Source organism: Paenilisteria rustica (assembly GCF_013820765.1).
GTDB lineage: Bacteria > Bacillota > Bacilli > Lactobacillales > Listeriaceae > Listeria_A > Listeria_A rustica.
In genome coordinates, this window is sequence record NZ_JABJVM010000002.1 from 1 (window position 1) to 115,343 (window position 115,343).

A 115,343-nucleotide genomic window follows, 5' to 3' on the forward strand; every position below is an offset into this window, starting at 1 on the left:
AATATGAATATGGCAGGTATCCTTCTCTATGGAATGCTCGATGAGCTGGACGTTTTTATTTTCTAAACCGATGAGTTGTATGATAAAATGGTCTGGCATGGTAATATCGCTCCTTTGGATTGGGTTTGGTCACTTTTATCTTAAAGGATTTTGATATTACTGTGTATTTTTTTGTCTTGAAATAAGAACAAAAAAATGTTGAGGCAGATTAATTTCTACCCCAACATTTATTATAGAACCGGTAAAAATAAATATAGCCAAGTCAGCGCTTGTGAAAATAATCGTTGGCTTGAAATTGAAGGAGGAATGAATATTATGGTAGACGATAAAGGCAAGAAAGATCAATTAAAAGGTGACGTCAAAGAAAAGACTGGGAAATTGACTGGCGATAAAGAGAAGCAGACAGAGGGCTTTGTGGAGAAAACGAAGGGCAAAGTGAAGGAGGCCGCGTCGGATGCAAAGGACGCAGCTGAAGGCTTGAAAAAAGGTATGAAAAAGGAATCGGATAAAGAGAAATAACAGATATTAGCATGGAAAAGTCGTTCTTATGAGCGGCTTTTTTTGATGGGGTCAAACTAGTATGTGAATCGAATTTGCATAAATTCGATGATAATATACATAAAAAACGTATAAATAAGCTTAATTATTTATAAAAAACCATTTGACATTATAAATATACAGGTTTATAATAAGCTTTATCATAAAAAATAAGAAGGGTGGGAAAATCATGAAAGTTTCAATTATTGGGGCAACAGGTTATGGAGGGCTCGAATTACTTCGACTGTTGCATCAGCATCCGCAAGTCGAGATTGTATCTTTGCATAGTTTCTCCGCCCAAACGGATGATATATCGCGATTTTATCCGCATTTACATACAGTTTACCATCATGAGCTCGCCGAAATTGACGCGGTCAAAATTGCAGAGGAGAGTGAAGCTGTTTTTCTAGCAACGCCGAGTGGTGTCGCGAAGGAGGCTGCGCAGCCGTTTATCGATGTTGGGATGAAGGTCATCGATTTATCTGGGGATTTCCGGTTGACGAAGGAGAAATATGAGAAGTGGTACAACAAGGACGCTGCGCCAGATGCTTACTTGGATCAGGCGGAATATGGCTTGGCAGAATGGCGCGAGAACGTGGATACGACATTTATTTCGAACCCTGGTTGTTACGCGACGGCGACATTGCTTGGGTTAGCGCCGCTTGTGATGCATGGTAAGGTGGAGGCTGATTCAATTATTGTAGATGCGAAATCGGGCATTTCTGGGGCGGGCAAGACGCCGAGTGCGAATACGCATTTTCCGGAGACGAATGAAAACATGACGCTGTATCGGATGAATCAACATCAGCACATTCCGGAGATTATTCGGCAGTTGCGGGTGTGGGATGCGGGGATTGATGCGATCACGTTTTCGACCTCGCTTATCCCGGTGACGCGAGGTATTTTTGCAACGATCTATGTGAAGGCGAAAGGTGCGACATCGACGGATGAGTTGCTTTCGTTATACCGAGAAAGCTATGACGGGAAGCCATTTGTGCGTATTCAGGATAAGGATGTTTATCCGACGCTTAAGCAGGTGACGGCATCGAACTTTTGCGATATTGGGCTTTGTTATAATGAACGAACGAATATGATTACGATTGTTGTGGTGATCGATAATTTGGTCAAAGGGGCCGCGGGACAAGCGATTCAGAATTTGAATTTGATGGCTGGGTTTGATGAAACGGCTGGGCTTGATTTTATACCGGTTTATCCTTGATTTAGGGGGAAGTAAGATGGAAAAGGTATTAGAAAAAAAGGATTGGATAACGGTTGAAAATGGCACGATTGCAACGCCGCTTGGGTTTCACGCGGACGGGAAGCATTGTGGATTAAAGCGTAAAAAGAAGGATATCGGGATTATTTTTTCGGAGGTTCCGGCTGAATCTGCGGCGGTTTATACGATGAATCAAATGCAAGCTGCGCCAATTTTTATAACAAAGGATAGTTTGGCGGCAGACCAGACATTGCAGGCGATTGTGGTCAATAGTGGCGTGGCGAACGCGTGCACTGGGAAGCGGGGGCTGGATGATGGCTTTGCGATGCGGGCGATTACGGCGAAACATTTAGGAATCGCTGAAACAGACATAGCGGTTGCGTCCACTGGCGTTATTGGCGACTATTTACCGATGGAGAAAGTGGAAGCGGGGATTACGTCGCTAGATGCGAAATCAGGTACGAGTGGCGATTTTCATGAGGCGATTTTAACGACGGATACGGTGCAAAAAGAGCTGACATTACAAGCTGAAATTGGTGGGAAAATGATCACGATTTCAGGCGTGGCCAAGGGCTCGGGAATGATTCATCCCAATATGGCGACGATGCTTTCGTTTATTACGACAGATGCTGCAGTTCCAGCTAAACTATTGCAAAAATTGCTAAAACAAAAAGTAGATCAAACGTTCAATCAAATAACGGTGGATGGTGACACGTCAACGAATGATATGGTCGTCGTGATGGCTAATGGCTGTGCGGGAAATACCGCTTTTTCAGAAGGTACATCAGAGTTTGCCAAATTCACAAAGATGTTTTATGCCGTTTGCCAGCATTTAGCGAAAAGTATTGCGAGGGACGGTGAAGGTGCAACGAAACTCATCGAGGCGCAAGTCAAAGGCGCGACGTCAAAAGAAGATGCGAGAATGATTGCTAAGCAGATTGTATCGTCAAGCCTTGTGAAAACTGCTATGTTCGGTGAGGATGCGAATTGGGGCCGAATTATTTGCGCGATTGGCTACAGCGGCGGTCGTTTTTCACCGGATAATATCACGATTAGGATTGGTGAGACGGCAATTTTAGAAAAAAGTGAGACAGCAGCTTATGATCCGGATGTACTGGCTAATTATTTGCAAAAGGAGAATATACGTATCGAAGTGAATTTGCATAGTGGTTTGGAAGAAGGAACCGCGTGGGGATGCGATCTAAGCTATGATTATGTCAAAATAAATGCGTGTTACCGGACATAAAAAAGGGGTGAATGGGATGAGTGGCATTATTGTTGTGAAAATAGGTGGCGTCGCGGGAAGTCATCTTCATGAAAGTTTTTTCAATCAAATAAAAATGTGGCAGGCGGATGGCAAAAAAGTCGTCTTGGTTCACGGTGGCGGCGTTCAGATTAGCAAAATGATGGAGGCGTTGCAGATTCCAGTCGAAACAAAGGCGGGTTTGCGTATTACGACGAAAGAAACGCTCGCGGTTACGAAAATGGTCTTGATTGGGCAAGTGCAACCAGAAATCGTTACAGCGCTCGAGCAGCAGCAAATCTCAGCGGTTGGCTTACATGCGGGCGACGCGGGCTTGATGCAAGCGGAACAATTAACGGACGGCGAGCTCGGTTTTGTTGGGGAAATTACACATGTTAAGACGGACTTGATTGAGAGTTTAATCGCGCAACAAATTGTGCCAGTGATTGCGCCACTAGGTTTGGCGATGTTGACGCAGTGGTTAAATGTCAACGCGGATTTGGCAGCATGCGCGGTGGCGGCAGCGCTCCAAGCCGAAGAATTAATTTTGCTAACAGATGTGGCGGGGGTTCTGGATGCGGGGCAAGTAATGGCGCATATTGATACTGCCGAACTGGATGCGTTGGTCGCGACAAAAATCATCACGGGTGGCATGATTCCAAAGCTTGAAAGTGCGAAAAATGCAGTCGCACAGGGCGTTGGACAAGTGATTATTACGAACGAAATTACGACTAAAGGGACGATAATAAGCGAAGGGGTGAAGGTAGGATGAGTGATTTATTTCCAACATACACTAAATTTCCAATCGAGATTGTGGAAGGAAAAGGGACGGTTGTGAAGGATGCAAATGGGAAAGCGTATCTTGACTTCACCTCGGGCATTGCGGTTTGCAACTTGGGGCATTGCCACGAGACTGTTCTAGCCGCTGTACAGAAGCAACTCGGTCAAATTTGGCACACGTCGAATCTTTTTGAGAGCAGTATCCAAGAACAAGTTGCGACAAAATTAACGGCGGACGAGGATCGTGTTGTTTTTTTCTGTAATAGTGGTGCTGAGGCAAATGAAGCTGCGTTAAAGCTCGCAAAAAAACACACGGGTTGTGATGAGATTATTACGTTTCAGCAATCGTTTCACGGCCGAACTATTGCGACCATGACGGCGACAGGACAAGGAAAAATTCATGATGGTTTCGGTGCGTTACTTCCAGGTTTTACATACTTACCATACAATGATTTGGAAGCATTGAAAAACACAATTTCGGCAAAAACAGCGGCGGTCATGCTGGAAGTTATTCAAGGTGAAGGCGGCGTACTGCCAGCGACAAAAGCGTTTTTAGTTGGTGTTTCTGAGCTATGTGAAAAACATGGCGCGCTACTCATTATCGATGAAGTTCAAACTGGCATGGGGCGCACAGGAAAACGTTTCGCTTTTGAACATGCAGGCATAAAACCAGATATTTTCACCTTAGCAAAAGGGCTCGGAAATGGCTTGCCTGTTGGTGCAATGGTTGGTAAATCAGAGCTTGCTGCAACATTTGGACCAGGTGTTCACGGTTCGACTTTTGGCGGGAATAAGATCGCGATGGCAGCAGCGGATGCGGTTATTGACCTTGTTTTTGATGAAGTATTTCTCGCAGATGTATCGGAAAAAGGCGCCTATTTTCAAGCGTTACTTAGTGAAAAATTAGCGGGGAGCATCGTGGAGATTCGTGGTGAAGGTTTGATACTTGGAATCGAGTTAGAATCAGAGGCGGGAGTAGCAGTTAAAGCGTTGCAAGAGCTAGGCTTACTCACATTAACGGCAGGACCGAATGTGTTGCGTATTTTACCACCATTAACGGTGACAAAAGAGGAATTGGAATGCGCGGCGAATTTGATTGAATCAGTGGTTATAAAACAGGAAGTGGGGATGAAATAATGGTGTATCAAACAGAAACGACTAAAGGGAAAGATATGTTGAGTTTATTAGAATGGAGCAATGAAGAAATTGCAGAATTGGTGCAATTGGCGCTTACGATTAAGACAAATCCAGCGCATTATAGCCATACGTTGAGCGGGCAAATTTTAGGGATGATTTTTGATAAGTCATCGACGCGGACAAGGGTTTCTTTTGAGGCGGGGATTTTGCAATTAGGTGGGCAGGCGATTGTGATGTCGTCCAAGGAGCTACAAATCGGGCGTGGTGAGCCAATTAAGGACACAGCGCACGTGTTGAGTGAATATATAAACGCCGTGATGATCCGGACGTTTAGCCACGAAGGTGTGGAGGAACTTGCCGAACACGCGTCAATTCCGATTATTAATGGCTTGACGGACCTGCATCATCCGTGCCAAGCATTAGCCGATTTATTAACGATTTTTGAAGTGAAAAATACATTTGAAGGTGTAAAACTCGCGTACATCGGGGACGGGAATAATGTCTGCCATTCGCTGCTAATCGCTGCTGCAATGGTTGGCTTAGATATCTCATGCGCGATGCCGGCGGGTTATGAGCCAGATGAAGCTGTTTTAAATAAAGCCTTGGAAATCGCCGCTAAAACCGGTTCGACAATCGAGATCACGACAGATCCCGTTCTTGCTGTTTCTGAAGCTGATTTTGTGTACACAGATGTGTGGACGAGCATGGGGCAAGAGGAGGAGAATGCGAAACGTCTGGCGGATTTCGAAGGATATGCTGTGACGAGTGAACTAGTTTCGTACGCCAAATCGGACTATCATTTCCTACACTGTTTACCAGCACATCGCGAAGAAGAGGTGGCCACGGCTGTCATCGATGGTAAACAGTCACTCGTATATCAGCAAGCAGGAAATAGACTCCATGCGCAGAAAGCTTTATTAGTAATGATATTAGGTTAAAAACGGGAAGAGACTGGAACAAACGGACTATCGGGCAGCGCTTAGCCCATCTGCGGAATACGTGGAAATAACGAAGATATAAGAAGATAATCTCGGGATTGCTAGATATAGTGATACCGAGATTATTTTTTATTCTGGATTAGGCGTATATCTCCGTTACATTTAAGCTACTTTTTAGAGAAAGTGATTCCCGAATTGATATATATATGATAGGATTAGCAGTGTAGAGAATTCAGATATTGGAGTGATAGAAAATGGAGATAAAAGTAAAGTACGCGGCAGATCAGGATGCTAGAATAAATAAAATCGAGCAAGGCGATTGGATCGATTTATATGCAAATGAAGAAGTTCGCCTAGCTTCTGGTGATTATAAACTAATCGACCTTGGTGTGGCGATGGAGCTGCCTAAAGGACACGAAGCCCATGTTGTGCCGCGTTCTAGTACATATAAGCATTTTGGGATTATCCAATCAAATAGTATGGGAGTCATCGATGAGAGCTATTGTGGCGAGAATGATTTCTGGAAGTTCCCGGCGATTGCGATGCGAGATACGCTTATTGAAAAAGGTGATCGGATTTGTCAGTTTAGAATTATGGCCAAAATGCCAGAGGTTCAAATCACCGAAGTTACCACGCTTGGCAACACGGATCGAGGCGGATTTGGATCGACAGGCAAAAAATAAACTAGATGAACTGGTGGGGGAGGCTTTCCAATGATGCGTCGATATTTATCTGTAGTTATGCTCAGTGTGATGGTTCTGATGATAGCAGGTTGTGCTAACGGCAAGGAAAATAGCTCGGAGCCGACGAGCGAGGACGTTCAAGTCTTATTCGAAAAGCGTGATAGTAAAATTGGGGATAATAGCGCAGTCTCGGCAATCGTTCAGCATCTTTATTTGCGAGACTACATTCAAGAAATTCAATTGCAAACAAAGAAAAAGCCGTATGGAGTGACGGTCACTTATGAAATCCCAGATAGTGATGAAACGCCTAATTCCCCAGACATACATGAAAAAAATGCGGCCGTCCTATTTTCCTTGATTCCAAATTTAGATAGCGTTACTTTTATGTTTAATGCGGACAATTCCAGTTTAGGTGGTACTTATTACAGATCCAAAATGGGAAATGTAGTCAAAGAGAATCTAGAAGATATAAGTAAGAGCGAAGAGTCATTATCCCAATTCCTTGATAGTTAGGCGGTAGGTGGAAAATGGAGATTAGTTATTATTGCTTACAAGATAATGGTAATTTAGAACTCGAAATTTTCAAAAGCATTCACAATGATTCGTTCTCAAAAGCTTCTTTTGAGTTTACGGGCGAAGAGATAAAGACATATTTATATATAAAATCAGAATCCGAAATCCCATTTCTAAAAAACAAGTTAGTACACGCCGAGCTAGAAGAAAATGGTTCAAAGATTTTGCCTATTGTGATTGTAAATGGTACGATTGTAAGACGTGGTGGTTTGCTCAATCCAGATGAACTGTCCGAACTTTTAGGGATTGGTATTGCTATCCAGATAGATGATTGTTGAAACAACGGAAAATTTTGCGAAAACGTGAGGCTATCTAGTGACGTCAGAAAGAATCATATGGTACAATAATCCTTGTTAATACTTTAATAGCGAAAGGTTGATTAAATTGGCGGCAAAACGATATACGGATGAATATTTGATAGATGAAGTAAAGCGCATTACGAAAGTACTTGGCAGGCCCCCAATAGGCGCAGCTTCGGAGTTTCCAGGAGTTGGTGCTGCAACTAAAAGTTTTGGTTCGTGGGAGCAGTTTTTGAATGCGGCAGATTTGACGTTAGTAGCTCCTGAGGGTGAAGGAAAAGAGATGAAGGAACGCTATATTAAAGAGGCTAATGAAATCATCCGAATTTTAGGCAGAGCGCCCAAAATGACTGATTTTGATGATTATCGTGTGGTTAAATATTACTTTGGTAGTTGGCAAGAATTTAAGGATTGCTGGAATAAATAAGAATACGCGCTCTGTTCTAGAAACTTGGAATGGAGCTTTTTCACAACAAAAAAGCTTGTTCGTATTGCCAAATCAGGCGGTTACGAACAAGCTTTGTTTGGTTTTTACAAGAAGTTACGCTTCACTTTATCCCAGAATGAATTATTATGCAGTTTGATAATATTCACAAAACGATCGCCAACTTCAAGTTTAATTTCATCAACATGTTGGATGCTAAGCGCTTCGGAATCCATGCCCATAATCGGGAAATCATTCACGCCATTCGCCCGCATATCTAGGCGTAATTTACGTTTCGGACTCAAAATGAACGAGGAGCCGAGCGTACGGAAACGGTTATTATTAATCGAAGCGAGCTCGCTCACTTGCATCGACGGTAATAATGGATCCACAATCGAGCCGTTGATTGATTTATTGTAAGCCGTACTTCCGGTTGGCGTCGAAATAACCATGCCATCACCGCGGAACGTTTCAAACAGGCTGTCATTGATATACACATCGATTTGTAGCGTACGAATGATCGATGAGCGGATATTGAACTCATTTAATACATAAAAAGCTTTCGAATCATTAACCGTACCATAAATCGTCGGGTAACGGCGAACAAGCCAGCGATCTTCTGCAGCTGCCTTAATAATTTCATCGATTTGGTGTACGTGAAAATCGCAATATTGGCCAAGTTGTTCTGTTAATGCGATACCTGCATATAGACAATCGGAACGGAAACCAGTTTCACGCACGGATTTCAAGAATGCGCCGTCTCCACCAATACTAATAATCGCTGTTGCAGCTTCGAAATCATCTGTCACTTCAAAACCGTATTCTTTTGTTACTTTTTTCAGTTCATCCGCATGTTTTTGTAATTCTTCTGTTTTACGATACGAAAAGTAAAAAATTGTTTCAGCCATACTAAAACCTCCAGAGTTCTTAGTTAATTCAATCTCCACCTCATTATAACACGAATGCTCACTACTAATCTTGTAAAAAATAAGAATTTTTCAAGTTTCGCTGTAAAAAGTATCGGTTTTCCGTTATGATAGTTCTATGGTAATAAAAAAGGGGGAAATAATGTGAATGCAAAAAGATGGATTGCGATCGGGATTGTCGCCGCTTTATTAGTAGTGAGCGGGATTACGAAGATCACAAGTACGCTATTGGCAACTGATGACGAGTATGAAATGTCTTGGGTGGACTCGTTGATGGCGGAGGATACAGGCTTGACGGAGATGGTGTTAGAAGAAGGGAATCTAGATAAGCGGATTGCCGTGCTTCATATCGATGGTGCGATTCAGGATACTGGTTCTAGTGACTCACTTCTGGGTGGTAGCGAAGGTTACAGCCATTCTGCTTTTATGGATTTTCTTGAGGATATCCGCGAAGATGACTCGATAGCTGGTGTTCTCCTAAACGTGAATTCACCTGGTGGTGGCGTTGTGGAGTCCGCACAAATTCGCGATAAAATTTTACAAATTAAGAAAGAGAAAACGTTACCAGTCTATGTTTCATTCGGAAGTATGGCGGCATCTGGCGGTTATTACGTTTCCGCGCCAGCCGATAAAATCTACGCGAGTCCTGAAACGCTGACGGGTTCGATTGGTGTTATTATGCAAGGATATGATTTTAGCGAGTTGATGAAGAAAGTCGGAATTTCTGATAATACGATTAAGAGTGGGGAATTCAAGGATATTATGAGTTCGTCGCGCCCAATGACGGCGGAAGAAAAAGCGATTATGCAGTCGATGATTGATGATTCTTACGCTCAATTCGTGAAAGTTGTCGCGGAAGGTCGTCACATGACAGAAGCTGAGGTTCGCAAAATTGCAGATGGCCGGATTTACGATGGCCGACAAGCGAAGGCGAATGGTTTAATTGATGCGTTCGGATATCAAGAAGATGCCCTCAACGCTTTGGAAAAAGAGCAAGATTTGAAAGGTGCACAAGTGTTTGAATACGATACAAGCGGTGGTAGCTTAGCGTCGATATTCTCTACATCTGTCAGCCAAATCGTTGGTCAAAAAAGTGAGGCACATCAGGCATTACAGTTGATGAACATGATGGAAGCTCCGCGTCTGATGTATTTGTATGGAAAATAAAGGAGGAGTTCAAATGGAACAGGAAACGTTGCAACACACGGAGCGTCCAGTGTTTAAATATGAGCCTCCAAAAGATGAAAAAAGCGGTTTTCCAACACAATATTACGCTGGATTCTGGATTCGTTTTATGGCATATATGATTGATTTACTTGTGACGACGGCGATATCAGGGATTTTGATTAGCCCAGTTTTCCGGTTAGCTGATTGGAACATGGATGGTTCCTTTTTCGCGATTTACGGAGCGCTTTTGACACTTGTTTTTCTGGCCTATTTTATCGTGATGACGAAAATTTGGGGCCAAACGCTTGGAAAAATGATTTTTGGAATTCGCGTCGTATCGCTGAAAAAAGAGAAGTTAACATGGGGAACGGTGCTTTTTCGCGAAGGCGCTTTACGCTTTGTCACGTCGGTTGTTTGGATTTTGTACCTTGTCTGTGCATTCACACCGAAAAAGCAAGGAATTGCGGATTTGCTGGAGAGCACAGCGGTTGTACATGAAGGGTATTTGGCGTTAGATAAAGATTGGAAATAATAGGTGATGAGGACTTGCGAGCTTGGCTTGTGAGTTCTTTTTTGAAAGGAGTAGACTTGATGGAAATGAGTGTAGCGATAGACGAACTGGTAGAAAAAGGTGTCTTTATTTCGGAAATAACAACATGGCATTTTTTAAGTGGTGGCACATCTAGTCAGGTAGCGAAGGTTTGCTGCGAGGGCGACTGGGAGTATGTCGTGAAGATCAATGATAGTCGTGTTATACGCGCGGAAGCAAGGTTTTTATGTATTTATGGGGGCCTTTCCATTTTGCCAAGCCCTGTTTACGAAGCAGATGAATATGTCGTATATCCATTTTTAGAAGGCGAGACCTCGGGAATACGGCCAGAAAAGAGACAAATGCTGCAGGAATTAGTTGTAGGACTTATCAATCATTACCGTATGGCAACGCGTGGGAGTGGCTGGTACTCTGATGTTCATTGGCTCCGTTTTTTACAAAAAGAAACAATGGGAGCGAGATCAATTATTGGTAACCAATTATCCGAGGAAGATGCGCTACTGATCGTACGAATTGTTCAAAAGCAACCAATAGAGCCAGCGATGTTATTACATGGAGATTGCGGCGTTCATAATTTTCTATTTCAGGATCAACATTTAAGCGCCATCATAGATCCTATTCCAGTGGATGGTCCGCCAACATACGATCTCATTTTTGCCTTTTTCTCATCACCAGAAGATTTGACAGAGGAGACGCTTACCTATGCGCTACAATTTTTAAAAACACCTATACCAGAAGATTTTTACGGCTCAGTTTTGATTGGGGTGTATATCCGAATCGCGCGCTGTTTATTGCATCATCCGGCTGATTTGGAAAAGTATTTAGAAGCTTGGGAATACTGGAAATTGTGTTATTATAGGCAAAAAAATAGTACATTGCGGGACTCTTCGGTAGAATAGAAGGCGTAGAAGAAATCTAAGGAGGAATTCAAATGGCAGAAGTTACATTTAAGGGAAATCCGATGACATTGATTGGAAAAGAAGTAAAAGTTGGCGACACGGCGCCTGATTTCACAGTGTTGAATCAAGGTCTGGAGCCAGTCACATTAGGTGATTATGATGGTAAAGTGAAAATAATCAGTGTGATCCCGTCGATTGATACAGGTGTGTGCTCTCAGCAGACACGCAAGTTCAATGAGGACGCTTCTGGTTTAGAAAATACGGCTATACTTACCATTTCAGTGGATTTACCTTTCGCACAAAAGAAATGGTGTGCTGCTGAAGGACTTCCGAATGTCATTACCCTTTCTGATCATCGCGATCTTTCGTTTGGTGAAGCATATGGCGTTGTGATGAAGGAATTACGTTTGCTAGCTCGCTCTGTGTTCGTGGTGGATAGCAATAACAAAGTCGTTCATGCAGAATATGTTGGTGAAGGAACGAATCACCCAGATTACGAAACGGCGATTGCGAAGGCAAAAGAAGCTAAATAATAGATAAGAGCTTGTTCAAATGTCGAAATTGGCATCTTGAACAAGCTCTATTTTTTAATTTGTGGTAAATGTTGTGTTGGCTAAAATACTTATTTCAGTGCCGTTAAGCGCTAAAGCCACCGCGTTATCGGAGGTATTTGTGATAGTGGTGGATTCTTGCGTGACTTTAATTTCTAAACGCGAGCCTTTCCAGTAAATCGGGAATTGCAACGCTGTCCATTTTTCTGGTAGGTGGGGGTGGAGATATAGTTTTCCGTCAAGCATGCGAACACCGCCGAAACCGTTTACTACGACTTGCCAAATACCACCGATGGATGCGGCGTGAATACCGGCATCGCTTGATTTCATATTTGGACCAAGATCGATACGGCTTGCTTTTTCAAACATGGAGTAGGCGAGGTCTTTATCACCTAAATCAGATGCTAAAATACTATGGGTAGCTCGACTTAACGATGAATCGTGCAGTGTTTTAGGCTCATAGTAATCCCAATTAGCTTGCTTCACTTCGGGTGAAAACTCATTTTCAAGAAGATATAGGAGAATCATAACGTCGGCTTGCTTTGTAATCTGCATATCGTTTACTTGATCCAGATTGTAGTCTAGAAATAAAGCGCCAACTTGGGAGGCTTCTTTATAAGGCGCAAGGTCAATAATTTTTTTCGATAGGTAGGTGTCGTCTTGTGGAATGACTAGCTCTGTGTTCGGTTGCGGTAGATAAAGTTTTGCCGCTTTTTCCTGCCATTTTTGATAGTTGTTTGGAAGATCCCATTTAGCAGAAAGTGAGGCTAGTAATTCGGGATTTTTTTCTTGTAACAAATCATGGTAATGAATAGCTTTTTCTAGATTCCAATGGGCCATGTAATTCGTGAAGGCGTTATTATCCACATGTTCTTTATACTCGTCAGGGCCGACTACACCAGTTATTTCATATCGATTTCCCTTTTCTTCAAGCCGCGATTGCCAGAAAACGGCGGTGGCGAATAGTAGCTCGTAGCCGTGTTTTTCCATGAAGTCTTGGTCGCCTGTAAACTGGTAATATTGCCAAACAGCGAATGCGATGTCGGCTGTGATGTGTTGTTCGATGAAGCCAGACCAGATTTTTGTAGGTTCGCCTGTAATGATGTCCGCTGCCCCCCAAACTGGCGTCACTTCCCCGTCTTCAAGCCAAGCGGATTCCCATGGGAACATAGCGCCTTCGTAATTGTTATCAATTGCTTTGCGGACTGCCCCAGGAATAGATAGGGAGCGATATTCTAGAAGCTGGCGAGCAATTTTAGGGTTGGATGTTGTGAAAAAGGGCAATACAAAAATTTCGGTATCCCAAAAAGCGTGACCTTTATATCCTTCGCCAGAAAGCCCTTTGGCGCTGATGTTCATGCGATTATCATGCACTGGCGTCATACCGGTAAGATGATAAATCGCGAATCTAATAGCCAACTGATCAAAATCAACACCCTCGATTTGAATCGGATATTGCTCCCAAACTTGGCTTTCCCAAGCGTTGCGGTGTGCTTGGAATAAAGTATCGTAATCGGAGGTGGATGTGAAATTCGCAAGCGCCGTATCGACATCGATCCAATCTTTATCGCGACTTGTGTACACGCCAGATACTTTCTCGATCGTAACGGTTTCGTTCTTCTTGATTATCCCTGGTTCAAATGCTGTGAAAATTTTGCGACGGTCCATGAAAATCGTGTTTTTCGGTGTAAAGTTTATATTTTCTTTTTTGAAGGCATGCTGAGAAAAATGAACAAAATCGATGTTGGATTCTGTCGTATGCGCCTCTAGTTTCATGATTTTTTGGTCGTACAATCGCAAAACGCCTTCTTTAAAATGTTGCGTCCCAGTATTAGTCATTTGGCCGTTGATGCCTGAACGAAGCGTCAAGGTGAGATCGCTAGAAAGAGGTGTAATCGCAACTTTTTGGGCGATGATGTGTTTATTATCTAGGGATACAAAGCGGGTGAAAATAAGCTTGTATTCTGATCCGGATGGGGAGCGCCAATGGATATGACGTGATAGTTCCGCATCTTTAAGGTTTAGTGTACGATCAAAATCTAGAATGTCGCCATCTGTTAATTGGAACGTGTCTCCGTTTAGGGTGAAGATCATTTCAGTCATATCCGCAGCGTTTGGTAGTTCGGTGACTTCTTTATCGCCAAGAAATTTATTGAAGGTTCCAGCAACGAAATTACCGCGTGCTTCGTTGGCATAACGTTCTTCGGTTGTAGAGCGTAAGCCCATGTAGCCGTTTCCTAAACTAAAAACAGCCTCGACTTTGCCGAGCGCCTCTGGTTGAAATTGTGTTTCTGTTATCAACCAATTCTTTGATTTTTCTGTGCCTTTATCGTATTTTAATGACATATTCGTATCCTTTCGTATTGCAAAATAGTAAATGAATGGGTAACGCTTTCTTTAGTTCCATATTTTATACGAAACGTTTTGGTAAGTCAAATATAATTTTTATATTGATTTAATTTATATAATGGTTTAATATGATTTTTAAAGATAAATAACGTTTTGGATGTGAGTAGAAAAATGGGGATAATTGAGCAGTTTCAGCAGAGTTTATTTTTTCAGTGGAAAGCGATTGGAAAATGGAAGGCACAGAGTATTTGGAAATCATTTTTTTATTTGTTATGTTTGGTGTTGCTTTCATCTCTGATTTTGAGTTTTTCTAGCTTTTCGAAGACGTCGAAATTGGATTATGAGGGTTTATTAACGGAAATGCAACCGTTTAATTTGTCCGAGCAGGGGCTTGATTATGAAGGGGAGCCATTGATTGTGCCCATTCCGGTTTTTGATGTGACAATTACGATTGGAGATGTAACGCAGCGGGCGTCGACGGATTACGTGATCGCGTTGCAGCAAGATGGGTTTAAATTCGGAAAAAATGGCTTGATGTCGACGAATAGTACGGCGTATCGCGATTTGCCGATTTGGGGAAGTGAACAGGAATATACAAATGTGGATGTATTGAAGTTGTTGCAGGACAATGAATCACAGTTGAAACAGTTAGCATTTTTTTATCAATATGTGAAGGCGTTTTTACAGGTGCTGATTAGCGTGGTATTCATTTCGATTATTGCATGGGTATCGTTGCCATTTGGACGCAGTGCATCGGTTAGCTACAGGCGACTTTGGATGTTCGGCGCTTACGGCATGACGCTACCGCTAGCGATAAAGACAGTTTTAAAGTTAACGGGATTTTTTATTCCATATTTTGGCATGATATACTGGTTTTCAATTATTATTTTCGTATTTTTAACGGTGAATGCAATAAAGAGGAGCGCTCGCATTTAGGCGCTCCTCTCAGCGTGTCGACAAACGCCTATTTTCGTCGTTAAAAGCTCCGTTCAAGTGCTCACGTACTCCAGTACGCTCCGCGCTGGTACTCGCTTTTGCCTAGTAACTAGGCATTTTTCGACACGCTGAGGTTTGGAGAAACAGCCAGGTTTTGCGTGAAATATAGTTTTTCTACAGTCTGAGAGGAGCGCCCAAATGCGGGCGCTCCTCTTCATTTATATTCTAGGACCGCTTGATTCGCGGACAATTAATTCGTTGTGCAAAATTTGGTGATGCTCTGTAGACGTTTGGTTAATGATTTCTAAAACGAGTGTCGCCGCAGCTTTTCCGAGTTCGAATGGGTTTTGTGCAACCGTGCTAAGGGGTGGACTTACGTAGCGAGTGAGCAAAATGTTATCAAATCCGATGATGGAAAGCTCTCTGGGAACTGGGATTTGGAGTTCGCGAGCGGCTTTTAGAACGCCCAATGCCATGATGTCGCTAGCGCAGAATATCGCGGAAACATTTTGTGTGGTCAGCAAAAAATTAAGCGCAGTCTGATACGCTTTTTCTTCTTCAAAATCGCCGTAACAAAGCAGTTTTTCATCATAGTCGATACCGATTTCAGATAGGGCATCTTGGTATGCTTTGAAGCGAATGCCACTCACGTATGCCTGTTTGTGCCCATTCATGAAGGCGATTTTTCGGTGTCCAAGGCGTGACAAATATTTGATAGCCGTTTTCACACTATCCTCTTGGTCGGAAGTGACATAACCAGTCGAATCGTTTTCAATCGGAATATCTATCAGCACAGTCGGCAGTTGGCTTGCAACGGCTTCTGTTAGGTATGGATCGTCCTTTTTTAAGCCCTGAATCACAACGCCATCAAGGTTTCGTTCGCTTACGACTTGGCCGAATGTTTTGTTACGTTGCTTGGATGTTGTCGTGCTAATTAAAATCATTTCGTAGTCTATCGTTGCCACGTACTCACTTACACCACATAAAACATCGAATACAAAATTATCTTTCACGCTTTCTCTTTTTAGATCGCTTACTAGTAGGCCGATTGTTTTTGATTTCTTTGTAACGAGGCTCTGGGCAAGCATATTTGGGCTGTATTGTAACTTCTGTGCGGAGGCTCTAATAATAGCGCGAGTTTCTTCGTTCACATCGCTATAGCCATTGAGCGCGCGGGAGACAGTCGTTACCGAAAAACCAGTGTCTTTCGCAATATCTTTGATTGTTGCCAAAACGTTATACCTCCAATTCTAACTTCCTATTACCCCTATTTTAGTGGAATTCAGCTAAACTTACAACTCTAAACATCTATTTTTTAGAAAATATGCACTTGACATCCGAAACGTTTTGGAATAGAATAACGTTAAATGAATACGCTTTCTTTAAAGTTAGATAAAAAGAGGAGAGAATGGTTATGAAAAAAGTTTTGAAAACGTTTATGGTTTTAGGCGCAGTTTGTACATTATTGTTCACTGTTGCTTGTGGAAATGGGACGAAAGATGAGGCGGCAGCTGGCGAGAAGACCGTGACATTAGGTGTTTGGAAAGGTACAGAAGCTGAAAAAACAACACGAAAGAAGCTTATTGCTGATTTTGAAAAGGAATCTGGAATTAAGGTAAAAGAGAAAGTTTATAATGATTATGAAACGCAACTTCAGACGGATTTAGTTGGTGGAACAGCGCCCGACGTATTTTATGTGGAGGCATATCTTGCGCCGAGTCTGATTGAAAAAAAGGTTTTAGCTCCACTGGACGATTATATTTCGAAAACGAAAGATTTTGATACAGAGGATTTTTATAAACCTGTGTATAGTGCATTTACTGGTGACGATAAGGTGCAGTATGGTTTGCCGAAAGATTATTCTACACTTGGCATTTATTATAACGAGAAAATGTTTGCGGATGCTGGGATTGATCCGAATACGATTCCGACAACAGTAGATAAAATGGAGCCATTCTTAGAGAATTTGAAAGCGAAGTTGCCGAAAGATGTTGTTCCTAGTGCATTCACGGCCGACCTTGCTCGTCAGATGTACATCGCGCAATCTTCTGGGGAAACTATTTTAGATAAAGATGGTTATTCTAATTTGGATGATCCAAAAATTATTGCGGCATTGCAACCGCTTGTTGATTGGTATCAAAAAGGATTGATTAAACGTCCGGCTGATTTAGGCCAAGACTGGTCGGGAGATTCGTTTGGAGCTGGTAAAGCGGCAATGATGGTTGAGGGGAACTGGGCCATTGCGCATTTAGAGCAGAATTTCCCAGATGTTAAATTTGGAACGAAAGAAGTACCGACGATTGATGGTAAAAAGGGAACGATGGTGTTCACTGTAAGTTATTCAATGAATGCCGCGGCAAAGGATAAAGATGCTGCTTGGGAGTTGATGGAATATATGACCGGGAAGACTGGGATGAAAACATGGGCAGAGGGCGCTTCGGTGTTGCCATCACGCCAATCGGTAGCCAAAGAAATGAATATAGATTCGGATGCGATTTTGCAACCGTTTGTAGCTGGGGCGGAATACGCGACGGCATGGCAAGATGGTACGACACTTTCGATTGTTGCCGATCAATATAAAAACATGTTACCATCCGCGCTTAAAGGTGAGATGACACTGAAAGAAGCGATGACTAAAGCGACGGAAAGTGCGAATAATGATATAAAGACGCAGTTGAAATAGAGAAAAGCTGAGACGGCCCGTTCAGCTCCGACAAAAACTGGAGCGGCCGCAGTAAAAAGCCGTTCTTGCTTTTTGTGGAGGGCGTGAAGTTTTCGAGGAGTTGGCCGTTGAAGCTAGATCCGGAGGCGGGAAACATGATGCCGCGCATGGTAGGACGGGTTTGCCGATTTTGATATTGGTGAACTGGTGATTTGGCGTCATAATATCCACTGATGGATTACCTGTTCACTGCGTTCACATGCATATTGAGGATCTCCGATTTGTAAAGTATTTCTCGAGTTTTGCATTATTCATATTAGGTGTCATAATATCCACTGATGGATTACCTGTTCACTGCGTTCACATGCATATTGAGGATCTAATTCAGCAAGGGATGCTTCATAAGATCCTCAACAAAAAAGGAGCTTAAAAAATGAACTCAAACAAGCCTACACGCAAGGCGAAGGAGGCCGCGCAAGGTATTTCTTTCATGTTACCAACAATCATCATCATGACTGTTTTTACTCTAATACCAATTATCTATGCTTTATTCTTATCTCTGAACAAAGTCAGCCTAGTCGGTGAGTCTAGCTATCAGTTTGTCGGTCTAAAAAATTACACCAACGCGTTCCAAGACGAACGTGTCTGGATTGCGCTTAAAAACACGGTGCGTTATGTTATCATCGTCGTACCTTGCCAAACTATTTTGGCGTTGTTAATGGCGTCTTTACTTAATTCGGGGATTAAATTTCAAAATACATTCCGAACGATTTTCTTCTTACCAACATTGACATCGAGCTCGGCGTTAACAATGATATTCATGTTTTTATTCAGTTTAACTGGTCCTGTGAACAATATTTTAGTCGATTTTGGCATTCTTAGTGAACCGATTAATTTCATTAATGAAACACAATTTGCCCTAGGGACTATTATGGTTATGAATATTTGGTCGACTGTGCCGTTTTTCATGACGATTTATTTAGCTGGGTTACAGGATATTCCGAAAACGATGTACGAGGCAGCGCAAGTGGATGGTGCTAACGCTTGGAAACGCTTGACGCGGATTACGGTTCCGCAGATTGCTCCGATTACGAACTATGTCCTTTTGATGGGGATTATCGGCTGTTTTCAGCTTTTTGACCAAGCCTACATCATTTCGGGTGGGAGTGGTGGTCCGAATAACGCCACATTAACGCTTTCCCTCATTATCTATCAGTATGCGTTTAAATCGTTCGATACGATGGGATATGCTTCGGCTATCGCGATTTTGCTGACCATTATCATTTTCGTCGTGTCGATGCTCGCGAGAAAGCTGAATAAAGAGGATGTCAACGAAGATGGAGGTGAAGCATCATGAAAATGAAGCGTTTTTGGAAAATAATCACGTATACACTCTTGATTGGTTACGGTTTAGTAACGCTGTATCCATTCTTGTGGGCTGTTATGGCCTCGTTCAAACCGTATAGCGAGATCATCGGCGGTGGGCTTTCTTTACTGCCAAAAGCTCCAACTCTTGAGAATTTCAGCTACATTTTCACACGTGATCCGCTCTTTCCAAGATGGATTCTGAACTCATTTATCATCGCTATTTCAGGGACGATCTTGAACATTATTTTTAATAGTATGGCAGGATACGCTTTAGCACGGCTCAGTTTCCCTGGGAGGAAGCAGATTTTCTTGCTGATTTTAGCGGTCATCATGGTGCCGGCGCAGATTCTCTTAATTCCCAATTACTTAATCATGAAATCTATCGGCATTTTGGACACATACAACGCGTTGATTTTGCCAGGTGCGATTAATTTTGGGTATATATTCATGATGCGGCAGTTTTTCGTTAATTTCCCAAGGGAGGTGGAAGAGGCGGCGCAAATGGACGGGCTCAGCCGGACGCAGACATTTTTCCGCATTGTTTTCCCAATGGCTCAAGCGTCGATTGCCACGCAAGGCGTATTTGTGTTCCTCGGTTTGTGGAATGAATTTATGAAACCGTTACTCTACATCACATCACCAGAAAAATATACCTTGACACTTGGTTTACAGTCGTTTCAAACACAAAATGCGACTCAATGGAATTATATTATGGCGGCCTCAGTCGTCTCGATTATTCCGATTCTAATCCTATACATTGTTTTGAATAAGTACTTCATGAAGGGGGTACGCATCGGCGGGGATAAATAGTAAAAGTTTGACGGAGTGCTTCGGCGCTCTTTTTTGTTGACTCTGTTATAGTAAATACACGCTTTAGTACTATAACAACAAACAAAACACTAGGAAAATTAACGAAAATAAAGCGCTTGCTCATTTTGTTACAAATCTTGTTTTTTGATAGTGTAAAATGCTATCATCTTGACTGGAAATGCTGTATAATATTTAATTGGTGTTAGAAATGAAGGAATTCGAGGTGTTCACTTTTGACAAATGCAACAGTTGAGGAATTATTCCGCGTTCTCGATGATACAGCCATTATTATTCAGAATGAGCTCGAAATGAGTTATCTGGAGGCCGTTTATGAGACAGGAGAGAATTTATTTCAGAAAGAGGTACTTCAAAAGGATGAACTTTCTGCTGAGGCGACACTGAATCTGGAAGAGCGGTATGGTTCTGTTCAGTTGGAGGAGTTTGCAAAAGAAGATATCCGTAAGAGTTATCAACTTGCACTCTTAAAAGGTATGAAGCACGGCATTCAAGTCAATCATCAAATGACGCCGGACTCGATTGGGTTTATTATGGGTTATTTGGTAGACAAGGCTTTTGCTGGTAAGAAACAAATCCGTTTGCTTGATCCTGCGTGCGGGACAGGGAACTTAATTGCAACGATTGTTAATCAATTGGAAGGCAAATTGGAGCTCGATGCTACTGGCGTCGATGTTGATGATTTGCTCATTTCGCTTGCTTACGTCGGTGCTGATTTGGAGCGCCAACCAATCCAACTTTTACATCAAGATGGTCTGGGCAACTTGCTTGTTGATCCAGTCGATGTTGTTGTAAGCGACTTGCCGGTTGGGTACTATCCAGATGATACGCGTGCTAAAGAGTTCGAGCTAAGCCGTGATGATGGTCATTCTTTTGCGCATTTCCTATTTATTGAACAAGGTATGCGGTACACGAAAGCAGGAGGATACTTATTTTTCCTAGTACCAAGCGCCATGTTTGGAACGGAAGATTTTGCGAAAGTGGACAGGTTCATCAAAAAACATGGCCACATTCAAGGCATTCTGCAATTGCCGGAGACACTTTTTGCATCTGAGGGAGCTCGGAAAAGTATTTTGATATTGCAAAAAGGGGCAGATGATTTGCAGCCGCCAAAAGAAGTATTGCTCGCGAACCTGCCAAGTTTGACCGATCCAAGAGCGACGGCAAACGTATTGGCGAAAATTGAAGACTGGTTTAACGAAAACAAGTAGTTGAAGGGAATGGATGAAATAAACATGGAAAAAACAATTGCAATTAACGCTGGGAGCTCGTCACTAAAATTCCAACTATATGATATGCCATCAGAAACAGTTATTACGGCAGGGATCGTAGAACGTATTGGTTTGAAAGATTCGATTTTTACAATTTCTGTTGGCGATGAAAAAATTAAAGAAGTAACGGACATTCCGGATCACGAAGTTGCGGTCCAAATGTTGCTCGACAAATTAATCTCGCATAACATCATTAAATCATATGATGAAATCACAGGCGTTGGACATCGTGTTGTTCATGGCGGCGAAAAATTCACAGAATCAGTGTACATTACGGATCAAGTTATCACGGACATTGAGGCACTATCTGAACTTGCGCCACTTCATAATCCAGCGAACGTTACTGGTATCCGCGCATTCCGCAAAGTTTTACCTGATATCGTGGCCGTAGCTGTTTTTGATACAGCTTTCCATCAAACAATGCCACAATCAAGCTACCTTTACAGCTTGCCATACAACTACTATGAAGATTATGGAATTCGTAAATATGGTTTCCATGGTACGAGTCATAAATACGTGACAGAACGTGCGTCTGACTTGCTTGGTCGTCCACAAGAAGAATTGCGTTTGATCACATGTCACTTAGGAAACGGTGCAAGTATCGCTGCAATCGAAGGCGGTAAATCAATGGATACATCGATGGGCTTCACGCCGCTTGCTGGTGTTTCTATGGGAACTCGTTCTGGTAATATCGATCCTGCGCTCGTGCCATTTATTATGGAAAAAACAGGGAAGTCAGCGGAGCAAGTACTTGACGTGTTGAACAAAGAATCAGGTATGCTAGGCGTATCCGGTATTTCAAGTGACCTTCGTGATTTAGAAAGCGAAGCCGCAAAAGGAAATGATCGCGCAGAACTAGCGCTTGACGTTTTCGTTGATGGTATTCATAAATACATCGGTTCGTATGCCGCTCGTATGAACGGTGTCGATGCGATTATCTTCACAGCCGGAATTGGCGAAAACAGTTCGTATATCCGCGAGCGCGTTCTTCGTGGCCTTGAATTCATGGGCGTGTACTGGGATCCAGCTTTAAACCAAGTTCGTGGCGTAGAAGCATTCCTTAATTACCCACATTCTCCAGTTAAAGTTATCATCATCCCGACAAATGAAGAATTGATGATTGCACGTGATGTAGAAGTTATTCGCGCACAAAGATAAATCGTTTAGCAGAAAGTAGCCATCTTGAGTGAGAGATAGTTGCTTTCTGTTTTTTTGATGAGATTTTGGAGAAATAGTTAGTTATAGTTAACTTTGTGGTTGGATTTTATGATATTATACAAGAGTGAATACAAAAATTGTAAAGGCGGCAATGATATGGATAGTGCTCTTTTAGAAGATTTTAAAGTATGGTTGGGGAATGATCCGAAATTAAACGAGGGGATGCAGCATTTAGACGAATTTCGCAGTTTAATGACATGCTACCAATCGGTTATTAGAGAAGTACGCACGAAATTGGACATTTTAAATGACGAGATGGCTCTGAAGGAAGATCGAAACCCGATTCAGTTTATCACATCTAGAATTAAGAAACCTGTCAGTATTGGTACAAAACTAGCCAAAAAAGAGAAAGCGATTTCGGTGTATAATATTCGAGAGACGCTAAACGATGTGGCGGGAATTCGCGTTATTTGTTCCTATACAGATGATATTTATTGGTTAGCAGAAATGTTGACAAAGCAAGATGATGTTTATTTGATCGACACGAAAGATTATATTAAAAATCCGAAAGCTAATGGTTATCGTAGCTTGCATCTCATACTAGAAGTCCCGATTTTCTTATTGGATCGTAAGGAGAGTTACCGGATTGAGGTTCAAATTCGTACAATTGCGATGGATTATTGGGCGAGCCTGGAACATTCATTGCGATACAAAAAAGAAGGTAGCAACGCAGAACTCGGCTTAGAACTCGAGAATTGTGCGCACGAGATAGCAGAAATAGAAGACCGGATGCTCGCGATTCGTGAAAAAATAGATAAATAAAAGAAGCGATTTCCCATCATAGCTCGGGAAATCGCCTCTTTGTATTTTGTTAGTCCTTGTAAACTGGATCTTCATTTCTTACAACAAGAACGTCGCAAGGGGAGTGGCGGATAATATATTCCGAAACACTACCAATAAGTAAGCGTTCTACTGCGTTTAGACCAGTCGCACCACACATGATAAGGTCGGCTTTAAAGGCTTTGGCAGCTTCTTTTGTGATGGCTGTTTTTGGTGAACCGTATTCGATATAGGTTTCGACATTGGTAACACCTTGTTTTAATGCATCATCTTTGTAACCATTCAATAATTCATCCGCATATTCTGTGGCTTTGTCAGCCATGGAAGTGTCGTAGTTAGCGACGGATGAGAAGGCACGTGTATCAATTACGTGAACAAGTCCTAGTGACCCCTCATTTCTTTTGGCAACTTGAATTGCTTTCTGGAATGCGCTTTCTGCTTCTTTAGACCCGTCAACTGCTACTAAAACTCTACTGTATTGTTGTAACATACAAACTCCTCCTAGCCCAGCGTGTCGACAATTATCTATCTTCGTCGTTAAAGTCTGTGCGCCGGTGCTCATGTACACGAGTACATTCCGCTCCAGTGCTCGACTTTGCCTAGAATATAGGCGATTGTCGACGCGCTGGGGGTTGGCGGGACTTTCACGGGAGACAGTTTTTGTGACACTTTGGAAAATCTTTTTATACTATTATTGTACCCTTTTTTTGCGAAAACAACCATTAAAAGCATTGCAAAATTTCTTAACCCGTATTTTTTTACAATTCGGGTCATATGTGTTATTCTTGTTTTGTAAGCGCATACTTTATGGGCTAATTTACTTAAAGGGGAGATTCATATGTTAATTGGAGTTCCAAAAGAAATTAAGAATAATGAAAATCGGGTAGCGATGACGCCGGCCAGTGTTTTATCTTACGTGCATTCAGGTCATAAAGTGCTAGTAGAAACAAATGCGGGCGTAGGTTCAGCTTTTCACGATGAGGATTACGTTGCGGCAGGCGCGACGATCGTGGAAACGGCAGCTGAGGCTTGGGCGGCGGATATGGTTGTGAAAGTGAAGGAACCGATTGCATCTGAATACGGCTATTTCCGTGAAGGATTGCTGTTATTCACATACTTACATTTAGCGAACGAACCAGAACTTGCCAAGGCGCTTACGGAAAATAAAGTGAACAGTATTGCCTATGAAACGGTGGAGCTGGACGATCGCACATTACCATTACTTAGCCCGATGAGTGAGGTCGCTGGTCGTATGGCAGCGCAGATTGGGACGCAATTTTTGCAAAGAAATAATGGCGGTCGCGGTATTTTACTTAGCGGTGTACCAGGCGTGGAGCGTGGTGAAGTGGTGATTATCGGTGGTGGAATGGCAGGAACCAACGCTGCAAAAGTGGCGATTGGACTTGGCGCAAACGTGACGATTCTCGATCTGAACTTGCATCGTTTACGCGAGTTGGATGATATTTTTGGCAATCAAATTACGACGTTGATGAGTAACGCGTTTAATATCGAAACAGCAGTGAAAAAAGCAGATTTGGTTGTTGGTGCGGTGCTGATTCCGGGTGCGCGTGCTCCGAAACTTGTGAAAGAAGCGCTTGTGAAGGAGATGAAACCAGGTGCGGTTATCGTGGATATTGCGATTGACCAAGGTGGTATTTTTGAAACGACAGATCGTGTGACGACGCATGATGACCCGACATATGAAAAATATGGTGTTGTGCATTATGCCGTGGCGAATATGCCGGGTGCCGTGCCACGTACATCGACCATTGCGCTGACGAATGCGACACTACAATTCGGATTAACACTGGCGAATAAAGGGCTTGCTGATGCGGTTCTTGGGAATTTATCGCTGTATAAAGGTGTGAATACGATTGGCGGTTATGTGACGTATAAAGCGGTTGCGGATGATTTGGGTTATGAGTATAAGGCGGTTGAGGAAGCACTGGCTTAAGTTGATAAAAGGAAACGAGCAGCGATCTCTAGTTGAGGTTACTGCTCGTTTTTCGGTGTATATACATAGTTATTATCAGTGTCCATTAGCAGGAGATTACGATTATAAAATTGGCCGTCGCTTTTTAGAATGAGGGCGTTGGATTTGGAGTCGTAGTCGATTTTCAGTTGTTCTTCTAGGAAAACGGCTGTCCAGCGAGCGATTAGGATGGGGCCGAGGTTCGATGAAAACTCGATGTCTTCGGGCGTTGTTTCGGTGACTAATTTTAATGTGAAAATTCCGCTGTTTTCGCAACCGCATCCTTCTGTTAAATAGTAGAGGTAGAGTTTGCCGGGAAGGTCTTGGCAGAGTGCATGGACACGGGAGATAGCTGCTGGTGTGAATGTTAGGTTCATTTTTGGTTCACCTCGTTTTTATTTTTATTGTACGGCGATTATGTGGAGTTGGGAAGTATGTTGCTCAACAGGGGGAAATATTTAATAAATAAAGTTGGTATTCCAAAAAATATACTGTATAATAATATTTGATTGTAAAAAGGGGGATTTAAATGTATAAAAAGAAAATAAAGTTATTATTAAGCACATTATTAATATTTGCTATACTAACTGCATGCGGTAATGAGCCTGAAAAGGAAGCTATGCAAGATGAGCCCAAAGAGGTTACCACTAATGAAGTAGAAGGTGAGATAGAGGATTCATCAAGTTTGGAAGATTACGGAGCTGATGGATGGGGAATTTCAAAATTTGATTGGGATGGAATGCAAGAAGCAGGTGATGGGGATATGGAACAATCTTTAGAAAAAGCTAACACAGTTCTTTCTGTATCATTAAATAAATATTTCGGCTTGCATACAGAAGTTGTTTTGAGCCAACCATCACCTGATCAAAACTTTTTCAATTTAGACATTACGAATAATTCTTTACTTAATGAAACTGAATTAAAGAAATTTAAAGAAAATGCAGAGCAAATGATGTTGGATGCAAAAAATAAGATCGATATAGATTCGTATATGTTTACAGGCAGTGTGAGAGATGTAGAAAAAGCTAGCGATAATAAAACAATGTATTTTCAGACATTTGTATTAGATAATGGTGTTGTCAGTGCTCCGACAGATGGTATGTACAAGTAAACATAGAAATGGTTGGCATTTAAATTTCTAAAATGCCAACCATTTTTTTATTTCACATACGTCAATTCTTTTGGAAACTCGGTCAAAATTTCATAACCATCTTTCGTCACAACGATATCATCTTCAATCCGCACGCCTGCAACGCCTGGGACGTAAATGCCGGGTTCGATAGTGAAGACCATATTTTCTTGTAACGCCATCTCGTTTGTTTCCGTGATCGATGGGAATTCATGGACGCTTGCGCCAAGTCCGTGCCCTAGTCGATGTGGGAAATAGTCGCCGTAGCCTGCATCCTTGATGATGTTACGCGCAGTGAGATCTACTTCTTTTGCGGGAACGCCAGCTTTTACTTTTTCGATGGCTGCGAGTTGCGCTTGTAGTACGGTATTGTAGATTTTTTCTTGTTCTGCGCTGATTTCGCCGTATGCCACGGTGCGCGTGATGTCGGAGCAGTAGCCTTTGTGGACAACGCCTAGGTCAAAGAGGACAAGGTCGCCTTTTTTGATTTTGGTGTCGCCTGGTGTTCCGTGTGGTAGGGCGCCGTTTGTACCGGTTAGGACCATCGTTGCGAAGGACATTGCGGTTACGCCTTTTTTCTTCATTTCGTACTCGATTTTTGCCACGATTTCGGCCTCGGTTTTACCTTCTGCGATTTCGTCAACGCCAACTTGGACGGCGTAATCGGCTAGGAGCGCGGCTTCTTTTAGGATAGCAAGTTCTTCGGGTGTTTTAATGAGGCGGATCATCTGGATCTTCTCTTCAATCGAAATGAACGTCGCATCGGTTAAGTATTTGGATAGGATTTCGAAGCGATCGACACTCATATGGGATTTCTCGATGGCAAATTTTTTCACAGTAGGTGTTCGTTTTGTGATTTCTGTTACGATGATTTCCCATGGGTTTTCGATGTCGCTGTAACCGTATGCATCATATGACCAGTCGCTATTTTTCACGTCTTCTACTTCCAGTCCTGGTGTGAATAGGAATGGCTCTGCTTCGGGAAATACGGCGAGGCCTAGCACGCGTTCGTGTGGGTCGCTATGATAGCCGGTGAAATAGGCGATGTTTTCAGGGTCGGTGATAAACGCAACCTCAGCTCCTTGCTCTTTTAGCCAGTTTTGCAAAATATCGATATTTTTTTCCATCAGTCATCCTTCTTTCCATGTTTCGTCCGCTTTATCATAACACGAAATCGCGCAGAAATTAAATGTTTTGAAATACTGTTATAGTATAGAGTATAATGAAACTAGTACAATACAGAAGGGAAGTCAAAATATGAAAATTTCATTTCATGGTCAATCTTGTATTAAAGTAGTAACGGAGGGCGTGACGATTCTTGTGGATCCGTTTATTTCGGGGAATCCGCAGTGTGATTTGGTGGTTGAGGATGAGAAACCGGATTATATTATTGTGACGCACGGGCATGACGATCACGTTGGGGATACAGTGGCGATTGCGCAAAGAACGGGTGCGACGGTGATTGCGAATGTGGAATTGGCAACGTTTTTGAATATGCAAGGTGTGGAGAATTTGGCACCGCTACATATTGGCGGAAAGCGGCCGTTTGATTTTGGAACGGTGAAATTGACGCAGGCGTTTCATGGCTCGTCCACGGTGCAAGATGGAAAAATTATTAATTTGGGCTTGCCGACGGGATTTGTGTTGACGATTGGCGACAAATCGATTTACCATGCTGGTGATACGGGATTGTTCTCGGATATGAAATTGATTGGGCAGTTGAACGAGCTTGACGTGGCGTTTTTGCCAATTGGTGATAATTTCACGATGGGGCCAGAGGATGCGGCGATTGCGGCGGAATTTTTGCAGGCGAAGGTGGTTGTGCCAATGCATTATAATACGTTTCCGTTGATTGCGCAGGATCCGCACGCGTTTGTGGCAAGTTTGAATACGGAATTGCGCGGGAAAGTGCTGGATATTGGCGCGTCGATGACAATTTAGAGGGAATGGGTGAGTGGCTTGGCGACAAAGCATGAGCAGATTTTGAAATATATTGAAGAGCTTGCGGTTGGTGAGAAAATTTCGGTTCGGAAAATCGCGAAAAACTTGCATGTCAGTGAGGGAACGGCTTACAGGGCGATTAAGGATGCGGAAATTGTCGGCTTTGTTAGCACGATTAAGCGTGTTGGGACGATTCGGATTGAGCGGAAGCAAAAGGATAGTATCGAGAAGCTGACCTATGCGGAGATTGTGAATATGATTGATGGTCAAGTGCTGGGCGGCCGTGCTGGGCTTCATAAATCGCTGAACAAGTTTGTGATTGGTGCGATGACGGTTGAGGCGATGGAACGTTATACGGATGCGGGAAACTTGGTGATTGTTGGGAACCGGGTTGGTGCGCAGGAGTTGGCGCTTGAACGTGGTGCCGCGGTGCTGATTACAGGTGGTTTTGATACGGTGGATTCGGTGAAGAAGTTGGCGGATGAGAAGGAATTGCCAATTTTATCGACGACGTATGATACGTTTACGGTGGCGACGATGATTAACCGGGCGATTTTTGATCAGTTGATTAAGAAGGAAGTCGTGTTTGTGGAAGATATTCTGACGCCGCTTGAGAAGACGGCTTATTTGAGCACATCGGACCGGGTCGAGGATTGGTATAAGAAGGAAACGTCGACGGGACACAGCCGTTTTCCAGTGGTAAATAAAGCGATGCGGTTGTCAGGGATGATTACGAGCAAAGATGTGATTGATAAAAATTTATCGATCTCGATTGAGCGGGCGATGACGAAAAATCCGTTGACGGTCGGTCCGAAAATGAGTGTGGCGTCGGTATCACACATGATGATTTGGGAAGGTATTGAGGTTATCCCAGTCGTGAAGGATGATTTGACGCTGATTGGGATTGTGAGTCGGCAGGATATTTTGAAATCACTGCAAATGATTCAGCGCCAGCCGCAAATTGGAGAGACGATTGACGATACAATTACGAATCAGTTGATTGAAAAAACAACGGATGACGCATCGGAGCTCGATTTTCAATTTACGGTGACGCCGCAGATGACGAATAGTATTGGAACGCTTTCTTATGGCGTTTTTACGCAGATTGTGTGTGATGTTGTGCAACAAAAACTGTTTTCCTTGAAGAAACGCAATGTGGCGATTGAAAATATCTCGATTTATTTTTTGAAACCGGTACAGATGGATGCGACGATTGTGATTAAACCGCGGATTTTGGAGATAGGGCGTAAGGCGGGGAAAATTGATATTGAGCTATATTTGGAAGGTATTTTAGTTGGTAAGGCGATTGTGGCTTGCCAAATGATGGAACGTTAAAGATTGGTGGAAATAGGATGAAAAAAGCGATTTTAGATGTCATTAAGAAATATGAGACGATTATTATTCATCGGCATGTGCGGCCAGATCCAGATGCGTATGGTTCGCAAATGGGACTCGCAGCGGTTTTAGAAGGTAATTTTCCAGATAAGAAGATTTATTGCGTTGGTGAAGGTGAGCCGTCGCTTGATTTTCTTGGGAAAGTGGATATAATTGATGATTCGGTTTACGATGGTGCGCTTGTGATTGTTTGTGATACCGCGAACACGGAACGGATTGATGATGCGCGCTATACGCTTGGCAAGGAGCTTGTGAAGATCGATCACCATCCGAATGATGATGTGTATGGCGATTACAGTTGGGTTGATACGACGGCTTCGTCTTGTAGTGAGATGGTGACGGCATTCGTGGAGGCGTTTCCGAAAGAATTGACGCTGAATGAGAAGGCGGCAAGGTTGTTGTACGCTGGAATTGTCGGGGATACAGGGCGGTTCTTATTCCCAAATACGACACCGAAAACATTGCGTTATGCAGCTGACCTCGTGGTTTTCCCGTTTGATCGCACGGAAATTTTCACAAAAATGTACGAGACACCACTGAATGCGGTCAAATTATCAGGTTATATTTTGCAAAATTTCCAAATGGCAGCAAATGGCGCCGCGCATATTTATATTAATCGTGCCTTGCTGGAGCAGTTTGATGTAACGGCGCGTGATGCGGCGCAGTTGGTGAATCGGATTGATAGCGTTATTGGCATTAAGGCGTGGATATTATTCATAGAAGATGGCGATATTATCCGAGCACGCTTACGTTCCAAAGGCCCAGTCATCAATGGATTGGCAAAAGAATATCGTGGCGGTGGGCATCCTTTGGCATCAGGCGCGACGCTTGAATTGGAGTCAGAAATCCCAGAAATGGTCGCGAAATTAGAAGCATTGTGCGATTAATAAAAAGAGAAGGACACCAAAATTTGGTGTTCTTCTCTTTTTTACGCGTTCAGCCCAATGTAAATCCGAATCGAGCCATCAGGGGCGTATTCTTCGTAGTCAAAATGGTAACTTCGATTGAGTTCGGTATTCCAAATTTCTTGCCACGTTGCGAAAACGTCTTTTTCTACGTTGAAAACCTGATACGGTTGTTCAGGAATCATGATTTTTTTCGTATTCTCGGAATGAGGCATATTGCTCGCAACACTCACCGTGTAATCTCCCATGTAATCAATCTCATAATCGGCATAAATACCATAAAATGTGGCATTCGTTTGCGGTAACTTTTGCGCCTCTGCCCATAAATCACCTATTTTTGTAGCTACGTCGGGATCATTGAAATTATTCGTACGTGTTTCGTTTATCCAATAAATTTCTTGCATTGTTAAAACCTCCTTTTCATCTATAATAACGTACTTGATTGACAGCATTATGTCATATTTAAAATATATGTTAGGATGAAATAAAGAGGAGTGAGCATCGTGAAAATTGATCGTTTATTAGAAATTTTAATCTTATTAATGAATCGAAAACAAGTGCAGGCCAAGGATTTGGTAACCTATTTTGCGGTTTCAGTCCGAACAATCTATCGTGATATCGAAACGCTCTCCCTTGCAGGTATTCCTATCGAGATGACACGCGGGAGACGTGGTGGAATTAGACTGATGCAAGGATTTAGCTTATCTCGAATCCCGATAACGACGAAGGAAAAAGATGTTTTACAGTTAGCGTTGCAAAATCTTTCGACAACGAATTTTCCAGAAGTGGCGCCTTTAATGGAGAAGTTTCAAGCATTATGGGATGCGGTCTAGAAGGATTGGATTGTGATTGATCCAGCTGAATATGGTGCTCCACCTGAACGAAATGAAATTTTTGCGATGATGAAGCAGTGTATTTTGGAAAATCGCAAAGTTTCTTTTATCTATTATAATAGCAATCGACAGAAAACGAGGCGAGAAGTGGCTCCCTTGAAGCTTTGGTATCGCGGGAATGCTTGGTATTTATGGGGATATTGCTATTTGAGGGAGGCGTATCGCTTATTTCATGTGCATCGCATGGTGGAGGCTGTAATCACGGATTATTTTCCACCAAATTTTGAGGAATCTGCTTTTGAAGCGTTTCGTCAGCAAGCCGTGACACCAGCACCGAAATTGGCAGTACATCTCGTGTTTGAGGCGTCGGTCTACTATCGTCTACTAGCCATTTTTCCTGCAGAAATCTTGGAGAGGGTGTCTGATCGTATCGAAGTGAAGACGGAAATTCCGAAAACAGACTGGCTGTATTCCTTCTTACTTTCTTTCGGATCGGACGTTCAAATTATAGCACCTGAATCGCTACGGCTAAAAATAAGGGCAAGTCTGCAAAAAGCTGTCAAAAATTATGAGTAGCCTCGACATGCAGGATAAATAAAAGCGAACATATGGTTTCTTTTTCGGAGGATAACCGATATAATAGAATGGAGAATGTTGTTCGAGAGAGGAGACGTGGATAATGGGATTTGTTCATTTACAAGTAGCTAGCGCGTATGATTTGCTATCGAGTACGGCGGCTATTGACGGGATTATTGAGAAAGCGCAACAATTTCATTATCCAGCAGTCGCGATTACGGACCATAATGTGATGTATGGCGTTATCGAATTTTATCAAAAGTGTCATGCGGCGGGGATTAAACCGCTTATCGGGATGACGATTTCAGTGGAAGGCGTGACGCAACCGCTTGAGACTTACGAACTACTCCTACTCGCGAAAACGACGCAAGGCTACCGTAATTTGCTCAAAATTTCAAGTGCCATCGAAACGCGTGAGGAGCAGAAACTACCTATAAAATGGCTAGAATCATATCGAGACGGCTTGTTGCTATTCTCGCCGGGAGAAGCTGGAGAAATTGAACGCTTGATTCGTCAGGAATTACACGAAGATGCTCGTCTAGTCGTGGCAAAATGGCAGGAAATTGCGGGGGCGTCTGGTTTTTATATGACCTTGCAAAAGGAAAATCCACATTATGAGGCTGTTCATGATTTTTGCGAGGCGGAGCAAATCCCAGCGGTTGCGACGAAAAATGTGCAGTATTTAGAACCAAAAGGTGTTCGCAGTACGGAAATTTTGCGCGCGATTCGAGATAATGAGACTGTATCATGGCACAATTTACCGCTCGCTGGAGGGGCTTATTTTGCGGCACCAGAGGATATGGAAAACTTGTTTACATCGCCTTTTGAGAAGGAAGCATTGGCGTTAACGGCGAAAATTGCTGATATGTGTGACGTAGAAATTGCGATGGATCAACATTTATTGCCTAAGTTCCCGCTGGCAGAAGGCTTTGAAGCAGGACCGGTGTTGAAAGATTTATGTTATGAAGCACTTAGAATCCGTGTTGCGAATCTTGATGGCAGCTATTGGGAGCGCTTGGATTATGAGTTGAAAGTCATTCAGGATATGGGCTTTTCCGACTATTTCCTTATTGTATGGGATGTCATGAAATATTCACGAGAGAATGGGATTCTAACGGGACCAGGGCGAGGATCTGCGGCAGGATCGCTCGTTTCTTACGTCCTGCAAATTACGGATGTGGACCCGATTCAATACCAACTTTTATTTGAGCGATTCCTGAATCCGGAACGTATTAGCATGCCTGATATCGATTTGGATTTCCCGGACAATCGTCGAGATGAGGTCATTTCCTATGTGGTTAGCAAATATGGCACGCAACATGTCGCCCAAATTGGCACGTTCGGAACGCTAGCTGCCAAAGCTGCGGTGCGAGATACAGCGCGGACATTTGGCTTGAATTCTGTCCAATTATCCGACTGGTCAAAGCTTATTTCACGGGAACTTGGTATGACGCTAACCAAGGCGTATGAACAATCTACAGCATTACAACGTCATATCATTAGCTCCGAACAAAACCAACTTATCTGGGAAATTGCGACTGAAATCGAAGGCTTGCCACGCCATATTTCCACACATGCCGCGGGGGTCGTTATTAGTGACGAACCACTCGTGGATCAGATTGCCTTGCAAAAAGGGAGTGGAGATGCACTTCTGACGCAATTTGCAATGGGTGATCTGGAAAAAATCGGACTTCTAAAAATGGATTTCTTAGGTCTTCGAAATTTAACGCTACTCGATCGAACATTGAAAAACGTCAATTATATCCGCGATACAGAGCTGACATTGCAAGATATCCCGCTCGACGATGCTAAAACGCTACAAATTTTCCAAAAAGGGGATACGACTGGTATTTTCCAATTTGAATCAGATGGAATCAGGCGTGTATTAAAGCATTTACGCCCAACTTCTTTTGAAGATATTGTCGCGACTAATGCGCTTTATCGTCCAGGCCCGATGGAACAAATCGATACTTTTATTGCTCGGAAACATGGGAAACAAGAAATTGTTTATCCACATCCCGATTTAGAGCCGATTTTAGGCGTTACGTATGGCATTATCGTCTATCAAGAACAGATAATCCAAGTCGCGTCCGCTATGGCAGGTTTTTCGCTCGGTGAGGCCGATTTACTTCGACGTGCAGTCAGCAAGAAGAAGGCGGATGTCTTAGAAGAAGAACGCATTCATTTTGTGTCTGGTGCGGTCAAAAAAGGCTACACACAAGCGAGCGCGGATGAAGTCTATGATCTGATTGTCCGATTTGCGAACTACGGTTTCAATAGAAGTCACGCGGTAGCCTATTCCAAAATCGCGTTCCAACTTGCCTACTTAAAAGCCAATTATCCAGCCGCATTCATGGCTTCACTTCTTAGCGCGGTCATTGGAAACGACGATAAAATCAGCCAATATATCACGGAAGCAAAAAACTACGGCATCAAAATGCGAGGTCCATCGATTAATCGCAGCTACTATCATTTTCAAGTGGAAGAGGACGCGATTAGGTTCAGTTTGCGCGTGATTCGTAAAGTCCCAAGTAAATTCGTACTTGCGATCGTTAACGAGAGAAAAGGAGCTCCGTTCAAGGATTTCTTTGATTTTTGCGAACGAATGCCTCAAAAGCAGCTAACGAAACAAGTTCTAGAAGCGCTTATTTACGCAGGCTGTTTCGATGAATTTGGCAAAGATCGCGCTACCTATATGGCATCAATGGACGCAGCACTGCAATATGTTAGTTTGCTCGGCGACGATGAAAAAGGAATCAATCTCTTCACGACAGACGATGAATTATTCCGCAAAATGAAACCGAAATATCGCGAAGCTAGTCCACTTCCAATCGATGAAAAACTAGAAAAAGAAAAAGAATACGTCGGGCAATATGTTTCTGCACATCCCGTCACGTTCTATCAAGATAAATTAAAATTACTTGAAATAACGCCCTTATCGCAAATCAAAGTCGGTAAAATTTACAAAATCGCGGCGTATATTCACGATATCAAAACCATCCGTACGAAAAAAGGTGAATCGATGTGTTTCCTTACAATCAGTGATGACAGCCGCGAAATAAGTGCAGTCATGTTCCCTGAAACCTATCGGAAATACACAGAACTAGCCGAAAAAGGACTTATTGTACTGCTACAAGGCAAAGTAGACCAGCGAAATGGGGAATTACAGCTTGTCATCAATAAAGCAGAGAATGTAAAAGACATCGAAGTTCCCAAACGTGCTTTTGTGCGAATTAAAGAAGCAAGCCAGTTGGAACAATTAAAGCCGATTTTATTATCCAATCGTGGGGATATCAGCGTTATTTTGCATGATGAAACAACGAAGAAAACCACACAGTTACAGCCGAAATTTAATATTAATGGAAGCCCAGAAACAGCGAAAGCAATCACAGAACTCCTCGGTGAAGGCAATTTTATCATTCGTTAGCCTTTTAAAAAATAAAAAAAATATGGTATAGTAGTGTGACGGATTAAAGGGTACTAGTTAATTTCGGCATCCCAGTTGTACTCATACAGAGAAATTTAGATAAGACAAATGCGCCAAAAAATGCTACTATGGAAAGTGGACAAAAAATATTTGAAGCGCGGATTAGAAAAGAGATTGTTTCAAAAGGGGGTTCATCCTTTGTTAGGAGATTTATTTACAAAACCAAAGAAAAGGAAATATGCAACGATTCCTTCAGACGGCTCTAAGCCAGATGTTCCAGAGGGTATTATGACTAAATGTCCTTCATGTAAGAAAATTATGTACTCCAAAGAATTACAGAAGAACTTGAAGGTTTGTAGCTATTGTGGCTACCATCATTCGCTCGGAGCTCAAGAAAGAATTGCGTACTTAGTAGACGAGGATTCATTTTCTGAGTTAGACGGCAATTTAACGACTGCAAATCCGCTTGGGTTTGAAGATTATATGGATCGAATTGTAAAAGATAAGAAGAAAACAGATTTGAACGAAGCTATTTTGACTGGAACAGCAACGATTGCGACACTGCCATTTGTGGTGGCTGTGATGGATTCTCGGTTCCGGATGGCAAGTATGGGTTCGGTTGTTGGAGAAAAAATCTTGCGCAGTGTGGAAAAAGCAGACGAATTAGGTGTTCCTTTTGTGATTTTCACGGCATCAGGTGGCGCTCGGATGCAAGAAGGTATGGTTTCATTAATGCAAATGGCTAAAACATCAGCCTCCTTCAAACGTTTTAGCAACCACGGAGGACTCGCGATTTCCATCATGACGCATCCAACAACAGGAGGCGTTTCCGCAAGTTTCGCTTCGTTGGGTGACTACAATTTTGCAGAACCGGGAGCGATGATTGGTTTTGCGGGACGTCGTGTTATTGAGCAAACAGTTCGCGAAGATTTACCAGAGGACTTCCAAACAGCGGAGTTCTTATTGAAGCACGGGCAGCTGGATGAAGTTGTATCACGCTTAGATATGCGCGAAACATTGCGTTTCCTCTTAGATATCCACACGAAAAAGGAGGATTCGGCAAATGGCAAATGAGCTAGAATTTGAAAAACCGATTTTAGAATTACAAACAAAAATTGCCGATCTCAAAGAGTACAATGAGAAGTCGGATGTCGATTTGTCGAAGGAAATTGTGAAGTTAGAAATCCGCCTTGGCAAACTAGAGGACGCAATTTATGGCAATATGTCTGCATGGGATAAATTCCAAGTGGCACGCCATCCAGAACGTCCAACAACATTGGATTATATTCCGTTCGTGTTCGACCAGTTTATGGAATTGCACGGCGATCGTTATTTTGGCGATGATGCAGCGATTGTCGCGGGTGTGGCAACGTTTAACGGCACACCAGTGACGGTTATCGGTCACCAACGCGGGAAAGATACCAAAGATAATCTGCATCGCAATTTCGGAATGCCACATCCGGAAGGCTTCCGTAAAGCGTTGCGATTAATGAAACAAGCCAACAAATTTGGACGTCCAATTATCTGTTTCATCGATACGAAAGGCGCCTATCCAGGTCGTGCCGCAGAAGAACGCGGACAAAGCGAAGCGATTGCGCGTAACCTTTATGAGATGAGTGATATGACCGTGCCAATTATTTCAATCGTTATCGGTGAAGGTGGAAGTGGCGGAGCTTTGGCGCTAGGCGTAGGCAATCAAATCTACATGCTAGAAAATGCGGTTTTCTCCGTTATTTCACCAGAAGGCGCAGCTGCGATTCTCTGGAAGGACGCAAGCCTTGCCAAACAAGCCGCTGAGTCGATGAAAATAACAGCAACGGACCTATTTGAGCTAGGCATCACGGACGGCATCATTCCGGAAATTCGCGGTGGAGCCCATCGCAATGTGGAAGAACAAGCCGCACTTATTTCTGCTGTCATCCGCAAAAGTTTGAATTCGTTATCAGCACTTGACGGCGAACAATTGGCGAATCAACGGTATGAGAAGTTTAAGAAAATCGGTGTTTATGAAGAATTATAAATAATTATGAAAAGTCATGAAAGTATAAGTCGATGGAAGTGTCAGCTTATATCCCAATGGCTTTTTATTTTCTTTGAAGATATCGAAAAGTGGCTTTGTTCCATCGTATACAATGTTTGGTACACTCCATCAACGGGTAATAAACCAGTACCAATTCCTAATAAAAAGCAATTGGTATACACCATTCGTGGATGGAATTAATGAAAAGTTTCACAAAACATGAAAAAAGAACTAGATTCCTGCTTTCATTTTTAGGAAAAGTGATGTAGAATGTAACCATGTGATGAAAAAATATATTCATTGTTTGAGGTGGGATTTTGATGAAACGTATTGCAGTTTTAACAAGTGGTGGAGACGCGCCAGGAATGAACGCTGCGGCTCGTGCCGTTGTTCGTAAAGGTATTTATGAAGGTCTAGAAGTTTATGGTATCGATTACGGCTTTTTAGGTCTAGTAAACGGAGATATTCATAAATTGGATTTAGGCTCTGTAGGAGATCTTTTACATCGCGGAGGAACGTTCCTTTATTCGGCGCGCTATCCTGAATTTGCGACTGAAGAAGGTCAACTAAAAGGTATTGAGCAGTTGAAGAAATTCGGTATTGAAGGCCTTGTTGTTATCGGTGGAGATGGTTCTTACCACGGAGCTGAGGCCCTAACAAAACGTGGCTTCCCGACAGTCGGTATTCCAGGAACAATCGATAATGATATTTCTGGTACTGATTTTACAATTGGTTTTGACACGGCTCTAAACACCGTGCTTGACGCATTGGATAAAATTCGTGACACAGCAACAAGTCATGAACGTACATTTATCATTGAAGTAATGGGCCGTGATGCTGGTGATATCGCGCTTTGGTCTGGTCTAGCAGGAGGCGCGGAAGCTATTATCGTTCCTGAGCATAACTTTGTGATGGAAGATGTTGTCGAACGCCTGAATAAAGGACTTGCTCGTGGTAAAAAACATAGTATTATCGTCGTTGCAGAAGGCGTTATTTCTGGAAACGAATTCGCGAACCAATTAGCTGAGTTTGGCGATTATCATGCTCGTGTAACGGTTCTAGGACATGTTCAACGTGGTGGTAGCCCGACTGCTTTTGACCGCGTATTGGCAAGTCGTCTAGGCGCGCGTGCTGTCGATTTATTAATGGAAAACCGCGGCGGTCTCGCTGTCGGCATCCAAAATAATAAAATCGTCGAAAATGATATCACAGAAGTTTTGAAACAAAAACACGTGATTGATAAAGAAATGTTTGATTTAGCAACAATCCTATCAATTTAATACAACGATAGAGGTTTCTAGTTTTGCATAACTTAGAAGCCTCTTCCTACGGATTAAAATGAAAATAGGCATGAAAACAGGCTACATAAACACGTGCCTAAAAAAGAATGAAAAGTTTGGTCAACATGCACATAAATTCACAAAACCCTTGAACGCTAGTGAAGTTACTGGTAAAATGGGGCGGATGAGTTTATAATAAGTAATGAATGAATAGGTATTCTTAGGAGGAGTATAAAAGATGAAAAAAACTAAAATTGTTTGTACGATTGGACCTGCAAGTGAAACGGTAGAAACATTAGTACAATTAATCGAATCAGGTATGAACGTATGTCGTCTTAATTTTTCACATGGTGATTATGAAGAGCACGGCGCGCGTATCAAAAATATTCGTGAAGCTGTCAAAATTACGGGAACAGAAGTAGCGATTTTACTTGATACAAAAGGCCCTGAAATCCGTACGAACGATATGGAAAACGGTAAATTAGAATTTGCAAAAGGGGACACTGTTCGCGTAGCAATGGAAGAAGTCCTTGGAACAAAAGAAAAATTCTCCGTAACGTACACAGAACTATTTGATGACGTAGAAATCGGTTCAACTATTCTTTTAGATGATGGCTTAATCGGTCTTGAAGTTATCGAAAAAGACGCTGCTAACCGTGAACTAGTAACATATGTTCAAAACCCAGGCGTACTTAAAAACAAAAAAGGCGTGAACGTGCCAAACGTATCGATCAACCTACCTGGTATCACGGAAAAAGATGCAAATGATATCCGTTTTGGTCTAGAACAAGGAATCGACTTTATCGCGGCATCATTCGTTCGTCGCGCAACAGACGTTCTTGAAATCACAAAAATTCTAGAAGAAAACAATGCAACACACGTACAAATCATTCCTAAGATTGAGAACCAAGAGGGCGTTGACAATATCGACGAAATCCTACAAGTATCTCAAGGTCTAATGGTTGCTCGTGGTGACCTAGGCGTTGAAATTCCTGCTGAAGAAGTTCCGATTGTTCAAAAACAACTAATCAAAAAATGTAATAAGCTTGCAAAACCTGTTATTACAGCAACACAAATGTTAGATTCTATGCAACGTAACCCGCGTCCAACTCGCGCAGAAGCAAGTGATGTAGCCAATGCCATTTTTGATGGTACAGACGCAATCATGCTTTCAGGTGAAACAGCAGCTGGGGACTATCCAGTTGAATCCGTACAAATGATGACTAAAATTGCGCTACGTGCCGAAGAAGCACTAGTTGCTCAAGATAAATTTGCACTTAAAGCACACCAAAATTCAGATATGACAGAAGCAATCGGTCAAGCAGTTGGTCACACAGCGCGCAACTTGAACGTACACACAATCGTTGCAACAACGCAAAGTGGTCACACAGCACGCATGATCTCGAAATACCGTCCAAAATCACATATTTTAGCGGTTACTTTCAACGAACGCGTATGTCGCGGACTATCTCTAGTATGGGGCGTATACCCACGTCTAGCAGAACCAATCGCTAATACAGATGACATGTTCGACCTTGCAGTAAAAGAATCCTTAGCATCAGGACTTGCAAAACAAGGCGACCTAATTATCATCACTGCCGGTGTTCCAGTTACAGAATCCGGTACAACCAACCTAATGAAAATCCAATTAATCGGTGACAAAGCAGTATCAGGGCACGGAATTGGTTCGACTTCCGTTATCGGTAAGGCAGTTGTTGCTAAATCGAATAAAGAAGCACTAGACAAAGCTGTAGAAGGCGGCATTCTTGTTGTTAAAACGACAGACAAAGAAATGTTACCAGCATTCGAGAAGAGTGCAGCAGTTGTTGTAGAAGAAGGCGGTCTAACTAGCCACGCAGCCGTTGTTGGAATCACACTAGGAATTCCAGTAATCGTAGGCGCAACAAACGCAACAGACCTTGTCAAAGACGGCGAAACAGTAACCGTCGACGCACGCCAAGGTAATGTTTACAATGGTAAAACGGCTACTCATTAATAGAAGTGCTGAGGAAGCCCGTTAGACCCGAAAAAATTTGTTAGGGGCCGCAGTGAAAACCCGTTCTTGGTTTTTGCGGAGGGCACGAAAATTTCGAGGGTCTGGCTTCCGAAGCTGGATCCGGAGTCGCAAGTCACGACGCAACCCAAGGAAGGTAGCTTCATTGCATTCATCTGCATATTGAGGTTCTAAAAAAGCAAATAACGCTTTTCAAGAACCACAACAAAGCTGGATCCGAAGGCGCCAAACATGTTCTACTCTAAACTAAAAACACAGAACCAGATCACAATCCCTAACCCGGATACTGATCTGGTTTTTCTAATCTTTTTCCGCAACACCATCTTCTTTCTCATTTCTCCAAAACTACGCTATAATAAAAAAGAAACCACACAAAGGAGGTCGCCATTTTGAAAAAAATAATTTACTACTGGGCTGCATACGGCTTATTAGAACTACTCACCTACATCCTCCTGTTCCAATGGATTGGCTTCTGGCCACTATTATTCATCCAAATCGCATCGACAGCATTTGGCATATTCATCGTCAAGCGTTTATGGCGTGGTATCACTCAAAACATGCGCGAAGGAAAAACAATATCCCCGTACTTATTAGACACGATTTGCCTACTCTTAGCGGGAATACTACTCGTCATCCCAGGCATTATCACATCTATCTGCGGATTACTCCTATTCCTACCATTCATACGTTCCTGGATGAAACCGCGCATCAATCGCTGGATAGAACGCCGAATGAGTCAAGGTAACTTCACTTATTTCGATATGAAATAATAGGTCATTGGCTTTTCTTATCTATTTTCAGATATACAATAAGTATCGCTTTACATCAAGGGGTGTAGATGTGTTATAATACAACTAATCTGACGTTTTCTCAGAAGGAAAGGTTTGTTCTTCTTGTTTACAGAAAGTATGCTATTTTTATTACTATTTCTCGGACTTGGGTTACTAGCGAAAAATAACTCGCTTATTATTGCGGTTGCTGTCGTGATTTTGCTGAAACTTTTCCATGTGGATGGTAGGATTATGGAAACGATTCAATCGCGAGGAATAAATTGGGGAGTAACGGTGATTACAGTTGCCATCCTAATTCCAATTGCGACGGGACAAATTGGGTTTAAAGACTTAATAGATTCCTTTAAATCGGCGGCTGGTTGGATTGGCTTGCTGGCGGGGATTGCGGTTTCAATTTTGGCAAAAAAAGGCGTCGGTTATATGGCGGTGGATCCACAAGTGACGGTATCACTTGTTTTTGGTACGATTTTAGCTGTGGTACTATTTCGCGGAGTTGCGGCGGGGCCGGTTATCGCGGCAGGTATTGCCTACGTACTTATGCAAGGTGTCGCTTTATTCAAATAAATTAATAAAAAAGACAACTACATAGCAGATGACGCTAAATTTTATATTGTTAGGGGGAAAAATAATGACGGTTTCAAGAGGTTTGGAGAATGTATATGTTGCGGAGACGTCGATTAGTTCTATTTTAGATGACATGCTGACTTACGTTGGCTATGGTATTGATGATCTGATGGAAAGTAATGCAACATTTGAAGAGGTTATTTATTTACTTTGGCATTTACGCCTGCCGAATGCGGAAGATTTGGCGAAATTTACAGGCGAAATTCGTGAAAATATGGCGGTTTCGGAGACGATTATTACGAGTTTACGTTTGCAACATCACCAGAAATTACATCCGATGAGTGTTTTGCGGACGACGGTTTCGATGCTCGGCGTTTTTGATACGGAAGCGGAGATGGATGACGGGGAAGCTGTTTACCGTAAGGGGATTCGTTTACAAGCGAAGATGCCGACGATTGTGGCAGCATTTTCACGGATTCGTCGCGGCTTGGATCCTATTCCGCCACGCGATGATTTGAGCATGGCCGCGAACTTTTTATACATGTTAACTGGCGAAGATGCTACTTATTTGGAAGTCGAAGCGATGAACAAAGCGCTGGTGCTACATGCGGATCATGAATTCAATGCGTCTACGTTTACTGCTCGTGTTTGTGTGGCGACGTTATCCGATGTTTACTCTGGCGTAACCGCTGCGATTGGTGCGCTTAAAGGGCCGCTTCATGGTGGCGCGAATGAGCGTGTGATTGACATGATTGAAGAAATTAAAGAAAAAGGTCATGCACGCGAATATATCCAAAATAAGATTGATAACAAAGAGAAGATTATGGGCTTTGGACACCGTGTTTATCAAGGTGGCGACCCGCGTGCGATGCATTTGAAAGAAATGGCGCGTAAGCTTACTGAGAAAAAAGGCGAGCCAGAATACTACGATATTTCCGCGGATGTGGAAGAGGCTGTTTGGGAATTTAAACACTTGAAACCGAATGTCGATTTTTATTCGGCGTCTGTCTATCACGCGCTTAATATTGATCACGACTTGTTTACGCTTGTTTTTGCGATGAGTCGCGTATCGGGTTGGTTGGCGCATATCTTTGAACAATACCGTGATAACCGCTTGATTCGTCCACGTGCTATTTATGTGGGGCCGGATTCAAGAGACTATATTCCTGTCACAGAACGGGACTAAAATTTGCGAGGGGGAAATTAATTTGACACAAGGTGAAAAAATTCAAGTAGTAGACGGTGTTTTAAAAACGCCAAATAATCCAGTGATTCCGTTTATCGAAGGCGATGGCACAGGTCCAGATATTTGGCGTGCGTCTAAGCGCGTACTCGATGCGGCTGTTGAAAAAGCATATAACGGTGAGAAAAAAATCGATTGGAAAGAAGTTCTAGCGGGTGAAAAAGCATTCAATCAAACGGGCGAATGGTTACCGCAAGCGACACTTGACACAATCGATGAGTATTTGATCGCGATTAAAGGACCACTTACAACGCCAATCGGTGGTGGGATTCGCTCGTTAAACGTAGCGCTTCGTCAAGAATTAGATTTATACGTATGTCTGCGTCCAGTTCGCTATTTTACAGGGGTTCCATCTCCGGTGAAGCGTCCTGAGGATACGGATATGGTTATTTTCCGTGAGAATACGGAGGATATTTACGCTGGGATTGAGTTTAAAGAAGGTAGCGATGAGGCGAAGAAATTGATTGCTTTCTTGCGTGATGAATTTGGCGTGAATAAAATTCGTTTCCCTGAGACTTCTGGGATTGGTGTGAAGCCTGTTTCTAAAGAAGGAACGGAGCGTTTGGTGCGTGCGGCGATTGAATATGCGATTAGAGAAAACCGCAAATCATTGACGCTTGTGCATAAAGGAAACATTATGAAATTTACAGAAGGCGCGTTCAAAACGTGGGGCTATGACCTTGCAGAACGCGAATTTGGCGATAAAGTTTTCACATGGTCTGAATATGATCGTATCGTGGAGGCAGAAGGTGTCGATGCAGCTAACGCGAAACAAGACGCGGCACTTGCGGCAGGCAAAATCTTAGTCAAAGATTCGATTGCGGACATTTTCTTGCAACAAATTTTGACACGTCCAGCGGAATTCGATGTTGTGGCGACGATGAATTTGAATGGGGATTATATTTCCGACGCGCTTGCGGCTCAGGTTGGCGGCATTGGTATCGCGCCTGGTGCGAATATTAACTATTTGACAGGGCACGCGATTTTTGAGGCGACACATGGTACGGCTCCGAAATACGCGAACCTTGATAAGGTGAATCCATCCTCGGTTATCCTTTCTGGAACGTTGCTACTTGAGCACATCGGATGGGGCGAGGCGGCAGCTTTAATTATTAAATCAATGGAAAAAACAATCGCTGACAAAACGGTTACTTACGACTTCGCACGTTTAATGGATGGCGCGACAGAAGTGAAGTGTTCCGAGTTTGCAGATGCCTTAATTCGCAATTTTTAAGCGATAAAAGATACCGTGTTTTGAAGTGGGAGAGAACGTGTGGCTGCCATTTCAAAACATGGTTTTTTTGTGCGTTCGAATAAAGGCGCGTTCAACGTTTCTATGTTAAAATGGACATAATGAGCGCTAAATTTTGAGGAGGAATCCCTGTGAATAAACTTGTACTAATTGATGGAAATAGTATCGCGAATCGTGCTTTTTATGCGTTGCCACTTTTGAGTAATGATAAAGGTGTGTATACGAATGCGGTGTATGGTTTTGCAATGATGATTATGAATGTGCTGGAAAAAGAGCAACCGGATCATGTGTTGGTGGCTTTCGATGCGGGGAAAACGACTTTTCGCCATAGTCAGTATAAAGAGTATAAAGGTGGACGCCAGAAGACGCCGAGTGAGCTGTCTGAGCAGTTTCCGTTTATTCGTGAGTTGCTGGATGCCTATTCGATTCCACGCTATGAGCTGCCAAATTATGAGGCGGATGATATTATTGGGACAATCACGAAACACGCTGAAAAAGATGGCTTGGAAGTCGTTGTTATTACGGGAGATCGCGATTTAACACAGCTTGCGAGCGATAAGACAACCGTGTATATTACGAAGAAAGGCATCACGGATATGGAAGAAAATACACCGACAAGTTTGAAAGAAAAATATGATCTTACACCTGAGCAAATCATTGATATGAAAGGCTTAATGGGCGATGCTTCCGATAATATTCCTGGGATTCCAGGTGTTGGCGAGAAAACGGCATTAAAACTGCTACATCAATTTGGTACGGTAGAGGAAGTGCTAGCTAACGCAGATCAAATTTCTGGTAAAAAGCTACAAGAAAAAGTAATGGACAACAAGGAATCAGCAATAATGAGTAAAGAATTGGCGACGATTAACACGGATTCACCGCTAGAAATCAAAGTTACGGATCTGAAATACACTGGCTACGATACAGAAAAAGTGGTGCCATTACTGAAAGAACTAGGTTTTGCGACACTTTTGAAAAATATACAAGGGGAATTAAGCGAACCAGAGAAAGAGATGGAGAGTCTGTCTTTTGAAATAATAGAGGAAGTTACGGCAACACATCTGAGCGATAAAACGGCGATTTATGTCGAGTTGGATAACGATAACTACCATACGGCGCCATTTATCGGGATTACTTTTCATTCAGAAGCAGGCACATTTTTTGCGAATGCAGATACGCTTGCCAAGTCTCCGGCGCTTAAAACGTGGCTGGAAGATCCGAAAAAAGAAAAGGTCGTATATGATGCGAAGAAAACGATTGTTGGTCTATCCAAATTTGACATTGCAGTCGATGGCATTGAATTCGATATTATGCTAGCTTCCTACTTGCTCAACCCATCTGATACGATTGGGGACTTTGCGAGTGTAGCGGTCAGCCATGATTTTGATGCGGTGAAAACAGATGAACTAGTATACGGAAAAGGGGCAAAACGAGCGATTCCAGAAGAAGCGATTGTGGCGGAACATCTGGCACGTAAAGTAGTCGCGGTTTCAGAACTAGAAAAGAAAATGCGAGCCGAACTCGAAAATAATGAGCAGTTAGGCTTATTTGAAGACCTCGAATTACCACTATCCAAGGTTTTAGCGAAAATAGAGATGTACGGCGTCAAAGTTGATACGGCGCGTTTAGAAGATATGAAAGTTGAGTTGGCAGGTCGATTAAGCGAACTTGAAAAAACGATTCATGATTATGCAGGCTCTGAATTCAACATCAACTCACCGAAACAACTTGGCGTTATCTTATTCGAAAATCTAGGACTCCCAGCTGAGAAGAAGACGAAAACAGGCTATTCCACATCTGCTGACGTTCTTGAAAAATTGGCGGGCTCACATCCAATCATTGAAAGTATCCTTATGTACCGTCAACTTGGCAAACTTCAATCGACCTATATCGAAGGCTTGCTAAAAGTAACGCATCAAGATACGCAAAAAGTATACACGCGTTTTAACCAAACATTGGCACAAACAGGCCGTTTGAGCTCTGTTGACCCGAACCTGCAAAACATCCCAATTCGTTTGGAAGAAGGCCGCAAAATTCGTCAAGTTTTCGTCCCGTCTGAGCCAGGTTGGAAGATTTTTTCCGCGGATTATTCGCAAGTCGAATTACGCGTTTTGGCACATATTTCAGAAGATGAGAATTTGCAATATGCTTTCCAACACGACTACGATATTCATACAAAAACAGCGATGGATGTTTTTCATGTCGAGCAGGAAGAAGTGGATTCGTTGATGCGCCGCCAAGCGAAGGCTGTTAATTTTGGCATCGTATATGGTATTAGTGACTATGGTTTATCTCAGAATTTAGGAATTACTCGGAAAGATGCGCGTGATTTTATCGATCGTTATTTTGCGAGCTATCCTGGCGTAAAAGAATACATGGAAGATATTGTGCGTTCCGCGAAGGAAAAAGGCTATGTCGAAACAATTTTGCATCGTCGTCGTTATATTCCAGAAATCACGAGCCGCAATTTCAACGTGCGTGGTTTTGCTGAGAGAACCGCGATGAACACACCGATTCAAGGGAGTGCCGCCGATATTATCAAAAAAGCGATGATTCTCATGAATGACCGCCTTATCTCGGAAAAACTAGAAGCGCGTTTGCTACTCCAAGTACACGATGAGCTCATTTTTGAAGCACCAGAGAGCGAAATTGCGAAACTGGAAGAAATCGTTCCAGATGTGATGGAGAATGCTGTAGAACTCTCTGTTCCACTCAAAGTCGATAGCTCTTTCGGAGACACTTGGTACGATGCTAAATAACATAAGTAAGGGGTTAAAATCATGCCAGAATTACCAGAAGTAGAAAATGTTCGGGCAACACTCGCCGAACTTGTTATAGGAAAAGAAATTGATCAAGTTGTCGTCGGCGTTCCAAAGATGATTGTTGGTATGCCGGCGGAACAGTTTGTTGGTAATATGATTGGGCAAACGATTGAAGCTGTTCGCCGTCGTGGCAAGTTTTTGCTGATTGATACAACGGATGGAACGCTGTTATCGCATTTGCGAATGGAGGGGAAATACCGCCTCAATAATGGGACAGATCCAGTCGACAAACACACACATGTCACCTTCCATTTCACAGACGGGACAGAACTGCGCTACCTCGATGTCCGCAAGTTTGGGACGATGGAGCTCGTATTAAAAGGGCAAGAAGGACTTACGAAATCGATTCAAAAACTCGGACCAGAACCGCTTTCTGCAACGTTTGAAAAGAGTGTTTTTGCGACGAAGTTAAAAAAATCTGGTCGTGCCGTCAAAACGGTATTATTGGATCAGAGTCTTGTCGCAGGTATCGGAAATATTTACGCAGACGAGATTTGCTTCCAAGCCAAGGTGCTTCCGGAACGCCCTGCGAACACGCTAAAACCGGCAGAAATCACGCGACTCTATGCCAGCACAAAATCAATCATGGCAGAGGCTGTAGCGCTTGGTGGCTCCACAATTCGCACGTATGTGAACTCGCAAGGAAAGATTGGCGGATATCAAGATAAACTGCAAGTATATGGCGAAAAAGATAATCCGTGTCCGATATGCGGCACGCCAATCGTGAAAATCAAACTGAATGGCAGGGGCACGCATTTTTGCCCGAAATGTCAGAAATAGGTGACTCGGATGGCTTATATTATTGGATTAACAGGTGGAATCGCAAGTGGGAAAAGTACGGTCAGTAAAATGCTTCACGATGCTGGTTTTCCAATCGTTGACGCGGATATTGCTGCTCGAAAAGTTGTCGAGGCAGGGACGGAAGGCGCAAAGCAAATCAGAGCTACTTTTGGTGCGGAGGTTTTTAAAGAGAACGGGGAACTTGACCGACAGAAGCTAGGCAGCATTATTTTTCATGATAGTGAGAAGCGAGCGGCTTTGAATGCAATTGTGCACCCGCTTGTGAGGCGCTGGATGCTGGCTGAGCGGGATCGCTTGCTAGCTGCTGGGCACGACATCATTGTTTTTGATATTCCACTTTTGATAGAGAGTAAACTGCAAGAAATGGTAGATACGGTTGTCGTTGTCTTTGTGGATGAACAGACGCAATTAGAACGCTTGATGCGGCGAAATAATTTGCCGAAAAGCGAGGCGCAAGCTAGAATTTCCAGTCAAATACCGCTATCGGACAAAATAAAGCAGGCAGATATTGTGATTGATAATTCACAGAGTCTAGCCGAAACAGAACATCAAGTACACGCGCTGATTCGCACCTTTTCAAAGTAGAAGCTTTGGCGGTAGTCGTGGTATACTAGGGAAAAGTAATCACATAAAATAGGAGTGGATGACAATGAAATGTCCATCTTGTAAAGGCAATAGCTCACGCGTTGTGGATTCAAGACCGGCGGATGATGGCAATTCCATTCGACGTCGCAGAGAATGCGAAACGTGCGGCTTTCGCTTCACAACATTCGAAAAAGTAGAAGAAAGCCCGCTCATCGTCGTCAAAAAAGATGGTGTTCGCGAAGAATTTGCTAGAGAAAAAATATTGCGTGGACTTATTCGTGCATGTGAAAAACGACCGGTTTCCGTAGAGCAATTGGAAGACGTTGTGAACGCAGTCGAGCGCGAATTACGAAGCATCGGTGAAAGTGAAGTATCTTCGCATTTGATTGGTGAGAAATTAATGGATAAATTGGCTGTTCTAGATGAGGTTGCCTACGTGCGATTCGCCTCTGTATACCGCCAGTTCAAAGATATTAGTGTTTTTGTAGAAGAACTCAAGGATTTAATGAATAAGACAAAACAGGAGTAAGAAAGGTGAAGTAGAGTGGCAGAATTTTGGATGGAGTTACAGCCGGTCGATAGCTATCAAGTGAAGGCGAATGGCGTTTTATCAGAGAAAGACCGCAAAATCATGACTTTTTTATATCAGCCACTAATGGGAGCAGAATGTTTGGCACTCTACGACACGCTTGTCACGGAGGTAGAGGAGAATCGTCTTTGGTCCGAGAGTCATAGCCACACCCAGTTGCTGAACTTGCTCGGAATCAGCTTGGCGAACCTTTTCCAGGCACGATTGAAGTTGGAGGGGCTGGGCTTATTGCGCAGTTTTGTGCAAACGACTGGCGAATCCCGACATTACATATACGAAATGGCAGCACCGCTTTCTCCAGAGCAATTCTTTTCTGATGGATTATTAAATATTTATTTATATAGCAAAATTGGTAACGCACAGTACCAACGATTGCGACGTTTCTTTTCTGATGAGCCGATGTCAGAAGAAGGTTTTGATGAGGTGACGCGTTCGTTTCAAGATGTATTTGAGACATTTAATGGGAGCGAATTGCCGGTGAGTACTGTCGCGAATGGCGAACCGGTAGGGCGCGCGGTATCCCGAGGTGTCACACTTGATGACAAGGCCTTTGATTTTGCGGTGATGCTCCAAAGTTTGTCGCCAACGATGCTATCGCGAAATGCGGTGACGGAAGAAGCTCGTGCTTGTATCTTGAAATTGCATGCGATTTATGCGGTCGAGGAGCTTGATATGGTGCATTATTTGTATCGTTCGGTGCAAGCGGATGGTTCGCTGGATTTAGATTATTTACGCAAAATTGTACGCGATGGTTACCAGTTGCAGAATAATCGCTTGCCGGAATTAAAAGCGAAGGCAGAGCCCAAAGCCGTGTCACAAGAGTCGCAACCACAAGAAAGCGCATCGGACACAGAAGCGTTGGCGTACTATTTAGAAAACGTGACACCGTATCAATTGATGGTCGATATTAGCGATGGAGCAGTGCCGGCAGAAACCGACCTCAAAGTTATTGATGAAGTTTTGGCACAACAGAATTTACCGATTCCAGTTATGAACGTATTGATTGAATATGTCTTACTCCGGTTAGACGGTAAAATTTCTAAAAACTACATGATGACAATCGCAGCCCATTGGAAACGTAAAAAAGTGCAGACGGCCAAAGAAGCGATGGAGATGGCTTGGGCAGAGCATGAAAAATATAAGAAGTTGCAAGAAGAAGGTACGCAAAAAGCGCCGACTAACTATCAAAATAACAAACGTAAATTCAATCAAAATGGACGCAAAGAAGTATTGCCAGATTGGTTCGATAAAGAAGAAGTGAAACCTGTCGAAAAAGAAATGACCGTGCGCGAAAAATCAACACTAGATAAACAAGTGGAAGAGATGAAAAAACGCTTGAAAGAAGGTAGGTGACGAAGATGGACAAAATCGAAAGAACGCTCGGCCAACTATTTCAAGGTCGCGATTTTGAAAAACAATATGAAACATTAAAGCAACAAGTTTTTGCTTATGGACCGGTGAAACAGTTTCTAAAAGAGCACCAATCGGAGCTAAACGAACAGATTATTAATCAGAACTTATCCAAGCTCTATGAATTTATGACGGAACACGAGAAATATCAGCAAAAAGAAGATACATTGATGCCAGGCTATGCGCCGCGCCTCAGTTTGAATGGTGATTATATTACGGTCACATACTACCCGACCGAGGAGAAAATCCAAGCAGACCGCCAACGTGCGATAGAAAAGCGCATCCGTTCTCTTTATATGCCAAAACAGGTGATGGAAGCGACATTGGATGATTTTTCAATCGATAATGAGTCGAGAAGTGCTGCGTTTCTTGCGGCAGGCGAATTTTTAAGTACCTACGAAAAAGGTTCTACAGGTATGCAAAAAGGCCTTTACATCCATGGTAGTTTTGGGACTGGAAAATCGTATTTGCTCGGGGCAATGGCAAAAGATCTCGCGCTAAAGGGTATTTCAACAACGCTCGTTTATTTACCGGAATTTATGCGTGAAATCAAGCAATCGATAGCGGATAATAGCGTAGGTGAAAAAATCCAGTTCGCGAAAGAAACTGACATTTTGATGTTAGACGATATTGGCGCTGAATCGATGACAACATGGACACGTGATGAAGTGCTCGGAGCTATTTTGCAGTTCCGGATGCAAGAAGAATTACCAACGTTTTTCTCATCCAATTATAGTATGGAACACTTGGAAAACCACTTGATGTTCTCCAATAACGGCACGGAAGAGCGCATGAAAGCCCGCCGAATTATGGAGCGGATTCGTTACTTGTCGAAAGAAGTAGAATTAGATGGTAGAAACAGACGCTATTAAATTTTTTACTCTTAAAGCTTGCCATTTCGGTCAATCCGATTTATAATACAGGTAATGATGAAACAAGTATTGATAAGGACAACATTTTACTCGAGTCTGATTCACAGAGAAGGAGGCATTGCTGAGACCCTCCTAATTAGCCAGTAAGGTGACCCCCTTTGAACTTTTCATTCGAAATTGGGTATTCCCATTAGTAGTTTGAGACGGATCACACCGTTAACTGTGACAAGAGTAGAATTTTTCGGAATTCTTGAATCTTGGGTGGAACCACGTGTTGAAAGACTCGTCCCTTGCATAAGCATGGGATGGGTCTTTTTTTGTTCCCCAAAAAGTTAGAATATGCTTGAGAAAGTCCGCGTTTCGTCTGAAAAATTGGAAGAAGGAGTCGAAGAAAATGAAAATTACATTTCCAGATGGTGCAGTCAAAGAATTTGAGGCAGGCGTTTCCACAGCTGATATCGCAGCATCCATCAGCCCAGGCCTTAAGAAAAAGGCGTTAGCAGGTAAAGTGAACGGAACATTGGTCGACTTAGTAACACCGATTCTTGAGGATTCAAAAATCGAAATTGTGACTCCAGATCACGAAGACGCGCTACAAATTTTGCGACATAGTTCCGCACATTTACTAGCTCAAGCCTTAAAACGTTTATATCCAGATGTAACTTTCGGTGTAGGACCAGCTATCGATTCAGGTTTTTACTACGATATCGATACAGAAGTTGCAATCAGCGAAGAAACTTTCCCAGTTATCGAAAAAGAAATGCAGAAAATTATTCGTGAAAACTTGCCGATTACGCGTGAAGAAGTTTCCCGTGAGGAAGCAATCAAACGTTTCAAGGCAATTGGTGACAACTATAAATTAGAACTTATCGAAGCAATCCCGGCAGACGAAACAGTGACTATCTATACACAAGGCGAATTTTTCGATCTATGTCGTGGCGTCCACGTTCCATCTACTGGTAAAATCCAAGTATTCCAATTGCTAAGCGTGGCTGGTGCTTACTGGCGTGGTGATAGCAATAATAAAATGTTACAACGTATTTACGGCACAGCCTTTTTCGATAAAGATGGTTTGAAAGAATTTCTACGTATGCAACAAGAAGCGAAAGAACGCGATCATCGTAAACTTGGTAAAGAGTTGGAGTTATTCGCGAATAGTCAAGAAGTTGGACAAGGCTTGCCGTTATGGCTTCCAAAAGGTGCGACAATCCGCCGCGTAATTGAGCGTTACATTGTTGACAAAGAGGAACGCCTAGGCTACAACCACGTATACACTCCGATTATGGCGAATGTGGAGCTTTACAAAACAAGCGGTCACTGGGATCACTATCATGAAGACATGTTCCCAACAATGAAAATGGACAACGAAGAGCTTGTGCTCCGTCCAATGAACTGTCCGCATCACATGATGATTTACAAAAATGACATTCACAGTTATCGCGAATTACCGATCCGTATTGCTGAACTTGGTATGATGCACCGTTACGAAATGAGTGGCGCGCTATCAGGCTTGCAACGGGTTCGCGGAATGACTCTAAACGACGCGCATGTGTTTGTTCGCCCAGACCAAATTCAAGACGAATTCAAACGTGTCGTTGAGCTTATTTTAGCGGTGTATAAAGATTTCGCGATTACAGATTATAGTTTCCGTCTAAGCTATCGCGATCCGGAAAATACAGAGAAGTATTTCGATGACGATGCGATGTGGGAAAAAGCGCAAGGCATGTTGAAAGATGCAATGGACGATATGGGCTTGGATTACTATGAAGCGGATGGCGAAGCAGCATTTTACGGGCCAAAACTTGATGTTATGGTTAAGACTGCAATCGGCAAAGATGAAACATTGTCTACTGTTCAACTTGATTTCTTACTTCCAGAGCGCTTCGACTTAACTTATATCGGTGAAGATGGCGAAAAACACCGTCCAGTCGTTATTCACCGTGGTGTCGTATCGACAATGGAGCGTTTCGTTGCTTATTTGATTGAGGAATATAAAGGTGCATTCCCAACATGGTTAGCGCCAATTCAAATGGAGCTTATCCCAGTTAGTATCGATGCACACATGGATCACAGCAAAGCGCTCAAAGATAAGTTAATGTACGCTGGTTTCCGCGTGGAAGTTGACGAACGTAACGAAAAACTTGGGTACAAAATTCGCGAAGCACAAACAAAGAAAATCCCGTATGCGCTCGTTATTGGTGACCAAGAAGTAGAAAACAACACAGTCAACGTACGTAAATACGGCGAGAAAGATTCAGAAACATTACCACTAGACGAATTCATCGCACGCGTACAAGCAGAAGTATCACAAATCTAGTTTTTTAAGGAAGGTTCTCCCATCAGCGGAGAGCCTTTTTGCTTAATTTGCCGAATTCCGTTATACTTAAAAAAGATCATTTTAGATAAAGGTGGAAAATATGAATATAAATAATGTAGAGCTAGTCATAAGCGCTGTTTGGAAAGAGCAGTATCCAGAAGGCGGTTTGCCAGAGTTTGCACTCGCAGGTCGTTCCAATGTCGGGAAATCTTCTTTCATTAATACGATGATTCGCCGCAAAAGTATGGCGCGCATCTCACAAAAACCAGGGAAAACGCAAACATTGAACTTTTATAAAATTGAAGATTCCTTTTTCTTCGTTGACGTTCCAGGGTACGGTTTTGCGAAAGTTTCTAAGAAAGAGCGTCAAAAATGGGGCGAAATGATTGAAACGTACATGACGAGTAGAACGCCATTAAAAGCGGTGATTCAAATTGTCGATTTGCGCCATAAGCCAACAGAGGATGACAGGAACATGTATGAATTTTTGAAGTATTATCAAATTCCTACGATTGTTATTGCTACAAAAGCTGACAAAATTCCGCGTAGTAAATGGCATAAAAACATGAAAATCGTCAAAGAAGCGCTAGATTTCGATCCAACAGATGGTTTCGTGATGTTTTCATCGGAAACGAAGATGGGTAAAGAAGAAGCTTGGAAATTAATTGAAGAGGCGATGGCATAACTCATCGTCGTTTTCACAAGCGAACAAGTTGGCGCCTATTCTAAAAAGTGATAAAATAAAGCTTGAATTCATTAATGTAAAGGGGGCTTATTGATGTACATTCTCTCTGTCGGTCTAAATCATACAAGCGCGCCAATCGAAATACGGGAACGGCTAGCTTTTAATCCAGAAGAAGAGGAAATGGCATTGGTTTCCTTGCATCAAGAAAAAAGCATTTTAGAAAATGTAATTATATCAACGTGCAACCGCACTGAAATTTTTGCTGTCGTGGATCAAATTCATACAGGAAGATACTATATCAAGCGTTTCTTAGCTAATTGGTTCCAAATGGATATGCAAATTTTGGAGCCTTATTTGCTGTTTTTTGAAGAAGAAGAAGCTGTGAAACATTTGTACCGCGTCACGAGTGGCTTGGATTCTTTGATTATTGGTGAAACGCAGATTTTGGGGCAGGTCAAAGATGCGTTTACGAGTGCGCAAACGATTGGAACAACGGGAACCATTTTAAATCAATTGTTCCGCGAGTCCCTTCATTTCGCTAAAAACGTACACCACACAATGAAAATCAACGAAAATGCTGTGTCTATCAGCTATGCCGCGGTAGAAGTAGTTAAAAAAGCATGTGCGGATGTTAAGAACAAAAAAACAGTCATTGTCGGCGCTGGAAAAATGGGCGTGCTGGCAATTCAAAATATGCTTGGCGCCAAAATATCTGACGTCACGCTATTAAATAGAACGAGCGCGCGCGCGGAAAACGTGGCGGAAAAGTTAGGTGTTCAGTCGCGTGACTATGCCAGTTTGAGTGAACAATTGAAGTGTGCAGACATTGTTATTACCTCTACATCAGCAACAACGCCGATCATCACGCAACATATGCTAACAGAGACGATGGCTGAGCGTGAAAATGCGCTTGTCATTGTGGACATTGCTTTGCCGCGAAACGTTGAAGCAACATGTGCAGGAATTCCCAATGTGACGTTGTTTGATATTGACGACTTAGGTGGTGTTATTCAAGAAAATACACAACAACGGCAAGCGATGGTAATCGAAATTGAAGAACATATCGAAGCCGCATGCGTGAATTTTTATGAGTGGGAGAAGCAGCTCGGTGTTTTTCCGATTATTAAAGATTTACGTGAAAAAGCACTGGCGTTACAGGCAGAGACAATGCAGAGCCTGTCGAATAAATTGCCAGACCTAACAGATCGTGAACAGGTAATCGTTGGCAAGCACATGAAGAGCATTATCAATCAGCTACTGAAACACCCAATTTCCGAATTAAAAGAAATGGCAACAAGTTCGGACGCTGCGCATGATATCGAAGTATTCCAGAATATATTTGACCTTCAAAAAGCAAAAATGGAAGATACAGCAGAAATAACTAAAGAAAAAGTTGGTGAAAAAGCATGACTCGAAAAATTATTGTTGGTTCAAGACGTAGCCAGCTAGCTTTAACGCAGACAAGATGGGTGATTGCGAAACTTCAAGAACAATTCCCAGAAATAAGTTTTGAAATCGAAGAAATTGTGACGAAAGGCGATCGTATTTTAGATGTCACGTTGAGCAAAGTAGGTGGCAAAGGTCTTTTTGTATCAGAAGTGGAAGATGCGTTGCTAGAAAAGCGGATTGATTTCGCTGTACATAGTATGAAAGATGTCCCATCAGAGCTAGCGGAAGGACTAATGATTGGTGCTATGCCAAAGCGTGAAAACCCGCTGGATTGCCTTATATTTAAGCAAGGCGATAGTTTGGAGAGCTTGGCGGAAGGTGCTGTCGTTGGAACGAGTAGTTTAAGACGAGCCGCGCAATTATTACACATACGCCCAGATTTAACGATCAAACCGATTCGTGGCAACATTGATACGAGACTTAGAAAATTGCAGGAAGAAGATTTTGATGCAATTGTATTAGCAGTTGCTGGATTGAAACGCATGGACTGGCTAGATAAGCTGGAACAAGGCTACATTTTCTTGGATGAATCGATTTGTTTACCAGCTGTTGGACAGGGAGCACTTGCGATTGAATGTCGCGCGGACGATGCTTTTGTCCAAGAAGTGCTTGCAATACTAAACGATGAGGAAACAAATTGTGCGGTGACAGCAGAACGAACACTTTTAAAAGCATTAGATGGTGGTTGTGAAATCCCGATTGCAGGTCACGCGACTTTGAAAGATGGTGTTTTAGAGTTGAAAGGTCTTGTCAGTTCTGTTGACGGTAAGTTATTTTATCAAATTACAGAACAGGGTGAGGACCCTACAGCGCTAGGTTTAAGTGTAGCGAATCGGCTTATCGAGCTTGGCGCCAAGGAGATTATTCAAGGATTAAGAGATAATGCGTAAACACGTTTTATTAACACGTGAAGCTGGGAAAAATGAATCATGGCTGGATTTTTTGGAGAACGCAGGATTCCAAGTTTCTGCAGTTCCGATGATTGAGACTAGGCCTCATCCGTGCGATATGACATTGGAGGAATACGACTGGATTGTGTTTACAAGCGCGAATACAGTTCGTTATTTTTTTGAACAGCAAGAGACAATCCCTGAAAAGATAAAAATAGCAGTGATTGGCGAAAAGACAGCGAAGGCACTCGTATCATATGGCTATTCGCCAAATTTCCAGCCGACATTATTTACCACGGAGATATTTATCGAGGAGTGGCTAGCGCTTGGTTTGACAAAACAACATATTTTTGTGCCTAAAAGTAGCATCGCACGTGATGAAATAGCGAAATGCTTCGCTCAATTTGAGCATATCGTGACAGAATGCGCGATTTATGAAACAGTTTTTCCAGAAGAAGCTACGAATCAGTTGCAATCAGTGATGAATTCCCAATCCATTGATATCGCGGTATTTGCTAGTCCTTCTGCCTGGCGCCATTTTATCAAAAGCTATACTGGGGATATCGAAGCCTTAAAAATCGCATCCATTGGCCCAGTAACGACCGAGGCAATCGCAAACTCAGGTTTCTCGGTAGCGTATGAGCCTGATAACTACACGATGCAACAAATATGTGAATTATTAATCGAAGGAGAGTTATGACTATGAGTTCCAATTTTGATAGACATCGTCGTTTACGGAGCAGTGCGGCAATGCGTGATCTTGTTCGCGAAACAGTTCTACATACCGACGACCTGATTTATCCTATTTTTGTAAAAGAAGGCAAAGAAGCCAAAACAGAAGTGAGCTCTATGCCTGGCGTATTTCAATTTCCTCTACATGAATTGGCAGCGGAAATTACAGAGCTTACCAAGTTGGGTATCAAAGCTATTATTTTGTTCGGTCTTCCTGACGATAAAGATGATGTAGGCACTGGCGCATATCATGATCATGGGATTGTTCAAGAGGCCACGCGATTAGTGAAAAAAATAGCTCCTGACATGCTTGTCATCGCGGATACGTGTCTTTGCGAATTCACTGACCATGGACATTGCGGTGTGATTGAAAATGGCGGAGTAAAGAATGATGCATCGCTAGAATTACTTAAACAAACAGCAGTCAGCCAGGCAAAAGCTGGTGCGGACATCATTGCACCCTCTAATATGATGGATGGCTTTGTTCAAGTAATTCGTGAAGGACTGGATGAAGCTGGATATCAAGATATTCCAATCATGTCCTATGCTGTAAAATATGCTTCTGCTTTTTATGGACCATTTCGGGATGCCGCAAACAGCGCGCCTCAATTTGGCGATCGTAAAACCTATCAAATGGATCCAGCAAACAGGCTTGAAGCGCTTCGGGAAGCAAAGAGCGACGAACGAGAAGGGGCCGATTTTCTAATTGTCAAACCCTCGCTTTCCTATTTAGATATTATCCGAGACGTACGCAATCAAACGAACCTTCCTGTCGTGGCCTATAATGTGAGTGGCGAGTATGCGATGGTGAAAGCAGCCAGCGCCAATGGTTGGATCGATGAAGAGCGTATTGTTATGGAAATGCTGACGAGTATGAAACGTGCAGGTGTAAGTTTGATTATTACGTATTTTGCCAAAGATGTTGCCCTCTATTTAAAAGGAGATGCTTAGATGAATAAATATACAAACTCAATCAAAGCCTTTAAAGAAGCCGAAAAAGTGTTGCCAGGTGGTGTTAATAGCCCAGTTCGTGCCTTTAAATCAGTCAATGCGAATCCTGTTTTTATGGAACATGGAAAAGGGGCATATTTAACGGATATTGACGGCAATAAATATATTGATTATGTCCTATCTTGGGGGCCGTTAATCCTAGGCCACGCAAACGAAGGCGTTATAAAAGCAGTCACCGATGCGGCTATGAAAGGGACAAGTTTTGGAACACCAACGGAAATCGAAACCGAACTTGCAAAACTTGTAGTAGAACGCGTGCCATCTGTAGAAATGGTTCGGATGGTATCCTCGGGAACAGAAGCAACGATGAGTGCTATTCGACTGGCAAGAGGCTACACTAAAAGAAATAAAATCGTGAAATTTGAAGGTAGCTATCATGGGCACGGCGATTCCTTATTAATAAAAGCTGGATCAGGCGTTGCAACACTAGGCCTACCAGATTCTCCGGGAGTAACGCCAGGCCTTGCAGCAGACACGATAGCCGTTCCGTATAATGATTTAGAAAGCGTCAAGTTCGTCTTTGAAAAATATGGTGCGGAAATTGCTGCCGTTATTGTGGAACCGGTGGCAGGGAATATGGGTGTAGTACCTCCAATTGAAGGTTTCCTAGAAGGTCTACGCGAAGTGACGATCCAATATGAAAGCCTACTAATTTTTGATGAAGTCATGACCGGTTTCCGTGTCGATTTTTATAGCGCGCAAGGCCTTTATGTTGTCACGCCTGATATCACTTGTCTCGGAAAAGTAATTGGCGGAGGACTCCCGGTCGGTGCTTATGGTGGAAAAAAAGAAATTATGGAACAAATTGCCCCGGCAGGATCTATTTATCAAGCAGGAACACTGTCAGGAAATCCAGTAGCGATGAATGCCGGCTATGCCACTCTAAAGCAATTAACACCACATCACTATGACGCGTTCAGATCCCTGATAGATCAGCTAGAAGAAGGTCTAGAAGTACTATCTAAACAATACGAAGTTCCACTTTCTATCAACAAAGCTGGTTCCATGTTCGGCTTTTTCTTCACCGATCAGAAAGTAATCAACTACGATACCGCAAAAACATCTGATTTAAACTACTTCTCAAACTACTACCGAGAAATGCTTAATAACGGTATTTTCTTGCCGCCTTCTCAATACGAAGGGTTATTTATTTCAACAGAACACACAGATGTAGAAATCGCGAAAACATTAGAAGCGATAGAAGCATCTATGAAAGCACTACGTTGACGTTTTCATGTTTATTTGATACAATAAATCCAATCTAAATATTCGTAAATGCAAGGATGAGGAAGAGTAAAATATTTTTTCTTAACTATCAGAGAGGAGACGGTTGGTGCGAGTCTCTAAGAAAAGTATTTGAACGTAGCCTCTGAGCAGTATCCCTGAAAAAGAGTAAGGGATATCGGGAAACTTTCTCTCGTTAAATTAATGAAGTGCCGGTTTTGTGTACGGTAAAAAGGTGGTACCGCGGAAAATACTCTTTTCGTCCTTTATGGATGAGAGGAGTTTTTTTGTGCTTCAAAAATGCTGAAAATCAATTTATAGGGGGAAAAATAATGACTGAATTGAATATGCCAACAAAATATAATCCGCAAGATATCGAAAAAAATAGATACGACTGGTGGATTGAACAAGAATTTTTTAAAGCAGATGGTAAAAATGATAAACCCGCGTACTCCGTCGTCATCCCACCACCCAATGTAACTGGGAAATTGCATTTAGGTCACGCATGGGACACGACATTACAAGATATCTTGACACGTATGAAGCGGATGCAAGGATACGACACACTTTACCTACCAGGAATGGATCACGCTGGTATAGCTACACAAGCGAAAGTCGAAGCTAAGTTGCGCGAAAGCAATATTTCGCGTTATGATCTTGGCCGAGAAAATTTCATATCAAAGGCTTGGGATTGGAAAGAAGAATACGCCACGTTTATTAGAGAACAGTGGAAGAAAATCGGTTTAGGTTTAGACTACTCTAGAGAAAGATTTACGCTAGATGAAGGACTGTCCGATGCTGTCAAAAAAGTCTTTGTTTCATTATACGAAAAAGATTTAATTTATCGTGGCCAATATATTATTAACTGGGATCCTGTCGCTAAGACGGCTCTATCAGATATTGAGGTTATCCATCAAGATGTGGAAGGCCAATTTTATCATTTGAAATATCCACTAACAGATGGTTCAGGTTTCCTTGAGGTTGCAACGACAAGACCAGAAACTATTCCTGGGGACACAGCAGTTGCCGTTCATCCTAAAGACGAGCGCTACCAGTCATTCATCGGAAAAACAATCACATTGCCGATTCTGGAAAGAGAAATTCCAATCGTGGCAGATGACTATGTGGAACGAGAATTCGGCTCAGGGGTTGTAAAAATAACGCCAGCACACGATCCTAATGATTTCGAAGTTGGTAATCGTCATGATTTACCACGCATTATCGTGATGAATGAGGATGCAACAATGAACGAAGCATCTGGAAAGTATAATGGTATGGACCGCTTTGAAGCGAGAAAAGCGATTATCGAGGACTTTAAAGAATTAGGTCTATTCATTAAACAAGAGCCGCATCTGCATTCCGTGGGACACTCAGAACGTACCGGAGCTGTTGTTGAACCTTATTTATCCATGCAATGGTTTGTAAAAATGCAACCACTAGCAGAGCAAGCAGTGAAGTTACAAGAAAATCCAGATGAAAAAGTAAATTTCATTCCCGATCGTTTTGAAAAAACCTATTTATCTTGGATGGAAAATATTCATGATTGGTGTATCTCTCGTCAGTTATGGTGGGGACATAGAATCCCAGCATGGTACCATAAAGAAACTGGTGAACTCTACGTGGGAGAAAGCGCGCCTGCAGATATTGAGAATTGGAATCAAGATGAAGATGTACTTGATACATGGTTTAGTTCGGCGTTGTGGCCGTTCTCAACAATGGGATGGCCCGACGAAGAGAATCCTGATTTCAAGAAGTTTTTCCCAACAAGTACACTGGTAACAGGATATGATATTATCTTCTTCTGGGTATCTAGAATGATCTTCCAATCAGTAGAATTTACGGATACAAGACCTTTTAAAGATACACTGATACACGGTTTAGTTAGAGATGCGGATGGTAAGAAAATGTCTAAATCACTTGGAAATGGTGTTGATCCAATAGAAGTAGTTGAGAAATATGGCGCAGATTCGCTACGTTATACATTATCCACAGGAACAGCGCCAGGACAAGACTTGAAATTCAGTTTTGAGAAAGTAGAATCAACTTGGAATTTCATCAACAAAATTTGGAACGCTTCCCGTTTTGCTTTGATGAATATGGAAGGCATGAAATATGAAGCAATCGACTTATCGAACGTAACAGAAGTGAGTGACAAGTGGATTTTAACACGACTTAATGAAACGATTGAAACGGTGACCAATCTTGCTGAAAAATACGAGTTTGGTGAAGTGGGTCGAACTCTTTACAATTTCATTTGGGATGAGTTCTGTGATTGGTATATTGAAATTGCTAAAATATCCTTATATGGTGACGATTTAGAGGCAAAACAAACGACAAGATCTGTTCTAGCATATGTGTTGGATAATACGATGCGTTTGCTACACCCTTTCATGCCATTTGTAACCGAAGAAATTTGGCAAAACCTACCTCACGAAGGGGCGTCCATCACCATTGCAGATTGGCCTAAAGTCAATAAAGAACAAATCGATAAGGAAGCCGCAGAGTCAATGAAGTTGCTTGTGGAAGTTATTCGAGCAGTTCGTAATATTCGAGCAGAAGTAAACACTCCACTCAGCAAACAAATTGAGTTACAACTGAAACCAAAAACAGAAACACACAAAGCTATTTTGGAGGCGAATATTTCTTATATTGAGCGCTTCTGTAATCCTGAAACAACTACGATCTCTTTTGATATCGAGCCTTCAAAAACTGCAATGACAGCCGTAGTATCTGGAGCAGAGATATACTTGCCACTAGAAGGTCTCATAAACATTGATGAGGAGATTGCGCGATTAGAAAAAGAGCTATCAAAATGGAAAAAAGAAGTTTCGCGCGTGCAAGGCAAATTATCTAATGAAAAATTTATGGCAAAAGCACCAGAAAATGTTATTGAAGAAGAACGAGCAAAAGAAAAAGACTACATGGAGAAAAAACTATTGGTCGAAGAAAGAATTAATTCATTGAAAAACAATTAAATGAACTATTTCAGACCTTCTGTGCACATATTTTTGCAGGAGGTCTGATTTTTAGTATAGAAAGGATGATACATATGAACCTTAAAAGCTATACAGAAGCTCTGGAATGGATTCATGGGACATTACGCATGGGTATTAAACCTGGACTTATGCGAATGGAATGGATGCTTGCTAGGCTTGCTAATCCAGAGACTAAAAATAAGTGGGTACACATCGCTGGTACGAATGGAAAGGGCTCAACATTAACGTTTCTCCGTAATATTCTAGAGCAATCCGGATATAGAGTGGGAACATTTACATCGCCTTATATTGAGACGTTTAACGAACGGATTAGCGTCAATGGCGCACCTATTGATGACGAAAAAATTGTTGTACTCTGTAACAGAATAAAACCTTTAGCTGATGAACTCGCTCAAACAGAGATGGGTCATCCGTCTGAATTTGAAATCATTACGGTTATGATGTTTCTTTACTTTGCTGAGTATGATCACATCGATATTGCCCTTATTGAAGTCGGACTAGGAGGTAGGCTTGATTCCACAAATGTCATTACACCTCTAGTTTCTGTTGTCACAACGATAGGTATGGATCACATGGAGTTTCTAGGTAATTCGCTCGAAAGTATTGCGATGGAGAAAGCGGGTGTGATCAAGAAGCATATACCTATTGTGAGTGGTGTAATACAAACAGAAATACGTATGCTATATGAAGAGAAAGCGAATGAATGTGAATCTCGCCTATATCAACTAGATACTCATTTTTCTATGCAAAAGCAGGTAGAGGGGGTATTTACGTATAGAACAGAAAATCAGGAAATAACAGATATAGAGGTAGGATTGATGGGTGATCATCAGCTATGCAATGCTGCGGTTGCTGTAAGAACAGCAACGTTACTTAAGGAGCAACAATTTGTTATTACCGATGAGAATATTAAAAAGGGCTTAAAAATAGCTAAGTGGCCTGGACGTATGGAGCTGATACGTGATAACCCAATAATATTCTTAGACGGTGCACATAATCTTGAAGGCATAAAGGTATTGGTGCATTCAGCGAAAAAATTCAAAGGCGTTCGTATAAAAGTACTTTTCACAGCCATGAAAGATAAAGAATTTACAGAGATGATATCCTTATTAAATGAGATAGGCGATGTACAAATTTATCTAACCACTTTTGACTATCCTCGAGCACTTGCAAAAAGTGAAATAAAGCAAATTGCTACTGCTAATAATATTACGGCTGTTGAAAACTGGGAAAATAAGTTGAATAACTGGATAGCTAGTGGAGGAGAAGAGATTATTCTAATTACTGGTTCACTTTATTTTATATCGGAAGTTAGAAAGAAATTATTGCAGTATTAATACAATATTTATCCAAGAAGGCTCTAGCTAAAGGGTCTTTTTTTATTATTTTATATGTATTCTTGCTAGATGTAAATTGTGCATAAAAGTATTTTGGGCTTCATTTTCCTTTAGAAATCCTACTTTGCTCTTAGGCAAAATTTGTTTTTAAAGCTACAATTCTATACTAGAAAGCTATTTTGGTAATATGACATTAAAAATTTATCATGCTATATTTGTGTCCAAGAACTTGGAGGTGTAGTATGATTTATTTTATTTTATCTGTGTATAGCTTAGTTTTAGCATCCTTTTTGCATGTTGTAGGGGTAAATTATCCTTTGCGAAAGCCGTTTTTGAGCAGAATATCTTCTGAGTGTGATTATTGTGGGGAGAAACTGACGGCTATTCATATGTTGCCTGTTGTTTCGTTTGTTCTTCTAAAAGGGCGTACAGGATGCTGCAATCAACCTATGAGTTGGAGTTATTTTATTGTGGAGATATTAGCACCTATATTTGTCTGTATTTTATATAGCGTATACGGCCTTGAAAGCCAATTTTATCTATACCTTTTTATATTTTCGCTATTACTGATTCTCTATGTCAGTGATATATTTTATTTGTATATTCCCAATGTGATTTTATTGGTTTATTTTACTGTTTACACTAGTTACTATGGCTATATTGATTTCGCAGTTCTTTTGCAACATATGTATCAATTAACTATTGGTGCGGTGGTGTTTTTAGGAATATATTTATTTGTTAGAAAAGGATTTGGCTTTGGAGATATAAAATTATTGATATTGCTTTGTTTTTTTCTGAGTTTGAAAGAGGCTATATTCATTTTTATCATCGCGGTGTTCTCTGGAGCAATTTTAATGAGTCTGATTGCTATATTTAAGAGAGGAATGGGAAAGAAGCGGATACCATTCGTTCCGTTTATCTTATTTGGTTTTTTACTATGTCCATTTGTCAATGATTTGTTCTGGCAATTTGTTTTATATAAGTGAGAAGGAGGAGAAGCACATGTTTATAAGAGAAATGTCTGACACAGAAAAACCACGGGAACGACTTCAGAAAAAAGGGGTGTCAAGTTTATCTAACATCGAATTATTCGCAATCATCCTTGAAACAGGAAGTAGAACAGAATCTGTTGTAGATTTAGCTAACAAAGTGGTAGCGAGATATTCGGAGATAGCAGATATGAGAGAGATTACATTACAAGAACTAACAGAAATAAATGGGATTGGTCTTGCGAAAGCTGCGAAAGTATTAGCTGCAATTGAGATAAGTAAACGAATAGGGAAACAGAAGGTAAACACTTGCCCAGTAATTAGAGGGCCTCAAGATGGTGCTGATTTAGTTATGCAAGAGATGAGTATGTTGTCTCAGGAACACTTTCACTGCGTTTTTTTAAGTACTAGAAATAGACTGGTTCACCGAGAAACAATATTTATTGGTAGCTTGAATAGCAGTGTCGTCCATCCCAGAGAAATTTTCAAACAAGCAATGAAGTATTCTGCGGCTGGTGTTATGTGTTTTCATAATCATCCTTCTGGCGATGCAAGCCCTTCAAGTCAAGATATTACAGTGACGAAACGGTTAAAAAAAGCAGGGGATTTACTAGGGATTCCTTTAATTGATCATATCATTATTGGTAATAATACTTTCACAAGTTTGAAGCAAGAAGGTTATTTCTAAAGAAAAGATAAATATTTCAAGTATCTCATCAAAAATTAATGTCTGTTCTTCTTAGTTATGTTATAATAAGATGGTTGTTTATGTGTATCTGTTTTTACATAAAGCATCAAGGGATATCAGCATACCTGATTATTAAAAGACAATACTTTGGGGCTGGGAATTTAAGAACTAATAAGTTAATAGAGAGACAGCAATCATGAACAAAGTGATAATTAAGAAGAGAAAAGGAGATTAATAAATGTTTGGATTTGGTAATAAAGATATTGGAATCGACTTAGGAACAGCAAACACTTTAGTATACATGAAAGGTAAGAGTATTGTTTTAAGAGAACCGTCAGTTGTAGCAATGAAGAAAGATACACAAGAAATTGTTGCAGTGGGTAGCGAAGCGAAGAATATGATTGGTAGAACACCAGGAAATATTGTTGCCATTCGTCCAATGAAAGATGGTGTTATTGCTGACTATGATACAACAGCAGCAATGATGAAATATTATATTCAAAAAGCGAGCAAGGGTACGAGCGCAAGTAAGCCACGTGTTATGATTTGCGTTCCGTCAGGTATAACTGGTGTTGAGAAGCGTGCTGTTACGGACGCTACACGCCAAGCTGGTGCAAAAGAAGCATACACAATTGAAGAGCCGTTTGCAGCTGCAATTGGTGCAGGTTTACCAGTGTGGGACCCAACAGGTAGTATGGTTGTAGACATTGGCGGTGGAACGACAGAAGTTGCTGTTATTTCGCTTGGTGGTATTGTAACCAGCCGTTCAGAGAGGACTGCAGGAGACGATATGGATGACGCTATTATTAATTTCATCCGTAAGAAATATAACCTGTTAATTGGGGACCGTACTGCAGAAACAATAAAAATGGAGATTGGCTCAGCGGATCCTGTTAATCTCGGCTTAGAACCATTTAGTATTCGAGGTCGTGATTTAGTGACTGGGTTACCAAAAACAATTGAAATTTCACCTGAAGAAATAAGCGAGGCATTAGCCGATACGGTTGCTTCGATTATTGATGCAGTGAAGAGTACTTTGGAAAGCACTCCTCCTGAGCTTTCTGCGGATATCATGGATAAAGGTATCGTTTTAACTGGTGGTGGCGCGCTTCTTCGTAATTTAGATTCAGCCATTGCAGAAGAAACAAAAATGCCAGTAATTATTGCTGAAAATCCACTTGACTGTGTTGCAATTGGAACAGGTAAATCACTAGAAAATATGGATTTATACAAAAAGAAAAAAATGAATTAATGTAACTTACTTATTTTTTGGTGGATTTTTGGTACCTATTGAACAGTTGTAAAAGAAGAGGATTGACGAGATGAGGTGTTCATTATGCCACAGTTTTTCTTAAATAAACGTTTAATTATCTTGTTGATATCCATTATTGTTTTAGTAGCATTGGTAGGATATTCACTGAGTGGGAAAAGTAAAGCATCATGGCCAGAGCAATTTGTGAAAGATGTTGCGGGGTTTGGAGAAAATATTATCTCCAAACCAGTTGGCTTTGTTGCAGGTTTTTTTGATGGTGCAAAAGACTTAAGAAACACCTACACCGAGAATGAGCATCTAAAAAAACGTTTAGAAGAATTGGCACAACTTGAAAGTAAAGTATCAGATTTAAGTAAAGAAAATGCAGAGCTAAAAAAATCATTAGATATCGAAGCAGATCTTAGCGATTATGAACCAATTAATGCAACGGTCATTTCACGAAATCCGGACAATTGGAATACACAAATTCAAATTGACAAAGGTTCTGTGGATGGCGTGAAACCTAATATGGCTGTCCGTACTCCTGAGGGTATGATCGGAAAGGTCACTAAGACAGGTGCGAAATCTTCGACGGTGAAGTTGCTTAGTTCCACTGATGACAGGAATAGGATTTCTGCGATTGTGCAAGGAAAAGCTGCTGCATACGGTATTATCAATGGTTATGATGCTGAGCAAAGATTGTTAGAAATGAAACAATTACCGGTAGATCAAAAATTTACTAAAGGCGAGAAGGTAGTTACATCTGGTTTAGGTGGGATTTTCCCGTCAGACATTTTTATTGGGACAATTGAAAAAGTTGAAACGGATAAGATGGGATTATCACAGACTGCTCTTGTGAAACCTGGTGCTGATCTATATGATTTAAGTCACGTCATTGTATTGAAACGTACATTGGAAGGTGATGAATCGGAAGGATCTGGCTCCTGATGAATATGAGAAAAGTAGTTGTAATGCCACTTATTGCAATCGCGATTTTTATTTTGGAAGGTGTTTCTAGCATGTTGTTTAGCCAAGCTTTTTTTGGTGAACAACGATTATTTATCCCGCACTTTCTTATTGTAATGCTCGTTTTAATGACCGCTTTTTATAGCAGAAATGCTACATTAATTTATGCTTTTATATTGGGAATGGTCTTTGATATTTATTACACGGGGATTCTAGGAATTTATTTCGCAATTTTCCCCTTGGTTGTATATCTGACGGATAAATTTATGAAGGTTCTGCAGAATAATATCATGTTAGTTGGGCTTGTAGCTATTTTCAATGTGATACTTACGGAGTGTTTAGTATATGGTTTTTATGTCCTTATTGGTGGAACTGATATGGTACTAGCATCCTTTGTAGATCAACGTTTGTGGACAACGATTTTATTAAATTTAGCGTTCTTTTTGATCATGTATTTCCCATTCAAAAGCTTTTTGTTAAAACTAAAGAGAAGCGATGGAAGATAAAATGGAATGAAAGTTGATATCAGTCTGTTTGCTTGTATGTATTTTGAATACATCACCAGTAAGTTGGTTTTACTTACTGGAGAAGGGCTTTACAGACTGATATAATTTTATTATGATGGAGAAGTATCTTTTGAATTCTAGTGTATACTAAATATATAGGCTGTGAGGTGAGGGTAAGTTGAAAAAGTATGTCCAAATAAAAGGGACGAAAGATGGTATAAGCATTTTTTTAAGTGATGTAGCGAGTATTGTCGAACTGGAAGAAGGATTATTGCAACACCTTGAGGAACAGCAGAAAATAGTATCTCAGGATCAAAAGTTGTCTGTTCAAGTACATATAGGAAATCGCCTTTTTACAGAAGATGAGGAACAAAGTATTATGACTATTATCCAGGAAAATAGTGCAATGGAAGTTCGTGGATTTACAAGTAATGTCATGAGTAAACAAGATGCAAAGAAGTGGAAAGAGGAAGAACAGATTTTTTCATTAGCCACAGTCGTGAGGTCTGGTCAAATAATTAATGTGCCAGGCGATTTACTACTTGTTGGAGATGTTAATCCAGGTGGTTCCATTCGAGCAACAGGTAATATTTTTATTCTTGGAAATGTAAAAGGAATTATTCATGCGGGCTTTGAAGGGGATTCGAAAGCGGTTGTTACTGGTAAATTCCAGTATCCATCACAAATTAGAATTGCCGGTGAGATTCGCGGATTCGATGATGAGGAAAATAAAGGTCGGGTGGAAGAGAATATTCTGACTGCATATATAGATGAAAAAGGTAAGCTAGGAATTGATAGTTTACACATTTTAAGAAAAATTAGACCAGAAATTTCTAATTTTCAAGGAGGGCAATAATCATGGGTGAGGCTATAGTTATAACTTCAGGAAAAGGTGGCGTTGGTAAGACGACTACAACGGCCAACCTTGGTACAGCACTTGCATTGCAAGGCAAGAAAGTGTGCTTAGTCGATATGGATATCGGACTTCGAAATCTCGATGTTGTTTTAGGTCTAGAAAATCGCATTATTTATGACCTTGTTGATGTTGTGGAGGGACGTTGTAAGTTGCATCAAGCGGTTATTAAAGATAAACGCTTTGAGGATTTGCTGTTTCTTTTACCTGCAGCACAAACAACAGATAAGAGTGCTGTCACAGGACAACAAATGAAAGAGTTAATCACGCAAATGAAGCCAGACTACGATTTTATTCTTATTGATTGCCCAGCTGGAATTGAGCAAGGGTATAAGAATGCCGTTGCCGGTGCAGATCGTGCCTTGGTAGTAACAACGCCAGAAATATCGGCTGTTCGCGATGCTGATCGGATAATTGGTTTATTGGAGCAAGAGGATATTGAGGCACCTAAGCTGATTATTAATCGTATTCGGACACAAATGATGCGAAATGGTGATGTAATGGATATTGATGAGATTACGACGCATCTATCTATTGAGTTGATTGGTATTATTATTGATGACGATGAGGTTATTCGTTCTTCTAATAGTGGTGAGCCAGTCTCTATGCAAGCTAGTAATAAAGCAAGTATTGGATATAGAAACATCGCTCGTAGACTACTTGGTGAATCTATTCCATTGATGTCAATTGACGAGCAAAAACAAGGCTTCTTTAGCCGCTTAAAAATCTTATTTGGTGGTAATTGATTAGACAGATAATAAAAGTTGGATTTATTAATGGAGACGTTGATGTCTCTTATTAATAACCAGCTTTTTTGCTACAGGAGGAGTTTTTTATGGATGAATGGAAATCAGAGGATACACGTCGTATTATAGAAAAGTATAGAGATAGGAACCCTTTACCTATTGAGAAACAAGAGGAGCAGGCTAGTTTTGAGATCATTAATCATGTGATGAGTAGTGCGGAGGTTTTGTCAGATGATGAAATAAGAGCGGTTGTCGCCACGTCAAATTACATGTTTTTAATGCCTGCAGATAGGCAAAAATTTATGGAAGAGCTGACGAGATCCTACAATGTTAAGAAAGGTGAGATATTGGCCTGGGAGAAAACAATTAGTGATTCGATGGAAGAGTCTACGGGAAATGCAAAACAGGTTGTATTTGATATGCCAGAAGTATGGATGTACTCCCAATTAGCGATTGGACGCTATGACGTTAAGGTGGGAGCAGAGATACAAGCTTTGTTACAGGGCTTTTTTGAGGCATATCCAAGTACGTTCAAAAAAAATGTAGATTATAAGTCGATTATCGGTGCGGCGGAATACGCGGTTATTACAAATCGATATCCAGAGTTAAAGGATTTTGACCAACAAACGCTAGCAGATAAATATGAAGTATCTAGAACATCCCTGGCAGTCTGGTATAGAAATATAAAAAAATATTGTGTCTGGGAGGCATGGCATTGAGAATTATTATTAACGCTATGGGGAAAGAAAAAAGGGTTGCTTTTTTAGAAGAGAAGGTATTAGTGGAGCTGGACATTATCAGACCGACTATGGAGCCGCAAGTATCAGATATCTATTGGGGAACGGTTACAAAAATAAATCAGAAAATCAATGCTGCATTTGTCAACATAGGATACAAAGAGAATGCATTTATCCATTTGCAGGATATTCCTGAGTCGTACAGATTGCACGAGGGATTGAAATTAATGGTGCAGGTGAAGCGGGAAGGGAATGCAACGAAGGCTCCGCTACTTACTGGTATAATTGAGGTATCTTGTGGTTCTGTAGTCTACAGCTACGGGAAAGCATTTTTGGCGATATCTAAGAAAATAAAAGAAGTAGATAAAATTCGATTACAGCAACTCGTGTCACCGTTGTTAGAGGAGACTGAGGGCGTGATTTTAAGATCTGTTGCGGCTGATGTTAGCTCGGCTGAAATAGAGGAAGATATAGTGCAAGCTAGGCGTGAAATGGAAGAGCTTGTGACGCGGGCGAAAGGATCTAATCGGAAAATTCAAGAAGCAATGGTTAGTATTCCGACAATGTTGCAAAGTAATTCTCTTGTGACGGATGAAACGGAGATTATTTGTGATGATGCTGCACTTTATCGTAGTTTGCAAGCGCAATTTCCTAATGTATCGCTTTTTCGTGAAAAGGGTGGGATTTTCTCTGCCTATAATCTTGAAGTTGCAATTAATCGATTGCTACGCCCAACTGTCTTTTTAAAGAATGGCGCATCTATCGTTATTGAGAAGACAGAGGCTATGTGGGTGATTGATGTGAACTCTGGTAATTATAAATCGAAAAGAGAAGTGGATGAGGTGGCGTTTGACATAAACTTGGCGGTGGTGGAAGAAATCGGTCGTCAAATGAAATTACGAAATATGAGTGGCTTTATTTTAGTTGATTTTATCGGTGGAATGAGTCGTGTTCAATTAGATCGTTTACAGGAGCGAGTACAGGAAGTAGCGTCTTTAGATACGACAACGGTTCGTGTGGAGGGGCTTTCTGAGAATGGTTTGATGCAATTGACACGGCGCAAACGACAGAAATCGCTTATCGAGGAAATGCAGTGTGCTTGTCCAACATGTGAGGGTAGTGGGTACGTTTCTTCTGTTCAGACGCTTATTTACCAGATGGAGCGGGAGCTTAGAGGTGTTTTTGCAAGTGATCCATCCTATGTTGCTGTGACGGTGACGATGGATGTTATGGATGCTTTTTTGGATGAAATTTCGTTTGATGGAGATATTGATTGGATGATTGCGGATGAGGTGCGGCCGTTTTATCGAATATCACAAGTGGAGCACTGACAATAGTTGTTGACACAGGCTTTCTTTCTATGGTATCATTCTAATGTTATGTTTGTAGCGCACCATGCTACAACCGCTCAGAATAGGGTCAAGTATTGTTTCTAACAATCCCCTCATGATGGCGAGTCTAAGTATATGAGGAGGTGCAAGTATGTACGCAATTATTGAAACAGGTGGAAAACAAGTTAAAGTTGAAGCTGGCCAAGAGATCTATGTTGAGAAATTAGCAGGTGAAGTTGGTGACGTGGTAACATTTGACAAAGTTATTTTTGTTAGTGGTGACGCTGTTAAAGTTGGGGCTCCATTCGTGGACGGCGCAACAGTTACAGCAAAAGTTGAAAAACAAGGTCGCGCTAAGAAATTGACTGTTTTCAAATATAAGCCTAAAAAGAACTATCACAAAAAACAAGGTCATCGTCAACCTTATACAAAATTAACGATTGATGCAATCAACGCGTAATTTGTAAAGGGGATGATACTTATGATTCATGTAGATTTTATTCGGCATGAAGAACGAATCGTTGCTTTTGAGATGGATGGACATGCGAATTTCGCTGAAGAAGGCGCTGATTTGGTGTGTGCAGGGGCTACATCGATTGCTTTTGGCATGGTAAATGCGATTAGTGAAAGAATGGGAGTCGAACCTGTGATGGAAGATGATGATGGCTATCTTTATTATTCTGTCCCGGAAAAATTAGGGGTTAGTGAGGATGTTCAAATATTGCTGGAAGGCATGGAGCATCAATTGATATCTTTAGCGTATAGCTATCCTGATTATATTACGATTAACTCCAAAAAGTAGGAGGTGGAATTTTCATGTTAAAATTTGATATTCAACATTTTGCCCATAAAAAAGGCGGTGGTTCTACATCCAATGGACGTGACTCCGAGTCGAAACGCTTAGGTGCTAAACGCGCTGATGGCCAATTCGTGACTGGTGGGTCTATCCTTTACCGTCAACGTGGGACAAAAATTTATCCTGGAACTAACGTTGGACGCGGCGGCGACGATACTCTTTTCGCTAAAGCAGACGGCATCGTACGTTTTGAACGTATGGGTCGCGACAAGAAAAAAGTTAGTGTTTATCCAGTAGCACAAGAAGCATAATATGACGAGAGATCCTTCTTTGAGGGGTCTCTTTTGTTGTTGGGGCTGTTTGAACAAAGTGAATTACAGCCCCAATATAAGCGCGAGCAAAGCGAGCGGTTAATCCTTCGTGAGCGTTTGAACAGCCAGATGCCCGGCTTGTAGCCCGAAGCACCTAACTACTCTTCCGTAAATCCTTAAGCAACTCCAAAACCCAATTCTCCACCAAAATCATGTTTACCGGCCGTATCTGTTAGGGTATAGTCCATAGACAAGTGCAATAAAACACAAGCAACCTTATGGGCGAAAGGGTTGACAGCGTTTTCTTGATATGATTTAATAGCTTTAAGTTAATAAATTTGTCAGGAGAAGAGATGACAATCAAAACGTCTATAAGTCTGCTTTTATGCAGTGCTTAGTTTTGGTTGTCATTCTTTTTTTGAAATAAATGAAGAAAAGGTTTACGGGCGATAAGTAACAAGGGGCGTGTTACGTTGCGGTGTCTAGACCAAAAAATCAAAAGGAGTTGGAATAAATGGACACAAGTATTGGCACACAATTTTTAGGAGAATTATTAGGAACGATGATCTTGGTATTATTCGGTGGCGGCGTCGTGGCGGGCGTTTCACTAAAGGGGTCAAAAGCGGAGGCAGGTGGCTGGGTTGTTGTCACGATTGCTTGGGGCTTAGCGGTTACAATGGGTGTTTATGTTTCCGGTTACATGAGTTTGGCGCATTTAAATCCAGCGGTAACAATCGGAATGGCGTTAACTGGTAATTTCCCTTGGGCGGATGTTTTTCCATACATATCTGCGCAGTTTATCGGTGCATTTATCGGTGCAACGCTTGTCTGGCTTCACTATTACCCACATTGGAAAAAAACAGAAGACAAACCTACAAAATTAGGCGTATTCTCAACGGCACCAGCGATTCGTCATTACACATCGAATTTTTTCGGTGAGGCATTAGGTACTTTTGTTCTGGTTTTTGGACTCTTATCGATTGGGGCTAACAGTTTCTCAGATGGTTTAAATCCATTAGTTGTTGGTGGGCTCATCATTGTTATCGGGATGTCACTTGGTGGAACGACTGGTTATGCGATTAATCCGGCGCGTGACCTCGGACCTCGTATTGCGCATTTTGTTTGGCCGATTGCTGGAAAAGGTGGATCGGATTGGTCTTACTCGTGGGTTCCTGTTTTAGGACCGATTGTTGGTGGGGCGCTTGGTGGACTAGGTTATAACGCGATTATTAAAGAGGATTTCGGAATTTGGTTATGGATTTTCCTTGCTGTATTCCTTGTGATTTTACTATTCACGATGCAACTTGATAAAAAGCAAAAAGCGTGACAAAATTTGAAAAAATGACATACTTATTTTGAAGGGGGAATTTTAGATGGAGAAAAAATATATTTTAGCGTTAGATCAAGGTACGACTAGTTCAAGAGCGATGATTGTAGATGAGACGGGCGAAATTATCGGTGTGGAACAGAAGGAATTCGAGCAAATTTTTCCGAAGCCAGGTTGGGTGGAGCATAATGCGAATGAAATCTGGGCGTCGATTTTAGCGGTTATCGCGGGTGTGTTACTGAAAACGAATATTTCATCGAAGGATATTGCGGGGATTGGTATCACGAATCAACGCGAGACGACGGTGGTATGGGAGAAAGAATCGGGAAACCCGGTTTATAATGCGATTGTTTGGCAATCTCGTCAAACGGCGGATATTTGTAATCAGTTGAAAGAGGACGGTTACAATGATATCGTTCGCGACAAAACCGGATTATTGATTGATGCGTACTTTGCGGGAACGAAAGCTCGTTGGATTTTAGATCATGTGGATGGTGCGCAGGAACGCGCGGAAAATGGTGAATTGCTGTTTGGAACCATCGATACGTGGCTAGTTTGGAAGTTGACTGGTGGGAAGGCGCATGTGACGGATTATTCGAATGCTTCGCGGACGCTTTTATACAATATCTATGATTTGCAGTGGGACGATGAATTGCTTGAGATGTTGAATATTCCAAAAGTGATGCTACCAGAAGTTCGTCAATCTTCGGAGGTGTATGGCACGACTGTACCGTATCATTTCTTTGGTGAAGAGGTTCCGGTTGCGGGGATTGCGGGTGACCAGCAGGCGGCGTTGTTCGGACAAGGTTGCTTTGAAAAAGGCGAGGCAAAAAATACGTATGGCACGGGTTGTTTCTTATTAATGAATACCGGAGACAAAGCGGTTAAATCGGATACGGGATTGCTGACAACACTTGCGTGGGGCATTGATGGAAAAGTAGAATATGCACTGGAAGGTAGTATTTTCGTTGCTGGTTCTGCGATTCAGTGGTTACGTGATGGGATGCGGATGTTGCGCCATTCTGGAGATTCGGAAAATTATGCGTCTCGGATTGAGTCATCGGATGGTGTGTACGTTGTTCCTGCGTTCGTAGGTTTAGGAGCGCCTTATTGGGATTCTGACGTGCGTGGTGCGGTATTTGGCTTGACGCGTGGAACGGAGAAAGAGCAGTTTATTCGTGCGACACTTGAATCCTTGGCTTATCAAACAAAAGATGTGTTGGACGCAATGGAAAAAGATTCAGGCATCGAGTTGAAGTTGCTACATGTGGATGGCGGAGCGTGTGCCAACGATTTCCTTATGCAATTCCAAGCGGATATTCTAGATGTACCAGTAGAACGTCCTGAAAATCGCGAAACAACAGTACTCGGCGCCGCATTCCTAGCAGGCTTAGCAGTGGGCGTTTGGAAAGATAAGAGTGAGATTAAGAAACACTGGAAATTGGATAAGAAATTCGAAGTTAAGATGAAAGAGGAAGAACGAGCAGAATTATATGGCGGTTGGAAGAAAGCAGTGAAAGCGGCGCAAGCTTTTAAATAAGAAGTGCTGAAACGGCCCGTTCAACTCTGACAAAAACTGGAGCGGCCGCAGGAAAAAGCCGCTCTTGCTTTTTGTAGAGGGCGTGAAGTTTTCTAGGAGTTGGCCGTTGAAGCTGGATCCAAAGAAGTGCTGAAACGGCCCGTTAGAATCGAAAAAAATTGTTAGGGGCCGCAGTGAAAACCCGCACTTGGTTTTTGCGGAGGGCACGAAATTTTCGAGAGTCTGGCCGTTGAAGCCGGATCCGGAGGCGCCGAGCATGACTCAGAGCGAGGAACGAATACTCCCCATGTTCGCACTCATATTGAGGCTCTAAGGAAATACAGAACATTTCCTAAGAATCACAACAAAGCTGAAACGGCCCGAGCTAAAGGAAGACAGTTTCACTAGGTTCTACTGCATATTGAGGTTCTAAAAAAGCAAACGACGCTTTCCAAGAACCACACAAGCTAGATCCGAAAAGGCGCCAAATATGACGCCATATACATGAGAGAAGAGTCTAAACCTGTAAAGTGGATTTAGGCTCTTTCGTATGAAAAAATCCACCCAACCATAAAATATTTTCGAAAAAGGATGACTATGCAAGTAAAGTTCGTTATAATGAACAGATGATATAAAATTGGACGGGAGAATGATTATGTTTATAGATCAAGTTAAGATATATGTAAGAGCTGGTGATGGTGGAGATGGAATGGTTGCATTTCGCCGAGAAAAGTTTGTTCCAAATGGTGGACCGGCTGGCGGTGACGGTGGTAATGGTGGCGATGTTGTTTTTGAAGTAGATGAAGGTTTACGTACATTGATCGATTTCCGTTATCAGCGCCGTTTTAAAGCGGAGCGTGGCGAGCATGGTATGAGTAAAAGTATGCATGGACGTGGTGCGGATGATTTAATTATAAAAGTACCACAAGGAACAGTTGTATCGGATGTTGATACAGGCGAAGTTATCGCGGATTTAGTGGCGCATGGTCAACAGGCAGTTATTGCGAAAGCTGGTCGTGGTGGACGTGGAAATAAACGTTTTGCAACGTCGGCGAATCCGGCTCCAGAATTATCGGAGAATGGTGAACCAGGGCAAGAGCGTTCGATCCAATTAGAGTTGAAAGTATTGGCGGATGTTGGCTTAGTAGGTTTCCCAAGTGTTGGTAAATCGACATTGTTATCTGTTGTTTCTGCGGCTCGTCCGAAGATTGCGGCATACCATTTTACAACGATTGTGCCTAATTTAGGGATGGTGGATACGGGGGATAGTCGTAGTTTTGTTATGGCTGATTTGCCTGGTTTGATTGAGGGTGCTAGCCAAGGTGTTGGTCTAGGACATCAATTCTTGCGCCACATTGAGCGGACGCGTGTTATTGTGCATGTGATTGACATGTCGGTGTCAGAAGGTCGCGATCCGTATGATGATTATTTAGCGATTAATAATGAGTTAGAACAATATAATTTACGTTTGATGGAGCGTCCGCAGATTATCGTTGCGAACAAGATGGATGTGGAAGGTGCTGACGAACAGTTAGAAATTTTTAAAGGGAAGCTAAAAGAAGAGATTCCGATTTTCCCGATTTCGGCTGTAACGCAAACGGGTCTGAATCCGTTGTTGCTTACGATTGCGGATAAACTGGAAACGACGGCAGAATTCCCGCTTGATGAGTTGCTTGAAAAAGAAGAAGAGGAAACGGTTCTTTATAAATACCAAGCTGAGGCGCCTGATTTCGAAATTACGCGTGATCCAGATGGTACGTATGTGCTTAGTGGTGAGAAATTAGAACGGCTATTTGCGATGACGAATTTTGAGCGTGATGCTTCGATTCAACGATTCTCTCGTCAACTGCGTGCGATGGGTGTCGATGATGCGCTTCGTAAACGTGGTGCGAAAGATGGCGAAACGATTCGTTTGTTTGATTTCGAGTTTGAATTCATCGATTAATAAAGGGGTGGCATTTTTATGAAGGTTGGTTACTTGGGGCCTGTTGCGACATTCACGCATTCAGCAGCGATTAGCGCTTTTCCAGATGGGGAAGCGGTCGCTTATGCAACGATTCCGGATTGCATTATGGCGATTGAAAAAGGAAAAGTGGATGTGGCGGTTGTTCCGATTGAGAATACGCTTGAAGGAACGGTTAATATTACGCTAGATTATTTATTTCATATTTCGAGCGTGCCGATTGTGGCGGAGATTGTCGTCCCGATTGCGCAACATCTCATGGTTCACCCAAATAATGAAGCTACCTGGAAATCTGTCCAAAAAGTGATGTCGCATCCTCAAGCAATTGCGCAGTGTCATACGTTCTTGCAAACGGAACTGTACGGTGTGGAGCGCGAAACGACCCCTTCAACGGCTTATGCTGCGGAATGGGTAAGCAAACATCCGGATGAGCTAGTTGCGGCTATCGCGCCTTATATGGCGGCTGACGAGTATGGACTTACAATCGTTCAAGAAAATGCGCAGGATATCGAGCTTAATCAGACGCGGTTTGTCGTTTTAAGTCGAAATCCAGTGCGTATCGCTTTGCCTGATCGCGAGGAAGAGAAGACTTCGGTCAGCGTTATTTTACCGAATAACATGCCGGGGGCGCTTCATAAAGTGTTGGCAACGTTCGCTTGGCGCAATATCGATATGAGCAAAATTGAATCCAGACCGTTAAAAACATCGCTGGGAGAGTATTTCTTTTTGATTGATTTACTTTCTGATGGTGAGGCAAAATTAGTCCAGAATGCTCTGGAAGAAATCGCTTTGCTTGGTGGGAAAACGCGGGAGTTGGGAACGTATCATGTCTATCGTCTTCCTGTGAAGATGAAATAATACATTTAGAATCACGCCTAACCAGTTAAAATCGGTTGCGCGTGATTTTTTGCATACCGTTTTCATTGAAGTTTCATGCGAACTAGGCTAGACTTTTAAGTAATAAGTTTAAGGGAGTGTAGTGATTATGGCAGGGCATTCGAAGTGGAAGAATATTCAAGGGCGTAAAAATGCGCAGGACTCTAAACGGGCAAAAGTTTTTCAGAAGTTGGCGAAGGAAATTTTTGTGGCAGCGAAGGGTGGAGCGGATATTGCTACCAATGCGTCGTTGCGGCTTGTGGTGGATAAGGCGAAAGCGGTTAATATGCCGAATGATAACATTAAGCGGGCGATCGACAAGGCGGCTGGAAATACGAGCGGGGAACATTATGATGAGATTACATATGAGGGTTATGGACCTGGCGGAATCGCGGTTTTAGTGCACACGCTGACGGATAATCGGAATCGGACGTCGACGAATGTGCGTGTGGCGTTTAATAAGAATGGTGGTAGCCTTGGCGAGACGGGAAGTGTCGCTTACATGTTTGATCGAAAAGGCTATATTGTGATTGAGCGTGGGGGCTTAGAAGTGGATGAAGATACATTTATGCTAGAGGCGATTGAGGCTGGGGCGGATGATGTGGAGCTGAGTGAGGAAGCTTTTGAGGTTTATACGGAGGCAAGTGCTTTTACAGCTGTGAAGGATGCGCTTAGTGAGGCGGGATATGCGTTTGCTACGGCAGAATTATCGATGATTCCTCAAGTTGTGAATGAAGTTCCTGATGATAAAAAGGAGCAGTTTGAGCGAATGATTGATGCACTAGAGGACGACGATGATGTGCAGGAAGTTTATACGAATGCGGATGGATTTTGAGTAGCTTTACAGCGCTCAGATATTAGTGTAATCTTGTTTTAGAGGCTTGGAGCTTTTAAAATTGTGAATGAGAAGGAGATTTTAATGACTAGAACAGCAGAATTTGTGTTGGGATTAATTGGCGGGATTACGGGTGTGATTGCATCCATAGTAACGATTGTGTTTGGTTTCTTTATGGTTGGTATTGCCGCGATTATGCCAGAAGATGTGTGGAGTGGGCTTTTTAGCTTTGGTATGATGGGCCTGGGTGTGTTAGTATTTTTCATGTCTGGTTTTGCCATTGTTGCGGCCTGTATGATCAAATCGAACCCGAAAGCTTGGGGAATCGGATTGATTATCGTCGGAGGAGTTGGATTTATTCTGATTCAACTGTTATGGATCGTCCCAGGCGCGTTATTACTCATTTCAGGCATTATGTGCGTGTCTCGTAAACCGCCGTATGAAGATTTTTAACTAGCAGAGGCTTATAAAGACTTAGTTTCACACAAAACAAGCAAGATATCGCGAAACTTTAAACCCTTATTTTCGGGTAGGACGTAAATCTTGCGTTACACAAATCGAGCGAAAGCGTTTGTATTCAGGAAGTTTGGTGGAATGAGGATGGCAAACTCATTCCATTTTTTTGCATATTGAGGTTCTAATTCGCTTTGCTTCAAACAACCACAACAAAGCGGAGTGTACGACTTGTACATGATGACTGAAAGTAGGGAGGGAGTCGTATCCCCGACCATGCGAGAAGTTAAGCGTAGCAGAACCATAAAGTTTACCACGGCCTCATTCCAAGTTTCCTGAAGGATCGCCTATTCGCGATGCTCATAGGCATGTTGAGGCTGTAACTCATTTCATTTCGAACAGCCCCAACAATGCGAACGCTTTTCGCCGATTTACTTTTGGTATACTCTAGACTTAGGTTTTTGTGTCAAAATTGTAAGGTGGATGTCATCTGAATCACGGGAAAGCTGATCATTTTATTGGTAAAATGGGTTTATAAATAAGGTGAATGGAGCGGATGAAGATGAAAAAATTAGTTGTGACGGGTACGGTTTTAGGAACTTTATTGTTAGGTTTGAGTGGCTATTTCGTGTATCAAGTGCAGGACGTTGTGGTTGGAACGAGTTCGCCTCAATTGGAAATGTTGCAAACTGTGCAAAAATAGTACGCTGATTACTTTCTTTTCGAGCTGTTTCTGTGTAAAATAAGGGCAAGAATCGTGTGAGGAAGGATTGGTTCATTTGAAACCTAGAAAAGTAATGATTATTGGTGCTGGGAATGTTGGTTCAGCGGCGGCGCATGCTTTTGTGAATCAGAATATTTGTGAGGAATTAATTCTCGTTGACTTGAATACGGAGCGCGTGGAGGGCCATCGTAAGGATTTAGCGGATGCGGCGGCTTTTACGCATGGCATGATGAAAATAAGCGTACGTGAGGCGAAGGACTGCCGTGATATTGATATTGCGGTAATAACGGTGACGGCGGGGGCTTTGAAAGAGGGGCAAACCCGATTGGATGAGCTGAAAAGTACGTCGCGCATTATTGCGAATATTGTTCCCGAAATGATGGGCAATGGTTTTGAGGGGATTTTTTTAGTGGCAGCGAACCCTGTTGATATTATTACGTATCAGGTGTGGCAGCTTTCTGGATTGCCAAGGCATCGGGTGCTCGGTACGGGGGTTTGGTTGGATACGACAAGGTTGCGTCGCTTGTTATCGGAGCAATTGGATGTGGCGCCGCAGAGTATTGATGCGTTTGTGCTCGGGGAACATGGTGATTCGCAATTTCCAGTTTGGTCGCATTCGTCGGTGTACGGGAAGTCGATTAACGCTTATAGTAAAGAGAAGTTTGGAACGGAATTTGATTTGAAGGAAATTGGTGACCGTGCGCGGGATACTGGTTTTGAAATATATCATCAAAAAGGCTGCACGGAATATGGTATTGCTGGAACGATTGTGGAAATTTGTCGCAATATTTTTAGTGGTAGTCATCGTGCCTTGGCGGTTTCTTGTGTGCTCGATGGGGAATACGGAAAACGTGGGATTGCTATCGGAGTGCCAGCTGTTCTAGCGCAGGATGGGGTCAAGGAAATCATTGAGTTATCATTGAATGAATTGGAACAAGAGCAATTTGATGCGTCTGCGGCTGTGATTGCAGAGAATATTACGCATTTGGGGTAAAAAAAGAACGGCTTACAAGCATCTGTCTTTCGCGTTTAGACGGATATTTGTAAGTCGTTTTCTTATTTTTCTTCTTTCTTTAACTGTTTTAGTTTTTGATTGATATGGTGATTGGTCACGGATGTGTTTGCGGGGCTGCCGGTGGATGCGATTATATTTAGTAATTTTTTCAGGGTTGTCGTGATTGTTTTTTCTGACATGGTTATCACCTCGTATACTTATTGTATGCGGTTTCTTGGCTTGAAGCAAGTTGGAACGGGATAAAATGTCGTAAACAATGATTTGTGGTAGTACAAATGTTCTTTTTTATGCTATCATGGAGGGAGTGAATTTATTTTTAGATGGAGGGGCATTTTCTTTGTATGAATATATAAAAGGTACGGTGACGGATATTTCTCCGGAGTATATTGTGATTGAGACGGGTCACATTGGTTATCAAATTATTACTGGGAATCCTTTTTCTTTCTCGAGTTTAGAGGGGAAGGAGACCAAGGTTTATTTATATCAACATGTGCGTGAGGATAATATTTCCTTGTTTGGTTTTCAGACTTCCGAAGAGCGTTATTTATTTAAGAAATTGCTTGGCGTGTCTGGAATTGGGCCGAAAAGTGCGCTGGCGATTATTGCTGCGGGCGATCCTGTTCCACTTATTTCGGCGATTGAAGCGGAAGATGACGTGTATTTGACGAAGTTTCCGAGCGTTGGGAAAAAGACGGCGCGCCAGATTATTTTGGATTTAAAAGGGAAGCTTGCGGATGTGGCGGCAGATCAGATTACGGTTCAAAAGGCGACGAAGGACATTTCCGATGGGCTACCGCCAGCGCTTGAGGAGGCAGTTTTGGCACTCGAGGCACTTGGTTATAGTACGCGGGAACTCAAAAAAGTATTGCCGAAATTGGAAAAAGAAGTGTTGACGAGCAATGATTATATTAAATTGGCGCTTCAGCTCATGACGAAATAAGGATAGGGGGAATGTGATATGGAAGACCGCATCATTTCTGGTGAAAACGTGAATCAAGAAGAAGTTTCCTTCGAGAAAAGTCTCCGCCCACAGACCTTAGCGCAATATATTGGGCAAGAAAAAGTGAAGCATAATTTGGAGGTTTTTATTGAGGCGGCGAAACAGCGGGAAGAGGCGCTGGATCATGTGCTTTTATACGGGCCACCGGGGCTGGGGAAGACGACGCTTGCGATGGTGATTGCGAATGAAATGGGAACAGCGATGCGCACGACGAGTGGTCCTGCGATTGAGCGTCCTGGTGACTTGGCGACGATTTTGACGACGCTTGAACCGGGGGATGTGCTGTTTATTGATGAGATTCATCGATTGAACCGCTCGATTGAGGAGATTCTATATCCAGCGATGGAGGATTATTGTTTGGATATTGTGATTGGGACGGGTCCTACGGCGCGTTCGGTGCGCTTGGATTTACCGCCATTTACATTGATTGGCGCGACGACGCGTGCGGGGCAGTTATCAGCGCCTTTGCGTGACCGGTTTGGCGTGATTGATCATTTGGAATTTTATTCGGAGGAGCAGTTGACGGAAATCGTGACGCGGACGGCGGATATTTTGGATACGGAAGTCGAGAAATATGGCGCGGTGGAGATTGCGAGACGGTCGCGTGGGACACCTCGGATTGCGAACCGGTTGCTAAAACGAGTGCGTGATTTTGCGCAAGTTCGTAGTGATGGCTTGGTGACGGAAAGTTTGGCGCGTGAGGCGTTGACGCTGCTCCAAGTGGATCCGCGTGGTTTGGATACGATTGATCAGCGTTTGCTGGCGACTATTATTGGCTCGTTTCGTGGTGGGCCGGTTGGCTTGGATACGATTGCGGCGAGTATTGGCGAGGAACGTGAAACGATTGAAGATATGCAAGAACCATATTTGTTACAGATTGGCTTTTTGCAGCGGACGCCACGTGGGAGACTGGTGACGGATGCAGCTTATGAGCATTTAGGATTAACGAAAAGTGAATGAAAAGGTGTGTCGGAATGAGAGTAGAGGATTTTGATTTTGAATTACCAGAGGAATTAATCGCGCAGACGCCATTGCTTGATCGGACGTCTAGTCGCTTGATGTTATTGAATAAGGAAACGGGTGTTATCGAGGACAAGCATTTTCCTGCGATTTTGGAGCATTTGGATGCGGGTGATGCGCTTGTTTTGAACGATACGCGTGTGTTGCCGGCTCGACTCCACGGGGAAAAAGCGGAAACAGGTGCGCATATCGAAGTTTTACTGTTGAAACAGACAGAAGGCGATGCTTGGGAAACGCTTGTGAAACCGGCAAAACGGATTCGTAAAGGGATGCGTATTGTGTTTGGCGATGGCGAACTTTCGGCGGTTTGTTTGGAAGAATTGGAACACGGTGGCCGTATTTTGCAATTTGAGTATAGCGGTATTTTCTATGAGATTTTAGAACGTTTGGGCGAGATGCCTTTGCCTCCGTATATCAAGGAGCAATTGGCTGACCAAGATCGTTACCAAACTGTTTTTGCGCGTGAAAATGGTTCTGCGGCGGCGCCAACAGCTGGGTTGCATTTCACGGAAGACTTGCTTGATCAGGTGCGTGCAAAAGGTGTGAAAGTGGTATTTTTGACGCTTCATGTTGGGTTGGGAACGTTCCGGCCAGTGGATGTGGAAGATACGGCTAATCACAAAATGCATTCGGAATTTTACTGTTTGACGGTGGAAGCTGCGCAGGAATTAAATGATGTGAAAGCGGCTGGTGGCAAGGTGGTAGCTGTGGGAACGACATCGATTCGGACATTGGAAACCATTGCGTCAAAATTTGATGGGAAACTGCAAGAAGACAGTGGTTGGACGGAGATTTTTATTTCGCCAGGCTACACGTTTAAAGCGGTGGATGCCTTGATTACGAATTTCCATTTGCCGAAGTCGACGCTTATCATGTTGGTTAGTGCGCTTGCGGATCGCGAAAAAATTATGACGGCTTATGAACACGCGGTTGCGCAGAAATATCGCTTCTTTAGTTTCGGCGATGCGATGTTTATTTATGCTTAATTTATTTTTTTGCTAGAAAAGACTTGTTTTTCGGTGCTTTTTTAGATATGCTATGATTTGGATATCACAAATAGAAAGAGGTAGAAAATGGCTGCGATTACCTATGAACTAATAAAAACTGATAAGCAAACAGGCGCCCGTCTAGGCAAAATTCATACGCCGCACGGTTCTTTTGATACGCCTATGTTTATGCCGGTGGGGACGCTTGCGACAGTTAAAACGATGTCTCCAGAGGAACTAAAAGCAATGGGCTCAGGCATTATTTTGAGCAATACGTATCACTTATGGCTACGACCTGGTGAGGATTTGATTGAGGAAGCTGGTGGTCTTCACAAATTTATGAACTGGGATCAGGCGATTTTGACGGATTCTGGCGGTTACCAAGTGTTTAGCTTGAGCGATATGCGTGATATTAAGGAAGAAGGCGTGCATTTCCGCAATCATTTGAACGGAGATAAGCTGTTCCTTTCACCTGAAAAAGCGATTCAAATTCAAAACTCGTTAGGGTCGGACATTATGATGTCGTTTGACGAATGTCCGCCATATCCAGCAACACATGACTACATGAAGAAATCGATTGAAAGGACGTCTCGTTGGGCTGAACGTGGTTTGAAAGCGCACGCTCGTCCGCATGACCAAGGTCTTTTTGGAATTGTGCAAGGTGGTTCGTATAAAGATTTACGTGAGCAAAGTGCGCGTGATCTTGTATCAATGGATTTTCCTGGTTATTCGATTGGCGGATTGTCTGTTGGTGAGCCAAAAGATATTATGAATGAAGTGTTGGAGTATACGACGCCATTATTACCGGCGAATAAACCGCGTTATTTGATGGGTGTAGGTTCGCCTGACGCGCTGATTGACGGCGTGATTCGTGGGATTGATATGTTTGATTGCGTGCTTCCAACGCGTATTGCGAGAAATGGTACATGTATGACAAGTAAAGGTCGGTTAGTTGTTCGAAACGCCAAATTTGCGCGTGATTTCCGTCCGATTGATGAAGCTTGTGATTGCTACACATGCAAAAATTACTCGCGTGCCTACATTCGACATTTGATTCGTTGTGATGAAACTTTTGGAATTAGGCTTACTACTTATCATAATCTACATTTTCTGTTAAACTTAATGGAGCAGGTTCGTGGCGCAATTATGAACGACCGACTTGCTGATTTCCGGGAAGAATTTTTTGAGCAGTATGGCCTTAATGGTCCGAATGCGAAAAATTTCTAATATAGAATAAAAATGAAAGGAGCTGAATAAACACATGGCAATGTTAATACCGTTATTATTAATGATCGTATTGTTCTACTTCTTGCTTATCCGTCCACAACAAAAACGTCAAAAAGAAGTAACATCAATGCAAAGTGGTCTATCTAAAGGCGATAAAATCATTACTATCGGAGGATTGCACGGAACAGTCGTAGCAATTGAAGATGGCAATATTGTACTTGATTGTGCTGGTAGTGAACTAACTTTTGATCGCAATGCAGTTCGTACTGTTTTAGCGAAAGCAGACGCAGTTGAGGAAGAAGTAGTGGAAGCGGAAGTTGAAGAAGTAACAACAACGGAAGTGGATACTGAGAAAAAATAAGTTTACTTTTTGAAAAAAACAAGCCGTGGATTAAATTCCTTGTAGCGGCTTGTTTTTTCTTGTAGATATATGGGTATATAGAAATATCGCCAAGCAAGAAAAGTTACATTTTATAGGTTCAATATAATCGTTTTGTGAGTAGGCTGGAAATAAAGATTTGGCTTTTTTGGAGATTATGCTTCCCATTTACTTCATAATTAGATAAAATGAATCTATGTTGTTTGAAAAAGAAGGTGTGAGAATGAGGATGGGATCCGACAAAGAATGGTATGACCAGTTAGAAACAGCAATTTTAATTCGCGTAGAAGATTTTCAATTGATGGGTTACCGCGAAATCAAAGCGGAACATATTTGGTCTTTTTTGGTTGAAGTTGTTTGGAAGGATCAAGAGGACCCGCGTTTGCATCAGCGCATTCACGACATTTTACAAATGAAGATAGCATCATTAATGGACTTTATTACCATGGGACCACCGGGTGAAGCGAAGAAGGAAGATACTTCATTGCAACTAACGGAGGGTCAAGAGTAGCATTCTACATAGCGTAATGGCGCCTACAAAGGTGTCTGTTGTTAGTAGATGAGGGAGGAATTAGAAAGAAATGATAAAGAAAAGTAAAATAATTACATTTTTCCTGATTGTAGCAATTATTTTTGGAACGGTTATTTTTACTGTAAAACCTGTTCTAGATAAGATTAATCTCGGTCTAGATTTGCAAGGTGGTTTCGAGGTTCTCTACCAAGTGAAACCTGCTGATGGAAAAAGTAAAGTAACAGATGACGTAATGAAAGAAACCGTGGCAACGCTCGATCAGCGGATTAATGCCTTGGGTGTAAACGAGCCGGTCATCACGATTGAAAGTGGTAATCGTATTCGTGTACAACTAGCGGGTGTAACCGATCAAAATGAAGCACGAAAAATTCTATCTACACAAGCAGTCTTATCGTTCCGTGATGCTAACGATAAACTGATGATGGATGGTAGTGATCTTGTACCTGGCAGCGCGAAAGCTGTCACAAACGACAAAAACCAAGCAATTGTTACATTGGAACTAAAAAGCAAAGATAAATTTGCGAATGTAACGAAAACAATTGCAGCGAAAGCGCCTGATAACCAGTTAGTCATTTGGCTAGATTGGAAAGAAGGCTTGAAGTACAAAACAGAGCGTGTGAAAGAAAATCCAGCATACTTATCTGCTCCAAACGTAGATCGTGAGTTGGATACGAAGAAAGTTGAGATTTCCGGTAGTTTTACGATGGATTCTGCGAAAGAACTTGCGAATCTATTAAATTCTGGTGCGCTACCTGTTAAATTGACAGAAGTTTATTCTACATCGGTTGGCGCGCAATTTGGTCAAGATGCGTTGTCTGAAACTGTTTTAGCTGGATTAATCGGTGTTATTGCTATCTTTATCTTCATGATGGCTGTATATCGTTTACCAGGTATTATTGCCTCTATTACGCTTGTGGCATACACATATATCGTATTGCTTATTCTAGGATTGTTAAATGCAACCCTTACACTACCAGGTATTGCCGGGTTAATTCTTGGTATTGGTATGGCGGTAGATGCCAATGTTATTACCTACGAGCGGATAAGGGAAGAACTCAAGGTTGGTAAATCCACGAAGACAGCCTTCGATACAGGTGGGAAAGAATCTTTCAGAGCTATCTTTGATGGAAACATTTCGACGCTGATCGTTGCTGGGGTTCTTTTCTACTTCGGAACAAGTTCTATTAAAGGTTTCGCGACGGTTCTGATTATTAGTATCTTGGTAAGTTTCTTGACTGCTGTTTGGGGTTCAAGAGCGCTTATGGGACTTCTAGTAAGCAGTAACGCGTTGAATAATAAGCCTGGTTTGTTTGCTGTTCGACGTAAAGATATTCATGATTTACATGAAGGTAAGCAGACATTTGATTTGAAAACGCATTTTGATAAGTATGATTTTGTGAAACATCATCGTGCTTTCCTAACCACGTTCACAGTTATTGTGGTAGTTGGGATAGTGATATTATCGATATTCAAGCTAAATCTAGGTATTGATTTTGCGAGTGGTACGCGTGCGGAGGTCACTTCGAAGCAACCGCTAACGGAGCAAATGATTGACAAAGATTTGAAAGAAATCGATATGCCTTCTGAGGATGTCACGTTCCAAAATAATAATAAGACCGCTGTTATCAGCTATAAAGGAGCGCTAACGCAAGACGAAGTGGCTAAATTTAAAACACACTTCACGAAAGCGTATGGTGAGGAACCTAATATTAGTACGGTAACGCCGACTGTTGGACAGGAACTTGCGAAGGATGGATTATGGGCGCTTGCCATTGCCTCGATACTGATTGTGGTTTATATCGCTTTTCGTTTCGAGTTGTCAATGGGTGTCGCGACGATTCTGTCGTTACTATTTGACGCTTTCATGATCTTCATCTTCTTTAGTATCTTCCAGCTGGAGGTCGATCTGACATTTATTGCGGCGGTGCTGACCGTTATCGGTTACTCCATCAATGATACGATTGTTACGGCGGATAGGATTCGAGACGTTTCCTTCAAAATGGGACGCTTCAAAAAACCGGAAGATATCGCTTTTGCGGTTAACCATGGTTTACGTCAAACATTCATCCGTTCCATCAATACGATATTAACTGTATTATTCACGGTTATCGCGCTTATTATCTTTGGTAATGAGTCGATCCTGAACTTCTCGATTGCGCTATTAGTTGGATTAGTATCTAGTGTGTTCTCATCCATCTTCATGGCAATGCAATTGTGGTTCGTATTCAAGAAACGTGAGTTAAAGAAAAAAGGCGTTATTAATACGCAGAAGAAAAAGAAACGCGCAAGAACAGACCAACCAGTCGTATAATCTGTGGTAAGCGGATTTTCGGCAAGACTTAGCTAACGCGTCTAATGCCGAATGTTTATCTTATCTGAGATGTAAAAAATCAGGTGAGGTAGGCATTCGGCATTTTTTATTGAGAATAAGGAGTACGATGGGAACATGATTTGGCAGATAGTTGTGATAGCGATCGGTGTGGTGCTTTTTGTGCTCGGGTTGTTATATTCGAAGGACTGGCATAATGGTTGGTTAGATGGTGGTTGGCCTAGTTTTGATGGTTGGGATTCGTTTTTCTTTTCTATCATTGCAGGTGCGGTTGCGCTAATGTTGATGATTTTGCCATGGTATGTCATGAAGTCGCTACTTATTACTGGTGGTTTGGCGCTAGTCTATTGTGCGATTTGGGTATTTTCGTTTTAGGGGGATTTAGAATGCACAGAAGAAAGTATGTTAAGAAATAGGAAAATCGCTCGTCCTCAGATGATTTGAAAGAAATGAGGAGATTTTGATGGACAGAGAGATTTTATGTCGTGTGTTGAAAAATGCGATGAAAGCACAGACGATTTTGTATATTTATAATGATGCGACGAGTAAAGATGGACGGTATGGCGGTTTTGTCCAGTTGGTAACGAAGGATTACTTGGTGTTGCGGGTTGTTTCATCGCAGGCAAGAGCGGCTGGGTATTTGATTGCTAAACTAGATTTGATTTTTCGTGTCGATGCTGGTGGGCAGGATGATAAGCGAGCGGAGCGGTTGTATTATCTGAATCAGGAAAAGCATGATGATTTTGAGCTGAGTACGTTTGGGAATTTATTGGTGAATGTGCTGACATTGGCGATGGATCAGAAAATAGCGATTGCGGTGTTTTTGGATCAGGATGATGAGCGTGAGACGTTGAATGGTTATGTGCGCCATGTTGTGAAGGAACACATCGTGATGGATGATTTGGATAATGACGCGGAGTCTTACGGCGAGGTTCATTTTGAGTTGTCGGCGATTATTGATATACAGGTTGGTTCGCGTGATTTAGAGAATTTGATGTTGCTTTATGGGCAGCCGAAATGGGATTAAGGAGGAGATTTTAAGATGAAAGTACAATGGCAAGTAATTGTTGGGATTGTGTTGGCGATTGTGATTGCGATTTTTGCGGTGATAAATGTGGATGATGTGAAGGTGAATTTCTTGTTTGCTTATGTGGAGTGGCCGCTGATTTTAGTTATTTTGGGATCGGTTTTGATTGGCGGTTTGATTTTCTTCTGTCTGAATATTGTTCGTACGAATTCGATGAAGAAGCAAGTCAAGACGCTTGAAGCTGCGAAAAAGGAATTAGAACGTTCCCTAGCTGCGGAAAAATCGCGTAAAGTAAAAGTTTCGGAAGTAGAAGTTCCAGACAATGCGCCGAAACCGACTGTATGATGGAAATTAAATGAAGGCTGCCTAATTAGGTGGTCTTTTTTATGTTTTTTGGGTATAATGGGTAGGTTGAGGGGTGGTAAATCATGATTCATTCTAAATATAAATGGCAAGTGGAGACGGCGGATGCGGCGGCGATGCAACAGGTGGCTGATGAGCTGAAATGTACGCTACCGATGGCGGAATTATTTGCGCGTCGCAAGGTCACGACTGCTGGTCAATTGGATAAATTTTTAAATCCGGATAAGTATGAAGCGTATGATCCGTTTTTGTTTGCAGAGATGGGGCTTGCGGTCGACCGGATTAAGCAGGCGATTGAGGCCGAGGAGCAGATTCTTGTTTATGGGGATTATGACGCGGATGGTGTGACGAGTGTAACGGTGTTGTTGAAAACGTTGCGTAAACTTGGCGCGAATGCTGATTTTTATATTCCGAATCGCTTTACGGAAGGCTATGGACCGAATGTGGCGGCTTTTACGCAGGCGAAGGATTCGGGCGTGGATTTGTTGATTACGGTGGATAATGGGATTTCGGCGCTTGATGTGATGGCGCATGCGAAGGAGATTGGTCTAGATGTAATTGTGACGGATCATCATGAGGCGAAGGAAACGATGCCTGAGGCGGTCGCTGTGATTCATCCACGTCATCCGGAGTCTAATTACCCATTTCCTGATTTAGCGGGTGTTGGGGTGGCTTACAAGCTGGCTCACGCGTTGTTAGGCGAGGAACCGACGGAATTGCTGGACTTAGTGGCGATTGGGACGGTGGCGGATTTGGTTTCGCTGACGGATGAGAACCGGTTATTTGTGCAAAAAGGACTGCGAATTCTGCGGGAGAATGCGAATATCGGTGTGTCTGCTTTGGCAAAACTGGCTAGCGCGAAACTTCCTGAGGCGAATGAGGAGACGATTGGTTTCGTGATTGCGCCACGTTTGAATGCAGTTGGTCGTTTAGGCCCTGCGGATCCGGCGGCTGATTTATTGCTTACGGAAGATCCGGAAGAGGCGGTTTTCTTGGCGGAGGAAATTGATGAGGCAAATAAAGAACGGCAAACGATTGTGGCACAGATTGCTGAGGAAGCGATTGCGATGATTGAAGCGGAGTTTCTTGGTGAAGGGAATGAAGTGCTTGTCATCGGGAAAGCGGGCTGGAATCCTGGTGTTGTTGGGATTGTGGCTTCGCGTTTGGTGGATCGTTACGCGCGACCTGTGATTGTGCTTGGTTTTGATGAGGTGACGGGAATCGCGAAAGGTTCTGGGCGGAGTATCGAGGCGTTTCATTTATACCAAGCGCTTGATGCGAACCAGGAGCTTTTAAAAGCGTTTGGTGGACATCCAATGGCGGCTGGTATGACGCTTGATGTAGCGGATGTGGCGACGTTGCGGGCCAATTTATCGAAGCTGGCTCGGGAAACGTTGTCGCCGGATGATTTTGTGTCGATTTTGCGTGTGGAAGAGGCGATTCCAGTTGAGACGGTGACGATTGATTTTATCACGCAGTTGAACAAGTTGGCGCCTTTTGGTACGGATAATCCCAAACCAGTTTTTGCGTTGGAAGGTGTTCGGTTGAGCGGTACGAAGCGGATTGGCGCGGACAAGAACCATCTGAAAACGGCGATTACAGCAGATTCAGGTGCTTCGGTTGATGCAGTTGGATTTGGAACTGGCGAGCTCGTTGAAAAAATTTCTCCGATGGCAAAAGTGGATGTGGTCGGCGAATTATCGATCAATGAATGGAATAATATGCGTAAACCGCAACTCCGCATCGTGGATTTGAAAATTGGACATTGGCAATTGTTTGATGTCAGAAGTCGCGCGGAATGGGAAAAGTTGCTGCAAACGGATGGTATGGCGGATAAAGTTTTCGTGTGTTTCCAAGACGGAACTAAGGAAAAATTGTTAGCGTCTAATGCGAATCTTGTTTGTGCGCAGATTCAGTCGATCGAGGACTGCGTGGATGCTGCGACGAAAGACCTTATTTTTGCGGATATGCCGGATGATGTGGCTTTGCTTGAGGCATTGGTTACGAACACGGCGGCGGATCGGATCTATTTGCATGTCGAAGCCGAAAATGGGAATGCGATTGCATCGATGCCTAGTCGGCAACATTTCGCGCAACTCTATGCGGTACTAAAAAAACATCAACCTTTCCCGCTCGCTCAAAATATGTCGCGTCTTTGTAAACAATTTAGCTGGACGGATGATCAAGTTGATTTTATGTCACGCGTGTTTTTTGATCTAAATTTTGCTACAATAGAGGATGGCGTGATTAGATTGAATGAAATTGGGGAAAAACGTAATCTGGAGGACTCGGCCGTTTATAAAGCTCGAGAATACCGTATTGCGATGGAACAGAAATTACTCTACTCCAATTACAACGAACTGTACGATTGGATGGAGAAGCTGATGAATTCGAAGGGGAATTCAATTTTGGAGGAAATAGTGAAATGAACTTAGAAGAATTGAGAAGTTATGTAGCGATTGTTAATGATTGGCCGAAAGAAGGAATTGTTTTTAAAGATATTACGCCATTGATGAGTCATGGTGAGGCTTACAAGTTTGCGACGGATCAAATTGTAGAATATGCAAAAAAATTAAGTGTGGATGTCATTGTTGGACCTGAAGCGCGTGGTTTTATTATCGGATGTCCGGTGGCTTATTCGCTTGGAATTGGCTTTGCACCAGTTCGTAAACCGAATAAATTGCCGCGTGAAACGGTGGATATGGAATACGATTTAGAGTATGGCACGAATAAATTATCGATGCATAAAGATGCGATTCAACCTGGACAACGGGTGCTTATTACGGATGATTTGTTAGCGACTGGTGGCACGATTGAGGCGACGATTAAACTTGTCGAAGAACTCGGCGGCGTTGTGGCTGGCTGTGCTTTCTTAATCGAACTAACAGAGCTTGAAGGCCATAAAAAATTAGAAGGATATGACCGCCTAATTTTGATGGATTTCTAAGGCTATTTTCAAAAAAAGTGTTTTTTCAGGCTCAAGCAACAAAATTACTTTGTGAGTCGTCTAAAACATGTTATAATATCAAATAAGAATTATTTTAAAAAGCACTCATTCGTGGGTGCTTTTACATACTTTATAGATAGCGTGGATGAAAAGGGTGTGGGGACATTATGGCTAAAGAACAAAATTTAACAGCGGATCAAGTAATTGAAATGGCTTCTCATTACATGAATGAGGAGCATCTTGCGGTTGTCAAAAAGGCGTGTGACTATGCACGTGAGGCGCACAAGGATCAATTCCGTAAATCGGGGGAACCTTACATTATTCACCCTATCCAAGTGGCAGGAATTTTGGTGGAGCTGGAGATGGATCCGGCTACTGTTGCTTCTGGATTTTTGCACGATGTTGTAGAAGATACGCCAATTACATTGCAGGATTTAGAAGAGGCGTTTAGCCCAGAAATTGCGATGATTGTCGATGGCGTTACGAAACTTGGAAAAATTAAATACAAATCGCATGAGGAGCAACAAGCGGAGAATCACCGTAAAATGTTCATCGCGATGGCGCAGGATATTCGCGTTATGCTCGTGAAATTGGCAGATAGACTGCACAATATGCGGACATTGAAACATTTACCGGTGGAGAAACAGCGCCGTATTGCGAATGAGACGTTAGAAATTTTCGCACCGATTGCGCATCGTTTGGGGATTTCCCGTGTAAAATGGGAGCTTGAGGACACCGCGTTACGTTATTTGAATCCGCAACAATATTACCGCATTGTGCATTTGATGAAGCAGAAGCGGGAAGAGCGGGAACGTTATTTGCGAGATGTGATTGATGGCGTGAATGAGAATTTGGATGAGTTAAATATCAAGGCGGATATTTCTGGTCGCCCGAAACATATTTATTCGATTTACCGCAAAATGTCGGAGCAACACAAGCAGTTTAACGAAATCTATGATCTGCTAGCGGTTCGGATTTTAGTGGATAGCATCAAGGATTGTTACGCGGTTCTTGGTATCATCCATACGCGTTGGAAGCCGATGCCGGGCCGTTTTAAAGATTATATTGCGATGCCGAAATCAAACATGTATCAGTCGCTTCATACGACGGTGATTGGTCCGCAAGGCGAGCCGTTAGAGGTGCAAATTCGGACGCTGGAAATGCACCAAATCGCAGAGTACGGGGTTGCGGCGCATTGGGCTTACAAAGAGGGGAAAGTCATCAATTCGAAGACTTCCTTCGACAACAAAATGAGCTGGTTCCGCGAAATTATTGAATATCAAAATGAGTCGGAAAACGCCGAGGAATTCATGGAATCGCTGAAACTGGACTTGTTCACCGATGTCGTCTATGTTTTTACACCAAAAGGAGATGTGTTCGAGCTGCCAAACGGTTCTGTACCGCTTGATTTTGCTTATCGAATCCATACCGAAATTGGGAACAAGACGATAGGCGCCAAAATCAATGGCAAAATTGTCACGCTTGATTATAAGCTGAAAACAGGCGATATCATTGAAATTTTGACGTCGAAACATTCGTATGGACCAAGTCGTGATTGGCTGAAACTCGTGCAGACGTCGCAAGCGAAAAATAAGATTCGTCAGTTCTTCAAACGTCAAGCGAAGGAAGAGAACGTCGAAAAAGGCCGCGATATGGTTGAAAAAGAGTTGCGCCAACTTGACTTTGATCCGAAGAAAGTAATGACAACGGAAAATATGAATAAGCTTGGAGAACGCCTGAATTTTAGTCATGAAGATGATTTGTTTGCGGCGGTAGGTTATAACGGTATTACAGCGCTTCAAGTTGCGAATCGTTTGACGGAGAAAGAGCGCCGCATACGGGAATTGGAAGAGCAAGCAGAAATGCTAACAAATAAAATTGAAGCGAAGCCGAAACACACGACGGACAGCAATAACGAGCGGCTTAAAATCAAGCATAATGCAGGCGTGGTTGTGCAAGGTGTTGGTAATTTACTCATCCGTTTATCGCGCTGTTGTAATCCAGTTCCGGGTGACGAAATCGTTGGTTATATCACAAAAGGCCGCGGTATTTCGATTCACCGGAAAGATTGTCCGAATGTCACTGGTCCAGATACTGAGCGTTTGATCGATGTTGATTGGGAAGACGCGGATATGACGGCTAAAACGGACTACAACGTCGATATTGAGGTGTTTGGCTATAATCGTAATGGTATGCTGAATGATATCTTACAAGTCGTGAACAGCCTTACAAGCAATATTAACGGCGTCAATGCAAAAGTTGATAATAACAAAATGGCGACGCTCGTTCTGACGCTTCAGATTCATAATATTAATCATTTGCAACGCGTTGTCGATAAGATCAAGCAAGTTCCTGATGTCTACACGGTTAGACGTTTAATGAATTGAGGCTGACTGGGGGAATTTAGTATGCGAGTTGTGGCGCAACGCTGTTATGAAGCAAGTGTAACGATTGATGATGAAAATGTGGGAGAAATCGCTGGTGGGCTTTGTCTGCTAGTTGGTTTCACGCATGGCGATACAGAAGAAGACGTAACGTATATTGTGAATAAAATTGTCGGATTGCGTATTTTTGAAGACGATGAGGATAAAATGAATTTGTCGATTCGAGATTTTGGCGGGGCAATTCTTAGTGTTTCTCAGTTCACTTTATATGCCGATGTGAAAAAGGGGCGCCGTCCGAGTTTTACGAATTCGGCGGCTCCTGATGCGGCATCGGATTTGTATGATTTGTTTAACAAACTGCTTGCGGCTGAAGGGATTGTCGTTGAGACTGGGGTTTTCGGTGCGATGATGGATGTGCGGATTGTGAACCATGGTCCGGTGACGATTATTTTGGACTCGCAGGAGTTGTTGGGGAAATAGGGTTGTGGGTTAGGTAATGAAAAAATGCTAGGACAAGATTTGGAATCTTGTCCTAGCATTTTTTGTGTTTTATTTTGTTTTGGGAAATGTTTGGGCGTCTTTGTTTCGCGTCTCCGAATCGGGTCTCACGGGCTAGCTCCTCGAAATTTTCGTGCCCTCCACAAAAACCAAGTGCGGGTTTTGCGTCTCCGAATCGGACTTCAAGAGCCAGACTCTCGGAAATTGTTGATACTCTTAGGAATCGTATTTTGGTTCCTTAGAGTATCAATATGAGTGCGAGCAAAGGGAGCATTCTATCCCTGCTGCCTCTAACAATTTCTGTCGAGTCTAACGGGCTCTTTCAGTACCTAATTTTTAAAATACCCGCTCAACCCCTCAAAAATTGAATCGGCGACGTCTTCGCGGAAGCTGTTGGAGTTCATTTTTTCTTCGTCGATGCTTGAGCTTAGGTAACCTAGTTCTAGCAACACGGATGGTTGGGTGTTTTCGCGTAGTACATAGAAGTCGCCGGAGCGTGTGCCGCGATTTTTGCTTGATAGGTTACTTGCTAGGCTCGCGTTGATGCTTTCGGCTAAGCTTTGGTCTTTGTTTTTATAGTAGTACGTTGTTTGTCCGTTGACACTTGCGTCGCTTGCGTCTTCTACGGAATCAAAATGAAGCGAGATGAAGGCGTCTGCGTTGTATTTTTCTGCTTTTCGAGCGCGATCTTTCAGGGAAACATATTCATCGCTATCCCTTGTTAAAATAACTTTTGCACCGCTTTGTTCTAGGCGTTTAGCTACCGATTTGGCTGTTTTTAAGGTTGCTTTCTTTTCTACGGTACCATTCTGACCTTGTGCGCCTGGATCGTTTCCTCCGTGACCTGGATCAATAACGATGGTTGCCTCGGCGAGTGATGTTGTTTTGGATTTTGGTGCGCTTTTGGTTTTGGATGTTGAGACGTCGACAACCCAGTTTGCGACGTAACCTTGTGCGCCAGATGATGTTGTTATTTGATACCAATCACCTTGCACGCCGTCAATATTATAGACGGTTCCGGCATCGGCTTTCTCAATCGTGTTATTGTTGCGACCTGGACCTGAACGGATATTCGTGCCGTTAGATCGGATGGTGACGGTTTGCAAATTGCTTTTCGATTCTTTGGTTGCTGATTCTTGCATCTTAATGTATGTCGAGTTCACCCACGCTGTTTGACCTTGGTACTGGATTTGCGTCCAACCATTGGATTGACTTGTGACGGTGATTTGATCGCCGCCTTTCAAGTTTCCGAGGATGGTACTGTTTGTGGATGGTTTGCTACGAACATTCAGACCGCCGTCACTTGTAACGGTAGCGAGACTGTTACTGGAAGCACTGACATCGATATTTTTAACGAGCCAGCTTGCCACGTAACCACTTTGCCCGTTTTCGAGGCGAACTTTGTACCACTTATTTTCCTCATCGATCACGTTTAGAATTTCATTTTTTCTGACTTGAGATGTGACGTCGAATGCGAGTCCTGGTCCGCTTCTGACGTTTAGAACCTCTGCTTTTACTTGCACCGTGTTTGCATTTGCCATCGCGATTGTAGACAAGATGCCGGCTCCAATAAGCAAGAACGAGAGCACGGTTATAAACAGGAACTTATTTTTCATCAATGGACACCACCTATACCCCTAAATAAATATCTACTATAAAAAGATTATCACAAAACAAGGTATTATGAAACAGTAAACCCACAAATTCGCGATTATTTTTCAAAACGTTGTTGACTTTTGAGCCAAATTCTAGTAGTCTTAAGGGTAATTAATAGATGACCGATGACGGAGAAAAGTATAACAAGCATTTGCTGGTAAAGAGAGACGGGTTCCTAGGCTGTAAAACCTGTCGCAGTTAAATTGTTAGAAAGACACTCCAGAGGCTTCTTGCTGAAAGGCACATGATGCTTAGTAAGTAAGAACGTTGACAGGCGTTAACTGTTTTGAGTGGAGGGATTTTTTTGTTCCTCAATTTAGGGTGGTACCACGGGTTAACTCTCGTCCCTTGTTTTATTTAGTTAAGACAGGGGCGGGAGTTTTTTGTGTTCCCATGGAAACACAAAAAACGCCAAAGCCAACGATACTATCGTAATTTTTAGGAGGGATAAGGCATGCAGATGAAATTGCCAAGAGGAACACGCGATATTTTACCAGGAGAAGTAGAGAAATGGCATTATGTAGAGCGCGTTTTTCAATCGATTTGTGAGAGATTTCAATATGAAGAAATTCGGACACCGATTTTTGAGCATACAGAATTATTCCAACGCGGCGTAGGAGATACAACGGACATCGTTTCAAAAGAGATGTACACGTTTCAAGATAAGAAAAATAGAAGTTTAACATTGCGCCCAGAAGGCACGGCATCCGTTGTGCGTGCGTTTGTAGAACATAAATTATTCGGACAAGTGAATCAACCAGTAAAGTTATATTACACAGGCCCGATGTTCCGCTACGAACGTCCGCAAGGCGCGAGACAACGCCAGTTCACTCAAATGGGGCTGGAGGCGCTTGGAAGTAATGATCCTGCGATTGATGCGGAGATTATTTCACTCGCAATGTCCTTCTATAAAGAATTGGGACTACAAAATATTGAACTCGTGATTAATAGTTTGGGCGATAAAGAAAGCCGTTTGAAGCATAAAGATGCATTAGTTGCGCATTTTGAGCCACAAATCGATGAGTTTTGCGCGGATTGTCAAGTGCGTCTGCATAAAAATCCATTGCGCATTCTAGATTGTAAAGTCGATCATGCCCACCCGCTCATTGCGACGGCGCCATCGATTTTGGAGTTTTTGAATGAGGAATCAACTGCTTATTTTGCAAAAGTGAAGACATATTTGGATGCATTAGGCATTGCTTATACAGTTGATCCGACGCTTGTTCGTGGCTTGGATTATTACAATCATACGACATTTGAAATTATGAGTACGGCGGAAGGTTTTGGCGCAAAATCCACACTTTGTGGCGGCGGTCGTTATCACGGTTTGGTGCAAGAATTTGATGGACCGGAAACGCCGGGTGTTGGTTTCGGTCTAGGCGTGGAGCGTTTATTCGCTGCGTTGGATGTAGAAGGAATCGAACTTCCTGTGGCGCGCGAGCTTGACTGCTATGTTATTACAGCGACGGAAACGGCTGAGGTGAAGGCTGTGGCGATTGTTAACGAGCTACGTTTAAACGGTTTTAGCGTGGAGAAAGACTACATGGCCCGCAAAATGAAAGGCCAATTAAAAGATGCAGATCGCAAAAATGCGCGGTTTACGATGATTTTAGGCGATACAGAACTTGAAAGTGGTACCTGCAAGTTGAAAAATATGAAAACAGGTGAGCAAACGGAAATCAATTTAGCGGCTGTGGTGGCTGGTTTACAGGCCGCACGCGAGCAAATAGAGGGGGAAAACAAATGAAGAAAAGAACGTTGTATTGTGGCGATGTCACGGAGAAACATATCGGGGAAAAAGTAACGCTACACGGCTGGGTACAAAAACGTCGTGATTTGGGAGGACTTATTTTTATCGATTTGCGCGATCGTGAAGGAATCGTCCAAGTAGTTTTTAATCCAGATTTTTCAGCAGAGGCGCTATCCATTGCCGAATCGGTTCGTAATGAGTTTGTGGTAACGGTTGTTGGGACGGTAGCTGCGAGAAGCGAAGGCGCGATCAACGATAAATTAGCGACAGGTCGGATTGAAGTTTTAGCAGAGGAAATTGAAGTGTTGAATGCTTCGAAAACACCGCCATTCTATATTGAAGATGGTGTGAATGTATCGGATGAATTGCGTTTGAAATATCGTTATTTGGATTTGCGTCGTCCTGAGATGAATCAAATTTTTCAGATGCGCCATACGGCCACGAAAACATTCCGCCAAAAATTAGATCAAATGGGCTTTTTCGATATTGAAACACCGTATTTGACGAAGAGTACGCCAGAAGGTGCGCGTGATTATTTGGTACCGAGTCGTGTGTATCCAGGTAATTTCTATGCGCTGCCACAATCGCCGCAAATTTTGAAGCAGTTGTTGATGTCTGCTGGTTTTGATAAATATTACCAAGTGGTGCGTTGTTTCCGTGATGAAGATTTGCGTGGGGATCGTCAACCGGAGTTTACCCAAATCGATTTAGAGACGAGTTTCCTGACGAAAGAGGAGATTCAAGAAATTACCGAAGAAATGTTGGTAGCAGTTGTTGAGGCGACGAAGGGAATTAAAATCGAGAAACCGTTCCCGCACATGACATACGCTGAGGCGATGGATCGTTTTGGTAGCGATAAACCAGATGTACGTTTCGGCTTAGAACTGAAAAATATGGCAGAAGCAGTAGCGAATGTTGATTTCAAAGTGTTTACGAACGCGATCGAAAGCGGTGGCGAAGTAAAAGCAATCAATGCAAAAGGCGCAGCGGCGAACTATTCGCGTAAAGATATCGATGCGTTAGGCGAATTCGTTGGTAGATACGGCGCGAAAGGCCTTGCTTGGATGAAAGTAGAAGAGGATGGCTTCAAAGGGCCGATTGCCAAATTCTTCACACCGGAAAATCAGGAGGCAGTTGCAGGTGTTTTAGATGCGGAAGTTGGCGATTTATTACTATTTGTTGCGGATAAAGCAGAAGTAGTCGCGGCGTCACTTGGTGCGTTACGCTCGAAACTTGGGGAAGAGCTGGATTTGATTGATCGAAACGAATTGGCGTTTTTATGGGTGACAGATTGGCCGTTGTTCGAATACGATGAAGAAGCTGGCCGTTTCGTGTCCGCTCACCATCCATTCACGATGCCACAAGACGCGTCATTGCTTGAAACCGCGCCAGAAAAAGCGATGGCAGAAGCGTATGATATCGTGTTAAACGGCTATGAAATTGGTGGAGGCTCACTCCGTATTTATAAAAAAGAAATGCAACAACAAATGTTCCGCGCGCTTGGATTTACCGATGAAGAGGCAACAAATCAATTTGGTTTCTTGCTAGAAGCGTTGGAATATGGAACACCGCCACATGGTGGAATTGCGCTTGGCTTGGACCGGATTATCATGATTCTTGCTGGCAGAAATAATTTACGCGACACGATTGCGTTCCCTAAAACAGGAAGTGCAGCAGATCCGTTGACGAATGCGCCAAGTGAAGTTAGCGCGGCACAACTGGCCGAGCTAGAACTTGCGATTGAGGCGAAGAAAGCAGAATAAAGTAATGAAAACAGGATTCTCCACGTCGTTTATGTGGGGAATCCTATTTTTGTGTTTGAAAAAACCATAGGCATTACTTTGCCTACGGTTCTAATTCAATTAGCTGAGGACGTATCAATCATTGTGACCTCCACGTCATTCGCTAAGATTCCGGTGTTGGTTTCATTCGACCAAAACGGACCTTCTAATGTTTTCTTTTCCTTGCTGCTCACGTCATGCTTGTCGTAAAATCTAGCCTCTATAGCATAGCGATTACCGACTTTCACCGAATCCCATTGTGACTCGTCAAGGTCTAACTTAATCTTTTTGCTACCTGCTCCTTCGATGTTTCCTGAAACGGAATTGTCCTCATTCTTCTGTGTGACTAGAAAATTAAAAGAAACATCTATTGGAGAAGCGGAGTTTTGCAGAAAATAATAACCTCCTGCTAAAAAAACAATCGCGATAATTGTAAAAAAGGGGATCTTTCGCATCTTTGTCTATCTCTCCTTCATATATAAAAAACATCCAATTTAGCTACTTCTTCATTATAAGCTCTGTTTTTCATTTCGGGAAGGGGAAAACGCGATTTCTCATTGTATTTTTAGAATTACTTCCGTTTTATTTATACGCATCTCATTTTAAAGGCTATTTTTCTTTAGGATGATCTTGCAAAGCATCGACGCCACGCTCGCCGGTGCTGATTTTAATGACTTCGGCAACGGGATAGATGAAAACTTTGCCATCGCCGGGTTCACCAGTGCGTAACGTGTTTTTTACGACTTCTAAAACGGCTTCAACAGGAACCGTGCTGACAACAATCTCGATCTTCATGCGTTCATGCACATTGTTTTCCTTCTTTTTGCCGCGATATAGTTCGATTAAGCCTTTTTCCAGACCGGTTCCGAGCGCCTTCGTGACAGTGAGTCCGCTAACTCCGATTTCTGCGAGTGCTTTTTGGAATTCGTAAAAACGATTTGGACGTGTAATAATTTCGATTTTTGTTAAGTTTGACAATAGAACCACCCCTTAATCATGATAGGCTTTTTCGCCGTGAAGCGTTAAATCAAGCCCTTTGTATTCTTGGTCTTCATCCACTCTGATAGGTAGGAATATTTTGATAACATAGATAATGATGATGGTAGCAATTGCAACGAAAACGACCGTGGAACCAATAGCGATGAGTTGTTTACCGAGTAGGCTTGCATTTCCGTAAAAAAGACCGTCCGCGCCGAGCTTGTTAATTTTTGTAGTAGCAAAAAGGCCTGTCGCAATGCCGCCCCAAATACCGCCAATACCGTGCAAACCGAAAGCGTCAAGTGCATCGTCGTATTTCAGTTTACCTTTCAACCAGAATACTGCCCAGAAACAAATTGCGCCACCGAGAAAGCCGATGAGCAAAGCACTGCCAACCGTGACGAATCCAGCTGCGGGCGTGATCGAGACAAGGCCTGCGATCGCGCCTGAAATCGTACCGAGCATCGTCGGTTTTTTGTTAATCAGCCATTCAACGGCGACCCATCCGATAATACCAGCTGCAGCGGCCGAATTAGTGTTAACGAACGCCGCCATTGCGACATGATCGATCGTCAGCGCGCTACCAACATTGAATCCATACCAACCGAACCAGACTAATATACCACCAATTAAAGCGAGTGGCAAATTATGTGGGGAGGAATTCTCAGCCTCTTTACGTCTGCCAAGTACAATTGCGAGCACAAGCCCCGTAATACCAGAACTAATATGAACCACATTCCCACCGGCAAAATCAAGCGCTCCGAGTTCGCGCAACCAACCGCCGTCGCCCCAAACCCAATGAGCAACCGGTGAATAAACAAGTAATGACCATAAAATAATGAAAATTAAGTATGCCGCAAAATTCATCCGTTCCGCAAAAGCACCAGAAATGATAGCTACTGTCAAAATAGCGAATGTCATTTGGAACATCATGAATAAAGTATGTGGAATCGCGTCGGAGTATGTCGCATTGGCATCAAAACCAACGCTATGCAAGAAAGTCCAGTCAAAACTGCCGATAAAAGCATTTCCTGGTGCAAAAGCGAGAGAATAACCAACGAAAACCCATAGAATAGAAATAATCGCCATCGAGCTAAAGCTATACATCGCAGTGCTTAGTACGTTTTTACGGCGAACCATCCCTCCATAGAATAAAGCAATCCCAGGTGTCATCAGCCAAACTAACAAGGTACAAAAAAACATAAATACTGCTTCCATGTGACACTCTCCTTTTTGTTAGATAATCTAACATTTGTTTTTTGTTTATGTGATAATAATACTGCAAACTGAAAATAAAGCAAGCTATTTTATCTGAAAATTATAATTTTGTTAGATTATCTAACATATAGCGCTTTCTTTAAATGATTTTTGCGGATTTTGGAGTTTTAGTTTAAATATTCTTTTTATTTGAAGTTAATTTTTTGCGAGAAAATAGATGACATATGGATGTGAAAAAGGAATTTTGAATAAGGCTAAATGGGCGAAAGAAAAAACTACTCACGTTGAAATGTAAGTAGTTTTTCGGTTTAAATATAAAACATGTAGCCGTCGAGTAGTGGATCGTCGCCATGGCTCGCTAAATCTTCTAATGTTGTGCTGTCTAATACTTCTTTGACGGCATTACGAATTCGGAGCCAAAGTTCGCGCTGTGCTGCTTCCTCATCCTCGATACTTTCGACAAGAACAATAGGGCCTTCCAAGGTGCGGATGATGTCGCCAGCTGTTATTTTTGCGGGTTCATCACCTAGAATATAGCCACCGTGTGCACCGCGGATACTTTTGACAATACCTGCGTTACGAAGTGGACCAATCAATTGTTCTAAGTAGTGTTCGGATAACCCTTTTTTTTCGGCGATGGAACGGAGGGAAATGGGACCTTGTCCAAAACATCGCGTTAATTCTAGTACAATAGTTAAGCCATAGCGGCCTTTTGTTGTGATTTTCATAATAACCTCCAAATAATGTCGCGATTTTCTGATATAATTAGGAAGAATCGCCTCCGTACGATTAGTTGAAACTTGTCTAATCGTGATACCAGAATAATTATATAGTATATGGCGCCAAGAAGCTAATGAAATAGATATTTTTCGCAACAGAACATACGCTCTTATGGTATAATTGATGAAAGATTATTAGAGGGGGAGAGATATGGCTATTCAACCGCTTGCTTACCGAATGAGGCCGAAGTCGCTAGATGATATTGTTGGGCAGACGCATCTTGTTGGTAAGGATAAAGTTATTTATCGGATGGTAAAGGCAAAACAGTTGTCTTCCATGATTTTATATGGACCGCCTGGCATTGGGAAAACGTCGATTGCGAGTGCGATTGCAGGCAGCACGAAATATGCGTTTCGGATGCTGAACGCGGTGACGAATAATAAGAAGGATTTAGAAATTGTAGCAGCAGAGGCAAAAATGAGCGGGACGGTTATCTTGCTTTTGGATGAGGTACACCGCTTGGATAAGCCGAAGCAGGATTTTTTGTTGCCGCATTTAGAGAGTGGCCAAATTATTTTGATCGGGGCGACGACGAGTAATCCGTATATTGCGATTAACCCGGCCATTAGGAGTCGGACGCAGATTTTTGAATTGAAGCCGTTATCGGTGGCGGATATCGAGCTGACGATGGACCGGGCGCTAGCGGATTCAGAGCGTGGACTTGGAACATACGATGTTGTGCTGGATGAGGATGCGAAGACCCATTTGGCGACGGCGAGTAATGGCGATGTCAGGAGCGCGCTCAATGCATTGGAGTTGGCGGTTATTTCTTCGGAGCCTGCCGATGACGGAAAAGTTCGTGTGACGTTGGAAGTCGCTGAGGAATGCTTGCAGCGGAAGAGCTTGGCGCACGATAAAGACGGCGATGCACATTACGATGTTTTGAGTGCGTTCCAGAAATCGGTGCGAGGCAGTGATGTGAACGCGGCGCTCCATTATATGGGTCGGTTGATTGAAGCGGGCGATTTGGTGAGTATAAGCCGGCGTATGCTTGTGATGGCGTATGAAGATGTCGGTCTCGCGAACCCGCAGGCCGCGACACATACCTTGTCTGCGATACAAACTGCTGAAAAAATTGGCTTTCCAGAGGCGCGAATTCCGTTGGCGAATGCGGTTATTGAGCTATGTTTGTCACCGAAATCCAATTCTGCGATTATGGCGATTGATAGCGCGCTGGCAGACATTCGAGCTGGAAAAAGTGGCGAAGTTCCAGATCATTTGCGTGATGGCCATTATTCAGGTGCGAAAGAGCTTGGTCGGGCGCTTGATTATAAATACCCACACAGTTATGAAAATGCATGGGTGGATCAGCAGTATTTGCCGGATCGACTGTTAAAAGCGAAGTATTACGAACCGAAGTTGACGTCTAAGTATGAGCAGACGATTGCTGGGGTTTATGAGAAGATTAATCAGAATAAGAAATAAGCTATCAAAGCTAACCGTTTACATGTTATCTTGTTGCTAAGTAAGAAAAGATACATCTTTTTCTGTTAATTAAGTGCTCCAAATTGAAATCTGCAAAATTTTGTGGTATTCTTAGGTCAATAAAGAAACCCTAATGTATTCGTTATGGTACCTATATTATTGAACCGAACAATTTGATCTACCTAGGGAGCCCAAGTTCGGGCGCAGCGCACATGCCTTTTCACGAGGACTTGTAAACCGTCAGACAGAGCACCCACCTGCTGTTAATAGCGGGTTCAAACAATGGTATTAAAGACGGTACGATTGGGGTTTCTTTATTATTAAATTGAGATTTGAGCGCTTCATTTGTGAACGGGATTTTGACGTTTTGCTGAATGGGGCGCTTTTTGTTGTGCGCGTAAGAAAGCGTATTTTGCTTTCCTGCGCGCTCAATATGCATGCGAACGTAGTGAGCAGGTAATCCATCAGGTGCTTTTAAACGCAAAACTCGGAATGAACTCAAAATAAATATAACCCACCTGCACACTCTGAAATACAGTAGAGTACAGATAAGCAGCGAAACTAAACGCGCTTTCATCCAAAAATCATCTTGGTTCTTTGCTTTCAGCGCCGTTTCTTGCTAAAATAGGGTAGGTTATAAAAACATTTTTTAAAGGCTAATTGTTAGTTTTTAATATAGAAAGAAGCGATTTTATGGTAGAACGTGTGTATTTGGATCATGCTGCGACTAGTCCAATTCATCCAGAGGTTGTGCAGGCGATGTTGGCTAGTTTTACGAATAATTATGGGAATCCTTCTAGTATTCATTATGCTGGGAGAGAGGCTCGGAAGGCGCTAGATGAGGCGCGTGCTATTGTGGCGCGTAGTATCGGGGCGGATGAACGTGAGATTGTGTTTACAAGTGGCGGTACGGAGGGTGATAATGTGGCGCTAATTGGAGCGGCCTATGCGAATCGTGCGCACGGTAAACATATTATTACAACGGCGATTGAGCATCCGGCGGTTTTGGAGACGTGTGTGTTTCTGGAAACGAAAGGGTTTAATGTGACGTATTTGCCGGTGGACAAGACGGGTGTTATTTCGTTGGAGGATTTCGATGCGGCGCTTACGGACGAGACGATTTTGGTTTCGATTATGTATGGGAATAACGAGATTGGTTCGGTGCAACCGGTTCGGGCGATTGGCGAGCGGTTGACGGGGCACCAGGCGTTGTTTCATACGGATGCGGTGCAGGCTTTTGGGATGTTCGAGATGGATGTCGCGGAGCTTGGCGTGGATATGTTGACAGTGACGGCGCATAAGATTAATGGACCGCGCGGGATTGGCTTTTTGTATGTGAAAAATGGGACGAATTTGCAGTATCCTTTTCACGGCGGGGAGCAGGAGCGTAAGCGGCGAGCTGGCACGGAGAATTTGCCGGGAATTTGCGGTATGGCGGAGGCTGTGCGGATTTCTTTGGAGTCGCGAAAACAGAAACGTTCGGATTTTGCAGAGTATAAGCAGGTTTTAGTGGATACTTTTGCGGAGAGTGGTGTTCTTTTTGAGGTGAATGGTTCGCTTGAAAAAGGGTTGCCGCAGGTGTTGAATGTTCGCTTTCCGGGTGTGTCGGTGGAGCAGTTGTTGATGAATTTAGATATGGAAGGAATCGCGGTTTCTAGTGGTTCGGCTTGTACGGCTGGCACGGTGGATCCGTCGCATGTGTTGGTGGCGCTGTTTGGTGCGGAACATCCGGCTGTGCGCGAATCGATTCGGATTAGTTTTGGACTTGGTAATTCCTACGAGGAGATGGAGAGTGCAGCAAGTGAGATTGTAAAAGTGGTACAGCGACTTTGTAAATAAATGTGAGGAGTAGTTAAAATGGATAATAGTAAGACGCGGGTAGTTGTTGGTATGTCTGGCGGCGTGGACTCGTCGGTAACGGCTTATTTGCTGAAAGAGCAGGGCTATGATGTTATCGGAATCTTTATGAAAAACTGGGATGATACAGATGAATTTGGTATGTGCACGGCGACGGAGGATTATGAGGATGTAATTCGTGTCGCGAATCAGATTGGGATTCCGTATTATGCTGTTAATTTTGAAAAGGAATATTGGGACAAGGTGTTCACATATTTCTTGGATGAGTATAAATTGGGGCGGACGCCGAACCCGGACGTAATGTGTAATAAGGAAATTAAGTTTAAGGCGTTTTTGGAGCATGCGGAAAGCTTGGGTGCTGATTTTGTGGCAACGGGGCATTATGCGCGTGTGGAAACGATTGATAATGAGGTTAAAATGTTGCGTGGTGTGGATCGGAATAAGGATCAGACGTACTTTTTGAACCAATTATCGCAAGCGCAAATTCAGAAGGTGATGTTCCCGCTTGGTGGGATGGAAAAACCGGAAGTGCGCCGGATTGCGGAAGAAGCAGGGCTTGCGACGGCTGGCAAGAAGGATAGCACGGGAATTTGTTTTATCGGAGAACGCAATTTCAAGCAATTTTTGAGTGAGTATTTGCCAGCGCAACCTGGTGATATGAAGACGCTTGATGGCAAAGTGATGGGCAAGCATGATGGGTTAATGTACCATACGATTGGGCAGCGTCATGGCTTGGGCATTGGTGGCGACGGTGATCCGTGGTTTGTTGTTGGGAAGGATTTGGCGAATAATGTCTTGTTCGTGGAGCAAGGTTTCCATCACGATAGTCTGTATTCGGATTCGCTTGTAGCAACGGATATGAGTTTTGTATCGGATCGTCCTGTTGACGCGGTTTTCCATTGTACGGCGAAATTCCGTTATCGCCAAGAAGATGTTGGTGTGACCGTGCATTTGTTGGATGGAAATAAAGCACATGTGGTGTTTGATGAACCAGCTCGTGCGGTGACGCCGGGTCAAGCGCTCGTTCTCTATGATGGGGATGTTTGCTTAGGCGGCGGAACGATTGACGAGATTTATAAGCAAGATGCACAGTTGCAATATGTAGGGTAATTCGCATGAAAAAGGGTTTGGGATGGGATGATTTCCTGAACTCTTTTTTTGATAAATGATGAGAAGAGGATTCGCATGAAAAAAACGTTATGGATTGTGTTGGCTGTGCTGGTTTTGATTGTTGGGGGCGCTTATTTTTACTTTAACACGTCACCGAGTCAGTTTGCGGAAGAGGCTGGGAATTCGACGAAAAAAGTGGATGTCGTGGATGATAGTGGTTTTCTGATGTTCACACCGATGAACCAGGATGTGAAGGAAAGTGTGATTTTCTATCCAGGCGCTTTTATTGATACGCTGAGTTATGCTCCGATGGCGAAAGGATTGGCGAATGCTGGATATAAAGTTTATATTGCGGAAATGCCGCTCGATTTGGCTGTTTTTGGGCAAAATAAGGCTGCTGATATTATTGATAGTCATGAGGACGAGCATTTTGTAATTGGTGGACATTCACTTGGTGGTGCGATGGCAGCGCGCTTTGCTCACGAAAATATGGATGATTTGGACGGTATTTTCTTTTTAGCGAGTTATGCGGATGAGAAGGGAACGCTTGCAAAAGCTCCATTTTCGGCGTTGTCAATTACGGCAACAAAGGATGGTGTGCTAAATTGGGATACATACGAAAAAGACAAGAAATACTTGCCTGAGAACACGACTTTTGTATCAATTAAAGGTGGGAATCACGCACAATTTGGCGCTTACGGAAAGCAGAATGGTGATAATGATGCCACGATTAGTGTGGAAGAACAGACAAAGGAAACGGTGACGGCACTGAAAACTTGGCTCGCTGTTGCGGTAAAATAGGAGGATAAGGACATGATGGATAAAAATGCACAAGGTATTGAAGCGATGCAAAAAAATGATTTAGAGACAGCGGTACGTCTTTTTACGGAGGTCATCGAGGAACATCCGAATGATCCGGTAGGCTTTATTAATTTCGGAAATGTGTTGCTTTCGATGGATGATTTTGAGCGGGCGGAGCGCTTTTTTGAGCGTGGGATTGAGCTTGATAGCAAGGCCTCAGCGGCGTATTATAGTTTAGGAAATTTGTATTATGTGTTGGAGCGTTATCAGGACGCGGCGAAGCAATTTGAGAAGGCGATTGCGAATGGACTTGATTCGGCGGATGTTTATTTCATGATTGGGATGAGTTTTGCGCAAATGGATGAGAATTTGTTGGCGATTCCATATTTGCTTCGTTCGGTGGAATTGGCGCCGGATGACGTGGAGGCGGCGTTCCAGTACGGGATTGCACTCGCGAAATCGGACATGTTTGAAGAGGCAATCGGGGCGTTGGAGCGTGTGTTGATGCTGAAGCCAGATGATGCAGATGCGTTTTACAATATTGGTGCGGCATACTTAGCTTGGCAAGGCGATCTAGTGATTGGAAAAACGTATTTTGAAAAGGCTGTGGCGAGTGATGAGAATCATGAATTGGCGGCAAATGCGCTTGCGGCGATTCAAGATTTAGAAGCGAGCGGCGAATAAAAAATGGCATAAAAGACGAGGAGGTGGGGAAATGGACACGCAAGAAACGTTGGGGCTGCTCGGTGAGAACGAGGAATTATACATGAAGGGAACCGTGATGTCGACGATTTTTCACAATAGTGAGAACTTGTTTTCTGTGGTGCGGATTCAGGTGCAAGATACGAATACGACGTGGGACGAGAAGGATATCGTTGTGACGGGTTTTTTTCCTGCCCTTCATGAGCAAGAGGTATACATATTTCACGGGAAATTGATGGATCATGCCAAGTTTGGACAACAGTTTAAAGCGGATCGGTTCAAAAAAGAGATGCCGCAGACGAAGCAAGGTTTGGTGCAGTATTTATCTGGGGAACTTTTTAAAGGAATCGGGAAAAAGACGGCGGAACGTGTGGTGGAGACGCTTGGTGAGGATGCGATTAGTCGGATTTTGTCGGACCGGTCGCTACTTCAAGAGGTGCCGCGATTGCCGCTTGCGACGGCGGAAAGTTTGCTGGAATCGCTGCGTGAGAATCAAGGTTTGGAACATATTATGGTGAGTTTGAATGAGTATGGATTTGGTCCGCAGCTCTCGATGAAAATTTTCCAGGCGTATAAGCAGGATACGCTGAATGTGCTGGAGGGCAATCCATATAAGCTGATTGAAGATGTGAAGGGGATTGGTTTTAATCGTGCGGATGAGCTGGGACGCAAGCTTGGTCTTGGTGGGAATCATTATTCGCGGTTGCAGGCGGCGATTTTGTACATGTTGGAGCAGGAGTCGTTGCAACAGGGGAATGTTTTTATGGAGCGGGAGGTGTTGCTGGAGACGGTGACGCAGCTGCTTGAGAATAGTGAGCCGATTCGGATTGAGCAGGAGCAGTTGACGAAGCAGTTGTTGGCGCTTGAGGAAGATCAGAAGGTGATGACGGAGAACACGCGGGTGTATGTGCCATCGCTTTATTTCGCGGAGGCTGGATTTGCGGCGCATGTGAAACGGATGATGCGACAAAAGGAATACGAGGAACTATTTCCGAAATCGGAGTTTTATATCGCGCTTGGTGAGTTGGAGGATCGGATTGGTGTTTCTTATGGGGAGACGCAGAAATTGGCGCTTGAGCAGGCTTTGATGTCGCCGATGCTGATTCTGACTGGTGGACCGGGTACGGGGAAAACAACGGTTATTAAGGGAATCGTGGAACTTTACGCGGAATTAAATGGTGTGAATTTGGACCCGATGTCGTATAAGGATGGGCAGAAATTGCCGATTTTACTGGCGGCTCCGACGGGACGTGCGGCGAAACGGATGACGGAATCGACGGGATTGCCTGCGATGACGATTCACCGCTTGTTGGGAATGAACGGGCAGGAGCAGTTGGACGATGATAATGAGCGTTCGATTGAAGGGAAATTGTTGATTATTGACGAGATGTCGATGGTCGATATTTGGCTTGCGAATCAGTTATTCCGAGCCTTGCCAGCGCATATGCAAGTGATTTTAGTGGGAGATCAGGATCAGTTGCCATCTGTTGGACCGGGCCAAGTTTTGAAGGATATGTTGCGATCGAACGAGATTCCAACGGTGGAGTTGACGGATATTTATCGGCAGGAAGACGGGTCGTCGATTATTGAGTTGGCGCATGATATTCGGCAAGGATTTTTACCAGCGACGTTCACGAAAAACAGCACGGATCGATCGTTTTTCCATTGTACGGTGAATCAGATTGCGGAAGTCGTGGAGAAGGTCGTGGAAAACGCGAAGAAAAAAGGTTTTCGCGCGAAGGATATCCAAGTTTTGGCGCCTATGTACCGTGGACCTGCGGGAATTGATATTTTAAATCGCAAAATGCAGGAGATTTTCAATGCGAATCCGGACGGTAAGCGTAAAGAAGTGAAGTTTGGCGATATCGTGTTTCGGATTGGAGATCGGGTATTACAACTTGTGAATCAGCCGGAGAAGAACGTTTTTAATGGCGATTTTGGCGAGATTGTCTCGATTATTTATGCGAAGGAAAATACGGAGAAACAGGATATGGTTGTGGTACAGTTTGATCAGACGGAGGTCGAGTATTTTCGGCAGGAATTTGGCCAGTTGACGCATGCGTATTGTTGTTCGATTCATAAAGCGCAGGGCAGCGAGTTTCCGATTGTGATTATGCCGGTGGTGCGGAGTTATTACCGGATGTTGCGGCGCGATATTTTGTATACGGCGGTGACTCGGAGCAAGCAGTTTCTGATTATTTGCGGGGAAGAGGACGCGTTTCGGATGGGCGTCGAGCGGATTGATGAGGAGAAGCGGAATACGACGCTGTATGAACGGCTGCTGAGTGAGGAAGATATGCTGGCGACGGTGAGTAATCGGAAGTTGTTGACGGAGGAGAACTGGATGCATATTAATCCGATGATTGGGATGGATGACATCACGCCGTACCAGTTTATGCGCGCTTAGGAAGGAACATGAAAATGGAGATTCAGAAATTGGAAAATGTTGGTATTGCTCGGGTTAAGAGCGGTGAGGTTATAATAAAAGATACGGCATCGATGTTAGACTTTGTGATGAGTGTGCAATACGAAACGACGTATCATAAAATTATCATTGATAAAGTCGCTGTTTTAGAGGATTTTTTCGATCTCAAAACAGGATTGTTAGGCGATGCTTTTCAAAAATTGGTGACATATCAGCTGAAAATGGCGATAATTGGTGATTTTTCGATGTATAGTGAGAATTTTAAGGATTATATGTATGAGAGTAATAAGGGGAGTCATGTTTATTTTGTTGCTACGGAGGAAGAAGCGGTTGATAAATTGAGATAGAAAAAGACGGTATGACAGCGAATCTCGCTGTGCATACCGTCTTTTCTTGTGCAGCCACTTTATTCATTATCCGCAAAAAACGGCAATTTAATCGTAAATGTAGTTCCTTCGCCAGCCACGCTGTGCACGCTGACTTCACCGTCATGATAGCTAATCAACTGCTTCACAATCGACAGCCCAATGCCAGATTCACCAAACTTCGTGCTCGTCCGCGACATGTCGGCTTTGTAGAAGCGATCCCAAATCTGCTCGACTTCGGATTCATCCATGCCAATTCCTGTGTCGCTAATTTCGAAAATCGTTTCTTTATATTCCTGCCTTGCGGAAAGGGTAATCGTGCCGTTCTCTGTAAACTGAATGCTGTTTTTCACGATATTAATGAAAACTTGCATCAATCGATCATAGTCTGCAAAAATTTGGACGGAATCTCGGGTGTCCACAATAATTTGGTCGCCTCTATTTTCAGCAGTCAATTGTAGCTGATCCTTGATAATATCTAAAAATTCATTCGCGGCGAAAGTCGTTTTATGCAGCTGAATCTGATTCGAACGAATACGCTCATAGTCGAGATTCTCATTCACAAGCCGTGCCAAGCGCCGTGCCTCTGTATCAATCAACGCAATACAGCGATCTGTCTCACTTTTTGGAATAATATCGTTGACTAAACCTTCTGTCAAACCGCTAATCGTCGTGAGTGGTGTCCGCATTTCATGGGAAACATCGGCGATAAACTGACGGCGACGCTTTTCTTGGCGCTCAATCTCAATCGCGGATTCTTCCAACGTCTGCGTCATTTTGTTAAAATCACCGGCGAGCGCACCAATCTCATCAAACGAACTCTCCTTCAAACGCACGCTATAATTGCCCTTAATCACTTCTTTCGTCGCTGAACTTAGCTTGCGGAAGCGGTTTACTTGTAGTTTTGCGATAATCGCGCTCAAAATTAGAGCAATCGTAATCGAAATGAGAATCGTGTAGAAAACGTACCAATTAATTTTCCCGATGACTTTCTCGGTGCCGCTAATCGGTGATGTAAGCATGATTCCACCGGCAAATTCGCCGTCTTTCTCAATCGGAATACTCACGCGCGTCAGTTGATCGCTGAATCGTGTATCCATCAACGTCGAAACTGTCTTGCCTTCTTGCAATTCCTTCCATTCATCGGTTTTCAAATGGAAATCAGGCGGAAGCGGGCGGTTCGTTTGCGGATAAACAATCGCGGCGGTATCATCGAAAATCACATAATGGATGTTTTTCACGCCTAAAATTTGCTGATACGTCTGCAAAATCGGACTTCCCGTTTCCCGGTCCGACATATTCTGCACATCTTTCGCGATTTCTTCCCCATATGCCGTCAAATCCGAAACTTGCGTCTGATACAAATAATCTTTCATAAAATGCGAAATCAGCAGACCAATCATCAAACAGGCGATAAACAAAATAATAAATTGTGTCAAAAAAAGTTGGTAAAAGTATTTAA

109 protein-coding genes, 1 other RNA gene and 4 other annotated features (1 of these 114 running past the window's edge) are annotated in these 115,343 nt (G+C 42.7%); of the genes, 96 read left to right on the forward strand and 14 right to left on the reverse strand.

Translation table 11 applies throughout. The features are described 5' to 3' along the window. Positions 1–315 precede the first annotated feature (315 nt). The 10 genes from HPK16_RS01920 (at position 316) to HPK16_RS01965 (ending at position 7,833) form a co-directional block, all read left to right on the forward strand. Positions 316–519, forward strand: a complete 204-nt coding sequence (locus tag HPK16_RS01920; RefSeq protein ID WP_181675343.1) for a CsbD family protein — start codon at positions 316–318, stop codon at positions 517–519. Between the two features lie 208 nt (positions 520–727). Continuing rightward, positions 728–1,756, forward strand: coding sequence for an N-acetyl-gamma-glutamyl-phosphate reductase (gene argC / locus HPK16_RS01925; protein ID WP_181675344.1), 1,029 nt, complete (start codon positions 728–730; stop codon positions 1,754–1,756). Positions 1,757–1,802: 46 nt separating this feature from the next. Further along, a complete protein-coding gene (argJ, locus tag HPK16_RS01930) occupies positions 1,803–2,999 on the forward strand; it encodes a bifunctional glutamate N-acetyltransferase/amino-acid acetyltransferase ArgJ (RefSeq protein WP_425487911.1) in 1,197 nt (398 codons plus the stop codon). A 16-nt stretch (positions 3,000–3,015) separates the two neighbouring features. Next, entirely contained in the window at positions 3,016–3,768 is a 753-nt protein-coding gene (gene argB / locus HPK16_RS01935) for an acetylglutamate kinase (protein WP_181675346.1), read from the forward strand. Further along, complete coding sequence (argD, locus tag HPK16_RS01940) at positions 3,765–4,913, forward strand: acetylornithine transaminase (protein WP_181675347.1); 1,149 nt, start codon at positions 3,765–3,767, stop codon at positions 4,911–4,913. The genes argB and argD overlap by 4 nt, the downstream gene beginning before the upstream one ends. Next, positions 4,913–5,851: an ornithine carbamoyltransferase gene (argF, locus tag HPK16_RS01945; protein WP_181675348.1), complete on the forward strand. Its 939-nt coding sequence runs from the start codon at positions 4,913–4,915 to the stop codon at positions 5,849–5,851. Before argD ends, argF begins: the two co-directional genes overlap by 1 nt. A 254-nt stretch (positions 5,852–6,105) precedes the next feature. Then, positions 6,106–6,534 carry a dUTP diphosphatase gene (locus HPK16_RS01950; RefSeq protein WP_181675349.1) on the forward strand — a complete coding sequence of 143 codons (429 nt, stop codon included), beginning with the start codon at positions 6,106–6,108 and terminating at the stop codon, positions 6,532–6,534. Positions 6,535–6,564: 30 nt separating this feature from the next. Then, on the forward strand, positions 6,565–7,047 hold the full coding sequence (locus tag HPK16_RS01955; protein ID WP_181675350.1) for a DUF4825 domain-containing protein: 483 nt from the start codon (positions 6,565–6,567) through the stop codon (positions 7,045–7,047). Between the two features lie 14 nt (positions 7,048–7,061). Beyond that, complete coding sequence (locus HPK16_RS01960; protein WP_181675351.1) at positions 7,062–7,385, forward strand: arsenic metallochaperone ArsD family protein; 324 nt, start codon at positions 7,062–7,064, stop codon at positions 7,383–7,385. Positions 7,386–7,491: 106 nt separating this feature from the next. Beyond that, on the forward strand, positions 7,492–7,833 hold the full coding sequence (locus HPK16_RS01965) for a homing endonuclease associated repeat-containing protein (protein ID WP_181675352.1): 342 nt from the start codon (positions 7,492–7,494) through the stop codon (positions 7,831–7,833). A 104-nt stretch (positions 7,834–7,937) separates the two neighbouring features. Here HPK16_RS01965 and HPK16_RS01970 read toward each other — a convergent pair whose 3' ends face one another. Beyond that, the gene (locus HPK16_RS01970; RefSeq protein WP_181675353.1) at positions 7,938–8,738 is read right to left on the reverse strand and encodes an NAD kinase; all 801 of its coding nucleotides are present in this window, start codon (positions 8,736–8,738) and stop codon (positions 7,938–7,940) included. Between the two features lie 162 nt (positions 8,739–8,900). On the opposite strand from HPK16_RS01970, the gene sppA reads away from it, so the two are divergent. From sppA to tpx, 4 genes are read left to right on the forward strand one after another with little or no spacing between them, the layout of a single operon-like run. Beyond that, complete coding sequence (sppA, locus tag HPK16_RS01975) at positions 8,901–9,923, forward strand: signal peptide peptidase SppA (RefSeq protein WP_181675354.1); 1,023 nt, start codon at positions 8,901–8,903, stop codon at positions 9,921–9,923. A 13-nt stretch (positions 9,924–9,936) separates the two neighbouring features. After that, positions 9,937–10,455: an RDD family protein gene (locus HPK16_RS01980; protein ID WP_246369211.1), complete on the forward strand. Its 519-nt coding sequence runs from the start codon at positions 9,937–9,939 to the stop codon at positions 10,453–10,455. Between the two features lie 59 nt (positions 10,456–10,514). Further along, a complete protein-coding gene (locus HPK16_RS01985) occupies positions 10,515–11,372 on the forward strand; it encodes an aminoglycoside phosphotransferase family protein (RefSeq protein WP_181675356.1) in 858 nt (285 codons plus the stop codon). 32 nt (positions 11,373–11,404) lie between these two features. After that, positions 11,405–11,905: a thiol peroxidase gene (gene tpx, locus HPK16_RS01990; RefSeq protein WP_181675357.1), complete on the forward strand. Its 501-nt coding sequence runs from the start codon at positions 11,405–11,407 to the stop codon at positions 11,903–11,905. Positions 11,906–11,959: 54 nt separating this feature from the next. Here tpx and HPK16_RS01995 read toward each other — a convergent pair whose 3' ends face one another. Then, positions 11,960–14,269: a glycoside hydrolase family 65 protein gene (locus tag HPK16_RS01995; protein WP_181675358.1), complete on the reverse strand. Its 2,310-nt coding sequence runs from the start codon at positions 14,267–14,269 to the stop codon at positions 11,960–11,962. 174 nt (positions 14,270–14,443) lie between these two features. On the opposite strand from HPK16_RS01995, the gene HPK16_RS02000 reads away from it, so the two are divergent. Continuing rightward, a complete protein-coding gene (locus tag HPK16_RS02000; RefSeq protein ID WP_181675359.1) occupies positions 14,444–15,208 on the forward strand; it encodes a DUF1189 family protein in 765 nt (254 codons plus the stop codon). 218 nt (positions 15,209–15,426) lie between these two features. On the opposite strand, the gene HPK16_RS02005 is transcribed toward HPK16_RS02000, so the two are convergent. After that, a complete protein-coding gene (locus HPK16_RS02005) occupies positions 15,427–16,440 on the reverse strand; it encodes a LacI family DNA-binding transcriptional regulator (RefSeq protein WP_181675360.1) in 1,014 nt (337 codons plus the stop codon). Positions 16,441–16,622: 182 nt separating this feature from the next. Between HPK16_RS02005 and HPK16_RS02010 the strand changes: the two genes are divergently transcribed. The 6 genes from HPK16_RS02010 (at position 16,623) to HPK16_RS02035 (ending at position 23,314) form a co-directional block, all read left to right on the forward strand. Then, a complete protein-coding gene (locus HPK16_RS02010) occupies positions 16,623–17,891 on the forward strand; it encodes an ABC transporter substrate-binding protein (RefSeq protein WP_181675361.1) in 1,269 nt (422 codons plus the stop codon). 412 nt (positions 17,892–18,303) lie between these two features. Further along, positions 18,304–19,227: a carbohydrate ABC transporter permease gene (locus tag HPK16_RS02015; protein ID WP_181675362.1), complete on the forward strand. Its 924-nt coding sequence runs from the start codon at positions 18,304–18,306 to the stop codon at positions 19,225–19,227. Further along, positions 19,224–20,048 (forward strand): carbohydrate ABC transporter permease, encoded by an 825-nt coding sequence (locus HPK16_RS02020; protein WP_181675363.1) that lies wholly within the window; start codon positions 19,224–19,226, stop codon positions 20,046–20,048. Before HPK16_RS02015 ends, HPK16_RS02020 begins: the two co-directional genes overlap by 4 nt. 233 nt (positions 20,049–20,281) lie before the next feature. Continuing rightward, entirely contained in the window at positions 20,282–21,274 is a 993-nt protein-coding gene (locus HPK16_RS02025) for a class I SAM-dependent methyltransferase (RefSeq protein ID WP_343064793.1), read from the forward strand. 24 nt (positions 21,275–21,298) lie between these two features. Continuing rightward, positions 21,299–22,492, forward strand: coding sequence for an acetate kinase (locus HPK16_RS02030; RefSeq protein ID WP_181675364.1), 1,194 nt, complete (start codon positions 21,299–21,301; stop codon positions 22,490–22,492). A 156-nt stretch (positions 22,493–22,648) separates the two neighbouring features. After that, entirely contained in the window at positions 22,649–23,314 is a 666-nt protein-coding gene (locus tag HPK16_RS02035; protein ID WP_181675365.1) for a GTP pyrophosphokinase, read from the forward strand. 49 nt (positions 23,315–23,363) lie between these two features. On the opposite strand, the gene HPK16_RS02040 is transcribed toward HPK16_RS02035, so the two are convergent. Continuing rightward, entirely contained in the window at positions 23,364–23,822 is a 459-nt protein-coding gene (locus tag HPK16_RS02040) for a universal stress protein (RefSeq protein ID WP_036066705.1), read from the reverse strand. Between the two features lie 348 nt (positions 23,823–24,170). On the opposite strand from HPK16_RS02040, the gene ald reads away from it, so the two are divergent. Further along, positions 24,171–25,286 (forward strand): alanine dehydrogenase, encoded by a 1,116-nt coding sequence (gene ald, locus HPK16_RS02045; protein WP_181675366.1) that lies wholly within the window; start codon positions 24,171–24,173, stop codon positions 25,284–25,286. Between the two features lie 38 nt (positions 25,287–25,324). On the opposite strand, the gene HPK16_RS02050 is transcribed toward ald, so the two are convergent. Continuing rightward, a complete protein-coding gene (locus HPK16_RS02050) occupies positions 25,325–25,681 on the reverse strand; it encodes an iron-sulfur cluster biosynthesis family protein (RefSeq protein WP_181675367.1) in 357 nt (118 codons plus the stop codon). A 152-nt stretch (positions 25,682–25,833) separates the two neighbouring features. On the opposite strand from HPK16_RS02050, the gene HPK16_RS02055 reads away from it, so the two are divergent. After that, positions 25,834–26,415 carry a hypothetical protein gene (locus tag HPK16_RS02055; RefSeq protein WP_181675368.1) on the forward strand — a complete coding sequence of 194 codons (582 nt, stop codon included), beginning with the start codon at positions 25,834–25,836 and terminating at the stop codon, positions 26,413–26,415. A gap of 47 nt (positions 26,416–26,462) precedes the next feature. On the opposite strand, the gene HPK16_RS02060 is transcribed toward HPK16_RS02055, so the two are convergent. Continuing rightward, positions 26,463–27,560 carry a M24 family metallopeptidase gene (locus HPK16_RS02060; RefSeq protein WP_181675369.1) on the reverse strand — a complete coding sequence of 366 codons (1,098 nt, stop codon included), beginning with the start codon at positions 27,558–27,560 and terminating at the stop codon, positions 26,463–26,465. Between the two features lie 130 nt (positions 27,561–27,690). Between HPK16_RS02060 and HPK16_RS02065 the strand changes: the two genes are divergently transcribed. From HPK16_RS02065 to HPK16_RS02075, 3 genes are read left to right on the forward strand one after another with little or no spacing between them, the layout of a single operon-like run. Next, positions 27,691–28,374, forward strand: a complete 684-nt coding sequence (locus HPK16_RS02065) for a metal-dependent hydrolase (protein ID WP_181675370.1) — start codon at positions 27,691–27,693, stop codon at positions 28,372–28,374. 18 nt (positions 28,375–28,392) lie between these two features. Then, positions 28,393–29,709 carry a CBS-HotDog domain-containing transcription factor YtoI gene (gene ytoI, locus HPK16_RS02070; protein WP_181675635.1) on the forward strand — a complete coding sequence of 439 codons (1,317 nt, stop codon included), beginning with the start codon at positions 28,393–28,395 and terminating at the stop codon, positions 29,707–29,709. Between the two features lie 17 nt (positions 29,710–29,726). Then, positions 29,727–30,656 (forward strand): DHH family phosphoesterase, encoded by a 930-nt coding sequence (locus HPK16_RS02075; RefSeq protein ID WP_181675371.1) that lies wholly within the window; start codon positions 29,727–29,729, stop codon positions 30,654–30,656. Positions 30,657–30,697: 41 nt separating this feature from the next. On the opposite strand, the gene HPK16_RS02080 is transcribed toward HPK16_RS02075, so the two are convergent. Then, positions 30,698–31,078 (reverse strand): effector binding domain-containing protein, encoded by a 381-nt coding sequence (locus tag HPK16_RS02080; protein ID WP_181675372.1) that lies wholly within the window; start codon positions 31,076–31,078, stop codon positions 30,698–30,700. 99 nt (positions 31,079–31,177) lie between these two features. Here HPK16_RS02080 and HPK16_RS02085 point away from each other — a divergent pair, with 99 nt between their 5' ends. From HPK16_RS02085 to HPK16_RS02310, 46 genes are all read left to right on the forward strand, one after another. After that, positions 31,178–31,507: an HTH domain-containing protein gene (locus tag HPK16_RS02085; RefSeq protein WP_181675373.1), complete on the forward strand. Its 330-nt coding sequence runs from the start codon at positions 31,178–31,180 to the stop codon at positions 31,505–31,507. Between the two features lie 12 nt (positions 31,508–31,519). Beyond that, on the forward strand, positions 31,520–32,083 hold the full coding sequence (locus HPK16_RS02090) for a WYL domain-containing protein (RefSeq protein WP_181675374.1): 564 nt from the start codon (positions 31,520–31,522) through the stop codon (positions 32,081–32,083). 103 nt (positions 32,084–32,186) lie between these two features. After that, on the forward strand, positions 32,187–35,510 hold the full coding sequence (dnaE, locus tag HPK16_RS02095; protein ID WP_181675375.1) for a DNA polymerase III subunit alpha: 3,324 nt from the start codon (positions 32,187–32,189) through the stop codon (positions 35,508–35,510). Between the two features lie 198 nt (positions 35,511–35,708). After that, a complete protein-coding gene (gene accD, locus HPK16_RS02100) occupies positions 35,709–36,584 on the forward strand; it encodes an acetyl-CoA carboxylase, carboxyltransferase subunit beta (protein ID WP_181675376.1) in 876 nt (291 codons plus the stop codon). Then, positions 36,574–37,530: an acetyl-CoA carboxylase carboxyltransferase subunit alpha gene (locus HPK16_RS02105; protein ID WP_181675377.1), complete on the forward strand. Its 957-nt coding sequence runs from the start codon at positions 36,574–36,576 to the stop codon at positions 37,528–37,530. Before accD ends, HPK16_RS02105 begins: the two co-directional genes overlap by 11 nt. Before the next feature lie 320 nt (positions 37,531–37,850). Then, positions 37,851–38,810 carry a 6-phosphofructokinase gene (gene pfkA / locus HPK16_RS02110; protein ID WP_036066729.1) on the forward strand — a complete coding sequence of 320 codons (960 nt, stop codon included), beginning with the start codon at positions 37,851–37,853 and terminating at the stop codon, positions 38,808–38,810. A gap of 238 nt (positions 38,811–39,048) precedes the next feature. Further along, positions 39,049–40,806 carry a pyruvate kinase gene (gene pyk / locus HPK16_RS02115; RefSeq protein WP_181675378.1) on the forward strand — a complete coding sequence of 586 codons (1,758 nt, stop codon included), beginning with the start codon at positions 39,049–39,051 and terminating at the stop codon, positions 40,804–40,806. Between the two features lie 407 nt (positions 40,807–41,213). Then, positions 41,214–41,594 carry an FxsA family protein gene (locus HPK16_RS02120; protein WP_181675379.1) on the forward strand — a complete coding sequence of 127 codons (381 nt, stop codon included), beginning with the start codon at positions 41,214–41,216 and terminating at the stop codon, positions 41,592–41,594. 123 nt (positions 41,595–41,717) lie between these two features. Next, a complete protein-coding gene (locus HPK16_RS02125) occupies positions 41,718–42,179 on the forward strand; it encodes a DUF441 domain-containing protein (RefSeq protein WP_036089592.1) in 462 nt (153 codons plus the stop codon). A gap of 64 nt (positions 42,180–42,243) precedes the next feature. Continuing rightward, positions 42,244–43,365 (forward strand): citrate synthase, encoded by a 1,122-nt coding sequence (citZ, locus tag HPK16_RS02130; RefSeq protein WP_181675380.1) that lies wholly within the window; start codon positions 42,244–42,246, stop codon positions 43,363–43,365. A 22-nt stretch (positions 43,366–43,387) separates the two neighbouring features. Beyond that, positions 43,388–44,656, forward strand: a complete 1,269-nt coding sequence (gene icd, locus HPK16_RS02135) for an NADP-dependent isocitrate dehydrogenase (protein WP_181675381.1) — start codon at positions 43,388–43,390, stop codon at positions 44,654–44,656. Between the two features lie 149 nt (positions 44,657–44,805). Next, complete coding sequence (polA, locus tag HPK16_RS02140; RefSeq protein WP_181675382.1) at positions 44,806–47,433, forward strand: DNA polymerase I; 2,628 nt, start codon at positions 44,806–44,808, stop codon at positions 47,431–47,433. Between the two features lie 21 nt (positions 47,434–47,454). Next, positions 47,455–48,276, forward strand: a complete 822-nt coding sequence (gene mutM, locus HPK16_RS02145) for a DNA-formamidopyrimidine glycosylase (protein WP_181675383.1) — start codon at positions 47,455–47,457, stop codon at positions 48,274–48,276. A 9-nt stretch (positions 48,277–48,285) separates the two neighbouring features. Then, on the forward strand, positions 48,286–48,882 hold the full coding sequence (coaE, locus tag HPK16_RS02150; RefSeq protein ID WP_181675384.1) for a dephospho-CoA kinase: 597 nt from the start codon (positions 48,286–48,288) through the stop codon (positions 48,880–48,882). 64 nt (positions 48,883–48,946) lie between these two features. Further along, positions 48,947–49,411, forward strand: a complete 465-nt coding sequence (gene nrdR / locus HPK16_RS02155; protein ID WP_181675385.1) for a transcriptional regulator NrdR — start codon at positions 48,947–48,949, stop codon at positions 49,409–49,411. A gap of 15 nt (positions 49,412–49,426) precedes the next feature. Then, positions 49,427–50,824: a DnaD domain protein gene (locus HPK16_RS02160; protein WP_181675386.1), complete on the forward strand. Its 1,398-nt coding sequence runs from the start codon at positions 49,427–49,429 to the stop codon at positions 50,822–50,824. Positions 50,825–50,829: 5 nt separating this feature from the next. Continuing rightward, complete coding sequence (gene dnaI, locus HPK16_RS02165) at positions 50,830–51,753, forward strand: primosomal protein DnaI (RefSeq protein WP_181675387.1); 924 nt, start codon at positions 50,830–50,832, stop codon at positions 51,751–51,753. Between the two features lie 60 nt (positions 51,754–51,813). After that, positions 51,814–52,047, forward strand: a binding site (T-box leader). A 100-nt stretch (positions 52,048–52,147) separates the two neighbouring features. Then, positions 52,148–54,070 (forward strand): threonine--tRNA ligase, encoded by a 1,923-nt coding sequence (gene thrS / locus HPK16_RS02170; protein ID WP_181675388.1) that lies wholly within the window; start codon positions 52,148–52,150, stop codon positions 54,068–54,070. 100 nt (positions 54,071–54,170) lie between these two features. Further along, positions 54,171–54,755 (forward strand): ribosome biogenesis GTP-binding protein YihA/YsxC, encoded by a 585-nt coding sequence (yihA, locus tag HPK16_RS02175; protein ID WP_181675389.1) that lies wholly within the window; start codon positions 54,171–54,173, stop codon positions 54,753–54,755. A gap of 93 nt (positions 54,756–54,848) precedes the next feature. Next, on the forward strand, positions 54,849–56,165 hold the full coding sequence (hemA, locus tag HPK16_RS02180; protein ID WP_181675390.1) for a glutamyl-tRNA reductase: 1,317 nt from the start codon (positions 54,849–54,851) through the stop codon (positions 56,163–56,165). Further along, positions 56,162–57,094: a hydroxymethylbilane synthase gene (gene hemC, locus HPK16_RS02185; RefSeq protein ID WP_181675391.1), complete on the forward strand. Its 933-nt coding sequence runs from the start codon at positions 56,162–56,164 to the stop codon at positions 57,092–57,094. The genes hemA and hemC overlap by 4 nt, the downstream gene beginning before the upstream one ends. Then, positions 57,087–57,794, forward strand: a complete 708-nt coding sequence (locus tag HPK16_RS02190; protein ID WP_181675392.1) for a uroporphyrinogen-III synthase — start codon at positions 57,087–57,089, stop codon at positions 57,792–57,794. Before hemC ends, HPK16_RS02190 begins: the two co-directional genes overlap by 8 nt. A gap of 2 nt (positions 57,795–57,796) precedes the next feature. After that, entirely contained in the window at positions 57,797–58,777 is a 981-nt protein-coding gene (gene hemB / locus HPK16_RS02195; protein ID WP_181675393.1) for a porphobilinogen synthase, read from the forward strand. Beyond that, on the forward strand, positions 58,778–60,064 hold the full coding sequence (hemL, locus tag HPK16_RS02200; RefSeq protein WP_181675394.1) for a glutamate-1-semialdehyde 2,1-aminomutase: 1,287 nt from the start codon (positions 58,778–58,780) through the stop codon (positions 60,062–60,064). It begins immediately after the preceding gene. Between the two features lie 44 nt (positions 60,065–60,108). Then, positions 60,109–60,331: a binding site (T-box leader), on the forward strand. A 62-nt stretch (positions 60,332–60,393) separates the two neighbouring features. Continuing rightward, positions 60,394–63,036: a valine--tRNA ligase gene (locus HPK16_RS02205; protein ID WP_181675395.1), complete on the forward strand. Its 2,643-nt coding sequence runs from the start codon at positions 60,394–60,396 to the stop codon at positions 63,034–63,036. A 74-nt stretch (positions 63,037–63,110) separates the two neighbouring features. Beyond that, positions 63,111–64,394 (forward strand): bifunctional folylpolyglutamate synthase/dihydrofolate synthase, encoded by a 1,284-nt coding sequence (locus tag HPK16_RS02210; protein ID WP_181675396.1) that lies wholly within the window; start codon positions 63,111–63,113, stop codon positions 64,392–64,394. Between the two features lie 242 nt (positions 64,395–64,636). Next, on the forward strand, positions 64,637–65,380 hold the full coding sequence (locus tag HPK16_RS02215; protein ID WP_181675397.1) for a prepilin peptidase: 744 nt from the start codon (positions 64,637–64,639) through the stop codon (positions 65,378–65,380). Between the two features lie 16 nt (positions 65,381–65,396). Beyond that, positions 65,397–66,071 carry a RadC family protein gene (gene radC, locus HPK16_RS02220; RefSeq protein WP_181675398.1) on the forward strand — a complete coding sequence of 225 codons (675 nt, stop codon included), beginning with the start codon at positions 65,397–65,399 and terminating at the stop codon, positions 66,069–66,071. 238 nt (positions 66,072–66,309) lie between these two features. Further along, the gene (locus HPK16_RS02225) at positions 66,310–67,323 is read left to right on the forward strand and encodes a rod shape-determining protein (RefSeq protein WP_181675399.1); all 1,014 of its coding nucleotides are present in this window, start codon (positions 66,310–66,312) and stop codon (positions 67,321–67,323) included. Between the two features lie 84 nt (positions 67,324–67,407). Next, positions 67,408–68,271 (forward strand): rod shape-determining protein MreC, encoded by an 864-nt coding sequence (gene mreC, locus HPK16_RS02230; RefSeq protein WP_181675400.1) that lies wholly within the window; start codon positions 67,408–67,410, stop codon positions 68,269–68,271. Next, on the forward strand, positions 68,271–68,795 hold the full coding sequence (mreD, locus tag HPK16_RS02235; RefSeq protein ID WP_181675401.1) for a rod shape-determining protein MreD: 525 nt from the start codon (positions 68,271–68,273) through the stop codon (positions 68,793–68,795). Before mreC ends, mreD begins: the two co-directional genes overlap by 1 nt. A gap of 178 nt (positions 68,796–68,973) precedes the next feature. After that, positions 68,974–69,651 (forward strand): septum site-determining protein MinC, encoded by a 678-nt coding sequence (gene minC, locus HPK16_RS02240; RefSeq protein WP_181675402.1) that lies wholly within the window; start codon positions 68,974–68,976, stop codon positions 69,649–69,651. 2 nt (positions 69,652–69,653) lie between these two features. After that, complete coding sequence (gene minD / locus HPK16_RS02245) at positions 69,654–70,454, forward strand: septum site-determining protein MinD (protein ID WP_181675403.1); 801 nt, start codon at positions 69,654–69,656, stop codon at positions 70,452–70,454. A gap of 89 nt (positions 70,455–70,543) precedes the next feature. Further along, on the forward strand, positions 70,544–71,173 hold the full coding sequence (locus HPK16_RS02250) for a hypothetical protein (RefSeq protein ID WP_181675404.1): 630 nt from the start codon (positions 70,544–70,546) through the stop codon (positions 71,171–71,173). Continuing rightward, complete coding sequence (locus HPK16_RS02255; protein ID WP_181675405.1) at positions 71,170–72,522, forward strand: ribonuclease E/G; 1,353 nt, start codon at positions 71,170–71,172, stop codon at positions 72,520–72,522. The genes HPK16_RS02250 and HPK16_RS02255 overlap by 4 nt, the downstream gene beginning before the upstream one ends. A 61-nt stretch (positions 72,523–72,583) precedes the next feature. After that, positions 72,584–72,661: a sequence feature (ribosomal protein L21 leader region), on the forward strand. Between the two features lie 12 nt (positions 72,662–72,673). Beyond that, positions 72,674–72,982, forward strand: coding sequence for a 50S ribosomal protein L21 (rplU, locus tag HPK16_RS02260; RefSeq protein WP_036061720.1), 309 nt, complete (start codon positions 72,674–72,676; stop codon positions 72,980–72,982). A 21-nt stretch (positions 72,983–73,003) separates the two neighbouring features. After that, entirely contained in the window at positions 73,004–73,324 is a 321-nt protein-coding gene (locus HPK16_RS02265; RefSeq protein WP_181675406.1) for a ribosomal-processing cysteine protease Prp, read from the forward strand. A gap of 14 nt (positions 73,325–73,338) precedes the next feature. Then, complete coding sequence (gene rpmA / locus HPK16_RS02270) at positions 73,339–73,629, forward strand: 50S ribosomal protein L27 (RefSeq protein WP_036066768.1); 291 nt, start codon at positions 73,339–73,341, stop codon at positions 73,627–73,629. Positions 73,630–74,143: 514 nt separating this feature from the next. Continuing rightward, the gene (locus HPK16_RS02275) at positions 74,144–74,956 is read left to right on the forward strand and encodes an MIP/aquaporin family protein (RefSeq protein ID WP_181675407.1); all 813 of its coding nucleotides are present in this window, start codon (positions 74,144–74,146) and stop codon (positions 74,954–74,956) included. A 46-nt stretch (positions 74,957–75,002) separates the two neighbouring features. Beyond that, a complete protein-coding gene (gene glpK, locus HPK16_RS02280) occupies positions 75,003–76,496 on the forward strand; it encodes a glycerol kinase GlpK (RefSeq protein ID WP_181675408.1) in 1,494 nt (497 codons plus the stop codon). A 634-nt stretch (positions 76,497–77,130) separates the two neighbouring features. Continuing rightward, positions 77,131–78,420: a GTPase ObgE gene (gene obgE, locus HPK16_RS02285; protein WP_181675409.1), complete on the forward strand. Its 1,290-nt coding sequence runs from the start codon at positions 77,131–77,133 to the stop codon at positions 78,418–78,420. Positions 78,421–78,438: 18 nt separating this feature from the next. Beyond that, a complete protein-coding gene (pheA, locus tag HPK16_RS02290; RefSeq protein WP_181675410.1) occupies positions 78,439–79,296 on the forward strand; it encodes a prephenate dehydratase in 858 nt (285 codons plus the stop codon). Between the two features lie 127 nt (positions 79,297–79,423). Continuing rightward, entirely contained in the window at positions 79,424–80,149 is a 726-nt protein-coding gene (locus HPK16_RS02295) for a YebC/PmpR family DNA-binding transcriptional regulator (protein ID WP_181675411.1), read from the forward strand. 84 nt (positions 80,150–80,233) lie between these two features. Then, positions 80,234–80,602: a DUF4064 domain-containing protein gene (locus HPK16_RS02300; protein WP_181675412.1), complete on the forward strand. Its 369-nt coding sequence runs from the start codon at positions 80,234–80,236 to the stop codon at positions 80,600–80,602. A gap of 562 nt (positions 80,603–81,164) precedes the next feature. Next, positions 81,165–81,305, forward strand: coding sequence for a hypothetical protein (locus HPK16_RS02305; RefSeq protein ID WP_181675413.1), 141 nt, complete (start codon positions 81,165–81,167; stop codon positions 81,303–81,305). A 76-nt stretch (positions 81,306–81,381) separates the two neighbouring features. Further along, positions 81,382–82,320 carry an L-lactate dehydrogenase gene (locus HPK16_RS02310; RefSeq protein WP_181675414.1) on the forward strand — a complete coding sequence of 313 codons (939 nt, stop codon included), beginning with the start codon at positions 81,382–81,384 and terminating at the stop codon, positions 82,318–82,320. A 62-nt stretch (positions 82,321–82,382) separates the two neighbouring features. On the opposite strand, the gene HPK16_RS02315 is transcribed toward HPK16_RS02310, so the two are convergent. Continuing rightward, complete coding sequence (locus HPK16_RS02315) at positions 82,383–82,520, reverse strand: hypothetical protein (RefSeq protein ID WP_181675415.1); 138 nt, start codon at positions 82,518–82,520, stop codon at positions 82,383–82,385. Positions 82,521–82,678: 158 nt separating this feature from the next. On the opposite strand from HPK16_RS02315, the gene ruvA reads away from it, so the two are divergent. The 14 genes from ruvA (at position 82,679) to dtd (ending at position 97,015) form a co-directional block, all read left to right on the forward strand. Further along, positions 82,679–83,281, forward strand: a complete 603-nt coding sequence (gene ruvA, locus HPK16_RS02320) for a Holliday junction branch migration protein RuvA (RefSeq protein ID WP_036079740.1) — start codon at positions 82,679–82,681, stop codon at positions 83,279–83,281. A gap of 18 nt (positions 83,282–83,299) precedes the next feature. Beyond that, positions 83,300–84,301, forward strand: coding sequence for a Holliday junction branch migration DNA helicase RuvB (ruvB, locus tag HPK16_RS02325; RefSeq protein WP_181675416.1), 1,002 nt, complete (start codon positions 83,300–83,302; stop codon positions 84,299–84,301). Between the two features lie 14 nt (positions 84,302–84,315). Then, positions 84,316–85,347 (forward strand): tRNA preQ1(34) S-adenosylmethionine ribosyltransferase-isomerase QueA, encoded by a 1,032-nt coding sequence (gene queA, locus HPK16_RS02330; protein WP_181675417.1) that lies wholly within the window; start codon positions 84,316–84,318, stop codon positions 85,345–85,347. 87 nt (positions 85,348–85,434) lie between these two features. Next, positions 85,435–86,574, forward strand: coding sequence for a tRNA guanosine(34) transglycosylase Tgt (gene tgt / locus HPK16_RS02335; protein WP_036089440.1), 1,140 nt, complete (start codon positions 85,435–85,437; stop codon positions 86,572–86,574). Positions 86,575–86,608: 34 nt separating this feature from the next. After that, positions 86,609–86,935 carry a preprotein translocase subunit YajC gene (yajC, locus tag HPK16_RS02340; RefSeq protein WP_051999329.1) on the forward strand — a complete coding sequence of 109 codons (327 nt, stop codon included), beginning with the start codon at positions 86,609–86,611 and terminating at the stop codon, positions 86,933–86,935. Between the two features lie 247 nt (positions 86,936–87,182). Next, entirely contained in the window at positions 87,183–87,464 is a 282-nt protein-coding gene (locus HPK16_RS02345; RefSeq protein WP_425487912.1) for a post-transcriptional regulator, read from the forward strand. A 70-nt stretch (positions 87,465–87,534) separates the two neighbouring features. Beyond that, complete coding sequence (gene secDF, locus HPK16_RS02350; RefSeq protein ID WP_181675419.1) at positions 87,535–89,796, forward strand: protein translocase subunit SecDF; 2,262 nt, start codon at positions 87,535–87,537, stop codon at positions 89,794–89,796. A 135-nt stretch (positions 89,797–89,931) separates the two neighbouring features. Further along, complete coding sequence (locus HPK16_RS02355) at positions 89,932–90,189, forward strand: hypothetical protein (RefSeq protein WP_181675420.1); 258 nt, start codon at positions 89,932–89,934, stop codon at positions 90,187–90,189. An 88-nt stretch (positions 90,190–90,277) separates the two neighbouring features. Then, positions 90,278–90,841, forward strand: a complete 564-nt coding sequence (locus HPK16_RS02360; protein ID WP_181675421.1) for a hypothetical protein — start codon at positions 90,278–90,280, stop codon at positions 90,839–90,841. Between the two features lie 15 nt (positions 90,842–90,856). Next, positions 90,857–91,186, forward strand: a complete 330-nt coding sequence (locus tag HPK16_RS02365; protein ID WP_181675422.1) for a LapA family protein — start codon at positions 90,857–90,859, stop codon at positions 91,184–91,186. 83 nt (positions 91,187–91,269) lie between these two features. Further along, the gene (recJ, locus tag HPK16_RS02370; RefSeq protein ID WP_181675423.1) at positions 91,270–93,633 is read left to right on the forward strand and encodes a single-stranded-DNA-specific exonuclease RecJ; all 2,364 of its coding nucleotides are present in this window, start codon (positions 91,270–91,272) and stop codon (positions 93,631–93,633) included. Further along, entirely contained in the window at positions 93,630–94,151 is a 522-nt protein-coding gene (locus HPK16_RS02375) for an adenine phosphoribosyltransferase (RefSeq protein ID WP_181675424.1), read from the forward strand. The genes recJ and HPK16_RS02375 overlap by 4 nt, the downstream gene beginning before the upstream one ends. A 167-nt stretch (positions 94,152–94,318) precedes the next feature. Further along, on the forward strand, positions 94,319–96,538 hold the full coding sequence (locus HPK16_RS02380) for a RelA/SpoT family protein (RefSeq protein ID WP_181675425.1): 2,220 nt from the start codon (positions 94,319–94,321) through the stop codon (positions 96,536–96,538). A 21-nt stretch (positions 96,539–96,559) separates the two neighbouring features. Continuing rightward, positions 96,560–97,015: a D-aminoacyl-tRNA deacylase gene (dtd, locus tag HPK16_RS02385; protein WP_181675426.1), complete on the forward strand. Its 456-nt coding sequence runs from the start codon at positions 96,560–96,562 to the stop codon at positions 97,013–97,015. 347 nt (positions 97,016–97,362) lie between these two features. Here the strand turns inward: dtd and HPK16_RS02390 are convergent, their stop codons facing one another. Continuing rightward, positions 97,363–98,649, reverse strand: coding sequence for an N-acetylmuramoyl-L-alanine amidase family protein (locus tag HPK16_RS02390; protein ID WP_181675427.1), 1,287 nt, complete (start codon positions 98,647–98,649; stop codon positions 97,363–97,365). A 156-nt stretch (positions 98,650–98,805) separates the two neighbouring features. Beyond that, positions 98,806–99,041 (forward strand) — a binding site (T-box leader). A 102-nt stretch (positions 99,042–99,143) separates the two neighbouring features. On the opposite strand from HPK16_RS02390, the gene hisS reads away from it, so the two are divergent. Further along, positions 99,144–100,436, forward strand: coding sequence for a histidine--tRNA ligase (hisS, locus tag HPK16_RS02395; RefSeq protein ID WP_181675428.1), 1,293 nt, complete (start codon positions 99,144–99,146; stop codon positions 100,434–100,436). Continuing rightward, positions 100,433–102,202, forward strand: coding sequence for an aspartate--tRNA ligase (aspS, locus tag HPK16_RS02400; protein WP_181675429.1), 1,770 nt, complete (start codon positions 100,433–100,435; stop codon positions 102,200–102,202). Before hisS ends, aspS begins: the two co-directional genes overlap by 4 nt. Positions 102,203–102,297: 95 nt before the next feature. Here aspS and HPK16_RS02405 read toward each other — a convergent pair whose 3' ends face one another. The 4 genes from HPK16_RS02405 to cymR all read right to left on the reverse strand — a co-directional run bounded on the left by HPK16_RS02405 (position 102,298) and on the right by cymR (position 105,144). Then, positions 102,298–102,675 carry a hypothetical protein gene (locus HPK16_RS02405; protein WP_181675430.1) on the reverse strand — a complete coding sequence of 126 codons (378 nt, stop codon included), beginning with the start codon at positions 102,673–102,675 and terminating at the stop codon, positions 102,298–102,300. A gap of 154 nt (positions 102,676–102,829) precedes the next feature. After that, on the reverse strand, positions 102,830–103,198 hold the full coding sequence (locus tag HPK16_RS02410) for a P-II family nitrogen regulator (RefSeq protein WP_036079256.1): 369 nt from the start codon (positions 103,196–103,198) through the stop codon (positions 102,830–102,832). 12 nt (positions 103,199–103,210) lie between these two features. Next, positions 103,211–104,416, reverse strand: a complete 1,206-nt coding sequence (locus tag HPK16_RS02415) for an ammonium transporter (RefSeq protein ID WP_181675431.1) — start codon at positions 104,414–104,416, stop codon at positions 103,211–103,213. A 308-nt stretch (positions 104,417–104,724) separates the two neighbouring features. Beyond that, positions 104,725–105,144, reverse strand: a complete 420-nt coding sequence (gene cymR, locus HPK16_RS02420) for a cysteine metabolism transcriptional regulator CymR (protein WP_036061761.1) — start codon at positions 105,142–105,144, stop codon at positions 104,725–104,727. A 202-nt stretch (positions 105,145–105,346) separates the two neighbouring features. Between cymR and HPK16_RS02425 the strand changes: the two genes are divergently transcribed. The 8 genes from HPK16_RS02425 (at position 105,347) to HPK16_RS02460 (ending at position 113,863) form a co-directional block, all read left to right on the forward strand. Then, positions 105,347–106,621, forward strand: coding sequence for a replication-associated recombination protein A (locus HPK16_RS02425; RefSeq protein WP_181675432.1), 1,275 nt, complete (start codon positions 105,347–105,349; stop codon positions 106,619–106,621). Positions 106,622–106,745: 124 nt separating this feature from the next. After that, positions 106,746–106,935: non-coding RNA, 6S RNA (ssrS, locus tag HPK16_RS02430), on the forward strand. 379 nt (positions 106,936–107,314) lie between these two features. Then, the gene (locus HPK16_RS02435) at positions 107,315–108,460 is read left to right on the forward strand and encodes a cysteine desulfurase family protein (protein WP_181675433.1); all 1,146 of its coding nucleotides are present in this window, start codon (positions 107,315–107,317) and stop codon (positions 108,458–108,460) included. 18 nt (positions 108,461–108,478) lie between these two features. Further along, positions 108,479–109,588: a tRNA 2-thiouridine(34) synthase MnmA gene (gene mnmA, locus HPK16_RS02440; RefSeq protein ID WP_181675434.1), complete on the forward strand. Its 1,110-nt coding sequence runs from the start codon at positions 108,479–108,481 to the stop codon at positions 109,586–109,588. 75 nt (positions 109,589–109,663) lie between these two features. Next, positions 109,664–110,389, forward strand: coding sequence for an alpha/beta hydrolase (locus HPK16_RS02445; RefSeq protein WP_181675435.1), 726 nt, complete (start codon positions 109,664–109,666; stop codon positions 110,387–110,389). Between the two features lie 15 nt (positions 110,390–110,404). After that, positions 110,405–111,073 (forward strand): tetratricopeptide repeat protein, encoded by a 669-nt coding sequence (locus HPK16_RS02450; RefSeq protein WP_181675636.1) that lies wholly within the window; start codon positions 110,405–110,407, stop codon positions 111,071–111,073. Positions 111,074–111,104: 31 nt separating this feature from the next. Continuing rightward, positions 111,105–113,498: an SF1B family DNA helicase RecD2 gene (recD2, locus tag HPK16_RS02455; RefSeq protein ID WP_181675436.1), complete on the forward strand. Its 2,394-nt coding sequence runs from the start codon at positions 111,105–111,107 to the stop codon at positions 113,496–113,498. 14 nt (positions 113,499–113,512) lie between these two features. Further along, positions 113,513–113,863: a DUF4180 domain-containing protein gene (locus HPK16_RS02460; RefSeq protein WP_181675437.1), complete on the forward strand. Its 351-nt coding sequence runs from the start codon at positions 113,513–113,515 to the stop codon at positions 113,861–113,863. Between the two features lie 59 nt (positions 113,864–113,922). On the opposite strand, the gene pieS is transcribed toward HPK16_RS02460, so the two are convergent. Continuing rightward, on the reverse strand, positions 113,923–115,343 hold the 3' portion of the coding sequence (gene pieS, locus HPK16_RS02465; RefSeq protein WP_181675438.1) for a two component system sensor histidine kinase PieS. The gene runs 16 nt beyond the window's last position; only the last 1,421 of its 1,437 coding nucleotides appear in the window; the start codon falls outside the window, past its right edge; it ends in the stop codon at positions 113,923–113,925.

Bases quoted from the DNA above. Each gene is read 5' to 3' on its own strand.
- coaE (WP_181675384.1), top strand. From the start codon at position 48,286: ATGGCTTATATTATTGGATTAACAGGTGGAATCGCAAGTGGGAAAAGT.
- dnaI (WP_181675387.1), top strand. From the start codon at position 50,830: ATGGACAAAATCGAAAGAACGCTCGGCCAACTATTTCAAGGTCGCGAT.
- HPK16_RS02360 (WP_181675421.1), top strand. From the start codon at position 90,278: ATGGACAGAGAGATTTTATGTCGTGTGTTGAAAAATGCGATGAAAGCA.
- HPK16_RS02250 (WP_181675404.1), top strand. From the start codon at position 70,544: ATGGATGAATGGAAATCAGAGGATACACGTCGTATTATAGAAAAGTAT.
- hemC (WP_181675391.1), top strand. From the start codon at position 56,162: ATGACTCGAAAAATTATTGTTGGTTCAAGACGTAGCCAGCTAGCTTTA.
- HPK16_RS02345 (WP_425487912.1), top strand. From the start codon at position 87,183: ATGGGATCCGACAAAGAATGGTATGACCAGTTAGAAACAGCAATTTTA.
- nrdR (WP_181675385.1), top strand. From the start codon at position 48,947: ATGAAATGTCCATCTTGTAAAGGCAATAGCTCACGCGTTGTGGATTCA.
- pheA (WP_181675410.1), top strand. From the start codon at position 78,439: ATGAAGGTTGGTTACTTGGGGCCTGTTGCGACATTCACGCATTCAGCA.
- pyk (WP_181675378.1), top strand. From the start codon at position 39,049: ATGAAAAAAACTAAAATTGTTTGTACGATTGGACCTGCAAGTGAAACG.
- HPK16_RS01970 (WP_181675353.1), bottom strand. From the start codon at position 8,738: ATGGCTGAAACAATTTTTTACTTTTCGTATCGTAAAACAGAAGAATTA.
- HPK16_RS02305 (WP_181675413.1), top strand. From the start codon at position 81,165: ATGAAAAAATTAGTTGTGACGGGTACGGTTTTAGGAACTTTATTGTTA.
- HPK16_RS02380 (WP_181675425.1), top strand. From the start codon at position 94,319: ATGGCTAAAGAACAAAATTTAACAGCGGATCAAGTAATTGAAATGGCT.
- HPK16_RS02020 (WP_181675363.1), top strand. From the start codon at position 19,224: ATGAAAATGAAGCGTTTTTGGAAAATAATCACGTATACACTCTTGATT.
- HPK16_RS02010 (WP_181675361.1), top strand. From the start codon at position 16,623: ATGAAAAAAGTTTTGAAAACGTTTATGGTTTTAGGCGCAGTTTGTACA.
- glpK (WP_181675408.1), top strand. From the start codon at position 75,003: ATGGAGAAAAAATATATTTTAGCGTTAGATCAAGGTACGACTAGTTCA.
- HPK16_RS02275 (WP_181675407.1), top strand. From the start codon at position 74,144: ATGGACACAAGTATTGGCACACAATTTTTAGGAGAATTATTAGGAACG.
- HPK16_RS02295 (WP_181675411.1), top strand. From the start codon at position 79,424: ATGGCAGGGCATTCGAAGTGGAAGAATATTCAAGGGCGTAAAAATGCG.
- HPK16_RS02375 (WP_181675424.1), top strand. From the start codon at position 93,630: ATGAACTTAGAAGAATTGAGAAGTTATGTAGCGATTGTTAATGATTGG.
- minD (WP_181675403.1), top strand. From the start codon at position 69,654: ATGGGTGAGGCTATAGTTATAACTTCAGGAAAAGGTGGCGTTGGTAAG.
- tgt (WP_036089440.1), top strand. From the start codon at position 85,435: ATGGCTGCGATTACCTATGAACTAATAAAAACTGATAAGCAAACAGGC.
- HPK16_RS02315 (WP_181675415.1), bottom strand. From the start codon at position 82,520: ATGTCAGAAAAAACAATCACGACAACCCTGAAAAAATTACTAAATATA.
- argD (WP_181675347.1), top strand. From the start codon at position 3,765: ATGAGTGATTTATTTCCAACATACACTAAATTTCCAATCGAGATTGTG.
- argF (WP_181675348.1), top strand. From the start codon at position 4,913: ATGGTGTATCAAACAGAAACGACTAAAGGGAAAGATATGTTGAGTTTA.
- HPK16_RS02415 (WP_181675431.1), bottom strand. From the start codon at position 104,416: ATGGAAGCAGTATTTATGTTTTTTTGTACCTTGTTAGTTTGGCTGATG.
- tpx (WP_181675357.1), top strand. From the start codon at position 11,405: ATGGCAGAAGTTACATTTAAGGGAAATCCGATGACATTGATTGGAAAA.
- hisS (WP_181675428.1), top strand. From the start codon at position 99,144: ATGCAGATGAAATTGCCAAGAGGAACACGCGATATTTTACCAGGAGAA.
- HPK16_RS02075 (WP_181675371.1), top strand. From the start codon at position 29,727: ATGAAAAAAGCGATTTTAGATGTCATTAAGAAATATGAGACGATTATT.
- HPK16_RS01995 (WP_181675358.1), bottom strand. From the start codon at position 14,269: ATGTCATTAAAATACGATAAAGGCACAGAAAAATCAAAGAATTGGTTG.
- HPK16_RS01960 (WP_181675351.1), top strand. From the start codon at position 7,062: ATGGAGATTAGTTATTATTGCTTACAAGATAATGGTAATTTAGAACTC.
- HPK16_RS02050 (WP_181675367.1), bottom strand. From the start codon at position 25,681: ATGAACCTAACATTCACACCAGCAGCTATCTCCCGTGTCCATGCACTC.
- rpmA (WP_036066768.1), top strand. From the start codon at position 73,339: ATGTTAAAATTTGATATTCAACATTTTGCCCATAAAAAAGGCGGTGGT.
- hemB (WP_181675393.1), top strand. From the start codon at position 57,797: ATGAGTTCCAATTTTGATAGACATCGTCGTTTACGGAGCAGTGCGGCA.
- aspS (WP_181675429.1), top strand. From the start codon at position 100,433: ATGAAGAAAAGAACGTTGTATTGTGGCGATGTCACGGAGAAACATATC.
- HPK16_RS02030 (WP_181675364.1), top strand. From the start codon at position 21,299: ATGGAAAAAACAATTGCAATTAACGCTGGGAGCTCGTCACTAAAATTC.
- yihA (WP_181675389.1), top strand. From the start codon at position 54,171: ATGAATATAAATAATGTAGAGCTAGTCATAAGCGCTGTTTGGAAAGAG.
- HPK16_RS02105 (WP_181675377.1), top strand. From the start codon at position 36,574: ATGGCAAATGAGCTAGAATTTGAAAAACCGATTTTAGAATTACAAACA.
- mreD (WP_181675401.1), top strand. From the start codon at position 68,271: ATGAATATGAGAAAAGTAGTTGTAATGCCACTTATTGCAATCGCGATT.
- HPK16_RS02205 (WP_181675395.1), top strand. From the start codon at position 60,394: ATGACTGAATTGAATATGCCAACAAAATATAATCCGCAAGATATCGAA.
- HPK16_RS01985 (WP_181675356.1), top strand. From the start codon at position 10,515: ATGGAAATGAGTGTAGCGATAGACGAACTGGTAGAAAAAGGTGTCTTT.
- secDF (WP_181675419.1), top strand. From the start codon at position 87,535: ATGATAAAGAAAAGTAAAATAATTACATTTTTCCTGATTGTAGCAATT.
- dnaE (WP_181675375.1), top strand. From the start codon at position 32,187: ATGGGATTTGTTCATTTACAAGTAGCTAGCGCGTATGATTTGCTATCG.
- HPK16_RS02060 (WP_181675369.1), bottom strand. From the start codon at position 27,560: ATGGAAAAAAATATCGATATTTTGCAAAACTGGCTAAAAGAGCAAGGA.
- radC (WP_181675398.1), top strand. From the start codon at position 65,397: ATGTTTATAAGAGAAATGTCTGACACAGAAAAACCACGGGAACGACTT.
- argC (WP_181675344.1), top strand. From the start codon at position 728: ATGAAAGTTTCAATTATTGGGGCAACAGGTTATGGAGGGCTCGAATTA.
- citZ (WP_181675380.1), top strand. From the start codon at position 42,244: ATGACGGTTTCAAGAGGTTTGGAGAATGTATATGTTGCGGAGACGTCG.
- HPK16_RS02445 (WP_181675435.1), top strand. From the start codon at position 109,664: ATGAAAAAAACGTTATGGATTGTGTTGGCTGTGCTGGTTTTGATTGTT.
- HPK16_RS02035 (WP_181675365.1), top strand. From the start codon at position 22,649: ATGGATAGTGCTCTTTTAGAAGATTTTAAAGTATGGTTGGGGAATGAT.
- queA (WP_181675417.1), top strand. From the start codon at position 84,316: ATGAGAGTAGAGGATTTTGATTTTGAATTACCAGAGGAATTAATCGCG.
- HPK16_RS02265 (WP_181675406.1), top strand. From the start codon at position 73,004: ATGATTCATGTAGATTTTATTCGGCATGAAGAACGAATCGTTGCTTTT.
- HPK16_RS02210 (WP_181675396.1), top strand. From the start codon at position 63,111: ATGAACCTTAAAAGCTATACAGAAGCTCTGGAATGGATTCATGGGACA.
- HPK16_RS02450 (WP_181675636.1), top strand. From the start codon at position 110,405: ATGGATAAAAATGCACAAGGTATTGAAGCGATGCAAAAAAATGATTTA.
- HPK16_RS02040 (WP_036066705.1), bottom strand. From the start codon at position 23,822: ATGTTACAACAATACAGTAGAGTTTTAGTAGCAGTTGACGGGTCTAAA.
- HPK16_RS02365 (WP_181675422.1), top strand. From the start codon at position 90,857: ATGAAAGTACAATGGCAAGTAATTGTTGGGATTGTGTTGGCGATTGTG.
- HPK16_RS02300 (WP_181675412.1), top strand. From the start codon at position 80,234: ATGACTAGAACAGCAGAATTTGTGTTGGGATTAATTGGCGGGATTACG.
- HPK16_RS02405 (WP_181675430.1), bottom strand. From the start codon at position 102,675: ATGCGAAAGATCCCCTTTTTTACAATTATCGCGATTGTTTTTTTAGCA.
- rplU (WP_036061720.1), top strand. From the start codon at position 72,674: ATGTACGCAATTATTGAAACAGGTGGAAAACAAGTTAAAGTTGAAGCT.
- dtd (WP_181675426.1), top strand. From the start codon at position 96,560: ATGCGAGTTGTGGCGCAACGCTGTTATGAAGCAAGTGTAACGATTGAT.
- cymR (WP_036061761.1), bottom strand. From the start codon at position 105,144: ATGAAAATCACAACAAAAGGCCGCTATGGCTTAACTATTGTACTAGAA.
- recD2 (WP_181675436.1), top strand. From the start codon at position 111,105: ATGGACACGCAAGAAACGTTGGGGCTGCTCGGTGAGAACGAGGAATTA.
- pfkA (WP_036066729.1), top strand. From the start codon at position 37,851: ATGAAACGTATTGCAGTTTTAACAAGTGGTGGAGACGCGCCAGGAATG.
- thrS (WP_181675388.1), top strand. From the start codon at position 52,148: ATGAAAATTACATTTCCAGATGGTGCAGTCAAAGAATTTGAGGCAGGC.
- HPK16_RS01920 (WP_181675343.1), top strand. From the start codon at position 316: ATGGTAGACGATAAAGGCAAGAAAGATCAATTAAAAGGTGACGTCAAA.
- obgE (WP_181675409.1), top strand. From the start codon at position 77,131: ATGTTTATAGATCAAGTTAAGATATATGTAAGAGCTGGTGATGGTGGA.
- HPK16_RS02225 (WP_181675399.1), top strand. From the start codon at position 66,310: ATGTTTGGATTTGGTAATAAAGATATTGGAATCGACTTAGGAACAGCA.
- ruvB (WP_181675416.1), top strand. From the start codon at position 83,300: ATGGAAGACCGCATCATTTCTGGTGAAAACGTGAATCAAGAAGAAGTT.
- HPK16_RS02390 (WP_181675427.1), bottom strand. From the start codon at position 98,649: ATGAAAAATAAGTTCCTGTTTATAACCGTGCTCTCGTTCTTGCTTATT.
- HPK16_RS02065 (WP_181675370.1), top strand. From the start codon at position 27,691: ATGAAAATTTCATTTCATGGTCAATCTTGTATTAAAGTAGTAACGGAG.
- HPK16_RS02215 (WP_181675397.1), top strand. From the start codon at position 64,637: ATGATTTATTTTATTTTATCTGTGTATAGCTTAGTTTTAGCATCCTTT.
- yajC (WP_051999329.1), top strand. From the start codon at position 86,609: ATGGCAATGTTAATACCGTTATTATTAATGATCGTATTGTTCTACTTC.
- HPK16_RS02435 (WP_181675433.1), top strand. From the start codon at position 107,315: ATGGTAGAACGTGTGTATTTGGATCATGCTGCGACTAGTCCAATTCAT.
- recJ (WP_181675423.1), top strand. From the start codon at position 91,270: ATGATTCATTCTAAATATAAATGGCAAGTGGAGACGGCGGATGCGGCG.
- HPK16_RS02425 (WP_181675432.1), top strand. From the start codon at position 105,347: ATGGCTATTCAACCGCTTGCTTACCGAATGAGGCCGAAGTCGCTAGAT.
- HPK16_RS02015 (WP_181675362.1), top strand. From the start codon at position 18,304: ATGAACTCAAACAAGCCTACACGCAAGGCGAAGGAGGCCGCGCAAGGT.
- mreC (WP_181675400.1), top strand. From the start codon at position 67,408: ATGCCACAGTTTTTCTTAAATAAACGTTTAATTATCTTGTTGATATCC.
- mutM (WP_181675383.1), top strand. From the start codon at position 47,455: ATGCCAGAATTACCAGAAGTAGAAAATGTTCGGGCAACACTCGCCGAA.
- HPK16_RS02080 (WP_181675372.1), bottom strand. From the start codon at position 31,078: ATGCAAGAAATTTATTGGATAAACGAAACACGTACGAATAATTTCAAT.
- mnmA (WP_181675434.1), top strand. From the start codon at position 108,479: ATGGATAATAGTAAGACGCGGGTAGTTGTTGGTATGTCTGGCGGCGTG.
- HPK16_RS01955 (WP_181675350.1), top strand. From the start codon at position 6,565: ATGATGCGTCGATATTTATCTGTAGTTATGCTCAGTGTGATGGTTCTG.
- argB (WP_181675346.1), top strand. From the start codon at position 3,016: ATGAGTGGCATTATTGTTGTGAAAATAGGTGGCGTCGCGGGAAGTCAT.
- HPK16_RS01950 (WP_181675349.1), top strand. From the start codon at position 6,106: ATGGAGATAAAAGTAAAGTACGCGGCAGATCAGGATGCTAGAATAAAT.
- HPK16_RS02190 (WP_181675392.1), top strand. From the start codon at position 57,087: ATGCGTAAACACGTTTTATTAACACGTGAAGCTGGGAAAAATGAATCA.
- HPK16_RS02460 (WP_181675437.1), top strand. From the start codon at position 113,513: ATGGAGATTCAGAAATTGGAAAATGTTGGTATTGCTCGGGTTAAGAGC.
- hemA (WP_181675390.1), top strand. From the start codon at position 54,849: ATGTACATTCTCTCTGTCGGTCTAAATCATACAAGCGCGCCAATCGAA.
- HPK16_RS01980 (WP_246369211.1), top strand. From the start codon at position 9,937: ATGGAACAGGAAACGTTGCAACACACGGAGCGTCCAGTGTTTAAATAT.
- HPK16_RS02355 (WP_181675420.1), top strand. From the start codon at position 89,932: ATGATTTGGCAGATAGTTGTGATAGCGATCGGTGTGGTGCTTTTTGTG.
- HPK16_RS02000 (WP_181675359.1), top strand. From the start codon at position 14,444: ATGGGGATAATTGAGCAGTTTCAGCAGAGTTTATTTTTTCAGTGGAAA.
- HPK16_RS02055 (WP_181675368.1), top strand. From the start codon at position 25,834: ATGTATAAAAAGAAAATAAAGTTATTATTAAGCACATTATTAATATTT.
- ald (WP_181675366.1), top strand. From the start codon at position 24,171: ATGTTAATTGGAGTTCCAAAAGAAATTAAGAATAATGAAAATCGGGTA.
- hemL (WP_181675394.1), top strand. From the start codon at position 58,778: ATGAATAAATATACAAACTCAATCAAAGCCTTTAAAGAAGCCGAAAAA.